Annotated in this window: 100 protein-coding genes and 3 pseudogenes (2 of these 103 only partly in view); 67 read left to right on the forward strand and 36 right to left on the reverse strand. The window is 61.7% G+C overall.

What is annotated here, in order from left to right; all coding sequences use genetic code 11:
* From LMTR13_RS13760 to LMTR13_RS13785, 6 genes are all read right to left on the reverse strand, one after another.
* Positions 1-658 carry the 5' portion of a cystathionine gamma-synthase family protein gene (locus LMTR13_RS13760; protein ID WP_065728352.1) on the reverse strand. Its footprint begins 626 nt before the window's first position, so 658 of the gene's 1,284 nt are visible here — the first part of the coding sequence; the start codon lies at positions 656-658; its stop codon lies off the left edge, out of view.
* A 183-nt stretch (positions 659-841) separates the two neighbouring features.
* Complete coding sequence (locus LMTR13_RS13765) at positions 842-1,627, reverse strand: ABC transporter ATP-binding protein (protein WP_065728353.1); 786 nt, start codon at positions 1,625-1,627, stop codon at positions 842-844.
* The gene (locus tag LMTR13_RS13770; protein ID WP_156795989.1) at positions 1,624-2,397 is read right to left on the reverse strand and encodes an ABC transporter permease; all 774 of its coding nucleotides are present in this window, start codon (positions 2,395-2,397) and stop codon (positions 1,624-1,626) included. Before LMTR13_RS13770 ends, LMTR13_RS13765 begins: the two co-directional genes overlap by 4 nt.
* An 84-nt stretch (positions 2,398-2,481) precedes the next feature.
* A complete protein-coding gene (locus LMTR13_RS13775) occupies positions 2,482-3,426 on the reverse strand; it encodes an ABC transporter substrate-binding protein (protein ID WP_065728355.1) in 945 nt (314 codons plus the stop codon).
* Positions 3,427-3,537: 111 nt separating this feature from the next.
* Complete coding sequence (gene hutC, locus LMTR13_RS13780; RefSeq protein ID WP_065728356.1) at positions 3,538-4,281, reverse strand: histidine utilization repressor; 744 nt, start codon at positions 4,279-4,281, stop codon at positions 3,538-3,540.
* Positions 4,278-5,633 (reverse strand): formimidoylglutamate deiminase, encoded by a 1,356-nt coding sequence (locus LMTR13_RS13785; protein ID WP_065728357.1) that lies wholly within the window; start codon positions 5,631-5,633, stop codon positions 4,278-4,280. Before LMTR13_RS13785 ends, hutC begins: the two co-directional genes overlap by 4 nt.
* 87 nt (positions 5,634-5,720) lie before the next feature.
* Between LMTR13_RS13785 and hutI the strand changes: the two genes are divergently transcribed.
* The 6 genes from hutI (at position 5,721) to upp (ending at position 13,690) form a co-directional block, all read left to right on the forward strand.
* Positions 5,721-6,935 (forward strand): imidazolonepropionase, encoded by a 1,215-nt coding sequence (gene hutI / locus LMTR13_RS13790; RefSeq protein WP_065728358.1) that lies wholly within the window; start codon positions 5,721-5,723, stop codon positions 6,933-6,935.
* Entirely contained in the window at positions 6,932-8,509 is a 1,578-nt protein-coding gene (gene hutH / locus LMTR13_RS13795; protein ID WP_065728359.1) for a histidine ammonia-lyase, read from the forward strand. The genes hutI and hutH overlap by 4 nt, the downstream gene beginning before the upstream one ends.
* A complete protein-coding gene (gene hutU / locus LMTR13_RS13800; RefSeq protein WP_065728360.1) occupies positions 8,506-10,176 on the forward strand; it encodes a urocanate hydratase in 1,671 nt (556 codons plus the stop codon). Before hutH ends, hutU begins: the two co-directional genes overlap by 4 nt.
* A 329-nt stretch (positions 10,177-10,505) precedes the next feature.
* Positions 10,506-11,756 (forward strand): GTP cyclohydrolase II, encoded by a 1,251-nt coding sequence (locus LMTR13_RS13805; protein ID WP_065728361.1) that lies wholly within the window; start codon positions 10,506-10,508, stop codon positions 11,754-11,756.
* 93 nt (positions 11,757-11,849) lie between these two features.
* Positions 11,850-13,016 (forward strand): DUF1688 family protein, encoded by a 1,167-nt coding sequence (locus LMTR13_RS13810; protein WP_083219033.1) that lies wholly within the window; start codon positions 11,850-11,852, stop codon positions 13,014-13,016.
* A 44-nt stretch (positions 13,017-13,060) separates the two neighbouring features.
* Entirely contained in the window at positions 13,061-13,690 is a 630-nt protein-coding gene (upp, locus tag LMTR13_RS13815) for a uracil phosphoribosyltransferase (RefSeq protein WP_028350870.1), read from the forward strand.
* Between the two features lie 24 nt (positions 13,691-13,714).
* Here upp and LMTR13_RS13820 read toward each other — a convergent pair whose 3' ends face one another.
* Positions 13,715-15,217, reverse strand: coding sequence for an AMP nucleosidase (locus LMTR13_RS13820; protein ID WP_065732665.1), 1,503 nt, complete (start codon positions 15,215-15,217; stop codon positions 13,715-13,717).
* Between the two features lie 288 nt (positions 15,218-15,505).
* Between LMTR13_RS13820 and tenA the strand changes: the two genes are divergently transcribed.
* Positions 15,506-16,177: a thiaminase II gene (gene tenA / locus LMTR13_RS13825; RefSeq protein WP_065732666.1), complete on the forward strand. Its 672-nt coding sequence runs from the start codon at positions 15,506-15,508 to the stop codon at positions 16,175-16,177.
* A gap of 355 nt (positions 16,178-16,532) precedes the next feature.
* On the forward strand, positions 16,533-17,012 hold the full coding sequence (locus LMTR13_RS39230; RefSeq protein ID WP_083219034.1) for a metallophosphoesterase family protein: 480 nt from the start codon (positions 16,533-16,535) through the stop codon (positions 17,010-17,012).
* 241 nt (positions 17,013-17,253) lie between these two features.
* Here the strand turns inward: LMTR13_RS39230 and lipA are convergent, their stop codons facing one another.
* The gene (gene lipA / locus LMTR13_RS13835) at positions 17,254-18,222 is read right to left on the reverse strand and encodes a lipoyl synthase (RefSeq protein ID WP_065728363.1); all 969 of its coding nucleotides are present in this window, start codon (positions 18,220-18,222) and stop codon (positions 17,254-17,256) included.
* Between the two features lie 80 nt (positions 18,223-18,302).
* Between lipA and LMTR13_RS13840 the strand changes: the two genes are divergently transcribed.
* The 18 genes from LMTR13_RS13840 (at position 18,303) to LMTR13_RS40735 (ending at position 42,314) form a co-directional block, all read left to right on the forward strand.
* Positions 18,303-18,656 (forward strand): hypothetical protein, encoded by a 354-nt coding sequence (locus tag LMTR13_RS13840; RefSeq protein WP_065728364.1) that lies wholly within the window; start codon positions 18,303-18,305, stop codon positions 18,654-18,656.
* A gap of 188 nt (positions 18,657-18,844) precedes the next feature.
* A complete protein-coding gene (gene aceE, locus LMTR13_RS13845; RefSeq protein WP_156795612.1) occupies positions 18,845-21,532 on the forward strand; it encodes a pyruvate dehydrogenase (acetyl-transferring), homodimeric type in 2,688 nt (895 codons plus the stop codon).
* 24 nt (positions 21,533-21,556) lie between these two features.
* On the forward strand, positions 21,557-23,122 hold the full coding sequence (locus LMTR13_RS13850; RefSeq protein WP_065728366.1) for a dihydrolipoyllysine-residue acetyltransferase: 1,566 nt from the start codon (positions 21,557-21,559) through the stop codon (positions 23,120-23,122).
* A 16-nt stretch (positions 23,123-23,138) separates the two neighbouring features.
* Positions 23,139-24,887, forward strand: a complete 1,749-nt coding sequence (gene lpdA / locus LMTR13_RS13855) for a dihydrolipoyl dehydrogenase (RefSeq protein ID WP_065728367.1) — start codon at positions 23,139-23,141, stop codon at positions 24,885-24,887.
* 24 nt (positions 24,888-24,911) lie between these two features.
* Complete coding sequence (locus LMTR13_RS13860) at positions 24,912-25,886, forward strand: TAXI family TRAP transporter solute-binding subunit (protein WP_065728368.1); 975 nt, start codon at positions 24,912-24,914, stop codon at positions 25,884-25,886.
* 28 nt (positions 25,887-25,914) lie between these two features.
* Positions 25,915-27,282, forward strand: coding sequence for a dicarboxylate/amino acid:cation symporter (locus LMTR13_RS13865; RefSeq protein ID WP_065728369.1), 1,368 nt, complete (start codon positions 25,915-25,917; stop codon positions 27,280-27,282).
* Positions 27,283-27,312: 30 nt separating this feature from the next.
* The gene (locus LMTR13_RS13870) at positions 27,313-28,485 is read left to right on the forward strand and encodes an acetyl-CoA C-acetyltransferase (RefSeq protein WP_065728370.1); all 1,173 of its coding nucleotides are present in this window, start codon (positions 27,313-27,315) and stop codon (positions 28,483-28,485) included.
* Between the two features lie 118 nt (positions 28,486-28,603).
* On the forward strand, positions 28,604-29,329 hold the full coding sequence (gene phbB, locus LMTR13_RS13875; RefSeq protein ID WP_065728371.1) for an acetoacetyl-CoA reductase: 726 nt from the start codon (positions 28,604-28,606) through the stop codon (positions 29,327-29,329).
* A 9-nt stretch (positions 29,330-29,338) separates the two neighbouring features.
* Positions 29,339-29,740 carry an acyl-CoA thioesterase gene (locus LMTR13_RS13880; RefSeq protein ID WP_065728372.1) on the forward strand — a complete coding sequence of 134 codons (402 nt, stop codon included), beginning with the start codon at positions 29,339-29,341 and terminating at the stop codon, positions 29,738-29,740.
* Positions 29,741-29,761: 21 nt separating this feature from the next.
* Positions 29,762-30,187 (forward strand): TIGR01841 family phasin, encoded by a 426-nt coding sequence (gene phaP / locus LMTR13_RS13885; protein ID WP_197521100.1) that lies wholly within the window; start codon positions 29,762-29,764, stop codon positions 30,185-30,187.
* 72 nt (positions 30,188-30,259) lie between these two features.
* Complete coding sequence (locus LMTR13_RS13890; RefSeq protein WP_065728374.1) at positions 30,260-32,536, forward strand: NADP-dependent malic enzyme; 2,277 nt, start codon at positions 30,260-30,262, stop codon at positions 32,534-32,536.
* 50 nt (positions 32,537-32,586) lie between these two features.
* The gene (locus LMTR13_RS13895; protein WP_065728375.1) at positions 32,587-33,909 is read left to right on the forward strand and encodes an NAD(P)/FAD-dependent oxidoreductase; all 1,323 of its coding nucleotides are present in this window, start codon (positions 32,587-32,589) and stop codon (positions 33,907-33,909) included.
* Between the two features lie 87 nt (positions 33,910-33,996).
* Positions 33,997-35,388, forward strand: a complete 1,392-nt coding sequence (locus LMTR13_RS13900; RefSeq protein ID WP_065732668.1) for a cytochrome ubiquinol oxidase subunit I — start codon at positions 33,997-33,999, stop codon at positions 35,386-35,388.
* A complete protein-coding gene (locus tag LMTR13_RS13905; RefSeq protein ID WP_156795614.1) occupies positions 35,385-36,389 on the forward strand; it encodes a cytochrome d ubiquinol oxidase subunit II in 1,005 nt (334 codons plus the stop codon). Before LMTR13_RS13900 ends, LMTR13_RS13905 begins: the two co-directional genes overlap by 4 nt.
* 48 nt (positions 36,390-36,437) lie before the next feature.
* Positions 36,438-38,273: a sensor histidine kinase gene (locus LMTR13_RS13910; protein WP_065728376.1), complete on the forward strand. Its 1,836-nt coding sequence runs from the start codon at positions 36,438-36,440 to the stop codon at positions 38,271-38,273.
* The gene (locus LMTR13_RS13915; protein ID WP_065728377.1) at positions 38,263-39,639 is read left to right on the forward strand and encodes a sigma-54-dependent transcriptional regulator; all 1,377 of its coding nucleotides are present in this window, start codon (positions 38,263-38,265) and stop codon (positions 39,637-39,639) included. The genes LMTR13_RS13910 and LMTR13_RS13915 overlap by 11 nt, the downstream gene beginning before the upstream one ends.
* 138 nt (positions 39,640-39,777) lie before the next feature.
* On the forward strand, positions 39,778-41,496 hold the full coding sequence (phaC, locus tag LMTR13_RS13920) for a class I poly(R)-hydroxyalkanoic acid synthase (RefSeq protein WP_065728378.1): 1,719 nt from the start codon (positions 39,778-39,780) through the stop codon (positions 41,494-41,496).
* A gap of 665 nt (positions 41,497-42,161) precedes the next feature.
* On the forward strand, positions 42,162-42,314 hold the full coding sequence (locus tag LMTR13_RS40735) for a hypothetical protein (protein WP_156795615.1): 153 nt from the start codon (positions 42,162-42,164) through the stop codon (positions 42,312-42,314).
* 52 nt (positions 42,315-42,366) lie between these two features.
* Here LMTR13_RS40735 and LMTR13_RS13925 read toward each other — a convergent pair whose 3' ends face one another.
* Positions 42,367-43,692 carry an NAD(P)/FAD-dependent oxidoreductase gene (locus tag LMTR13_RS13925; RefSeq protein ID WP_065728379.1) on the reverse strand — a complete coding sequence of 442 codons (1,326 nt, stop codon included), beginning with the start codon at positions 43,690-43,692 and terminating at the stop codon, positions 42,367-42,369.
* Positions 43,693-43,908: 216 nt separating this feature from the next.
* Here LMTR13_RS13925 and LMTR13_RS13930 point away from each other — a divergent pair, with 216 nt between their 5' ends.
* A complete protein-coding gene (locus LMTR13_RS13930) occupies positions 43,909-44,388 on the forward strand; it encodes an Lrp/AsnC family transcriptional regulator (protein WP_083219448.1) in 480 nt (159 codons plus the stop codon).
* Here the strand turns inward: LMTR13_RS13930 and LMTR13_RS13935 are convergent.
* The 6 genes from LMTR13_RS13935 to LMTR13_RS13960 all read right to left on the reverse strand — a co-directional run bounded on the left by LMTR13_RS13935 (position 44,385) and on the right by LMTR13_RS13960 (position 52,082).
* Positions 44,385-46,061, reverse strand: a complete 1,677-nt coding sequence (locus LMTR13_RS13935) for an ABC transporter ATP-binding protein (RefSeq protein WP_065732670.1) — start codon at positions 46,059-46,061, stop codon at positions 44,385-44,387. The two genes, LMTR13_RS13930 and LMTR13_RS13935, sit on opposite strands and share 4 nt — an antisense overlap.
* 8 nt (positions 46,062-46,069) lie before the next feature.
* The gene (locus LMTR13_RS13940; protein ID WP_065728380.1) at positions 46,070-46,921 is read right to left on the reverse strand and encodes an ABC transporter permease; all 852 of its coding nucleotides are present in this window, start codon (positions 46,919-46,921) and stop codon (positions 46,070-46,072) included.
* Complete coding sequence (locus LMTR13_RS13945) at positions 46,918-47,868, reverse strand: ABC transporter permease (protein WP_065728381.1); 951 nt, start codon at positions 47,866-47,868, stop codon at positions 46,918-46,920. The genes LMTR13_RS13940 and LMTR13_RS13945 overlap by 4 nt, the downstream gene beginning before the upstream one ends.
* Positions 47,869-47,952: 84 nt before the next feature.
* The gene (locus LMTR13_RS13950) at positions 47,953-49,563 is read right to left on the reverse strand and encodes an ABC transporter substrate-binding protein (protein ID WP_065728382.1); all 1,611 of its coding nucleotides are present in this window, start codon (positions 49,561-49,563) and stop codon (positions 47,953-47,955) included.
* A gap of 291 nt (positions 49,564-49,854) precedes the next feature.
* The gene (locus LMTR13_RS13955; protein ID WP_065728383.1) at positions 49,855-51,228 is read right to left on the reverse strand and encodes an aspartate aminotransferase family protein; all 1,374 of its coding nucleotides are present in this window, start codon (positions 51,226-51,228) and stop codon (positions 49,855-49,857) included.
* A gap of 14 nt (positions 51,229-51,242) precedes the next feature.
* Positions 51,243-52,082 carry a GNAT family N-acetyltransferase gene (locus LMTR13_RS13960; RefSeq protein WP_065728384.1) on the reverse strand — a complete coding sequence of 280 codons (840 nt, stop codon included), beginning with the start codon at positions 52,080-52,082 and terminating at the stop codon, positions 51,243-51,245.
* A 301-nt stretch (positions 52,083-52,383) separates the two neighbouring features.
* Between LMTR13_RS13960 and LMTR13_RS13965 the strand changes: the two genes are divergently transcribed.
* Positions 52,384-53,052, forward strand: coding sequence for a haloacid dehalogenase type II (locus tag LMTR13_RS13965; protein WP_065728385.1), 669 nt, complete (start codon positions 52,384-52,386; stop codon positions 53,050-53,052).
* Positions 53,053-53,066: 14 nt separating this feature from the next.
* Positions 53,067-54,337: pseudogene (locus LMTR13_RS13970) on the forward strand (NAD(P)/FAD-dependent oxidoreductase).
* A 64-nt stretch (positions 54,338-54,401) separates the two neighbouring features.
* Here the strand turns inward: LMTR13_RS13970 and LMTR13_RS13975 are convergent.
* The 4 genes from LMTR13_RS13975 to argE form a co-directional block, all read right to left on the reverse strand.
* Positions 54,402-55,859 (reverse strand): NAD-dependent succinate-semialdehyde dehydrogenase, encoded by a 1,458-nt coding sequence (locus tag LMTR13_RS13975; RefSeq protein WP_065728386.1) that lies wholly within the window; start codon positions 55,857-55,859, stop codon positions 54,402-54,404.
* Between the two features lie 14 nt (positions 55,860-55,873).
* Entirely contained in the window at positions 55,874-56,917 is a 1,044-nt protein-coding gene (locus LMTR13_RS13980) for a tartrate dehydrogenase (RefSeq protein ID WP_065728387.1), read from the reverse strand.
* Between the two features lie 306 nt (positions 56,918-57,223).
* Positions 57,224-58,147 (reverse strand): 2-hydroxyacid dehydrogenase, encoded by a 924-nt coding sequence (locus LMTR13_RS13990; RefSeq protein ID WP_065728389.1) that lies wholly within the window; start codon positions 58,145-58,147, stop codon positions 57,224-57,226.
* 16 nt (positions 58,148-58,163) lie between these two features.
* Positions 58,164-59,288 (reverse strand): acetylornithine deacetylase, encoded by a 1,125-nt coding sequence (gene argE / locus LMTR13_RS13995; protein WP_065728390.1) that lies wholly within the window; start codon positions 59,286-59,288, stop codon positions 58,164-58,166.
* 256 nt (positions 59,289-59,544) lie between these two features.
* On the opposite strand from argE, the gene LMTR13_RS14000 reads away from it, so the two are divergent.
* The 7 genes from LMTR13_RS14000 (at position 59,545) to LMTR13_RS14030 (ending at position 67,563) form a co-directional block, all read left to right on the forward strand.
* Positions 59,545-60,441 (forward strand): GNAT family N-acetyltransferase, encoded by an 897-nt coding sequence (locus LMTR13_RS14000; RefSeq protein WP_065728391.1) that lies wholly within the window; start codon positions 59,545-59,547, stop codon positions 60,439-60,441.
* A 46-nt stretch (positions 60,442-60,487) separates the two neighbouring features.
* The gene (gene ald / locus LMTR13_RS14005) at positions 60,488-61,600 is read left to right on the forward strand and encodes an alanine dehydrogenase (RefSeq protein ID WP_065728392.1); all 1,113 of its coding nucleotides are present in this window, start codon (positions 60,488-60,490) and stop codon (positions 61,598-61,600) included.
* Between the two features lie 251 nt (positions 61,601-61,851).
* Positions 61,852-62,208: a cupin domain-containing protein gene (locus tag LMTR13_RS14010; protein WP_065728393.1), complete on the forward strand. Its 357-nt coding sequence runs from the start codon at positions 61,852-61,854 to the stop codon at positions 62,206-62,208.
* A 559-nt stretch (positions 62,209-62,767) separates the two neighbouring features.
* Positions 62,768-63,553: a GNAT family N-acetyltransferase gene (locus LMTR13_RS14015; RefSeq protein WP_236843379.1), complete on the forward strand. Its 786-nt coding sequence runs from the start codon at positions 62,768-62,770 to the stop codon at positions 63,551-63,553.
* 11 nt (positions 63,554-63,564) lie between these two features.
* Positions 63,565-64,758, forward strand: coding sequence for an alanine racemase (locus LMTR13_RS14020; protein ID WP_236843380.1), 1,194 nt, complete (start codon positions 63,565-63,567; stop codon positions 64,756-64,758).
* A gap of 73 nt (positions 64,759-64,831) precedes the next feature.
* On the forward strand, positions 64,832-66,109 hold the full coding sequence (locus tag LMTR13_RS14025; RefSeq protein WP_065728395.1) for an NAD(P)/FAD-dependent oxidoreductase: 1,278 nt from the start codon (positions 64,832-64,834) through the stop codon (positions 66,107-66,109).
* On the forward strand, positions 66,106-67,563 hold the full coding sequence (locus tag LMTR13_RS14030; RefSeq protein WP_065728396.1) for an aldehyde dehydrogenase family protein: 1,458 nt from the start codon (positions 66,106-66,108) through the stop codon (positions 67,561-67,563). Before LMTR13_RS14025 ends, LMTR13_RS14030 begins: the two co-directional genes overlap by 4 nt.
* A 143-nt stretch (positions 67,564-67,706) precedes the next feature.
* On the opposite strand, the gene LMTR13_RS14035 is transcribed toward LMTR13_RS14030, so the two are convergent.
* On the reverse strand, positions 67,707-68,654 hold the full coding sequence (locus LMTR13_RS14035) for a LysR family transcriptional regulator (protein ID WP_065728397.1): 948 nt from the start codon (positions 68,652-68,654) through the stop codon (positions 67,707-67,709).
* Between the two features lie 251 nt (positions 68,655-68,905).
* On the opposite strand from LMTR13_RS14035, the gene LMTR13_RS14040 reads away from it, so the two are divergent.
* From LMTR13_RS14040 to LMTR13_RS14065, 6 genes are read left to right on the forward strand one after another with little or no spacing between them, the layout of a single operon-like run.
* Positions 68,906-69,997 carry an ABC transporter ATP-binding protein gene (locus LMTR13_RS14040; protein ID WP_065728398.1) on the forward strand — a complete coding sequence of 364 codons (1,092 nt, stop codon included), beginning with the start codon at positions 68,906-68,908 and terminating at the stop codon, positions 69,995-69,997.
* Positions 69,998-70,052: 55 nt separating this feature from the next.
* Positions 70,053-70,751: an HAD family hydrolase gene (locus LMTR13_RS14045; RefSeq protein WP_065732672.1), complete on the forward strand. Its 699-nt coding sequence runs from the start codon at positions 70,053-70,055 to the stop codon at positions 70,749-70,751.
* A gap of 18 nt (positions 70,752-70,769) precedes the next feature.
* Positions 70,770-72,077 (forward strand): NAD(P)/FAD-dependent oxidoreductase, encoded by a 1,308-nt coding sequence (locus LMTR13_RS14050; protein ID WP_065728399.1) that lies wholly within the window; start codon positions 70,770-70,772, stop codon positions 72,075-72,077.
* A gap of 40 nt (positions 72,078-72,117) precedes the next feature.
* On the forward strand, positions 72,118-73,173 hold the full coding sequence (locus LMTR13_RS14055; RefSeq protein WP_065732673.1) for an ABC transporter substrate-binding protein: 1,056 nt from the start codon (positions 72,118-72,120) through the stop codon (positions 73,171-73,173).
* Between the two features lie 57 nt (positions 73,174-73,230).
* On the forward strand, positions 73,231-74,100 hold the full coding sequence (locus LMTR13_RS14060; protein WP_197521101.1) for an ABC transporter permease: 870 nt from the start codon (positions 73,231-73,233) through the stop codon (positions 74,098-74,100).
* Complete coding sequence (locus LMTR13_RS14065) at positions 74,097-74,882, forward strand: ABC transporter permease (RefSeq protein WP_065728400.1); 786 nt, start codon at positions 74,097-74,099, stop codon at positions 74,880-74,882. Before LMTR13_RS14060 ends, LMTR13_RS14065 begins: the two co-directional genes overlap by 4 nt.
* Before the next feature lie 551 nt (positions 74,883-75,433).
* On the opposite strand, the gene LMTR13_RS14070 is transcribed toward LMTR13_RS14065, so the two are convergent.
* The 4 genes from LMTR13_RS14070 to LMTR13_RS14085 form a co-directional block, all read right to left on the reverse strand.
* Positions 75,434-76,063: a hypothetical protein gene (locus tag LMTR13_RS14070; protein ID WP_065728401.1), complete on the reverse strand. Its 630-nt coding sequence runs from the start codon at positions 76,061-76,063 to the stop codon at positions 75,434-75,436.
* Positions 76,064-76,071: 8 nt separating this feature from the next.
* The gene (locus tag LMTR13_RS14075) at positions 76,072-78,324 is read right to left on the reverse strand and encodes a xanthine dehydrogenase family protein molybdopterin-binding subunit (RefSeq protein ID WP_065728402.1); all 2,253 of its coding nucleotides are present in this window, start codon (positions 78,322-78,324) and stop codon (positions 76,072-76,074) included.
* A 1-nt stretch (position 78,325) separates the two neighbouring features.
* Positions 78,326-78,787: a (2Fe-2S)-binding protein gene (locus LMTR13_RS14080; protein WP_176722023.1), complete on the reverse strand. Its 462-nt coding sequence runs from the start codon at positions 78,785-78,787 to the stop codon at positions 78,326-78,328.
* Between the two features lie 159 nt (positions 78,788-78,946).
* On the reverse strand, positions 78,947-79,882 hold the full coding sequence (locus tag LMTR13_RS14085; protein ID WP_065728403.1) for a helix-turn-helix domain-containing protein: 936 nt from the start codon (positions 79,880-79,882) through the stop codon (positions 78,947-78,949).
* Positions 79,883-80,249: 367 nt separating this feature from the next.
* On the opposite strand from LMTR13_RS14085, the gene LMTR13_RS14090 reads away from it, so the two are divergent.
* The 5 genes from LMTR13_RS14090 (at position 80,250) to LMTR13_RS14110 (ending at position 85,315) form a co-directional block, all read left to right on the forward strand.
* Positions 80,250-81,011, forward strand: coding sequence for an alpha/beta hydrolase (locus tag LMTR13_RS14090; RefSeq protein ID WP_065728404.1), 762 nt, complete (start codon positions 80,250-80,252; stop codon positions 81,009-81,011).
* A gap of 96 nt (positions 81,012-81,107) precedes the next feature.
* On the forward strand, positions 81,108-82,121 hold the full coding sequence (locus LMTR13_RS14095; protein WP_065728405.1) for an aldo/keto reductase: 1,014 nt from the start codon (positions 81,108-81,110) through the stop codon (positions 82,119-82,121).
* A gap of 160 nt (positions 82,122-82,281) precedes the next feature.
* The gene (locus LMTR13_RS14100) at positions 82,282-83,067 is read left to right on the forward strand and encodes a VOC family protein (RefSeq protein ID WP_236843381.1); all 786 of its coding nucleotides are present in this window, start codon (positions 82,282-82,284) and stop codon (positions 83,065-83,067) included.
* Positions 83,068-83,144: 77 nt separating this feature from the next.
* Positions 83,145-83,567, forward strand: coding sequence for a putative quinol monooxygenase (locus LMTR13_RS14105; RefSeq protein WP_065732677.1), 423 nt, complete (start codon positions 83,145-83,147; stop codon positions 83,565-83,567).
* A gap of 410 nt (positions 83,568-83,977) precedes the next feature.
* Positions 83,978-85,315, forward strand: a complete 1,338-nt coding sequence (locus tag LMTR13_RS14110; RefSeq protein WP_065728406.1) for an ATP-binding protein — start codon at positions 83,978-83,980, stop codon at positions 85,313-85,315.
* Between the two features lie 51 nt (positions 85,316-85,366).
* Here LMTR13_RS14110 and LMTR13_RS14115 read toward each other — a convergent pair whose 3' ends face one another.
* From LMTR13_RS14115 to LMTR13_RS14125, 3 genes are all read right to left on the reverse strand, one after another.
* Positions 85,367-88,171 (reverse strand): ATP-binding protein, encoded by a 2,805-nt coding sequence (locus tag LMTR13_RS14115; protein ID WP_197521103.1) that lies wholly within the window; start codon positions 88,169-88,171, stop codon positions 85,367-85,369.
* Between the two features lie 857 nt (positions 88,172-89,028).
* The gene (hemA, locus tag LMTR13_RS14120; RefSeq protein ID WP_065728408.1) at positions 89,029-90,264 is read right to left on the reverse strand and encodes a 5-aminolevulinate synthase; all 1,236 of its coding nucleotides are present in this window, start codon (positions 90,262-90,264) and stop codon (positions 89,029-89,031) included.
* A 94-nt stretch (positions 90,265-90,358) separates the two neighbouring features.
* Positions 90,359-90,964: an SCO family protein gene (locus tag LMTR13_RS14125; protein WP_065728409.1), complete on the reverse strand. Its 606-nt coding sequence runs from the start codon at positions 90,962-90,964 to the stop codon at positions 90,359-90,361.
* Positions 90,965-91,167: 203 nt separating this feature from the next.
* Here LMTR13_RS14125 and LMTR13_RS14130 point away from each other — a divergent pair, with 203 nt between their 5' ends.
* The 11 genes from LMTR13_RS14130 to LMTR13_RS14165 all read left to right on the forward strand — a co-directional run bounded on the left by LMTR13_RS14130 (position 91,168) and on the right by LMTR13_RS14165 (position 100,450).
* The gene (locus LMTR13_RS14130) at positions 91,168-91,923 is read left to right on the forward strand and encodes a carboxypeptidase regulatory-like domain-containing protein (protein ID WP_083219450.1); all 756 of its coding nucleotides are present in this window, start codon (positions 91,168-91,170) and stop codon (positions 91,921-91,923) included.
* A gap of 124 nt (positions 91,924-92,047) precedes the next feature.
* Entirely contained in the window at positions 92,048-93,178 is a 1,131-nt protein-coding gene (locus LMTR13_RS14135; RefSeq protein WP_065728410.1) for a metallophosphoesterase family protein, read from the forward strand.
* A gap of 10 nt (positions 93,179-93,188) precedes the next feature.
* Entirely contained in the window at positions 93,189-93,641 is a 453-nt protein-coding gene (locus LMTR13_RS14140; protein WP_236843382.1) for a c-type cytochrome, read from the forward strand.
* A 108-nt stretch (positions 93,642-93,749) separates the two neighbouring features.
* Positions 93,750-95,207 carry a cbb3-type cytochrome c oxidase subunit I gene (locus LMTR13_RS14145; protein ID WP_065728412.1) on the forward strand — a complete coding sequence of 486 codons (1,458 nt, stop codon included), beginning with the start codon at positions 93,750-93,752 and terminating at the stop codon, positions 95,205-95,207.
* On the forward strand, positions 95,204-96,892 hold the full coding sequence (locus tag LMTR13_RS14150) for a cbb3-type cytochrome c oxidase subunit II (RefSeq protein ID WP_083219036.1): 1,689 nt from the start codon (positions 95,204-95,206) through the stop codon (positions 96,890-96,892). Before LMTR13_RS14145 ends, LMTR13_RS14150 begins: the two co-directional genes overlap by 4 nt.
* A 6-nt stretch (positions 96,893-96,898) precedes the next feature.
* Positions 96,899-97,090, forward strand: a complete 192-nt coding sequence (locus tag LMTR13_RS14155; protein WP_065728413.1) for a hypothetical protein — start codon at positions 96,899-96,901, stop codon at positions 97,088-97,090.
* A complete protein-coding gene (locus LMTR13_RS40745; RefSeq protein ID WP_156795620.1) occupies positions 97,050-97,259 on the forward strand; it encodes a hypothetical protein in 210 nt (69 codons plus the stop codon). The genes LMTR13_RS14155 and LMTR13_RS40745 overlap by 41 nt, the downstream gene beginning before the upstream one ends.
* A gap of 61 nt (positions 97,260-97,320) precedes the next feature.
* Positions 97,321-97,443 carry a hypothetical protein gene (locus LMTR13_RS43150; protein ID WP_257784730.1) on the forward strand — a complete coding sequence of 41 codons (123 nt, stop codon included), beginning with the start codon at positions 97,321-97,323 and terminating at the stop codon, positions 97,441-97,443.
* Between the two features lie 12 nt (positions 97,444-97,455).
* On the forward strand, positions 97,456-97,578 hold the full coding sequence (locus LMTR13_RS43155) for a hypothetical protein (protein ID WP_257784731.1): 123 nt from the start codon (positions 97,456-97,458) through the stop codon (positions 97,576-97,578).
* On the forward strand, positions 97,575-98,294 hold the full coding sequence (locus LMTR13_RS14160) for a sulfite exporter TauE/SafE family protein (RefSeq protein ID WP_065728414.1): 720 nt from the start codon (positions 97,575-97,577) through the stop codon (positions 98,292-98,294). The genes LMTR13_RS43155 and LMTR13_RS14160 overlap by 4 nt, the downstream gene beginning before the upstream one ends.
* Entirely contained in the window at positions 98,291-100,450 is a 2,160-nt protein-coding gene (locus LMTR13_RS14165) for a heavy metal translocating P-type ATPase (RefSeq protein WP_236843383.1), read from the forward strand. Before LMTR13_RS14160 ends, LMTR13_RS14165 begins: the two co-directional genes overlap by 4 nt.
* On the opposite strand, the gene LMTR13_RS14170 is transcribed toward LMTR13_RS14165, so the two are convergent.
* The 5 genes from LMTR13_RS14170 to groL all read right to left on the reverse strand — a co-directional run bounded on the left by LMTR13_RS14170 (position 100,435) and on the right by groL (position 104,592).
* Positions 100,435-101,715, reverse strand: coding sequence for an NAD(P)/FAD-dependent oxidoreductase (locus LMTR13_RS14170; RefSeq protein ID WP_083219038.1), 1,281 nt, complete (start codon positions 101,713-101,715; stop codon positions 100,435-100,437). The genes LMTR13_RS14165 and LMTR13_RS14170 overlap by 16 nt on opposite strands.
* Positions 101,712-102,020 carry a c-type cytochrome gene (locus tag LMTR13_RS14175; RefSeq protein WP_156795621.1) on the reverse strand — a complete coding sequence of 103 codons (309 nt, stop codon included), beginning with the start codon at positions 102,018-102,020 and terminating at the stop codon, positions 101,712-101,714. The genes LMTR13_RS14170 and LMTR13_RS14175 overlap by 4 nt, the downstream gene beginning before the upstream one ends.
* A 93-nt stretch (positions 102,021-102,113) precedes the next feature.
* A complete protein-coding gene (gene soxZ / locus LMTR13_RS14180; protein WP_065728417.1) occupies positions 102,114-102,440 on the reverse strand; it encodes a thiosulfate oxidation carrier complex protein SoxZ in 327 nt (108 codons plus the stop codon).
* A gap of 15 nt (positions 102,441-102,455) precedes the next feature.
* Positions 102,456-102,878, reverse strand: a complete 423-nt coding sequence (locus LMTR13_RS14185; RefSeq protein WP_236843384.1) for a thiosulfate oxidation carrier protein SoxY — start codon at positions 102,876-102,878, stop codon at positions 102,456-102,458.
* Positions 102,879-102,948: 70 nt separating this feature from the next.
* A complete protein-coding gene (groL, locus tag LMTR13_RS14190) occupies positions 102,949-104,592 on the reverse strand; it encodes a chaperonin GroEL (protein WP_065728418.1) in 1,644 nt (547 codons plus the stop codon).
* Between the two features lie 227 nt (positions 104,593-104,819).
* Here groL and LMTR13_RS14195 point away from each other — a divergent pair.
* The 3 genes and pseudogenes from LMTR13_RS14195 (at position 104,820) to LMTR13_RS42475 (ending at position 107,062) form a co-directional block, all read left to right on the forward strand.
* Positions 104,820-105,756: pseudogene (locus tag LMTR13_RS14195) on the forward strand (LysR substrate-binding domain-containing protein).
* A gap of 237 nt (positions 105,757-105,993) precedes the next feature.
* A pseudogene (locus tag LMTR13_RS42470) lies at positions 105,994-106,245 on the forward strand (Rieske (2Fe-2S) protein); the annotation flags it as partial.
* Between the two features lie 478 nt (positions 106,246-106,723).
* Positions 106,724-107,062 (forward strand): hypothetical protein, encoded by a 339-nt coding sequence (locus tag LMTR13_RS42475; RefSeq protein ID WP_236843537.1) that lies wholly within the window; start codon positions 106,724-106,726, stop codon positions 107,060-107,062.
* A gap of 145 nt (positions 107,063-107,207) precedes the next feature.
* On the opposite strand, the gene LMTR13_RS14210 is transcribed toward LMTR13_RS42475, so the two are convergent.
* Genes LMTR13_RS14210 through LMTR13_RS41715 form a run of 4 tightly spaced genes read right to left on the reverse strand, consistent with a single transcriptional unit; the run spans position 107,208 to position 109,034 of the window.
* On the reverse strand, positions 107,208-107,693 hold the full coding sequence (locus LMTR13_RS14210; RefSeq protein WP_065728421.1) for an adenosine-specific kinase: 486 nt from the start codon (positions 107,691-107,693) through the stop codon (positions 107,208-107,210).
* Positions 107,694-107,715: 22 nt separating this feature from the next.
* Positions 107,716-107,910 carry a hypothetical protein gene (locus LMTR13_RS14215; RefSeq protein ID WP_065728422.1) on the reverse strand — a complete coding sequence of 65 codons (195 nt, stop codon included), beginning with the start codon at positions 107,908-107,910 and terminating at the stop codon, positions 107,716-107,718.
* Between the two features lie 29 nt (positions 107,911-107,939).
* Positions 107,940-108,731 (reverse strand): AmmeMemoRadiSam system radical SAM enzyme, encoded by a 792-nt coding sequence (gene amrS, locus LMTR13_RS14220; RefSeq protein WP_197521154.1) that lies wholly within the window; start codon positions 108,729-108,731, stop codon positions 107,940-107,942.
* Positions 108,732-108,734: 3 nt separating this feature from the next.
* Complete coding sequence (locus LMTR13_RS41715; protein ID WP_197521104.1) at positions 108,735-109,034, reverse strand: hypothetical protein; 300 nt, start codon at positions 109,032-109,034, stop codon at positions 108,735-108,737.
* 766 nt (positions 109,035-109,800) lie between these two features.
* On the opposite strand from LMTR13_RS41715, the gene LMTR13_RS14225 reads away from it, so the two are divergent.
* The 6 genes from LMTR13_RS14225 to LMTR13_RS14250 all read left to right on the forward strand — a co-directional run.
* Positions 109,801-110,949, forward strand: coding sequence for an ABC transporter substrate-binding protein (locus tag LMTR13_RS14225; RefSeq protein WP_418219795.1), 1,149 nt, complete (start codon positions 109,801-109,803; stop codon positions 110,947-110,949).
* A 311-nt stretch (positions 110,950-111,260) separates the two neighbouring features.
* Positions 111,261-112,133, forward strand: a complete 873-nt coding sequence (locus LMTR13_RS14230) for a branched-chain amino acid ABC transporter permease (RefSeq protein ID WP_065728423.1) — start codon at positions 111,261-111,263, stop codon at positions 112,131-112,133.
* Positions 112,133-113,080: a branched-chain amino acid ABC transporter permease gene (locus LMTR13_RS14235; RefSeq protein ID WP_065728424.1), complete on the forward strand. Its 948-nt coding sequence runs from the start codon at positions 112,133-112,135 to the stop codon at positions 113,078-113,080. The genes LMTR13_RS14230 and LMTR13_RS14235 overlap by 1 nt, the downstream gene beginning before the upstream one ends.
* Positions 113,077-113,859, forward strand: a complete 783-nt coding sequence (locus LMTR13_RS14240; protein ID WP_065732681.1) for an ABC transporter ATP-binding protein — start codon at positions 113,077-113,079, stop codon at positions 113,857-113,859. Before LMTR13_RS14235 ends, LMTR13_RS14240 begins: the two co-directional genes overlap by 4 nt.
* Entirely contained in the window at positions 113,852-114,556 is a 705-nt protein-coding gene (locus LMTR13_RS14245) for an ABC transporter ATP-binding protein (RefSeq protein ID WP_065728425.1), read from the forward strand. The genes LMTR13_RS14240 and LMTR13_RS14245 overlap by 8 nt, the downstream gene beginning before the upstream one ends.
* A gap of 671 nt (positions 114,557-115,227) precedes the next feature.
* Positions 115,228-115,343: the 5' portion of an amidase gene (locus LMTR13_RS14250; RefSeq protein ID WP_065732682.1), read on the forward strand. 1,423 nt of this gene lie beyond the right edge of the window; the window shows 116 of its 1,539 coding nt (coding positions 1-116); the start codon lies at positions 115,228-115,230; its stop codon lies off the right edge, out of view.

The following is a 115,343-nucleotide window of genomic DNA, read 5'->3' on the forward strand; positions in this document are numbered from 1 at the left end:
GCAACGTATTATCGCATGCGATGATCGGCGTATTGCCCTGGGCCTGCCCGATCGCCTCGGCGACGCGGCGGACCATGGCTATGTCGACCAGACCATTGGTGGGATTGGCCGGCGTCTCAATGAAAATCATCGCAACCCGGCCTTTGCGCATGGCGTCCTCCGCTGCCGCCCTGACTGCGGTTTCGTCGATGCCGTCAGAAAAGCCCACCGCGCTGATGGAGAGGTTCGCGAGCGTCTTCGCAAACAGTGTCTCCGTTCCGCCATACAGCGGCTGGGAGTGCAGAATGACGTCGCCGGGACGGACGAAGGCCAGGATTGTGGTCGAAATCGCGGCCATGCCCGACGAGAACAGCGCGCAATTCTCGGCGCGCTCGTACACCGACAGTCTGTCCTCGACGATCTCACTGTTAGGGTGATTGAACCGCGAGTAAACCAGACCAGCGCCCATCCCCTCGGGCGGCTCGCGGCGGCCCGCAACGTAATCGAAGAAGTCCTGCCCGTCTTCTGCGGTCCTGAAGACGAAGGTCGAGGTCAGGAAGACCGGTGGTTTGACGGCTCCCTCCGACAGTTGCGGATCGTAGCCGTAGTTCAGCATCAGCGTTTCCGGATGCAGCATGTGGTTGCCGATGTGGGTCTTTGACGGAAACGGTTTCACCATGGCTGTCTCCCTGTCGGGATTCGGAGCGTCGCACTGTGTTGGAAGTGCGCAATCGCGGGGGCGGTCAGGAGTGATGGATGCGACGGCATCCAGCGGGCTCCAGTTGACGCTGTTAGGGATCAGCGTAGCAAAATTCAGGACTGATTTCACCGCATCCGGGGTGGATTTCGCAGTGCCCGATCGTCAGGCATGAACCGCAACCTTCAACGCCTCGGCGCGGATCTCTTCGACGAGCCGTTCCTTCAGGTTGACGAATTCGGGCGTGGTCTTGATCTTGTAGGATCGCGGGTGGGGCAGATCGACCGCGATCTCGGCCTTGATGCGGCCCGGACGGGCGCTCATGACGATGACGCGGCTGCCGAGAAAGATCGCTTCCTCGATATCATGGGTGACGAACAGCACGGTTTTCTGCTCGCGCTCCCAGATGCCGAGCAGCATCTCCTGCATCAGCACGCGGGTTTGATTATCCAGCGCGCCGAAAGGCTCGTCGAGCAGCAGGATTTTTGGATCGTTGGCGAGCGCCCGCGCAATCGCGGTGCGTTGCTGCATGCCGCCGGACAGTTGCTTCGGCCAATGATTCTCAAACCCCGACAGGCCGACGCGTTGGATGAAGCCGTCGGCGATCTTGCCGCGATCGGCTTCGGAAATCCCGCGCTCGCGCAGGCCGAAGGCGATGTTTTCCCGCACGGTCAGCCATGGAAACAGCGTGTAGGACTGAAACACCATGCCGCGATCGGCGCCGGGGCCAGTTACCTCTTGCCCGTCAAGAATGACGCGGCCGCTGGTTGGCCGATCGAGCCCGGCGACGATGCGCAGCAACGTCGATTTTCCGCAGCCCGACGGGCCGAGAATGGTGACGAAGTCGTTGTTGCCGACGTTGAGGTCGATCGGCTCAAGGGCGCGCGTCGGCGCATGGCCCTGGCGCGCGGGGAAGGTGCGCGCGACCTGATCGATCTTCAGCTCGGTCATGCCAGTTTCCACGGAAACAGCCAGGCGTTGAAGGCCTTGAAAAGGAAGTCCGATACGAGGCCGATCAGCCCGATCACGATGATACCGAAGATGATTTGGCCGGTGTTGAGCAGGGCCTGGCTGTCGGTGATCATGTGGCCGATGCCTGACGACGAACCGATCAGCTCGGCCACGATGACGTAGGTCCACGCCCAGCCAAGTACGAGCCGAAGGATTTCCGCAACCTCGGGGGCAGAGGAGGGCAGCAGCACCCGGTTGATGATCCCGCGGTCGCTGGCGCCCAGCGTATACGCGGCTTCAACGAGGTCGCGCCTGGTGTTTCCGACCGTTACGGTGACCATCAGGATGATCTGGAAGACCGAGCCGATGAAAATGACCAGCAGCTTCTGCAACTCGCCGATGCCCGCCCACAGGATCAGCAGCGGGATGAAGGCTGAGGCGGGCAAGTAGCGGGCAAACGAGACGAACGGCTCCAGGAAAGCTTCGATCGGCTTGTAGGCCCCCATCAGAACGCCAAGCGGCACAGCGATGATGGCCGCCAGCACGAAGCCGCCGACGACCCGCCAGACCGTCATGCCGATGTCGAACAGGAAGCCGTGCTTCGTCAGCAGCTCCCAACCCTCCTGCAGCATGGTCAGCGGATTGGCGAGAAACGTCTTGGAGACATAGCCGCCGAAGGTCGCCCAAGCCCACACGGCAACGAAAAGCACGAAGAACGCCAGGCCATAGGCCGCGCGCTGCCTCGATGTCACGGGATCCAGGGGACGTATCACGGGGGCATATCCTAAAAGGCGGTGCGCTGACCGCGGTCGTCCCGCTCCCACGGCTGAGAGCGGGACCGATGCAAATCGAAGCTACTTGATGAAGCTGGCGTCGAAGAGGTCGTCGATCTTCGGAACCGATTTGATGATGCCGATCTCGAGCAACAGTTCTGCAGCTTCCTTGTTGAAGGTCAGGAATTCGCCGGCGAAGAATTTCTGGTTCGCTGCCTTGTCCTGCCACCGCAGAAATTTGGCCGAGTTACCGAACTGCTCAGCGGACTGTTTTACGTCGGCGCCCATGATCTCGTACGACTTGGCCTGGTCCTTTGCGATCATCTCGATCGCTTCGAAATAGCTGTCGGCCAGTGCTTTTGCGGCTTTCGGGTTTTCGGTCAGGAATTTCGGCGTGCAGCCGAACGTGTCCATGACCATCGGATAGTCGAGCGTGGTGGCGATGATCTTGCCCTTGTCGGGCGCCGCACGCACCGTCGAGAGGTAAGGCTCATAGGTCATGGCCGCATCGTTCTGCCCCGAAACGAATGCCTGTGCCGCCGCCGCCGGCTCGAGGTTCACGATCGTGACATCCTTTACCGAGAGACCGTTCTTCTTGAGCATCCAGGCCAGGGTGAAATAGGGAGCGGTGCCCGGTGCGGACGCGGCGATCGTCTTGCCCTTCAGATCCTTGATCGAGGCGACATCGTTCCGCACGGCCATGCCATCGGCGCCGTAGCTCTTGTCGAGCTGGAAGATTTGCTTGGTGGCGACGCCATTGGCATTCCAGACTATCCACGTTTCGACCGTAGTCGCCGCGCACTGGATGTCGCCCGACGCGATGGCCAGGTGGCGATCTTTCTGCGGGATCTTCTTGATCGTCACATCGAGCCCGTTCTTCTTGAAGATGCCCGCCTGATTTGCGAGCGTGAGCGGCGCAAAACCGGTCCATCCGGAAATACCGATGCCGACTTTGACGTTCTGGGCGGCGGCCGGCGCGGCCACCAGAAGAGCGGCGGTTGCCGCGAAAATTCCAAAACTGCGCATGGCTGTATTCCTTTGCTGGTTCATTGACTGGTCTTCACACTCGTTGCGGCGAAGCTGCTGCCAAAACTGCTGCATAGCTCGTGCCAGATCCTGCGTGCATTATGATCCCTCTCAGCCGCCTTTGAAGCGAGCAATCAGTTTATGGGACTCGCCCGGATAGAGCAGGCGCACGGCAGTCAGAGGCCGGGCGCTGCGCCAGGTATGACGGTCGATCACCAGGCAGGGGGCGCCGATCGCGATATCCAACGCTGCGGCGGCCTGTTCGTCAGCCACGATGGCACTGATCGAATGCTCGGCCTCCGTCCATGGCACATGGTGAAGCAGCCACGAGCCGGGCGGCTCGGTCGCAAAATCCGCCGTCGCCGCTTCGGGCACGGCATCGAGGTCGATCAACCGGTCCTCAATGGCAAACGGCACGCCGTCGGCGCTGTGACGGCATGCAATCGCGATCACCTTTCCGGTTTTCCGTGCGCCAAGGCGGGAGCGGTCGGCGGCATTTGCGGTGCGCCGCGAGCGCTGGATCAACTCGTAGCCGTAACTGCGGCCGAGCGCGCCTATCTCTGCGCGGATATCGGCGATCTTGAGCACCGCTGACAGAAATGTGGGACGGCGGACGAAGCTGCCGGCCTTGCGCCGTCGCTCGATGAGGTCGGCTTGCGCCAGTTCCGAGAGCGCCTTGCTCACCGTCATGCGCGAGCAGCCATAGCGCAACATCAGCTCGTGCTCGAACGGGATGCGGTGCCCGGGCGGCCATTCACCGGTCAGGATGCGGCGCTCGATGTCGATCCGGATCTGCTTGTACAGCGTCGGCTTGTCGGCCGACTGGAGTTTGCCGCGATCGGTGGCGAGGCTCATGACACGAGCCTCCGCACCGCTGCGTTGAACGTCTCACGCGCGCTCTCGCGGAGCCTGTGACGTCCGTGCTCGACCACCTTGGCGCCGCCGGCCCAGACTGTGTCGACGGCACCTGCGCCTGCGAAGATCCAGCAGTCGAGGACGGCGTCTCCGCGGCGTCCGGAGAGCGAGGGATGGGCGGTGTCGAGGGTCACGATGTCTGCACGTGCATCAGCCTGGAGGCCGACAGTCGGCCGTGCGAGCGCCTGGGCGCCACCGGTGAGCGCAGCTTCGAACAGCGCGCGGCCGGTCGACAGGCCGGGACCGCCGGACAGCACGTTGCGCTCGCGGTGTTTCAAGCGCTGGCCATATTCGAGCTGACGCAGTTCGTCGGTGACGCCGACCAGCACGTTGGAGTCGGTGCCGATGCCGAACCGCCCGCCGGCGTCGAGGAATTCGCGGGCCGGAAAAATGCCGTCGCCAAGGCTGGCTTCGGTAACCGGGCAGAGTCCGGCAACCGCACCGCTTCTTGCAAGCGCGGCAGTTTCCGTCTCCGTCATATGGGTCGCATGGATCAGGCACCAGCGCCGATCGACGGGCGCATGTTCGAGCAGCCATTGAACCGGCCGCCGGCCCGACCAGGCGATGCATTCCTCGACTTCCCTGATCTGTTCGGCGGCATGGATATGCACCGGCCCGGCTTCGGCCAACGGCGCGATGGCCGCCAATTCGTCAGGTGTGACGGCGCGCAGGCTGTGCGGTGCGATGCCGACATTGGCTCCGGGCAACGCGCGGACGGCTGACCGCGTGGCATCAGTCAGCTTGGTAAACTGGTCGATCGAGCAAATGAATCGGCGCTGGCCGGCATGCGGTGCCGTCCCGCCGAACGAGCTGTGTGCGTAAAAACTCGGCAGCAGCGTCAGTCCGATGCCGGAGATTTCGGCGCCCCGTGCAATTCGCGTCGCCATCTCCGCAGGATTGGCGTAGGGCGCGCCGTCGTGGTCGTGGTGAAGATAATGGAATTCGCCGACGCGCGTATAGCCTTGCTCGAGCATCTCGACATAGAGCAGCGTGGCGACGGCTTCGACGTCTTCCGGCGTCATATCGAGCGCGAAGCGATACATGGTCTCGCGCCATGTCCAGAACGTATCGGCGGAATTGCCGCGCGTTTCGGCAAGCCCTGCCATGCCGCGCTGGAACGCGTGGCTATGCAGGCTTGCGATGCCGGGAATTGCCAGCTTGTGGCGTTCGTCCTGCGATCCCGGCATCACGCCGGCTGTAACCTTGGTGATGGTCCGGTCAGTTACTACCACCTGCACGTCATCGGCCCACCCCGAGGGGAGCAGCGCTGATGCGAAATGCAGTGTCGACATGTTTCGAAACCGGCTGGACAGAACACTCACACGATTTTATGTATAGACATATAGAGACGTCAAGCTCCTGCCTTTGAGGAGAGCTGCATGGCCGAGCGCTTCGATCGAATCTGGCTCAACGCCCGGCTCGCCACGGTCCGCGAGGATCTGCCCGGGCTCGGTGTGATCGAGGACGGCCTGATCGCCGCGCGCGATGGCCGCATCGCCTTCGCAGGCAGCCGTTCCGACTTTCCATCGGACGCCGATGCGACCGAGCGGATCGATTGCGCGGGGCGGTGGATCACGCCGGGACTGGTGGATTGTCACACCCATCTGGTTTTTGGCGGCAACCGCGCGCATGAGTTCGAGCTGCGGCTGCAGGGTGCAAGTTACGAAGAGATCGCGCGCGCAGGCGGCGGCATTGTCTCAACGGTCGCTGCGACGCGGGCGTCGAGCGAGGCGGAGCTCGTTGCCGGCGCGCTGCCAAGGCTCGATGCCCTGATCGGCGAGGGGGTAACGACGCTGGAGATCAAGTCCGGCTACGGGCTCGATACGGAAACCGAGATGCGCCAGCTCACGGCGGCGCGTGCGCTGGGCGATGCCCGGCCGGTCGCCATCAAGACGTCGTTTCTTGGCGCGCATGCGACGCCGCCGGAAGCTGACGGCGATAAGGACCGGTATATCGATCTTGTTTGCCGCGAGATGATGCCGGCGGTGGCACGGGCCGGATTGGCCGACGCCGTCGATGCGTTCATGGAGGGCATTGCGTTTTCGGGGGATCAAACGGCACGGGTGTTCCGCGCGGCGAGGGCGTTGGGATTGCCGGTCAAGCTGCATGCGGATCAGCTCTCGAATCTCGGCGGCGCCGCGCTTGCTGCGGGGTTCTCGGCCTTGTCGGCCGATCATCTGGAGCACACAGATGATGCCGGTGCCGCGGCGATGGCGCGGGCAGGGACGGTAGCGGTGCTGCTGCCGGGCGCATTCTATTTTATTCGCGAGACGACGAAGCCGCCGGTCGAACTATTCCGCGCCCACAGCGTCAGCATGGCACTTGCGACCGACTGCAATCCTGGCAGTTCGCCGCTGACGTCGCTTCTGCTGGCCATGAACATGGGCGCAACGTTGTTCCGGCTGACCGTTGCCGAATGCCTCACCGGCGTAACGCGGGAAGGTGCGCGCGCGCTCGGAATTCTCGGCGAGACAGGAACGCTCCAGGCAGGCAAATGGTGCGATCTTGCGATCTGGGACATCGAACGGCCGGCCGAGCTCGTTTACCGGATCGGCTTCAATCCGTTGCACAGCCGGGTGTGGAGGGGACAGTGAGTCGCCCCGACGCCCCCATTGCGGTTTCGCCTGGCTGGGTCGGCCTCGAGGATCTCGCGCAAGTCCTTGCCGGCGCGCCGGTGGTGCTCGATCCATCGTTCTGGCCGCGCGTTGAAGCTGCATCGGCGATTGTTGCGGCAGCCGCGCGCGCAGAAGCTCCCATCTACGGTATCAATACGGGGTTCGGCAAACTTGCGTCGAAACGGATTGCTGCCGACCAGACGGCGCTGCTGCAGCACAACCTCATTGTGTCGCATTGCTGCGGGGTTGGGCCGCCCACGCCGGAGCCGATCGTTCGTCTGATGATGGCGCTCAAGATCGTCTCCTTGGGGCGAGGTGCATCGGGCGTGCGACGCGAAATCATCGAGCAGCTCCAGGCCATGCTGACGAAGGGCATTTGTCCGCTGGTGCCGCAGCAGGGATCGGTCGGAGCGTCCGGCGATCTGGCGCCGCTCGCTCATATGACGGCCGTCATGATCGGTGAGGGGCAGGCGCTGGTCGGTGGAAGCATTGTGCCGGCCCGCGATGCGCTGGCCGCTGCCAATCTCGCGCCGGTGGCGCTCGGTCCGAAGGAAGGCCTTGCGCTGATCAATGGGACGCAGTTTTCGACGGCCTACGCCATTTCCGGATTACTGCGCGCCCATGGCCTGGCCAGTGCAGCGCTGGTGACAGGTGCGTTGTCGGTCGATGCTGCGATGGCCTCAACGGCGCCGTTTCGTCCAGAAGTCCAGCAACTGCGCGGGCATGCCGGGCAAATCGCCGCCGGCGCGGCACTGTCGGCGTTGCTTGAGGGCAGCGATATCCGCATGTCGCATCTGGAGGGCGACGAGCGCGTGCAGGATCCCTACTGCCTGCGCTGCCAGCCCCAGGTGGCCGGCGCCGCGCTCGATTTGCTGACGCAGGCCGCTCGCACGTTGACGATCGAAGCCAACGCCGTCACGGACAATCCGTTGGTTCTGGTCGAAACCGGAGAGATCGTCTCGGGTGGCAATTTTCACGCGGAGCCGGTCGCGTTTGCCGCCGACCAGATTGCGCTGGCGCTGTCCGAGATCGGCGCGATCAGCGAACGACGCATCGCGACTCTCGTCGATCCCGCGCTCAACTTCGGCCTGCCGCCGTTCCTGACTCCCGATCCCGGTCTCAACTCCGGCTTCATGATCGCCGAAGTGACGGCGGCCGCGCTCTATGCGGAGAATAAACAGCGCGCCTCTGCCTGCTCGATCGATTCGACGCCGACCAGCGCAAACCAGGAAGATCATGTGTCGATGGCGGCACACGCCGCCCGCCGCTTGTCCGATATGGCGGACAATCTTGCGACCATCCTCGGCATCGAACTGCTGGTTGCGGCCCAGGGCATCGGGCTGCGCACGCCGCATTCGACCAGTCCCGCGCTGGCTGCTGTGATTGCAGCGTTGCGCGAGCACGTACCGGCGCTGGGTGGCGATCGCTACATGGCCGACGATCTCGCGAAGGCAACGGCGCTGGTTGAAGCCGGCGCGTTGCCGGCGGCAGTTATGTCGGCGCTTGAGAGTAACCCGTTTCCAATCCTTGCCGAGAGGGGCCCCTTGTCATGAACCGCCGACTGGACAATGACCGCATCATCCGGGCGCCCCATGGACCTGAGATCAGCGCCAAGGGCTGGCTGACGGAAGCGCCGCTGCGAATGCTGATGAACAATCTCGATCCCGATGTCGCCGAACGGCCGAGCGAACTCGTCGTCTATGGCGGTATCGGCCGTGCCGCCCGCGACTGGGACAGTTTTGATCGGATCGTCGCCTCGCTGCGCAAGCTCGAAGGCGACCAGACGCTGGTCGTTCAGTCGGGCAAGCCGGTCGGCATTTTCCGCACCCATGCCGATGCGCCGCGCGTGCTGATCGCGAATTCGAATCTGGTGCCGCATTGGGCGACGCTCGATCACTTCAATGAACTCGACAAGCAGGGGCTGATGATGTTCGGCCAGATGACGGCCGGCTCGTGGATCTATATCGGCAGCCAGGGCATCGTGCAGGGGACCTACGAAACGTTTGTCGAGGTCGGGCGACGTCATTACGGCGGCAACCTCGCCGGCAAGTGGATCTTGACGGCGGGTCTCGGCGGGATGGGCGGCGCCCAGCCGCTTGCAGCAACCATGGCCGGGGCGTCGATGCTCGCGATCGAATGCCAGCCGAGCCGCATCGAGATGCGGCTGCGCACGGGTTACCTCGACCGGCAGGCAAGCTCGCTTGACGAGGCGCTCGCGATCATGGCGGAGGCGGCGCAAAGCAGGAAGCCGGTTTCCGTCGGCCTGCTCGGCAATGCCGCCGAAGTTTTTCCCGAGCTGGTGCGCCGCGGCGTCAGGCCGGACATCGTCACCGACCAGACCAGCGCGCATGATCCGATCAACGGATATTTGCCGAAGGGATGGACGCTTGCCGAGTGGGAGTCGAAGCGCGCGGTCGATCCGAAAGCGGTTGAAGTCGCGGCGAAGACCTCCATGGTTGGTCACGTCCAGGCCATGCTGGACTTCCACGCCATGGGCATTCCGACGCTCGACTATGGCAACAACATTCGCCAGATGGCGAAGGACATGGGACTGAAGAACGCGTTCGATTTCCCCGGCTTCGTTCCCGCCTACATCCGTCCGCTGTTCTGCCGCGGTGTCGGCCCGTTCCGATGGGCGGCGCTTTCAGGAGACCCCGAAGATATTTTCCGCACCGACGCCAAGGTCAAGGAGCTGATGCCTGACGACAAGCATCTGCACAACTGGCTCGACATGGCCAAAGCACGGATCAAGTTCCAGGGGCTGCCGGCACGCATCTGCTGGGTTGGCCTTGGCGACCGCCATCGGCTCGGCATGGCGTTCAATGACATGGTGGCGCGTGGCGAGTTGAAGGCGCCGATCGTTATCGGCCGCGATCATCTCGACTCTGGCTCGGTTGCGAGCCCGAATCGCGAAACCGAAGCGATGCGCGACGGCTCGGATGCCGTGTCCGACTGGCCGCTGCTCAATGCGCTGCTCAATTGCGCGAGCGGGGCCACCTGGGTCTCGCTCCATCATGGCGGTGGCGTCGGGATCGGCTATTCGCAGCATGCCGGCATGGTCATTGTCGCCGATGGAACACCGGAAGCTGCGCGCCGCCTCGAGCGCGTGCTCTGGAACGATCCGGCATCAGGGGTCATGCGTCACGCCGACGCCGGCTATGAAAGCGCAATTGCATGTGCCCGCGCCAACGGGCTCGATCTACCGGGTCTAGCGGTGTAGCGCTCCAGACCTTCGTGCGCCGGGGTTTTTCCGAGCTGGCATGTAGGTCAGTACAAGTGCGCGCTAAAGCTGACTGGCGCGCGCTTTACTGTGGCGCCGGTCACCTTAAAAGTGATCAAATGTTGATACGGGTCATTTACCCTGGGAAAAAGGCTATCGCGGCGATGCACCGATGACGCCCGTCCGGAGGGGAGGATTTCCTTCCTTGTTGTAAGTACATACAATTTCCCTATATAGTATTGCAGGGGTCACTGACCCGCATAATTCATTGGTTCTCCGGTCAGGCCCGTCATCCAGGCGGGCCGTTGCCGTTTTGGGACTACCGAACGATGAGCCATTCCAATCGTACCGACCATATTCGCCTGACGTCGCATCCGGTGCCCGGCGCGACACATGAATTTCCGATCCTGTGGGGTGCACCGACCGCGCGTGAACGCGGTCCGATCATCGGGACGGTATCGCGTCCGCAGGATCGTAACGTGATCGGCACCCACGGCGGCTCATACGCGGTTTACCGGGCGCTTGCCGTCTCTTCGGGCGCATTGGATCCGATCCGCCGGCCCGATCTGACCAACACATATCCGGCGGCAACCGTCGGGCCGTTTGAGCAATGGTTCGATCCGGAACGCATAGTTGCGCTCGATCCGTGGGGACATCTCGTTGCGGAAAACTTCCACGCCGAAATCGCGGAAGGTATCGATATCAGGCCAAGCATCGCGATCACGCGCGCCCGTCTCGACCTGCCCGAAATTCAGGCGGCTCTGGCGGCCAAGCGATTGGTAGCGGATGGCCAATTCGTTCACGCCAGCGGCTCCGTCTCCGTCGTCAAGATAGCGATCGACCCGGTATGGTATCTGCCCGGGATCGCGCAACGCTTCGGCACGAGCGTGACCAGCCTGCGACGTGCACTGTTCGAGCAGACCGCCGGCATGTTTCCCGAGCTTGTCACCCGTCCGGATCTGAAAGTCTTTCTTCCGCCGATCGGCGGAACGACCGTATATCTGTTCGGCGATGTCACGAAGCTTCCGGACCATCGGACCAAAATCACCTGCCGCGTCCATGACGAGTGCAACGGCTCCGATGTATTCGGTTCTGATATCTGCACCTGCCGTCCTTATCTCATCCAGGGCATCGAGGAATGCGCGCGCGCCGGACAATCGGGTGGTCTGGGCGTCATCGTCTACAACCGCAAGGAAGGCCGGGCGCTCGGCGAAGTCACGAAGTTTCTGGTCTACAATGCGCGCAAGCGTCAGGAAGATGGCGACGATGCATCCGCCTATTTCGAACGAACCGAATGCGTTGCCGGGGTGCAGGATGCGCGTTTCCAGCAACTGATGCCGGATGTCATTCACTGGCTGGGACTGAAGCGCATCGACCGTTTCATCTCGATGAGCGACATGAAGCATGATGCGCTGTCGGGGCAGGGTATCGAAATTGTCGAGCGCGTCGCCATTCCCGATTACATGATCCCAGCCGACGCCCATGTGGAAATCGCCGCCAAGAAAGCCGCGGGATATTTTTCACCTGACCAGAAGCCTGAGGACCTGATCGCCTCCGGTCGGCCGCTCGAAAAATACTAGGGCGGGCCAGGGCCATTGATCGTGACAGCAGACGCGACGGCAGACGGCTTATCTCTTTTGAGTGCGGAAGCGGTGCGCAGTCGCGCGCACCGGATGCTGGAAATCGGTTTGAACGACCAGCTTCAGCATTTCAAAGTCGATCTTGGCCGGCTCGGCGAAGCGGTTGATCTCGTGCTTGCGACAACGCGCAAGGCTTATCCGACGTTCGATGTTCCCTTTCATTCGCGCTGGCGCCATTTTGTCGTCGGCGGCATCGATCGCTGGGGGGCGCTTGCCGACGGCAAGAACTGGCGCGACAGGAAAGAGCGCGCCCGCGCCGAGTTTGACCTCTCCATGATCAGCGTGCTGCTTGACGCCGGAGCAGGTTCGTCGTGGCGCTATCGCGATCCCTTGACGGGGGCAAGTATCGGCCGCTCGGAGGGGTTGGCGCTTGCCAGTCTGGACATGTTTGCGCGCGGCGCATTCTCAGCGAAGGCCGACGAGCCGTTGCGGGCCGATGCCGCTGTACTTCAGCAACTGACCTTTGCCGATCTGCAGGCTGGCTTTCAGATTGCGGACGACAATCCGCTGGTTGGCCTCGAGGGCCGCATCGGCCTTCTTCATCGGCTAGGCGAAATAGCATCGGCGTCGCCGCAGATTTTCGCTCGCGACGACACGGCTCGGCCGGGTGGACTGTTCGATCACCTCACAGGGAAGGCCGATGCGGGTTCGATCGAGGCCTCGACGATTTTGTCGGAGCTTTTGCGCCAATTCGGACCGATCTGGCCGTCGCGAATAACGCTTGGCGGAATTCCGTTGGGAGATTGCTGGCGCCACCCGGCGCTCAAGACCGAGGATGCGACCAGCGAGCTGGTGCCGTTGCACAAATTGTCGCAATGGCTGTCGTATTCGCTGATTGAGCCGATACAGCGCGCGGGGCTGCAGGTCAGTGATATCGACGGCTTGACGGGCCTCGCCGAATACCGCAATGGCGGACTGTTCGTCGACGCCGGGGTGCTGATGCTGCGCGATCCCATGGACGCGCAACGCGAACACAATGTCGGGTCTGCGCTCGTGGTCGAGTGGAGGGCATTGACCGTTGCGCTGCTGGACCGGTTGGCGGATCTGCTGCGGCAACGCGTTGGTCTTGACGTGGTCTCTCTTCCACTGGCGAAGATTCTGGAAGGTGGCACCTGGGCGGCGGGCAGGGCACTGGCGTTCGCGCGCCGGCCCGATGGTTCGCCGCCTGTCAAGGTCGCCAGCGACGGCACGGTTTTCTAGTGTTTGTTTTGACGCGATCCGATTACCCGCAGGGAGCAAAAAGCATGGAAGGCGTTACGATCGTGGATCACCCGTTGGTCCAGCACAAGCTTACGCTGATCCGCGACAAGACGATTTCGACAAAATCCTTTCGCGAGCTCCTCAAGGAGATCGGAATGCTGCTTTGTTATGAGGTGACACGCGATTTGCCGCTGACCGACGTGGAGGTCGAGACTCCGCTTGCACGCATGCACTCGGCCAAGATCGCGGGTAAGAAACTGGTTTTCGTGCCGGTGTTGCGGGCAGGCGTAACCTTTGTCGACGGAATGCTGGACCTCGTTCCGACCGCCCGCGTCGCGCATATCGGGCTTTACCGCGAACCGCATTCGTTCGTCGCCGTCGAATATTTCTTCAAATCGCCGTCCGATCTTCACGAGCGGCTTGCGATCGTGGTGTCGCCGGTTCTTGCGACGGCGAACACGGCGGTGGCGGCGGTGGACCGGCTGAAGGAACGAGGCGCGAAGGATATTCGGCTGGTATGCCTGCTTGCCGCGCCGGAAGGCGTGGAGCGCTTCCGCGGCCTGCATCCCGACGTGCGGTTATGGACGGCCGGTATCGATGAGGGGCTGGACGCAAACGCCTTTATCCTGCCTGGCCTTGGCGATGCCGGCGATCGCGCTTACGGAACGCGGTAAGGTCTCGGCAGGTCCCGGCTCGCCTTACTGGAAGGCCGTTTCCGAGAAGTTTCTGAGCTTGCGCGAGTGCAGCCGCTCCAACGGCATGTCCGCCAACTTCTCCATCGTCCGGATGCCGATGGTCAGATGCTGGGCCACCTGCCGCTTGTAGAACTCGGTGGCCATGCCGGGCAGCTTCAGTTCTCCGTGCAACGGCTTGTCGGATACGCACAGCAAGGTTCCGTAAGGTACGCGGAAGCGGAATCCGTTGGCGGCGATCGTCGCCGATTCCATGTCGAGCGCAATGGCGCGCGACTGTGAAAGCCGCTGGATCGGACCACGGCGGTCGCGTAATTCCCAGTTGCGATTATCGATGGAAGCAACGGTGCCGGTGCGCATGACGCGCTTCAGGTCATATCCGGATAGCCCGGTCACTTCCGCCACCGCCTCCTCGAGTGCGACCTGGATTTCGGCGAGCGCGGGAAGGGGCACCCATAGCGGGAGGTCGTCGTCGAGAACATGGTCCTCCCGCATGTAAGCATGCGCCAGCACGTAGTCGCCCAGTGCCTGGGTGTCGCGCAATCCGGCACAGTGCCCGAGCATGAGCCACGCATGCGGCCTGAGCACGGCGATATGGTCGGTGATCGTCTTGGCGTTCGCGGAGCCGACACCGATATTGACCATGGTGATGCCAGCGTAGTCCGGCTTCTTCAGGTGATATGCCGGCATCTGCGGCAGGCGCCCGGTTATGACGTCGGCGCCCGGCCGCTGTTCGCCGCGCCTGGTGACGATGTTGCCTGGCTCGACGAATTCGGTATAGCCGCTATCGCCCTCCGCCATCAGGTCCCTGGCACGAGCACAGAATTCGTCGATGTAGAATTGGTAGTTGGTGAACAGCACGAAGTTCTGAAAGTGGTTTGGACTGGTGGCCGTGTAGTGCTGCAGGCGATGCAGGGAATAGTCGACGCGCTGCGCCGTGAATTGCGCCAGCGGCCTCGGCCGGCCGACCGGTGCTTCGTATGTACCGTTGGCGATCTGATCGTCGGTTCCATCAAGGTCCGGAACGTCGAACAGGTCTCGGATCGGTCGCTTGATGTTCCTGGCGGCGGCGCCGTCAACGTAGGTGCCTTCCTGAAAAGCAAAATGCAGTGGGATGGGGGTTTCCGATTCCGATACGACGACCGGAACGCCGTGGTTGCGCATGATCAGATCGAGCTGCTCGACGAGATAGGTTTCGAACAGGTCGGGCTGGGTGATCGTGGTCGAGTAGTGCCCGGGCGTCGGCATGTGGCCATAGGACTGACGAGAATCGACCTGGGTGTATGAGCTCGTGGTGACGCTGATTTCCGGATAGAACGTCCGGTATCGCCGGCTACTGTCGCTGCCAGCCGCGAGCGCGGCGAAGGAATCGCGCAGAAACTGGGTGTTTCGGGCATAAAGTGATCGCAAAGCTGCGACCGCCTTGCGTGCGTCGTCGAAGCTTTGCCGCACGAAGGGCTCTGGTGTGGCTATTGGCCCGATGGCTTGGGGGCGGCCGTGATTCTTCATGGCCATAACGTAGTATCTTGGACCCGCCATGGGGAGGGCTTGGTAAGGGAACCTTCCCGGCGCCCAGAAGAAGGTTCGCTTGCCGGACTTCGTCGGTCACCGCAAGGGTTTTGGGCGCAAAGGGCCAGACGATGAGATCGCGGCGGGTCGCTTCTGGTCCGAAACTGGTGCAGTGTGTTCGCAACCGAACTTGGATTTGCACGGATCAAGCTCAACTCCGCCTAGTTCGTCACGTTCCAGTGGCGGCAAGTCAAGGACATTTATGAAAAGCAAAGCAGGCGAATGAACGTGAGTTTCTTCGAGCGCCTAAAGACGGCAGCATCCGCCGAATGGCGGGCCTACACCGAGCATCCCTTCACGATCGGGTTGGCGGACGGTTCGCTCGCCGAAGCGGCGTTTCGTCACTATCTCATTCAGGATTACCTGTTCCTCGTCGAATTTGCCCGTGCCTACGCGCTTGCGGTCTACAAGTCGCCCAAGCTTGCCGACATGCGTGAAGCGGGCGCCGGTCTCTCGGCCATCCTCGACGTCGAGATGAACCTGCATGTGAAGCTCTGCGCCGGCTGGGGCCTGTCGCCCGGCGATCTCGAACAAGCCCCGCCTGCCGTCGAGATGCTGGCCTATACACGCTACGTGCTTGACGCTGGAATGCGCGGCGATCTGTTGGCACTCAAGGTGGCGCTTGCGCCTTGCGTGATCGGTTACGCGGAGATCGCGACGCGGCTTGCGTCGCGACCCGATGCGCTCGCTGCAACGAACCCATATCACGTTTGGATCGCCGAGTATGCCGGCGCGCCATACCAGGAGGTCGCGGCGAAAGCGAGGGCTCACCTGGAGGATCTCGCCGATCTGTACGCCACTCCGGCCCGCGAGGCCGAGCTGATCGCGATATTCAAGGAAGCTACGCGACTCGAGTCGGACTTCTGGGAGATGGGCTGGCGCGCGGGCCAGCGCGCTTAATGGTCCGTGACAGCGTACTGAGTTTGGCTTCCAAGTTGCGAGTATGGTCGTAGAACAACAACGCAGGAAGGTTCGCCCGCCTGCAAAAATTGCCAATTCTGCCAATCCCTTATAGAATCGGCGGGTGACAAAAAGCCTCACGAGATGAATGGCTTAGACTGGAAATTTTCCGTCGCGCCCATGATGGATTGGAGCGAGAATTCAATTTTTTCAATGTGTTAGACAGCCGCGTGTTCCCGACGTGTGCACCGAGAGATCAAGAAAAATCTTGCGACAGCCAAAGTGAGCCGGCTCTCAGAGGTGGGGCGTGGTATGCGGGACCGAGTTAGTCGGACATGCCGTTCGGCGCGCATCGATGGATGCTGCAGTGCTGCGGATTGGAATTGTCTCGGACACCCACGGGCTCCTGCGGCCCGAGGCTGAGGAAGGGCTTGCCGGTGTGGCGCATATCATCCACGCCGGCGATATTGGTGGTGCGGACGTTCTTGTCAGACTCCGTCGGATTGCGCCTGTCACTGCGATTAGAGGGAACATCGATACCGGCGACTGGGCGAAACATTATCCTGACACTCAGGCGGTACGGCTCGGCGAGCGATCGTTCTATGTCTTGCACGACCTTCAGGACCTGCAGATTGATCCAGCAGTTTGCGGAATTGACGTGGTCGTTTCCGGCCACTCGCATCGACCGCGGATCCAAACGATTGACGATGTGCTATATCTAAATCCTGGAAGTGCGGGGCCCCGCCGTTTCAAGCTGCCCGTCACACTGGCGACTTTGGAGATAACCTCAAGCGGCCTTCGGCCGGTCATTCACGACCTTAGTCGCACCGCGTGATGTGGAAAAATCCTGAAGAATCCCTGTTTGCGGGGAATTAGGACCGGAGGACGGTGCGAGTGGTACCGCGTCGCCAGCTTGGGAGTCCTAGTCGAACGACGACATTGTGAGGACACGCCCGCTGAATATTTCATCTCTCGCCGGTTTCTTCCGACTACAATGGGATCAGCTAACGGGCTCGGTTTAAACCACGCTCCTGATCGTCGAGCATCGCAATGTGTCGTTCAACCGTAACCAGTTTCTAACCGCGCCGGCGCTCGCGTAGCTTGCGGAAGTCATCGCCCGCGTGGTGTGAGGAGCGTGTCAGCGGCGTGGCCGACACCAGCAGAAAGCCCTTGGCATAAGCGACCTTCTCATAGGCTTCGAATTCGTCGGGAGGCACGAAGCGTACGACCGCGTGGTGCTTGCGCGTGGGTTGCAGATACTGGCCGATGGTCAGGAAATCGACGTCGGCGGATCGCAGGTCGTCCATCAGCTGCTGCACCTCGCTCCGGTCCTCGCCGAGGCCGACCATGATGCCGGACTTGGTGAATATCTGCGGGTCGAGTTCCTTCACGCGTTGCAGCAGCCGGACCGAATGGAAATAGCGTGCGCCAGGGCGCACCGTCAGGTATTTCGATGGCACTGTCTCCAGGTTGTGGTTGAACACGTCGGGCTTCGCTGCAACGACCTTTTCGAGCGCGCCCTGTTTGCGCAAAAAATCCGGCGTCAGGATTTCGATCGTCGTGCGAGGGCTCGTCGCGCGGATTGCGGCGATCGTTGCAGCAAAGTGCACGGCGCCGCCGTCGGCAAGGTCGTCGCGATCGACCGAAGTGACGACCACGTGCTCGAGCCCGAGCTTGGCCACGGCGTCGGCGATCTTAGCCGGCTCATCGGCATCGAGCGGGCCGGGTAGGCCGGTGCGCACGTTGCAGAAAGCGCAGGCGCGCGTGCAGGTATCGCCCATGATCATGAAGGTCGCGTGTTTCTTCGCCCAGCACTCGCCGATGTTGGGGCAGCCGGCTTCCTCGCAGACGGTCACGAGTTTGTTTTCGCGCACGATGCGCTTCGTCTCGGCCCATTCGGCCGAGCCTGGAGCCTTCACGCGGATCCATGCGGGCTTGCTCTGTATGGGCGTGTCAGGACGGTTCACCTTCTCGGGATGACGCGGCACCTCGGGCCGTATCTTCGCTCGCGGATCGTTGTTGAGGAGATCCAGTATGACGGTCATTTGCTCAAACTCGTGATCTGCGAGAGCCGAAGATGACGGCGTCGAGAATCCAACGTCATGAAAATTGCATAAGTGCGCTCATGCTGCTGTACGCGATGAAATGCAAGAGCGCGTCGGTCGCGGACATTCGCTATCCGAACGGAGTTAGTCAACTCGATAGTCACTTCCGCACTGACCAACGCCTGCGCCGGGAGCATAGTGCCTTTCGCCATGGCTTGTCGAAGTCGGACGTCCACAACGCGCGCCGCGATCTGGAGCGCCGCTTGATGGTCCGATCTTTCGGGCGGAACCTATGGCCCGTTTTCCGGAGCTTCAGACAGGCACCGGCCGAACATACCGGCGGCCTCGACGCGGTTGCCGACAAAGCCAAGCAAAATGAATGGCATGAGCGCCAATGGCGGGCCCTTCGGAGGTCTGGCACGAATGCTGCTTAAGTATGGGCAAAAGAAAAAGCAGCTCAAAACAAGCAACTCGAGGGGACGTTCAGATGCCAGCCAGCACTCAATCTTTCACCTAGAGCGACAGGCGATACCGCCTGCGTGGCATTGCGTGCTTCCGCTTGAAGGCGGAACGCAATGATCAGTGACGCCTGACTTCGGCCTGGCATGCAATGGAGAGAGTAATGACAGTCGCGGACGCGCACGATTTGGATCCGCAGGAAACCCGGGAATGGCTCGATGCGCTATCTGCCATCCAGGGCCACCGCGGCAATGAACGGGCCGAGTTCGTTGTCAACGCGATGATCGATGCCGCTCGCAGCGGCGGCCTCGGCATTCAGCAGACGTTGACGACGCCCTATTGCAACACCATTCCTGTGGACCAGCAGCCGGCACTGCCGGGCGACCGCGCCATCGAGCACAAGCTGCGCTCGATCATCCGCTGGAACGCGCTTGCAATCGTCCTGCGCGCCAACAAGGAGAGCTCGGAGCTTGGCGGCCATATCGCAAGCTTCCAGTCCGCTGCCACGCTCTACGATATCGGCTTCGGCCATTTCTGGCATGCGCCAACGGATGGCCATGGCGGCGATCTGATTTTCGTCCAGGGGCACTGTTCGCCCGGTATCTACGCGCGTGCCTTTCTCGAGGGCCGGTTGAGCGAGGAGCAGCTCCTCAGCTTCAGGCAGGAAACTGGCGGCAAGGGTCTGTCAAGCTATCCGCATCCCTGGCTGATGCCGGACTTCTGGCAGTTCCCGACGGTGTCGATGGGCCTGGGGCCCTTGATGGCGATCTATCAGGCGCGGTTCTTGAAGTATCTCCAGAACCACAAGCTGGCCGAGACATCAAATCGCAAGGTCTGGGCCTTCATGGGCGACGGCGAAACGGACGAGCCGGAGTCGCTCGGCGCGATTTCGCTCGCCGGTCGCGAAAACCTCGACAATCTGATCTTCGTCATCAACTGCAATCTCCAGCGCCTCGACGGACCGGTCCGCGGCAACGGCAAGATCGTTCAGGAGCTCGAAAGCGTTTTCCGCGGCGCCCGCTGGAACGTCATCAAGGTACTGTGGGGGTCGGGCTGGGATCGCCTGCTGCAGAAGGACAAGAGCGGGCTTTTGCTGAAGCGCATGGAGGAGTGCGTCGACGGCGAGTACCAGGACTTCAAGAGCAAGAGCGGCGCCTATATCCGCGAGCATTTCTTCGGAAGGTACGACGAGCTGAAGCAGCTCGTCGCCGACATGAGCGACGACGAGATCTGGCAACTCGCGCGCGGGGGACACGATCCGGAAAAGGTGTTTGCGGCTTACGCAGCGGCAGTGAACCACAAGGGCCAGCCCACGGTGATCTTGCCGAAGACCGTCAAGGGCTACGGCATGGGTGAGTCCGGCGAAGGCCAGATGATCGCGCACCAGGCCAAAAAGATGACGCAGGACGCGCTGCGCGGTTTCCGCGACCGCTTTCAGGTGCCGGTCGCCGACGATGATCTGGCGAAGGTTCCTTTCCTCCGTCTGCCGGAAAATAGCCCGGAGATGAAATATTTCCGCGCCCAGCGCGAAAAGCTTGGCGGCAGCCTGCCGCAGCGCCGGCGCAAGTCCGCCTCCTTGCAAATTCCGCCGCTCTCGACGTTCCAGCGGCTGCTCGACTCCACGGGCGAGCGTGAAATCTCGACGACGATGGCTTTCGTGCAGATGCTCGGCAGCCTCGTGCGCGACAAGGCGATCGGCAAGCACATCGTGCCGATCGTGCCGGACGAATCCCGCACCTTCGGCATGGAAGGCATGTTCCGCCAGCTCGGCATCTATTCATCGGTCGGCCAGCTCTACCGCCCGCAGGATGCCGATCAGCTGATGTACTACCGCGAGGACAAGAGCGGACAGGTTCTGCAGGAGGGCATCAACGAAGGCGGCGCCATGTCGAGCTGGATCGTCGCGGCGACGTCCTACAGCACGAACAACGTGCCGATGATCCCGTTCTACATCTACTATTCGATGTTCGGCCTGCAGCGCGTCGGCGATCTCGCCTGGCTCGCGGGCGATATGCGCGCGCGGGGCTTCCTGCTGGGCGGCACCGCCGGCCGCACTACCCTCAACGGCGAAGGGTTGCAGCACGAGGACGGCCACAGCCACGTGCTAGCCGGCACCATCCCGAACTGCGTGTCCTACGATCCGACCTTTGCCTATGAGGTCGTGACGATCGTTCGCGAAGGCATGCGCCGCATGTATGAGGCGCAGGAGGACGTCTACTACTACATCACGCTGATGAACGAGAACTATGCGCATCCCTCGCTGGCCGAGGCAGGCAAGGGAGCGGAGGAGGGGATTCTCAAAGGACTCTATCTCCTTAAGCGCAGCGGCGAGACGGCCAAGAAGGGACTCCGCGTTCAGTTGGTCGGTTCGGGCACGATCCTGCGCGAGGTGATCGCGGCCGCGGATCTGCTCAAGGCGGACTTCGGCGTGACGGCCGACGTGTGGAGCGCGACCAGCTTCAACGAATTACGTCGCGATGGCATGGCGGCGGAGCGCTGGAACCTGCTGCATCCGACCGAGCCACGCCGCAAGAGCTGGGTGGAAGCGCAGCTTGAAGGGCATCCGGGTCCGGTCGTGGCGTCGACCGACTACATGCGCAACTACCCCGATCAGATCCGCGAATATGTGCAGGCGGCCGGACGTCGCTACGTCGCGCTGGGCACGGACGGTTTCGGCCGTAGCGACTATCGCGTGAAGCTCCGGAAATTCTTCGAGGTCGATCGTCACTACGTCGTCCTCGCTGCGCTCAAGGCGCTCGCCGACGATGGCGCGATCAAGCCGGCGACCGTGGCCGAGGCCATCGCCAAATACAAGATCGACGCAGGGCGCGCTGCGCCCTGGACCGTGTGAGGCAGCGGAGCCGAGGACAGAGCGATGAGTGGTCTGATCGACATCAAGGTTCCCGATATCGGTGACTTCAAGGACGTCCCGGTCATCGAGGTCTTCATCAAGTCGGGCGACAAGGTGAAGGCCGAGGACCCGCTGGTTGCGCTGGAGTCCGACAAGGCGACCATGGAGGTGCCGTCGCCGCGCGATGGCGTCGTGAAATCAGTGGTCGTCAAGGTTGGCGACAAGGTGAGTGAAGGCACCGTAATCGTGCAGTTCGATGGCGCGGGCGCGGAGCAGGGCGAAGCGCGTCCGGTCGTCAACGCGCCGCCGTCGCCCGTCAGCGCGCCTGCCGGCGTCGCCGAGGTGCGCGTCCCCGATATCGGAGACTTCAAGGACGTTCCGGTCATCGAAATCTTTGTAAAGCCCGGCGACAGCGTGAAGGCCGAGGATCCGCTGATCGCGCTCGAGTCGGACAAGGCGACGATGGAGGTGCCGGCTCCTCTCGCGGGCACCGTGCGCGAGATCAAGGTCAAGACAGGCGATAAGGTCAGCGAGGGCTCGATCATCCTGTCGCTTGTAACCGGCGAATCACCCGTGCAGGCCGACGTTCCTCCCGCGTCACCGCCTGCGGTCTCGCCGGCCACCGCTGCCGGAGCGGCGGTGGTCGGCACCTTTGACGAAAGGAGCTTTGTGCTTGCCTATGCAAGCCCCGCCGTGCGCAAGCTTGCGCGCGAAAAAGGCGTCGACCTCGGAAAAGTGAAGGGATCAGGCAATCATGGCCGCATCCTGCGCGAAGACGTCGAGGCCTTTATCAAGGGCGGAGCGGCGCCTGCCAAGCCGCAAGCTGCGGCTGCAAGCGGAGGCGGCGTCGGCGGCATCGACCTGCTGCCTTGGCCCAAGGTTGATTTCGCAAAATTCGGGCCGGTTGAGCGCAAGGAACTCGGCCGCATCAAGAAGATCTCCGCAGCCAATTTGCATCGCAACTGGGTCGTCATCCCGCACGTCACCACCCATGACGACGCCGACATCACCGATCTCGAACAGTTCCGGGTCCAGATGAACAAGGAGTTGGAGAAGAGCGGCGTCAAGCTCTCGCTCCTGCCGTTCATGGTGAAAGCTGCCGTTGCGACACTGCAGAAATTCCCGGAATTCAATGCGAGCCTCGACGGCGACGCACTCGTCTACAAGAACTACTGGCACATCGGCTTTGCCGCGGATACGCCGAATGGCCTGATGGTGCCTGTCATCCGCGATGCCGACAAGAAATCGGTACCGGAAATCGCAAGGGAAATGAATGCACTCGCCAAGCTCGCGCGCGAGGGCAAGATCAAGCCCGACCAGATGCAGGGCGGGACGTTCTCTATCTCGTCACTCGGTGGTATCGGCGGCATCTATTTCACGCCGATCATTAACGCACCAGAAGTCGCGATCATGGGCGTGTGCAAGGGTTACTGGAAGCCGCACTCAGCCGACGGCAAGACAGTCAACTGGCGGCTGACGCTGCCACTGTCACTGTCGTGGGACCACCGCGTCATCGATGGCGCGGCGGCGGCCCGCTTCAACGTCTACTTCTCCAATGTGCTCGCCGATTTGCGGCGCGTGCTGTTCTGAGGTTGGGGAGCGCAGCATGGCTCAGCAGATCGAAGTGAAGGTTCCTGATATCGGCGACTTTAAGGACGTCGCTGTCATCGAGGTCATGGTGAAGGCAGGAGAGACCGTTGCGGTCGACACCAGCCTCATCATGGTGGAGTCCGACAAGGCGTCGATGGAGATCCCGTCTTCGCACGCCGGCGTCGTCAAGGAAGTGAAGGTCAAGACTGGCGACAAGGTGAGCGAGGGGGCGGCCATCCTGGTGCTCGAGGCAGCTGGCGCCGCTGCTACGCCAAAACCCGCGCCGGCGTCGCAGCCGGCCGCCGCCGCTGCGCAGCCACCCGCGCCATCTGCGGCATCCTATTCCGGCAAGGCGGATATCGAATGCGACATGCTGGTGCTGGGTGCCGGTCCCGGCGGCTATTCGGCGGCCTTCCGCGCCGCCGATCTCGGCATGAAGACCGTGCTGGTCGAGCGTTACGACACGCTTGGAGGCGTGTGTCTCAACGTCGGCTGTATTCCGAGCAAGGCGCTGCTGCATATGGCTGCCGTGGTCGACGAGGTCAGGCATCTCCCTGACCATGGGATTTCCTTTGGAGCGCCGCAGATCGAGCTTGGCAAGCTGCGTGCGTTCAAGGACGGCGTGGTCAAGAAGCTGACGGGCGGCCTTGCCGGCATGGCGAAGGCCCGCAAGGTCGAGGTCGTGACCGGCGTGGGCGCCTTCCTCGATCCGCATCATCTCGAAGTTGTCTCGGCCGGAGGCAAGAAGACGGTCAGGTTCGGCAAGGCAATCATCGCCGCTGGCAGCCAGGCCGTGAAGCTGCCGTTCCTGCCCGACGATCCGCGCATCGTGGATTCGACCGGCGCGCTGCAGCTGAAATCGATCCCCAAACGCATGCTGGTGATCGGTGGCGGCATCATCGGTCTCGAAATGGCGACAGTCTATTCGACGCTCGGCGCGCGCATCGACGTTGTCGAAATGCTCGACGGTCTGATGCAGGGGGCCGACCGTGACTTGGTCAAGGTCTGGGAGAAGATGAACGCGGGCCGTTTCGAGAAGGTCATGCTGAAGACCAAGACGGTGGGAGCGAAAGCGACGGAGGCCGGGATCGAGGTGAGCTTCGAGGGCGAGCAGGCGCCCGCCGGATCGCAGGTCTATGACCTCGTTCTCGTGTCGGTCGGCCGCAGCCCGAATGGCAAGAAGATCGGCGCCGAAAAGGCTGGAGTCGCGGTGACCGAGCGAGGCTTCGTCGACGTCGACAAGCAGATGCGTACCAACGTGGCGCACATCCACGCGATCGGAGACATCGTCGGCCAGCCGATGCTGGCGCACAAGGCCGTGCATGAAGCCCATGTGGCTGCGGAAGTCGCGCATGGTGAGAAGTCGTATTTCGACGCGCGGCAGATTCCATCCGTCGCCTACACTGATCCTGAAGTCGCCTGGGCCGGCAAGACCGAGGAGCAGTGCAAGGCCGAGGGCATCAAGGTCGGCAAGGCGGTCTTTCCATGGGCAGCCTCCGGCCGCGCCATCGCCAACGGTCGCGATGAGGGTTTTACCAAGCTGCTGTTCGACACCACGACGCATCGCATTATCGGCGGCGGCATCGTCGGAACGCATGCCGGCGATCTGATCAGCGAAATCTGCCTTGCGATCGAAATGGGCTGCGAGCCGGCCGATATCGGCAAGACCATTCACCCGCATCCGACGCTTGGCGAGTCGATCGGCATGGCGGCCGAGGTGTTCGAGGGCCACTGCACGGATCTTCCGCCGCAGAAGAAAAAGTGACGCTGAAGAACGAAGGAGACCGTCATGGTTTCAAGAGCGTGGCGAATTATGATCCTTCTCGCATTTGTTCTGCTTCCGCCCAAATTGGCGCCGGCGGCGGAGGCGCATTGGCCCCAGGTGCTCACTCTCGGCACCGCGTCGGAAGGCGGCACCTACTACGCCTATGGCGAAGGGCTGGCTCGATTGCTCACGCAAGAACTCGGCATCGCGGTGGTGGCGCGGCCGACCGGCGGCCCGATCGAGAATATCAAGCTGCTCGAGACCGGTGAAATCCAGCTGGCCTTCGTCACGCAAGGCGTGGCGTTGCAGGCGTGGAGCGCCAGCGCTGCCTGGACCGAAGCACGGCGATACCGAAACATGCGCGCCATGTTCGCGATGTACGATACGCCGTTTCAGTTTCAGGTACTCAGTGACTCGCCAATTCAATCGTTTGCCCAATTCGCGGGCAAACGCATCGGTGTCGGACCCGAGGGTGGCACCACCGCCACTTACTTTCCCGAGTTTCTCAAGGCGCTGAAGATCGAGGCCACCCTGATTCACGGCGATTGGGCGGTGCTCGCGGAGAAGTCGGTGGCGCGGAGCATCGATGCGCTCGCGGTTGGCGCCGGCGTGCCGGCTCCGTTCCTTATCGATATCGAGCGAAAGGCGAAGGTGCGTTATCTCCCTCTCACGCGGCAAGAGATCGCAACGCTGCGCCTGGCGATGCCGGAGCTCTCCGCATCCGTCGTCGCGGCGGGTTCGTATCCGACTTTGCGGCGCCGGTACGACACGGTCGGTCTGTTCAACTTCGCCGTTGCGCACAAGGATCTGCCGAACGATCTGGTCACGGCCATCGTCGACACGGTGTTCGCCAATAACGAGCGGATGATCGAATTTCATCCGGCGGCGGCGGAAACGATCCCCTCGAACATCGCGCGCAACAATTTCATTCCGCTTCATGGTGGCGCGGTCAGTTGGTATCGCAGCAGGGTTACGCCTGGGGTCGTGCAATCGGACTGAGAAACAGTTTCTAGAGAGGGAATGAGACATGGCAACACTAGCAACGACGGACGGTCACCATTCCGTAAAATGGTATCAGCACCTCTATGTGCAGGTTCTGGCTGCAATCACCGTTGGCATATTGCTGGGGCATTTTTATCCTCAGATCGGCGAGCAGATGAAGCCGCTCGGCGATGCGTTCATCAAATGCATCAAGATGATCATCGCTCCAATCATCTTCTTCACGGTCGTGCATGGGATTGCCAGCATGCGCGACATGAAGAAGGTCGGACGTGTCGGCTTGAAGGCATTGATCTATTTTGAAGTGCTGACGACGGCTGCACTGATCATCGGACTTGTCGTGATCAATCTGTGGAAGCCCGGCGTCGGCATGAACATCGATCTGTCGACCGTCGACACGAAATCGATCGCGGCCTTCACTGCAAAGGCGAAGGAGCAGGGCACCGTCCAGTTTCTGATGGCCATTATCCCGTCGACGGTCGTCGGCGCTTTTGCCCAAGGTGAAATCCTGCAGGTGTTGTTCTTTGCGATTCTGTTTGCATTTGGGCTGCAGGCTCTTGGTCAGCACGGCGAGGGCGTGCTGCGGCTGATCGACGTCGTGAGCCATGTGTTCTTCAAGATCGTGGGCTACATCATGAAAGTGGCGCCGATCGGAGCGTTCGGCGCAATGGCGTTCACGATCGGCAAATACGGCGTTGCCACTCTGATTTCCCTTGGGAATTTCATGTTGGCGTTTTACGCAACATGCCTGTTGTTCGTCTTCATCGTGCTCGGCGGCGTTGCTGCCCTTTGCAACTTTTCGATTCTCAAGTTCATCCGCTACATCAAGGAAGAACTGCTGATCGTGCTTGGCACTTCGTCGTCGGAAACGGTGCTGCCGCGCATGATCGCCAAGATGGAAAATCTCGGCTGCGAGAAGTCGGTCGTCGGTCTGGTCATTCCGACCGGATATTCGTTCAACCTGGATGGCACCTGCATCTACTTGACGATGGCCGCGATCTTCCTGGCGCAGGCGACCGGTACGGACCTTACGATCTGGCAGGAGCTCGGCATCATTGGCGTGCTGCTCCTGACATCCAAGGGCGCCGCCGGCGTCACGGGCTCCGGCTTCATCGTGCTGGCCGCAACGCTTGCATCTGTCGGGACGATTCCGGTCGCGAGCATCGCCTTGATCCTTGGCATTGATCGCTTCATGTCGGAGGCGCGCGCGCTCACCAACCTCATAGGAAATGGCGTTGCGACAGTCGTTATCGCCAAATGGGAAGGGGCGCTCGATGAAAGAGTGCTCCATCAGCGTCTAGACCTGGATCGCGATGTCGAAGCTGATGATCCGGAGTCCGTAACGATTGCGGATGACGAGAAGGAGAGTGGCGCGCCACGCCCGGTCGTCGCTTGATCGCGGAGAACACTAAACGAGGAGTTGATTATGACTGAAGTAGTGATTGTGTCCGCCGCGCGGACGCCGGTTGGTTCCTTCAATGGCGCGTTCGGATCGCTGACTGCCCATGAACTCGGGGCGGTGGCGATCAAGGGGGCACTGGAGCGCGCCGGGGTCTCGCCCGAAGAGGTCGACGAGGTCATCCTGGGCCAGGTCCTCTCCGGCGGTGAGGGACAAAATCCGGCACGGCAGGCCGCCATGGCGGCCGGCATTCCGCAGGAGAAGACGGCGTGGGGCATGAACCAGCTCTGCGGTTCTGGCCTGCGGTCGGTAGCTCTTGGTTTGCAGCAGATCGCCAACGGCGATGCGAAAGTCATCGTCGCCGGCGGCATGGAGTCGATGTCGATGGCGCCGCATCTGTCGCACATGCGGAACGGTACCAAGATGGGCGACGCCAAGTTCGTCGACTCCATGTTGAAAGACGGCCTGCTGGATGCGTTCCACGGCTATCACATGGGAGTCACCGCGGAGAACATCGCCGCCAAATGGCAGATCACCCGGGAAGAGCAGGACGAGTTCGCCACCAGCTCACAGAACAAGGCCGAAGATGCGCAGAAGGGCGGCAGGTTCAGGGACGAGATCGTTCCCGTCACCGTCAAGACCAGAAAGGGAGACGTTGTCGTCGACCAGGATGAGTATATCCGCGCTGGCACGACGCTGGATGCGCTGGCAAAGCTGAAGCCCGCCTTCAACAAGGAAGGCACGGTAACCGCCGGCAACGCCTCAGGTCTCAACGACGGCGCGGCCGCGATGGTGTTGATGAGCGCTGACGAGGCCAGGAAGCGCGGCCTCACTCCGCTGGCCAGGATCGCCTCATGGGCGACTGCGGGCGTTGATCCCGCGGTGATGGGGTCGGGTCCAATTCCGGCGTCGCGCAAGGCGCTCGAAAAAGCCGGTTGGAAGGTCAAAGATCTCGATCTCGTCGAGGCCAACGAAGCCTTCGCGGCGCAGGCGATCGCCGTCAACAAGGACATGGGCTGGGATCCCTCGATCGTGAATGTGAACGGCGGCGCTATCGCCATCGGTCATCCGATCGGTGCATCAGGCGCGCGCGTGCTGACGACGCTTCTGTTCGAGATGCAGAAGCGCGGCGCGAAGAGAGGCCTTGCCACGCTGTGCATCGGCGGCGGCATGGGCGTAGCCCTGACGGTCGAGCGCTAGGCCAGCGTCGGTTTTACTGGCTCCGAACAAAGCAAGACGCGGATAGCACCAGCCGTCCGCGAAGGACCGAGGCTCGCAAGAGCCAGCGAATCCAACACGAACCGATCAGGAGGGGACGATGTCCAGGGTTGCGGTGGTTACCGGCGGTACGCGCGGCATAGGCGAGGCGATTTCGATTGGGCTCAAGGCGGCCGGCTACAAGGTGGCGGCGAGCTATGCCGGCAATGACGAGGCGGCCGCGAAGTTCAAGAAGGAGACTGGCATCAACGTCTACAAGTGGGACGTGTCGAATTACGACGCCTGCGTTGCGGGTCTGAAGCAAATCGAAGCCGAATTGGGGCCGGTGGAGGTGCTGGTCAACAACGCCGGGATCACCAAGGACGGCATGTTCCACAAGATGACTCCGGAGCAGTGGTACGGCGTCATCAACACCAACCTGAACTCGCTGTTCAACATGACACGGCCGGTGTGGGAAGGCATGCGCGAGCGCAAATTCGGCCGTGTGATCTGCATTTCATCGATCAACGGCCAGAAAGGCCAGATGGGCCAGGTCAATTATTCCGCCGCCAAGGCGGGAGACATCGGCTTCGTGAAGGCGCTGGCCCAGGAGGGAGCTCGCGCCGGTATTACCGTCAACACGATCTGCCCGGGCTATATCGCGACAGAAATGGTCAAGGCCATCAACCCGGACGTCGTGGCCAAGAACATCCTGCCCCAGATCCCGGTCGGTCGCCTGGGCGAGCCGCATGAGATCGCGCGAACCGTCGTGTTCCTGGCATCTGACGATGCCGGCTTCATCACGGGCTCGACGATATCAGCGAATGGCGGCCAGCACATGAACTGAGCGCCCGCCATGTCGATCCAGCCACGAGGCGACCTGACGACACGAACGCTCGCCATGCCCGCGGATGAAAATCCGAGCGGCGATATCTTCGGTGGCTGGGTGCTTTCCCAGATGGACATCGCCGGAGGCATCCATGCCGGACAGCGTGCGCAAAGCCGCGTCGCAACAGTTGCGATCGAGGCGATGCATTTCATCAAGCCCGTGCATGTGGGAGATGTCTTGTGCGTCTACGCGGCGCCCGAGCGTGTCGGGCGCTCCTCGGTGGCGATCCGCCTCGAGGCGTGGGCGCTGCGGCGACGGCTCGGAGACCGCGTCAAGGTGACGGAAGGCATTTTTACGTTTGTCGCGCTGGATGCCGAGGGATGGTCGGCGCCGATTGCATCCGATCGGCAAGGGGAAACATCGCAGTAACCACCAATGAAGGAGAGGGAAATGTCCGACGGCAAATCGAAGGTAAACGATACTGACTGGGGCTTCGCCGGGTTCGACTTCGCCAAGCTCATCGAATCCTGCCAGATCAGCGGCGTCGATATGACGTCATTGATCGACGTGGAGAAGAAGAACATCGACGCGCTGAACGAGGTCAACCGTTCGGCATACGACAGTTGGCAAAACCTGATGGCCCGACAGACCGAGGTTTTCCAGGAAATGATGAAGGCGATCGCCGCCGAGGCCAGCAACGAAACGGTCGCGGGACGGCGCACCGAAATTGCAAGGCAGGGATTCGAAAAAGCTCTCGCCAACATGCGCCAGCTCGCCGAGACGGCGACCGAACAGCAAAAGCAAACGATCGAGATATTGCGACGGCGTTTCGAAGACGGAATGGCGGCCATGCGTACGCGTGATGGAAGCGTCTGAGGTCACCTGACGGCAGCGGGAAGAGGGGCGAAAGCATCCGACTCTCGAACAAGAGTAGAATCGGGGAAAACGATGAACCAGGATCTGAGGGAAGCTGCACTCGAATATCATCGCCTGCCGAGGCCGGGAAAGATTTCCGTGGTGCCGACCACGGCCATGGCGACGCAACGCGATTTGTCGCTGGCGTATTCACCGGGCGTGGCGGAGCCTTGCCTGGTCATCGCCAAGGACCCGTTGCAGGCCGATGAGCTGACCGCACGCAGCAATCTCGTGGCTGTCGTCACCAACGGCACCGCCGTGCTCGGCCTTGGCAATATCGGCGCGCTGGCCGGCAAGCCGGTGATGGAAGGCAAGGCGTGCCTATTCAAGAAGTTCGCCGGGATCGACGTGTTCGACATCGAGCTTGCCGAAGAAGACCCTGACGCGCTGATCGAGACCATCGCCCGGATGGAGCCAACGTTCGGCGGCATCAACCTCGAGGATATCAAGGCGCCGGAATGCTTCTACATCGAGCAGAAGCTTCGCACCCGTATGAAGATTCCGGTCTTTCACGATGACCAGCACGGCACCGCGATCATCGCCGCGGCGGCGATCCTCAACGGCCTGAAGCTGGTCAAGAAGGATATTGCCGACGTCAAGCTGGTCTGCTCCGGCGCCGGCGCGGCGGCGCTGGCCTGTCTCGATCTGATCGTCAGCCTTGGCCTGCGGCACGATCGCATCATCGTGACCGACGCAAAAGGCGTCGTCTATGCCGGCCGCACGGAGGGCATGGATGACAACAAGGCGCGCTATGCGGTGAAAACGGACGCGCGAAAGCTGGACGAGATCATTCAGGACGCGGACATCTTTCTCGGCCTGTCGGCCGGCAACGTGCTGACGCCTGACATGGTCAAGAAGATGGCGCGAGATCCCCTGATCTTCGCCATGGCTAACCCGATCCCGGAAATCTTGCCGGAAGACGCGCTGGCGGTTCGTCCGGATGCGATCATCGGCACGGGACGGTCGGACTATCCCAACCAGATCAACAACGTCCTGTGCTTTCCGTTCATCTTCCGGGGAGCGCTCGATTGCGGGGCGACAACGATCAACGAGCAGATGAAGCTTGCGACCGTCCGTGCGCTGGCGGATCTGGCCATGGCGGAAGTGCCCGAGGTGGTGGCTGCTGCGTATAAGGGAGAGAAGCTTCGGTTCGGCCGCGACTATCTGATTCCAAAGCCGCTCGACCCGCGTCTCATCGAGGTCGTCGCACCGGCGGTGGCGAAGGCTGCGGCCGACAGCGGCGTCGCCAAGCGTCCGATCGCCGACATGGAAGCTTATCGCCAGCAGCTAAGCCGCTTCGTCTATCAGTCCGGCAACGCGATGCAGCCGGTCTTCTCGGTGGCGAAGGGAAGCGGCAAGTCTCTTATTCTGGCGGAGGGCGAAGACGAGCGCGTGCTGCGCGCTGCCCAGGTAGTCGTGGACGAGAAGATCGCAAGGCCGTTGCTGGTCGGACGTCCCTCGACGATCGAGGATCGGATCAAGTCGTTCGATCTCCGGCTGAGGCCGGGCATGGACTGCGACATCATCGATCCGCATGATGCGGAGATCTATTCCAAATGCGCTGAAGTGTATCATTCGCGCAGAAAGCGCGACGGCGTATCGGCTGGCCTCGCTCTCTCGGAGACCCGAAGCAATGCGACCGTACTTGCCTCGCTCCTTCTCGCGAGAGGCGTTGGCGATGCGATGCTGTGCGGGGTCATCGGCAGGACATCCGACCATCTGACCGCCATTCGCAATGTGATCGGTACCCGTGACGATGCGCGGACTCTCGCTGTGATGCAGATGCTCATTCTGCCGCAGCATCAGCTGTTCATTTGCGACACCCACTGCCACCTTAACCCGACCGCCGAGCAGGTCGCCGAAATCGCCTTGCTGGCGGCGGCCGAGGTCCGGCGCTTCGGCATCACGCCGAGGGTGGCGTTGTTGTCGCATTCGAGCTTTGGCAGCTCCGCGGCACCGGAAGCCAACAAGATGCGGGAGGCGCGGGCGGTCATTCGCGAGCGATCCCCCGATCTGGCGGTGGAAGGGGAGATGCGCGGGGACGCTGCCCTGTCGCCATCCGTACTTCACCACGAGTTTTCCGATTCCGGCTTCGAGGGACCGGCGAACGTGCTGGTGATGCCGAATCTCGACGCCGCCAACATCTCCTACAATCTGCTCAGGATGGCGGCGGGCCAGGGATTGACGGTCGGCGGCATTCTGCTCGGAGCGGCAAAGCCGGCCCACATCCTCACGCCATCGTCCACGGTGCGGCGCATCGTGAACATGGCCGCCGTCGCGGTCGCGGACGCGGTCTCCGAGAGAGCCTGATCGGGAGGACGCGTTTGGGCGGATAGTGAACTCGATCGGTCGAGGCCATCATGAGTAAGCCGCAATTGGGAAAATCCCGCATTGTGATCGTCGGAGGCGGAGCCGGCGGATTGGAGCTTGCGACGCGCCTCGGCGACAAATACGGGCGCAAGGGCAAGCTCGACGTCACGCTGATCGAGCGCAACCGCACGCATGTATGGAAGCCGAAGCTGCACGAGATTGCCGCCGGCAGCATGGATATCTCGGCCCACGAGGTCGACTATCTCGCTCAGTCCTACTGGCACGGCTTTCGCTACCGGATCGGCGACTTGATCGGGATCGATCGGGACCGCCGTCAGGTGCAGGTGGCGGCGTATTTCGATGCTGAAGGCCGCGAGGTCACGCCGAAGCGGAGCTTCGACTATGACGTCCTCGTCATCGCCATCGGAAGCCAGAACAACGATTTTGGCACGCCCGGCGTCGTCAACCACGCGATCAAGCTGGAATCGCAGGCGGACGCGCGGCGGTTCCACGAACGAATGGTCAATGCCTGCATCCGCGCGCATGCCCAATCGGCGCCTTTGGGAGCGCATCAGTTGAAGGTCGCAATCATCGGGGCCGGTGCGACCGGTGTCGAACTTGCAGCCGAGCTGCACCGGACGACACGCGAAGTGGTGGCGTACGGCCTTGATCAGGTCGATCCTCAGAAGGACATCAGGATCACGCTGATCGAAGCCGCCGACCGTGTGCTTCCCGCGCTTCCGGAACGGGTATCGAGAGAGACAGAGAAGTTGCTTGCCCGGCTGGGTGTCAATGTGCTTGTCGGCGCCAAAGTCTCGGAGGTCGGCTCCGACCATGTGAGCCTGACGGACGGCCGCACTATCCCTGCCGAACTGATCGTCTGGGCGGCGGGAGTCAAGGCGCCCGATTTCCTGAAGGACATCGCCGGACTCGAGACCAACCGTATCAATCAGCTCGTCGTCCGGCCGACCCTGCAGACAACGCGTGACGACGGCATCTTTGCAATCGGTGACTGCTCGGCCTGCTCTTGGGGCGAGCGCGGCAATGTGCCGCCGCGGGCGCAAGCGGCTCACCAGCAGGCCTCGCATCTCTATACCCAGATTCCGCGCTATCTGCGGGGCGGGCCGATCAAGGACTACAAGTATAGAGACTTCGGCTCCCTGGTGTCGCTCGGCGAATTCAGCACGGTCGGCTCGATGATGGGCGCGCTCGTGGGCGGCAACCTGGTGTTCGCGGGCATCTTCGCACGGATGATGTACCTGTCGCTCTACAAGATGCACGAACACGCGCTGCATGGTTCGGTGAAGGTTGCGCTCGACACGCTGGCGCGTCTGATCACCCGGCGCACTGAGCCACATGTGAAGCTGCATTGATAGTGGGTCGCAAACGATGGATGTCGTATCGACCGTTGCGCGTTTGACTGGCCCTGAGGCGCCGCGCCGAACATGGAGGGGACGCTGATGGACGCCGTGTTCCTTGCGCGCATGCAGTTCGCCGCCAACATCACGTTCCACATTCTGTTTCCGTCAATCTCGATTGCGCTGGGCTGGGTGCTGCTGTTCTTTAGGGTGAAGCATCTGCGTGCAACTGATCCGCAGCAAAAACTCGAGTGGCTGCGCGCCTATCGCTTGTGGACCAAGGTGTTCGCCCTGACATTCGCGCTCGGGGTCGTCAGCGGCGTCACCATGAGCTTCCAGTTCGGCACGAACTGGCCGGGCTACATGGAGCGTGTCGGGAATATCGCCGGCCCGCTGCTCGGTTATGAGGTGCTGACCGCCTTCTTCCTGGAGGCGGGCTTTCTCGGTGTCATGCTGTTCGGCCACCGCCGGGTCGGCGAGATGGTTCACTTGGGCGCGACCTTCCTCGTCGCGTTCGGTACGTTGATGAGCGCATTCTGGATCCTTGCGCTCAATTCATGGATGCAGACGCCGGCGGGGTACGAAATCGTCGATGGCCAGTTTCATGCGCGGAGCTGGTTGGAGATCATCTTCAATCCGTCCTTCCCGTATCGGTTGGTCCACATGGTGCTTGCATCCGCGCTGACCTGCGCGTTCCTGATGATCGGGATCAGCGCCTGGCAACTTCTGAAAGGCGTCGCCACGGCGAGCGCGTCACGTGTGCTTCGGACCGGGCTCATTTTCGCTGCACTGGCCGCGCCGGCGCAGATGGTGGCCGGTGACTTCCATGGCCTCAATACGCTCAAGCATCAGCCGCAGAAGATCGCGGCGGTCGAAGGTATCTGGGAAACGACGCGGGGCGCGCCGCTGCTGCTGTTCGCGATTCCGGACGATGCTGCGAGAACAAACCGTTTCGAGTGGGGCATACCGAAGCTCGCGAGCCTGATCCTCCGGCACGACCCTGACGGAGAACTCAAGGGGTTGAACGAGTTTCCATCGGCCCACCCGCCCGTCCTACCCCTGTTCTGGTCGTTTCGTATCATGGTGGGGACCGGCATCTTGATGCTGCTCGTCAGCTGGATAGGCCTGTGGCGACATTGGCGCGACGGCTGGGATTTTGCCAAAATGCCGCGACCAATGCTCGGGATATTCGCGGGCATGACCTTTGCCGGTTGGGTTGCGACCATTGCCGGATGGTACGTCACAGAAATCGGACGGCAGCCTTTCATCGTTTCCGGTCTCATTCGAACCGCCGACGTCGCTTCGCGGGTCCCGTCATCGAGCATCGCCGTGACGTTCGCTATCTATGTTGCGGTCTATCTGGCGCTGCTCGCGGCCTATGTCGGCGTCCTCAAATACATGGCTGAAACCGCCGACAAGAAGTCGTACGCAAGCGCGTCGACGGACCTGGCGGGGGACCCGCAGGAATATCAGCGCCGGGGAGAATTCGCATGATTTCGATGTCGTTCGACGAACTGCTTCCGCTGATCTTCATCGGCTTGATGGGGGTGTCGCTGCTCGTCTACGTCGTGAGCGACGGATACGATCTCGGGGTCGGCATGTTGATGCACCGGGCGACGCCTGAGGAGCGGGACACCATGGTCGCATCCATCGGCCCGTTCTGGGATGCCAATGAGACTTGGCTGGTGCTGGGCGTCGGTCTTCTCCTGGTTGCCTTCCCCAAGGCGCACGGGCTGGTGCTGTCGGAACTTTACCTGCCGACGACGCTCATGCTGGTCGGCCTGATCCTGCGCGGCGCAGCCTTCGATTTCAGGGTCAAGGCCAAGGCCGACCGCAAGGTGATGTGGGATCGCCTGTTCATCGCAGGATCAATGCTCGCCTCCGTGTGTCAGGGATGGATGCTGGGCCGGTATGTCAGCGGTTTCGGCGAGGGCTGGAATTATCCGATCTTTGCCGGCGCCATCGCGATCGCGTTGCCAATGGCCTACGCGCTGCTTGGCGCCACGTGGCTCGTGATGAAGACGGACGGCCCGCTGCAGGACAAGGCGATCGAGTGGAGCAAGATCGCCTGGCCGCCCATGGTCCTCGGTCTGATCCTGATTTCGATGGCAACGCCCTGGATCAGCGAGAGCGTTCGCGTGAGGTGGTTTACCCTGCCGGCGATAATTGCGGTGGCGTCGATCCCGATTACGACGGGGATCGCGCTGCTGGCGGTGCGCCTCCTGCTCGGTTCGCCGGCTGCGCGCGGCGGCTTGTGCTGGCTGCCGTTTGCGTTGCTTGTGCTGGTGTTCTTCCTGAGCTTCTTAGGCCTCAGCTACAGCATCTATCCTTTCGTTGTGATCGACCGCCTGACGGTCTGGCAGGCCGCCAGCAGCCCCGAGTCGCTCAAGATTATCCTGATCGGGGTTTCCATCACGCTGCCCGTCATTATCGCCTACACGGGATTTTCCTATCGCGTATTCCGAGGCAAAACCATAGAGTTGGACTATGCCTGAGTGGTCGTCTGTCGTAGCCGACACTCCCCGGAATTGTTTGGTCACAGCATGACGGACCTTCCATCCCTGGTGGACGTCAAGGGGAAGCCCGAAGTCAGCTCGGCGATGCCCAATTCCACGCGTTGGCTTGTTCGCGGAACAGCCGCGCTCGCGCTGGTCGTCGCCACTTCGTGGCTCGGATATATCGTTGCGTTCCAGCGTGGACTCGACCATTTGCACGTTGCTGCTCAGCAGCGGTTGGCGATGGAAGCCGCAAGACTCGATGGTCATCTTTCGAGATTTGAATTTTTACCGTCATTGCTAGAGACGTCTCCGAGCGTCTTCCGGTTGCTCAGCACTCCCCAGGATACCGCACTGCAGCAATCCGTCAGCCTGTACTTGAAGTCGATCAATCTGCTTGCGGGGGCCGACAACCTCTACGTTTTAGATGTTTCGGGAGACACCTTGGCAGCGGCCGATTTCGAGCAGCCAGGCACGCCGGTTGGCCGAAACCTGTCGTACCGCCCATATGTGAGCGAAGCTCTCGCGAGCGGCCGAGGAGCGTTCTTCGGTATCGGTATTACGAGCGCACGCGCTGGCTACTATCTCTCCTACGCCCTGAAGGAGGGCGGCGCGACCAGGGGGGTCGCCACCGTCAAGGTCAATCTGGATTCGTTCGAGCGTGAATGGCGCAATACTGAAGGCGACATTCTTCTGCTCGACGAGCGTCAGGTCACCATACTCGCTTCCCGTGACGAGTGGCGCTATCGGCCGATGGCACCGCTGTCGGTGCAGATGCGAGATGACATTTCTCGATCCAAACCTTACGGCAACCACGACCTGACGCCGCTCGGATGGACCGTGGTCGCTCAATCCAAAGGCGGCGCGCGTATCTCCGCCGAGAGCGGAACCGCTTATACGCTCAGCGAGCTTCCAATTAACCGGGGCCTCTGGAAGCTCGTCCTTCTCGACGACGAGGCGCCGATAAGGCAGACCGCGCTGGTCATCGGCGCGATGTCGGGCCTCGCGTCTATGGTTGCGTTGCTGGCAGCTGTTCTCGTGATGCAACGCCGGAGAGAGATCAGGCAACGCCTGGCCAACCAAGCTGCGTTGCAGGCCGCGCACGACATGCTCGAGACCAGGGTGCAGGAGCGAACTGCCGAACTGCGGACCGCGCAGGATGAACTTGTCCATGCCGGCAAGCTGGCTGCCCTCGGCCAGATGTCGGCCGGAATTGTGCATGAACTGAACCAGCCTCTGGCTGCGCTACAGACCGCGGCAGACAATGCAATACTGCTTGTCGATCGCGGGTCGATCGGCGATGCTCGCGGCAACCTCACCCGAATCGGTGAACTAGTACGCCGTCTTGGACGTTTGACCGGCCAGCTCAGGGTTTTCGCCTACAAGTCAAGCAGTCCGCTTGATGCGGTCTCCGTCGAACATGCGATCGTTGAATCGCTCAAGATCCTCGCTGCGCGTGTCAAGGAGGGCGGCGTCGCCGTCGTGACGGATATTAATGCCAATCTCTGCGTCCTTGCCGATCAAACGCGGCTTGAGCAGCTGTTGTGCAACATCGTGGCGAATGCGCTGGATGCCGTGGAGAGCGTCGAGCGAAAATCGATCCTGATCCGGGCGACCCGGGAAGAGGGGCAGGCTGCCCGCTGCCGCATCGCCATCAGCAACAATGGTCCGGCGATCGCGTCCGATGTTCTGCAGCGCATGTTCGAGCCTTTTGTGACGACCAAGCCTCCGGGCAAGGGGCTCGGCCTTGGCTTGATGCTTTCCAACCACATCGCGCGTTCCTTCGGCGGCGAATTGCGTGCGCGAAATCTTCCTGATGGTGCCGAATTTGTCGTGATCCTTCCGTTGGCTGAGATAACAGAGGCGGCTTCGCATGGGCGATGAGCAATCAATTGGCGTGATCTACGTCGAGGACGACGAGGATGTCCGCATTGGCGGCGTTCAGGCGCTCGAACTTGCGGGCTTTTCGGTCTCGGGATTTGCTTCGGTCGAGACCGCCAACGTATCCGTGCGCTCAGACATGCCCTTCGTCGTGGTCTGCGACGTGCGCCTGCGCGGCAAGAGCGGCCTTGATTGGCAGGCCGACCTGCGCCGGCTGGATCAGGATTTGCCGGTAATCCTGATCACTGGCCATGGCGATATTGCAATGGCCGTGCAAGCGATGCGCAATGGCGCCTACGATTTCATCGAGAAGCCGTGCTCCTCGGAGCAGCTCATTTCGGTGGTGCGCAGGGCGGTCGAAAAGAGACGCCTGACCTTGGAGGTCCGCGCGTTGCGATCTGCCCTGGCTGATCGCCAGGGGATTGAAGCGAACCTGTTGGGCCGCTCGCCGCAGATACAGGAGGTGCGCAGGCTCGTATCTACGTTAGCCTCGACGAATGTCGACGTCACGATCTATGGCGAAACCGGGACCGGCAAGGATGTTGTCGCGCGCTGTCTCCACAATCACAGCGGTCGCCGCACCGGCAATTATGTCGCGGTGAACTGCGGCGGCCTGCCGGAGTCGCTGGTCGAGAGCGAGTTGTTCGGCCACGAGGTCGGCGCATTCACCGGTGCCACCCGCCAGCGTATCGGCAAGATCGAATATGCCAATGGCGGAACGCTGTTCCTCGACGAAATCGAGAGCATGCCGCTGAGCGTGCAGGTGAAGTTGCTCCGGTCGCTGCAGGATCGGTCGATTGAGCGCGTCGGAACGAACAAGCCGATCTCGGTGGATTGCCGTGTCGTGGCGGCGAGCAAGACGAATTTGTTCGAGCTGAGCGAAAAGAAACTGTTTCGCGCGGATCTCTACTATCGCCTTGGCGTCGCATTCATCGAACTGCCGCCGCTTCGGGAACGGCGCGAAGACATTCCGCTGCTGTTCGAGCACTTCACGCTGGATGCCGCCAGACGCTTCGAGCGCGATGCGCCGATCCTGGACGAGCAGACCATGTCCGTGTTGCTGGCTTATTCCTGGCCGGGGAACGTACGCGAGCTTCGCAACGTCGCCGACCGCTTCGTGCTGGGCGTGCTCGACGGCAAGGCGATCAACAAGTCTGGGTTTGGTACGTCGGATCTGTCGTTGCCCCGACAACTCGAAAATATCGAGCGGTCGATCATCGAGGACGCGCTGCGGCGCAAGCAAGGCGACGTACAGGCAACCGCTGCGCTGCTGGGTATCCCGAAGCAAACCCTGTACGACAAGATAAAGCGTCTTGCCGTGAACGTTGATGGGATCCGCGAAGGCTCAATCGTCCGCTCCGGAACCTGACGAAGGCAAGCGAACGTTTGTGACGCTCCGGGCGGCGCGATGCAGCCGCCGGGCATGAGAGCGAAGGGCGCCAGACAGAAGCTGCCCGGAACTGGAAACGCAACACATCATCCTATTTTGCTGAGTGAGGGATATCTGATGAATCGGCCATTCAATATGCCGGACGAGTTTGTCGACGGATTCATGAAGGCGGGCGCGAGCCTGTGGCGGTCGCTGGGGTGGCCCGTGGATGACGATCGCGACGGTACGAAGGCGAGTTCAGCGCTCAGCTCGTCGGCACGCATCGCTGAACTACAGGCCGAGCATCTGAAGCGTCTGTACCAGGTCACGGAGCACGTCATCAGATCGGCCGCGGGCATGCAGAGCGAAGGAGGCCTGGAACCCGCGCGCGGCGATCGCAGGTTCAATGCCACGGAATGGCGGGACAACTCGCTCTACAGCCTGCTGAAGCAGTCCTATCTGTTGAACTCGCGCTATTGCACCGACTTCGTCGAAGCCCTGGATATGGATGAGAGGGAGAAGCACCGGCTGCGTTTCTTCACGCGCCAGCTCGTCGAGGCGATGAGCCCGACCAATTTTACCGCCACCAACCCTGATGTCATCAAGCTCGCGACCGATACCGAAGGTCAAAGCCTCAGGGCGGGCCTCGACAATTTGATGGCCGATCTTGGCAAGGGCAATCTGACGATCACGGACGAGAGCGCATTCGAGGTCGGTAAGGACGTCGCGACTTCAAAGGGTGCGGTCGTGTTCGAAAACGACCTGTTTCAGCTCATTCAATATGAGCCCGCGACGGAGCAGGTGGCCGCGCGGCCTCTGTTGATTGTCCCTCCTTGCATCAACAAGTTCTACATCCTCGACCTCCAGCCGGCCAATTCCTTCGTCGGGTTCGCGGTCGAGCACGGCCTGACGGTGTTCATGGTCTCCTGGCGCAATCCGGATGCCTCTTGCGGGCATTTTGGCTGGGACGATTACGTCCAGCATGGCGCCATGCGCGCCATCGAAATCACTCAATCGATTTCGGGTGCCGACAAGATCAACGTTGTCGGCTGGTGCGTCGGCGGAACCATCCTGTCGTCTGCGCTTGCACTGCTGCGGACGCGAGGGGACGAGTCGGTGGCCAGCGTGACCTTGCTGACGACCATGCTCGATTTCCGGGAGCCGGGCGATCTTGGCGTGTTCGTGGACGAAGAGAGCGTGCGTCAGCGCGAGCAGACGATCGGCAACGGAGGCATCTATCGCGGCGCCGAGCTTGGGTTCGTGTTCCAGACCCTTCGTTCGAAAGAACTGATATGGCCGAACGTGGTCAATCACTACCTGAAGGGAAAGCCGCCGGAACGTTTCGATCTTCTGTTTTGGAACGCCGACGTAACCAATCTGCCGGGACCGATGTATTGTTGGTACATCAGGAACATGTACCTGGAGAACAATCTTCGGAATCCAAACAGATTGAAGATGTGCGGCGCATCGGTCGATTTGGGACGTGTCGACCTGCCTGCCTACGTTCTGGCGACCGTCGAGGATCATATCGTGCCGTGGCGATCCGCCTATCGCACGACGGGCCTGTTCGGCGGTGACACTCGTTTTGTTCTCGGCGCGAGCGGGCATATTGCCGGCGTGATCAACCCGGCATCGAAGAACAAGCGAAGCTACTGGGTGTCGGCCAATCGATGCGACGATCCGGCGACATGGCTGGCGAGCGCCGACGAAAAACCGGGCAGTTGGTGGAACGACTGGATCGGTTGGCTCAAGGCTTGGGCAGAAGAGCAGCTTCCGGCGCGCACGCAACTCGGCAGCAACGTCTATCCTCCGGGCGAACCGGCGCCCGGTCGATATGTGAAGGCGAAAGCGAACTGATGGCGTGACTGTTCATGGGGGCGGCCAAGCGGCGGCGGTATCGCGCAACGACGGGACTGTAGATCCAGAATCCTTGCGCATTGGCTTACGCGCTAATTGGGTCAGGTTGAGAAGAAGTCCGATCGGATCGGGGGTGTCGAAATCCGATTCACTGCTCATCGACACCGCTCTTTCGATTGCCATTCCTCTATAGTGACGACAATGCGCAGCGAGTGATCCCTCGCAGAGACGTTCCCTGAGGAGTTGGCTTCGTATGGCCAGGAGCGCTCTGCAGAAGATATTGCTGCGGCTTGGCGATCACGCGCCCGGCGGCTGTACTATTTTTGCGAAAATAGTATAACGGCCGAATGTGGAAGACGATAAGGTAACAGATTGAAATCGCAAGACAATCTATTTTCCGTCGCGCCCATGATGGATTGGAGCGAGAGTTTAAGTTTTTCAATTGGTTAGACAACCGCGTGTGCACGACGTGTGCACCGGGAGATCAAGTAAAATCTATTGACGGCCAATCTGAGAACGGGGCGTGATGTCGACGTTGGGGCTCGACGCAATCGAATTGACAAGAACAAAGCACTTACCTGCGGCCGAGAAGCTGATCTCGTTTGTCGGCATGGGCAACGAACCGGTCTTCGTGTCGCCGGCGGCGCGCTGCTTTGAGCGTGAGGGTGAAAACCGAAAAAATTCGTCAGATGGCGCAGGCCACGCTCGATAACGCAAAGGATGCCGTGTCAATTGCCTACGAAATCAACCAGCCTCGTATCGCCAGCCGAAGGGGTGCGATCCAGCAGGCGTGGGAGAGGGCGAGCTGGTTAGTTTAATGGGGTTGCGCCGAATGACCTCGACGGGCTCGCAGCTCTTCCGGGCGCAGGGCTAGAAATCCGCGACTTTGCCCCATGCCGATGCCGAGAACCGATTTGGGCGATACGGTTTCGGATCAAACATGGGCTCCGATCCAGTGATGAGGTCGGCGATCAGGTGGCCGGCTCCCGGCCCGATGCCGAAGCCGTGCCCGGAAAAGCCGGCGGCCAGAATGAGGCCGGGCACCTTCTCCAACTCTCCTAGGCCAGGCACGCCGTCCGGGGTGCTATCGATATAGCCGGCCCAAGCCGCGGTGATCTTCGTCTTGCGGAGTTCGGGTATGAGTTCGATTGCCCGGCTGTGGGTCAGCTTCACCGCAGCCGGATCGGGCGTCGGATCGAGAATGCGCATGTGTTCCATCGGGGTCGGCCCATCGAGTCTCCAGCACTTCAACGTCTCGTGGCCGGAACGAATCCCTTCGAGGCCGCCCGGTAAGAGGCTGCGCCAACGCTTCAAAAACATCGGCAGAAATTGCGGCGCGAAACGCAGCTGCTGCGGCGTGACGTCCACGCGCCCGCGTCCGCTGATCGCCAAGGTGTAGCCGCCATCGGTCCGGCGGGTGAAGGAGATGCTGGCGGTATGCAGGGCATCCGGCAAATCTTTGGCACCGGGAGAGACGGCCAGTATCGAAGAACGGATCGAAGCTTGGGGGAAACGGATGCCGACCTGGCGGCAGAAGGACGATGCCCATGCACCCCCGGCCAGCACCGCGATCTTCGTCTTGATCGTTCCGCTCTCTGTAACAACCGCGCTCAATCGCCCGGCTTCCAATTCGATGCCCCGCGCGGCACAATTCTGGTGAACCGTTCCGCCCAGCTTCAGGATCGCGGAAGCTACGGCCGGCGCGGCCTTGCCGGGATCGGCCGTCCCATCGGTGGGCGAAAAGACGCCACCCTTCCAGGCGCGTTCGGTGGCACGGCCACGCCCTGTTGCTCCGGCACTGTCCAGCACATGGGTCGTCACGCCGACCGTTCTGGCGAAGTCGCACCAGCGCGCCCAGCGGGCAAGCTCAGCCTCGTCATTGCTCAGATACAGGAGACCGCAGCGGCGAAAGCCAGTATCTTCACCGCTCTCGGCGGCAAACCGCTCCCAGAGATCGAGGCTCTTCATCGCCATCGGCAGTTCGCGGGCATCCCGGTTCTGCTGCCGGCACCAGCCCCAGTTGCGGCTTGACTGCTCCGCGCCGACCCTTCCCTTCTCAACCAGGGCGACCCGGATGCCCCGCTTCGCAAGGTAATAGGCTGCAAACACGCCGACGATGCCGCCGCCAATTACCACCGCATCGGCGGACGCAGGCAATTCGGGGGAGCTTTCGATGTGATGCAGCGGCGCGGGCATGGGTATCTCCGACTGCCCTCAGTCTAGCCGCTTCCCGAACACAAGCGCTGCTGGAAATCGCCGCGCAGCCGAATAATATTCCGCTAGGGACGGCAGGCGCAATGCATCCTGCTTTACAACGAATTCTGTCGCCAATAGGCATTGCCGGGGAACGTGGTAAGATCGGGCGCAGCATATCATGCCGCAGCCGCGGCCAGCTTGAGAATCGACACAGCCGTGACGAAGTTGGATCGAATCGACATCAAGATCCTGAACGAGCTCCAGAAGAATGGACGCATCTCTAATGTGGAGCTTGCGGAATTGGTCAATCTGTCTCCAAGCCCATGTCTCATGCGTGTGAAGAAGTTGCAGGCCGAAGGGTATATTCAAGGCTACGCGGCGCAGATCGACGTCAGCAAGCTTGGCCAAACTTTAACCGTCTTCACCGAGATCACCCTGAGAAATCATCGCCAAACGGATTTTGCGCGCTTCCTTTCGGTGGTCGAGAAGACCGATCAGATCATAGAGTGTCATCTCGTCTCCGGTGGGTACGACTATCTCCTGAAGTTCGTTACTGCCGGTATCGAGGAGTATCAGACCATCATGGAGCGATTGACTGACATGGATATCGGTATCGACAAGTATTTCAGCTTTGTCGTGCTGAAGTCGCCAATCGTAAAGACTCACATGCCGCTGACCAGCCTGTTTCGCGTTTAATTGGCGAACGCTTGCCGGCGGTCAAAGGAAGCAATACGAGCGGACGAGGGGGCCTGCTCGAGGCTATCAAGCCAATCCGGATCCAGCTTCGGTACCGACGAGAACAGCAGTTGCGAGTAAGGATGCTTTGCCGCCTTGATTTCCGACGGCAATAGCTGCTCGACCTTCTTTCCACCATACATCACAATGATCTCGTCGCAGATGGCCTTCACCACGGACAGGTCATGGCTGATGAAAATGTAGGAAATCCCGAGTTCGCGCTGCAGCTCTTTCAACAAGTCGATGACCGCAGCCGCCACCACGGTGTCGAGTGCCGAGGTGATCTCGTCGCACAAAATCAGCTTTGGATCGGCGGCGAGCGCTCGAGCGAAATTCACGCGCTGTTTCTGTCCGCCGGACAACTCCGACGGTCGGCGGCTGCGAACGGAGCGGGGCAGCTTCACCATGTCGAGCAATTCGTCGATGCGGGCACTACGCTCCCGGCCACCCATGCGATGGTAGAACGCCATCGGACGGCCCAGTATGTCTTCGACCAGCTTTGCCGGATTGAGTGCCGTGTCGGCGTGCTGGAACACGATCTGGATTTCCCGCAACTGATCGTGGCTGCGATCTCGCGCTGAGCGACTGAGTTCTCGGCCGTCGAATGTCATCTGGCCGGCGGCCGCGGGCAGTACGCCGGCAATCGTGCGCGCCAGAGTGGATTTGCCGGAACCGGACTCGCCGATGATGCCGAGATTGCGGCCCTTCTCCAATATGAGGCTGACACCCTCGACAGCCCGCACAAGTGGCAGCCCATCCGGCTGAATCGAACCGTATCCGGCACTGATGTCCTTGAACTCGAGGAGCGGCTTCATCTCGTCAGGTTGCTCTTCCACCACTTCCCGCGGGCGCGGCTCAAAGGCGGCGAGAAGCTCGCGGGTATAGGGATGTTTGGCTGTGGAGAGAATTTCAGCGGTCGAGCCGGTCTCCTGCACCTCGCCGCCCTTCAGGACGACAATTCGGTCGGCGATCTGCGAGACGACGGCAAGATCGTGCGAGACGTAAACGCCCGCAATGCCGGTCGCGCGCATGACTGATTTGAAAGCGCGCAGGACCTCGATCTGGGTGGTTACGTCCAGGGCCGTGGTCGGCTCGTCGAAGATGACGAGCTTGGGATCGCTTATCAGCGCCATCGCGGCTGAAAGCCGCTGCAACTGACCGCCGGAGACCTGATGCGGGTAGTGTTGGCCGATGGTCTCGGGGTTCGGCAAAGACAGCGCTTTGAACAGTTCGACGGCGCGTCGGCGGGCTTTTTCGGCCGGCATGAGACCATGGATACGGGTCACCTCGATCACCTGATCGATGATTTTTGCCGATGGATTGAAGGCAGCGGCCGCGCTTTGCGGAATATAGGCGATATCGGCTCCGCGCATCCGGGCCCGTTCCTTCTCGGAGAGGGACGCCATGTCCTTGCCGTTCACGAGAACCTGCCCACGGGAGATGCGGCATCCCGGGCGGCAATAGCCCATCAGTGTGAGGGCAATTGTCGTCTTTCCCGAGCCGCTTTCGCCGATCAGGGCGACGATTTCACCCTCGGCGACGTCCAGGGTGATGCTCTTGATGATTTCCACCCTGCGGCCTGAATCGGTCGTCGCCTCAACCTCAAGGTCACGAATTTCGACCAGGTTGGACAAGTTGGCCATCATACGCTCCTGTCTCTGATCTTCTTCGGGAGGTTGTCGATCAGTAGATTGACGCTGATCGTAAGGCTGGCGATGGCCAGTGAGGGAACGATCACGGCAGGAGCACCGAACGGCAGTCCGCCGATATTTTCACGCACCAGCGCTCCCCAGTCGGCTTGGGGCGGCTGCAACCCCAGTCCCAGGAATGAGAGACCAGACAGAAGCAGAACGATGAACACGAACCGCAAGCCAAGATCGGTCAGTATCGGCCGAATGATGTTAGGCAGGATCTCCGAGCCGATCAGATAGAGGGTGCCTTCACCACGAATGCGGGCGACGGTCATGAAATCCATCGTATTGATGTTGATGGCGAGCGCGCGCGAGAAACGGTAGGCCCCGGGGATGTAGATGACGGCAAGCGTGACGATCAGGACAGGAACGGACGAGCCGACCGCGGCGACGACCAGGAGACCGAATAGTTTGCTCGGTATCGAACTCAAGGCATCCAGAAAGCGACTGAGCCCAGCATCCAGCCAGCCGCCGGAAACGGCGGCGGTCATTCCGAGAACTACACCCGTGAAGCAGGAGATGGATACGGCTGCAAGGGAGATGCCGATGGTATAGCGCGCGCCCATGAGAATGCGCGAAAGCATATCGCGCCCGAGATAATCGGAGCCAAGCCACAGGGTGTCGCTGATCGGACCGAAATATTCGAGGTCGATGATTTCCCCCACCGGGTGGGGTATGATTTTCGGCGCTAGGATCGCTGCCAGGGCCCAAGCCAGAATAACGGCCGACGAAGCGATGCCGACGAGGTTGAACCTGTAGCCGAAATGCGCTTTGGTCTGCGCCTGTGCGGTATGTACCGTCATCGGATCCTCGGATTTGACAGGATCGCGACAATGTCCGCGGCCGTGGTCAACAGCAGATAGCCAAGGCAGAAGATCATTGCGCAGGTCTGGATCAGCGGGAGGTCACGGGTCGAGACCGCGTCAACCATCAGTTTTGCAATGCCCGGATAGTTGAAGATCGTCTCAACGATGATCACGCCGCCGATGAGGTATGACAGCGATAGCGCCACCGCATTGGCGATCGGACCAAGCGCGTTCGGAAGGGCATGCTTGAGCACCATGCGTCCGCGCGACGCGCCCTTGAGGAGGGCCATCTCTACGTAGGTTGTGTCGAGCGTCTCAATAACGGCGGCGCGCGTCATCCGGATTATTTGCGCCGACACTCCGAAGGTGAGTGTGATAACCGGCATGGAATAGATCTTCAGCATGTCGGCGAACGAATGCGCGTCGTTTGCGAAAGAGAGAGCGGGAAGCCATTTCAAGTACACCGCGAAGAAGAGCACGGCGCAGGTCGCCACCATGAACTCTGGGACGGAAATGATCCCGATCAGGAGCACCGTTACAACGCGGTCGTATAGCGAACCGCGCAACACGGCGCTGGTGATGCCAAGCGTCAACGAAATCGGCACAGCGAGCAGTGCCGTGATGCCGGCGAGTTTCATCGTGTTGACGAAGCGATCGCCGATCAGCGCGACAACCGGCATGCTGTTGGCATAGGACGTGCCGAAATCGCCGCGGAGAAAGTCAAGCAACCAATGGATAAAACGAAGGACTGCCGGCTCATCCAGATGCATGGCCCGCCGCAGCCCCTCGGCTGCTTCCGGTGTGGCGGCTTGTCCGAGCAGGATTGACGCGGTGTCGCCGGGCAGCAGGTTGGTTGCAAAGAACACCGCAAAGGAGACGATCAGCAATGTGATCATCGCCACGAAGAGCCTGCTCAGGATGAGATCGAGAACCCTGATATTCATGCAGGCGCTCCCTAGAGCCCTTTGATAGATGGATATGCTACGAACGATAGCCGGGTGCAGATGTCGCTCCGGGTGCCGATGCTGTCATGCCCCGAACCAGACGTGCTCAGCCATTGAATAGCCCATCATGCCGCCGAGTGGATTTATCTCCATGCCTTTAAGTTTGGCGGTCACGGCGTCGACAGCCGCGATGTAGGCAGGAATGATTGTTCCCGCCTCCTCGGCAATCATGGCCTGCAACTGGCCGTAGATCTCTTTGCGCTTGGCCTGGTCGAGCATTCCCCGGGCTTCGACCAGCATGCCATCGAACTTTTCCGACTTGTATTGACTTTCGTTCCACGGCGCCTGCGAGGCATACAGCAACGAAAACAAGATGTCCGGCGTTGGTCGATAGTTGATGTTGCCGAAGTGAACTGGCGCCTTGAGCCAGTAATTGTTCCAATAGCCGTCCGAGGGGACACGCTGGATGTCCAATTTCAAGCCGATCGCGGCGGCGTTGGCCTGAAGCAGCATGGCCATATCGATCGACGAGCTAGCCGCCTCGGAGGCGACCACCGGAATGGAGTGCCCGAACACGTCGGCTTTCTTGAAGTAAAATTTCGCCTTGTCGGGATCAAACGGCTTCGGCCGCAGATCGTTGTTGCGGTATATATTGCCGGGGAAAACCGGCTGATCATTGCCGATGTCGCCGAAGCCTCGCAACGCCGATTTGAGGATCTGGTCGCGATTGACGAGATGCTTCATGCCGGTCACGAAGTCCTTGTTCTGCCCAGGAGCCATGTCGAGGCGCATGTTGAGATTCGTGTAGCTGTTCGAACTCGATCTGGAGAGCACGAAGCCGGGCCGGCTTTCGACAAGCCGGACGGATCGGGGATTGATCGCGGCGGCGACATGGATGTCCCCCGAAAGCAGGGCATTGACGCGGGCATTGTCTTCGTTGATGGCAAAGAATTCGAAAGTATCCACGTGCGGGCCGCCGGCCTTCCAGTAATTGCGGTTCTTGCGCATGATGGAGCGGACGCCGGGCTTGAAGCTTTCGAGTACGAAAGCGCCGGTGCCATTCCCCTTGGAAAAATCGGTCGTGCCATCCGCGACGATCATGAAATGGTGCAGCGCCAGGATCGTCGGCAGGTCGGCGTTGGCGGCAGTGAGCGTGATTTCAAGGGTGAGATCGTCGACGGCCTTGAGATCGGTTATCTGCTTGGCGATGGCGTTGACCTTTGATCCGATATTGGGATCGAGATGGCGTTTCAGCGAAAAGATCACGTCCGCGGACGTGAGCGGCTTTCCGTCGTGAAAGACAACGCCCTTTCGGAGCTTGACGGTCCAGATTTTGGCGTCGGCGCTGTCAATGCGCTCCGCCAATTCCATTTGCGTCTGGCCGGACTTGTCGAGGACGGAGAGGCGGTTATAGAGGGCGCAGCAGCGAGAATAGTCCGTCGAGTTCGACGCTTTGGCCGGATCGAGGGTGTCTGCCGTCGACGAAGTAAAGCCCGCTACCTTCAGGTGACCTCCGGCCACCGGGGTTGCCGCGACCGCATCCGTGGCGCGTCCGAGAATGAGGGAGCCGGCCGACATTGCCATGCCACCCGCCAACAACATGTGAAGGAGTTCGCGACGTGTCGCGCCCCGACGAACGGCATTTTCCAGTATCGCGTCATCGGAATTGGTCCAGTTGGTGGTCCTGCTGTCCATGTGTCGTTCCTCCGTTGGTCGGTGCGGACGGTTGTGCGTCTTCAGTGCGCACTTGAGCTCCGCCGTCAGTTCAAGTTGAGGTTCAGGCGCCTCCAAGGCTCGTAAACGGATCTTCACAGCGGATCGTGAGAAGTCCGAACTTCGTGCGAGTTTGGACCTCGCTTATTGTCCAGTTTCCCATCTCCGCGGCTCCTATTTCTCTCAAATGTTATCGGCGCGCCCGCACAAAATTCTGAATTTAACGCTTGCACGGCATTTCGAGAATTGCCGTGCCGCTCCTGCGGGTGGCCCTCACGCCAGCGCCCGCCGCACATCCGGATCGTCCAAGGTCTGATCGAGGGTCTTGCGCGTTCGCTCGATCATCGCGTCGATTTCGCTTTCGGTGCAGCAAAGCGGCGGGGCATAGCCGATGACGCCCTGGGCGAAGGCGCGTACGACGAGGCCGTTCTCCCAGGCGCGGTCAAATATCCGCCTCGACGGATCGGCGGCTGCCGGCAGAGGGATTTTTTTCTCCTTGTCTATCACGAGTTCGATGGCCGCGAGCATGCCGCGGCCACGCACGTCGCCGACCAAAGGATGATCGCGCAGGCTTTCGAGGCCGGCCATCAGACGCCGGCCGGCCCTGACGCCGTTGTCAAGAAGCCCGTCTTCATAGAGGTTCAGGACCGCAAGTCCGACCGCCGCGCTGACCGGGTGGCCGGAATAGGTCTGGCCGTGACCGACGGCAGCGTTTCCGGCGCCGTCGGCGATGACATCGTACACTTTGTCGGACATAAACACCGCACCCATCGGGGCGTAGCCCGACGTAAGGCCCTTTGCGGTCGTCATGAAATCCGGAACGATGTCGTCCTCCGAGCAGGCGAACAGCGGACCGGTTCGACCGAAGCCGGTGATGACCTCATCCGCAATAAAGAGGATGCCATGGCGGCTGCAGAGATCGCGCAGGGCCTTGATCCAGCCTCGCGGCGGTACGATGACTCCACCGGAGCCTTGAATCGGCTCGGCATAGAAAGAGGCGATACGATCTGCTCCGACGGACTCGATTTTCGCCTCGAGTGCCGCCAGCGATGACGCGATGATGGCGGCCGCATCCTCCCCGACGGGATTGCGATAGGGATAGGGGGAGGGGATCTTGTGCTGCCAATCGTAGGGCACACCGAAACCAGCGTGGAAGGCGGGCAGTGCGGTCAAGCCCGCGCCGACCGTCGAGGATCCGTGATAGCCTTGTTCGATCGAGATGAACTGGTCGCGCCGCGGCTCGCCCTTGGCATGCCAGTAATACCTGACGAAGCGCACTGTGCTATCCACGGCATCCGATCCTCCGAGCGAGAAATAGACGTGGTTGAGGTCCCCCGGCGCGCGTTGGGCGAGTTCGGCAGCAAGGCGGATCGCGGGTTCCGACCCCAGACCGAAATAGCCTGTCGCATAGGCCAGCTCCCGCATCTGCCGGGCCGCGGCCTGGACGATGCTCTCATGACCGTAACCGGCGTTGACACACCATAGCCCTGCGAAACCGTCGAGAAGCTGGCGGCCGGTCGCATCGGTGACGGTAGCGCCGCTGGCCGACTTCAGCACGCGGACGCCGAGCTTCTCGTGGCCGCGATATGAGGCCACCGGATGGATCAGATGGGCGCGATCCAGTTCGATCAGGGAATTGGCGAGCATGTTCTTTCTCCGGATCAGCCGAGAGCTTGGCTGGCGAGGGCGAAGGTCCGCACCTGCGTATGGTCGGGTTTCTTTGGCGCGTGGTTGCTCATGGCTATGCCGCCGCCGACGTGCTGGAGGCCGATCTTTTCCAGCCAGTCAGCCAGGCCGCTGTCGCTATCCGTATCGATGCGAAGGAAGGCTCCGGTACGGGAGGCCGCGAAGAACGCAATGAGCGTCTTGGCTTCATCTGCGCTGGTGGCGACGATGGGTCCGATTACCTCTCCGCGACCGAAGGCGCGTAGGGCGGCATAACCGGTGACCACGCCGTCGCGGCGGACCACCGCAAATTTCCCGGCGCTGGCCAGGCGATCGATGAGCGCACCGCGATCGGCGCCGAATGCGTCGCGGTCTAGTCTCTTTATGGCTGCGATCTCATCGGCGGTGGCGAACACGACACCTCGCGATGTAGCCACAAGCCGCACCTCGCCCTGGTGTTGCCGGATCGTGCCGCATTCGGCAAAGCCGAGCTTTCTGTAGAGAGGCAGTCCCTCCGCAGTCGCAAACAGCCTCAACGGCCGGCCTCCGGCGAACGCAAAGGCGCGCTCCATGAGCTTGCGCCCCAGGCCGTGACCGCGCATCGCCTCGTCGACGATCACCATGTTTATCGCCGCGCAGTCCTGCCCAAAGCGGGTCAGCAATATGGTGCCGACAACGCGGCCGTTGGCGTCGAGCACGACCGTGCCGTCGCTGAGCGCGAGCATCATCTGCCAGTCTTCGCGCCGGTGCGGCCATTGGGCTTGCTGTGACAGGCTCACTGCGCCGTCTATGTGTTCCGGGCCGAACATCACCAGATCGATTTCGTCCGTCCTCATGGAATCTCCTGTCTTCTTACCGTTAATTTGAGACGAGGGCGTCCGGCATATCGTCTGAAGGCGGCCCGCGCCGCGATATTTTTCGCTGTAGTGCGCGGGGCTTTCCGCAGCTTGTGCCGGTGCGGCGGGTCAAGGAAGGCGTCGCGGCTGCCTTCCCGCCGCGGAGGACAGCAATGCCGTGCCGAACCGTCTTGCAAAAACGGAACATTCTGCTTTGCACGTGGGCATTTCAATCGAGCAGTCTGGCGCGAGGCCTTATGATCGTGGCACTCGAAACGTCGCGACAGAGGATGGACGAACGATGGCTGCTTTCCGCCCCAAATACATTACCTTCGACTGCTACGGTACGCTCACCTACTTCGCGATGGCGGAAGCCGCGCGTGACCTTTACGGCAACCAGCTCGATGAAACGCACATGCAGGAGTTCATCGAGAACTTTTCAGACTACCGGCGGGACGAGATCCTCGGCGATTGGAAGCCGTATCACGAGGTGGTCCGCAATGCGCTCGAGCGTACTTGCAAGCGCAACGGCGTGGCGTTTCGCGACGAGGACGCGCAGATGATCTACGAGCGCGTGCCAACTTGGGGACCGCATCCGGACGTCCCGGTTGGTCTCGCCAAGGTGGCGAAGGAAATACCGCTCGTGATCCTGTCGAATGCGATGAATTCGCAGATCATGTCCAACGTCGAAAAGCTCGGCGCTCCCTTCCACGCGGTGTTCACGGCCCAGCAAGCCCAAGCCTACAAGCCGCGGTTCAAGGCCTTCGAATACATGCTCGATATGCTGGGCTGCGGTCCGGAAGACATTCTGCATTGCTCGTCCTCCTTCCGCTATGACCTGATGTCGGCCCATGATCTCGGCATCAAAAACAAGGTTTGGGTAAACCGCGGCCATGAGCCGGCGAACCCCTATTATGGGTACGTCGAAATCGCCGATATTTCAGGTCTGCCAGGTGTCGTTGGCTTGTGAGACAGGAGAGCGGGATGCGATTCGTATCCTACTGGCACGATACAGCTCCGGTCTTTGGTGCCGCGGCGCCGGGGCCGGTCGAAAGTCACTACGATGTCGCCGTGATCGGCGGCGGCTTCACCGGCCTTTCGGCGGCGCGCCAGCTTGCGAAAGCGGGCGCCAAGGTTGCCGTGCTGGAGGCGGAGCGGGTGGGCTCGGGCGGATCGGGCCGCAATGGCGGACATCTCAACAACGGTCTCGCCCACAGCTATCTCGCTGCGAAAGCCCAGCTTGGCAAAGAGCGCGCCATCGCCCTTTACAAGGCGTATGACGATGCCGTCGATACGATCGAGACCATCGTCTCCGAAGAGGGAATAGACTGCGATTTTCGGCGCTCGGGCAAGCTCAAGCTCGCTTCCAAGCCGAAGCATTTCGACACGCTTGCGCGCACCTTCGAAGCACTTCACGCCGAGGTCGACAAGGACACCACAATGTTGTCGGCCGAGGATCTCAAATCGGAGGTCGGCTCGCCCTTCCACGGCGCGATCCTGTCGAAGAAGAGCGCAATGATGCACATGGGCCGTTATGCGGCTGGTCTCGCTGAGGCGGTGGTGCGTCATGGCGGCGAGATCTTCGAGAATGCCGCCGTGAACGCCTGCAGGTTGACGGCGGGCACACGGTGATGACGGCGCGCGGCACGCTGACGGCCGACAACGTCCTCATCGCCACCGGGGCCTACACGACACCCAATTTTGGCTATTTCCGCCGGCGTATCGTAACAGTCGGCAGCTTCATCATCGCGACGCGGCCGTTGACCGCGGCGGAGATTACTGAGACGATGCCGGGTAACCGGAACTGCGTCACCTCAATGCATATCGGCAATTATTTCCGTCTGTCGCCGGACAATCGGCTGCTTTTTGGCGGCCGGGCTCGCTTCTCGGCGGTTTCTGATCACACTTCGGATGCCAAGAGTGGCGCGATCCTTCGCAGCGCCCTCGCGGCAATGCTCCCGCAGCTCGGCAATGTCGAGATCGATTATTGCTGGGGCGGACTCCTTGACATGACGCAGGACCGTTATCCGCGCGCCGGCTATCAGGACGGCGTGTGGTACGCCATGGGATTGTCGGGCCATGGAGCACAGCTTTCCACCCAGCTCGGTATCATGGTGGCCGACGCCATGCTCGGCCGCGAGGACCGAAATCCGATGAAAGGATTCGCGTGGCCGTCCGTCCCGGGTCATTTCGGCAAGCCGTGGTTCCTGCCGCTGGTCGGCCTCTACTACAAGGCTCTCGACAGGATCCAATAGATCGCTGGTGCTCCTGGACGATAAAAGGGCGAGCCGAACCGGTTCGCCCTTTTCGTTGTGTTCTTCAGAGAAGGCCCCCGATATGGAAGCTCTTCGTCTCCAGATATTCCTCGATACCCGCCTGGGCGCCTTCGCGACCGACGCCCGACATCTTGACGCCGCCGAAGGGCGCGACTTCGGTGGAGATCGCGCCGGTATTTAGGCCGACCATACCGAACTCGAGCGCCTCGCCGACGCGCCAGGCCCGAGCGAGGTTCTGCGTGTAGAAATAAGCCGCGAGACCGAAAGGTGTGCCGTTGGCGATCTCGACGGCTTGCTGCTCGCTCTCGAAGCGGAAGAGCGGGGCAACGGGACCGAAGGTCTCCTCGCTGGCAAGCACCATCTCGGTCGTCGCGCCCGTGAGCACTACGGGCGCGACATACTGATTGCCATCGGGCAGGACGAAGGGTTTCGTCGCGATCTGGGCGCCCTTGGCCAGTGCATCCTCAAGATGCCGGTTGATCTTCTCGACTGCGGCCATGTTGATCATGGGCCCGATCGCGGCATCTGGCTTGGTACCCGCGCCGACCTTCATCTGGTTGACGCGCGCAGCGAGCTTTCTGGCAAAGGCGTCATGGATGCCGGCCTGCACCAATATCCGGTTGGCGCAAACGCAGGTCTGGCCGCCATTGCGGAATTTCGAGGCGATTGCGCCCTCCACGGCGAGGTCGAGATCGGCATCGTCGAAGACGATGAAGGGGGCGTTTCCGCCGAGCTCCAGGCTCACGCGCTTTACGCTGTCGGCTGCGCCGCGCATCAGCAGCGATCCGACACGTGTCGATCCGGTGAAGGAGATCTTCCGGACCTTTTCGTTGGCCATGATCTCGGCGCCGATCTCTGCCGGCATGCCGGTGACGATGTTGATCACGCCATCGGGGATTCCGGCGCGTTCGGCCAGCACCGCGAGGGCGAGCGCCGAAAACGGCGTGAATTCCGAGGGCTTGATCACCACGGTGCAGCCCGTCGCGAGCGCCGGGGCGACCTTGCGGGTGATCATGGCGTTGGGAAAATTCCACGGTGTGACGATGCCGCAGGCGCCGATGGGTTCCTTCAGAACGACGATGCGCCGGTCGGGAGTAGGAGAGGGGATCGTATGGCCGTTGATGCGCCGCGCCTCTTCGGCGAACCATTTGACGAATGAAGCGCCGTAGCGGATTTCGCCCTTCGCCTCTTCAAGCGGCTTGCCCTGTTCTGCGGTGAGAAGCAAAGCGAGGTCGTCCAGATTTTCCAACATCAGCCGGTGCCATGCCTCGAGAAGGGTGGCGCGTTCGGCGTTGGTCTTTTTCCTCCAGGGCGCAAAGGCTGCATTGGCCGCCTCGATCGCCGCCCGGGTCTCGGAGCCAGCCATATCGGGGACCGTACCGATGACCGCCTGCGTCGCCGGATCGATGACTTTGACCGTCTTGCCGGATGCAGCCGATATCCAGCGACCGCCGATGAGACACGCCTCCCGGAAGAGAGTCTCGTCCTTCAAACCATCCATGTCATGTCCTCTTTTCAAGATAGTGCCGAGAGCACGGCGGCCGTGATCGCCTCCGTCCTGTCTCTTCCAGGGACCGCGCCTATGCCGCGGGCAGTGGTCTCCTCTATCGCCCGCATGATGCGGCCGGCAGTTTCCTTCTCGCCGAGATGATCGAGCATCATGGCGCTGGACCATATGGTGGCGATCGGATTGGCGATGCCGAGGTGCGCGATGTCTGGAGCCGAGCCGTGCACCGGCTCGAACATTGAAGGCAATGTGCGATCGGAATTGATGTTGGCGGAGGCGGCGAAACCCAGCCCGCCTTGAATGGCCGCTCCGAGGTCGGTGAGTATGTCGCCGAAGAGGTTGGAAGCGACGACGACGTCGAGGCTCTCGGGCGACATCACCATGCGCGCCGCCATCGCGTCGATGTGATAGCTTGTAACCTCTACATCGGGATACTCCGCGGCGAGCTCCTGGGTGATCTCGTCCCAGAAGACCATCGAGTACTTCTGCGCATTGGACTTGGTGACCGACGCGAGCTTGCGGCGGCGTGTGCGTGCTTGTTCGAAGCCGAAGCGCAGGATGCGTTCGACGCCAGACCGGGTGAAAATCGATGTCTCGACCGCTACCTCGTCCTCGGTGCCTTGATGAACCCGGCCGCCGGCGCCGGAGTATTCACCCTCGGTGTTTTCCCTGATGCAGAGGATGTCGAACGTGTCGGTCTTGAGCGGGCCCTGGACGCCCGGCAGCAACCGATGCGGCCGAATGTTGGCATATTGCACGAAGGCCTTGCGGATCGGAAGCAGCAGGCCGTGCAGCGAGACCGAGTCCGGAACTTGCGCCGGCCAGCCGACCGCGCCGAGCAGAATGGCATCGAAGCCTTTCAGGCTGACGATTCCGTCGGCCGGCATCATCGCGCCGGTTTCCTTGTAGAACCTGCAAGACCAGGGAAATTCGGTGGCCTTGAGGGCAAGGCCCGCGCCCTTCGCAGCGGCTTCTAATACTGTCCAAGCGGCAGCGGTTACGTCTTTGCCGATGCCGTCACCGGGGATTAGCGCAATGGAATAGGTTTTCATGAGTACCGTCGCTTCACAGACCGATCAGAACGCTTTTGCTGTTGCGGTTGGCGAGATAGGCCTCGCGTCCGAGAGATCAGGCCCTCAGCCGGGATCAGCCGACCGCCGATGAAGTGACCGATCGGCAGGGAAAGCGTGTCAGGATCGAAAATGAGGCCCACGAGATATCCTTTCACGGCTTCCGCCAAGGGATAGTCCCGGTGCGCGAGAAGCATTGGCTGAGTTCAGGCAGGAGCGCCGACGATTCTCCTGTTTCGAGCGCGGGTAGCAGTCGATTGTTCGGCGCGCGTGAGAAAACGCGATCCTTTAGTACCCGCGCTCTCGGTCGACGAGCCCGATCGGGTCCAAGCCCGCGCGGTGATGTCTGATACCCTCGATGACGGTCCGGGCCGCCGTCGCGGGCTGGGTGACGCTCGCTACATGCGGCGTCAGCACGATCGACGGGTGCGACCAGAAGGGATGGTCCTCCGGCAGTGGTTCGGGATCCGTCACGTCGATGACGGCACCGGAGAGATGACCGCTATCGAGCGCCGAAAGCAGAGCTTCATGATCGAGCTGGGGTCCTCGTCCAGTGTGGACGAGCGCGGCGCCGACAGGAAGGATCGAGAAGAGGTCAGCGTTGAGAAAACCGCGTGTCTCCCGCGTCAGCGGCAACAGGCAGACCAGGATGTCCGTCTTCGATACCAACGTTTTTAGGCCAGCGTCGCCATGTTGACATGTGACCCCCTCGATCTCTCGCGGGCTACGGCTCCATCCGGCGAGCGGAAAACCGAATGGCTTCAGCCGATCCAGAACCGCCTGTCCCAGCATACCCAGACCGAGGACGCCGACCCGCCGCTCCGCCGCCTGCACTTGGGGAATGGCGCTCCAGATTCCAGCGCGCTGCTGAGCAAGATAGGACGGAAGGTTACGATGCAGCGCGAGAACGGCGAGCGCGACGTATTCCTGCATCATCCGCACGATGCCTTCCTCGACCATCCGCACGACCTTCACATGCGCCGGAATGGTTTCGAGGTTTAGCTGGTCGACGCCCGCGCCGATCGAGAAGAGAATTTCAAGATTCCGGTAGCGGTTGAGGTCCTTGGGCACGGTCCAGGTGATCAGATAGCGCACGGCGTCGGCATCGACGGAGGAAGCGTCCATCGAGAAGGGAACGTCCGGCAGATCCTTGGCGAAGGCCTCCGCGAAGATCGCACCGCGCCTTCCGTCGGAGTTGAACAAAAAAGTCATCTGAACTTGTCCCTTCTCAGCCAATGCATCGTTCGCCGAGCGTTTCGATCATCCGCCGGCAGGCGACGAGGTCGCTGGCGAGGATGAATTCGTCGGGCTCGTGGGCATGCCGGATGTCGCCCGGACCACATATGATCGCATCGATGCCGGCGCCCTGGTAAAGCCCGGCCTCCGTGCCATAGCTGACGGCTGGAAGGGGCTCCTTGCCTGTCAGATCCTGCACGAGACGTGCAAGGGGTGCATCCTCAGGCAATAGCAGAGCCGGATATGCGCTCATCTGCGCCCACTCCGCCTGGATCCCCTTCGCGCGGAGCCCGTCGACTGCGGCCTTGATCGGCGCAAGAAGCTCGGCGGGATCGACGCCGTAGACGGCCCGCGCCTCGACTTCGATCACACACCGATCCGGAATGATGTTGATCGCTTGGCCGCCGGAAACCACTCCTGCCTGCAGGGAGGAGTAGGGAGGTTCGAAAGCCGGGTTGAACGGACCTTCAGTCAAACTTTCCGCCTGCCGGATCACCGCATTCAGCACCTCGGCCATGGCATGGATGGCATTGACACCCAGGTCGGGGCGCGAGGAATGGCCGGCCGTGCCCTTAACGATGGCCCGCGCGGCGACCTTGCCCTTGTGGCCGCGAATGCCCTGCATGTTGCTCGGCTCACCAATAATCGCGGCGGACGGTTTCGCGCAAAGGTCCGAGAGGCGGGCGATCAGGTGCGGCACGCCACGAGCGCCGGCCTCTTCGTCATAGGAGAACGCAAGGTGGATCGGACGCGACAGCCTCATCTTGGCGAGAGCCGGAACAGCGGCCAGTGCGGCGGCGAGAAAGCCCTTCATGTCGGCTGTACCACGGCCGTAGAGACGCTCGCCTTGGACACGCAGCTTAAATGGATTGGAGGTCCAGCCCGGTTCTCCGGCGGGGACCACGTCCATGTGGCCAGAAAGGATAAAGCCGGCCTTGTCGGCCGGGCCGACAGTCGCAAAGAGATTTGCCCGGTCGCCCTCCGGGCCCGGCACGAGAGAGACCTTCGCTCCATGACTTTTGAGATAGTCGCTGATCCAGCCTACGATCTCCCCGTTCGGAGTTCCGACGACGGAGTACAAGCTGACCAGTCGGTCCAGAATTTCGACGATTGTCATCCGAGTCCCTCCTGCTCCCCCGACCCGGGAATTCGACTGCAGGACAGCCGTGAGTCACGGTTGTCTTGATTCAAGTCTAGGCACAAAAGGCGCCATTGCATGCTGAAAGCGGGACTGGTTCAGCAGATTGTTGCGCGACGGCGCGGCTTTCGAGAGCATTCTGTTAGAAACAGCGGATAATATGCCCCGATGGTTCACCCTACGGGAAAAACCACATGCGAAATCGGAACTACGAGAGACTTCTGAGGAGACGCAATTGAAGCCATCCGATAGCGTGCAGATCGATGCATTTGTTGCGAGCATCCGCAACATAAACGATGTTGGCTTGAGTCACCTTCACGCCCTGTCGATCGCCGTTGGCTGGCCTCACCGGGCCGAAGACTGGCAGTTTCTGCGTCAAGTGGGGCTGGGCATCGTTGCGCTCGACGAGATCGAGAGGCCGATTGGTTCGGCAATGTGGTTTCCCTATGGCGAGGACGTCGCAACCATTGGCATGGTGATCACATCGCCACGCCTTCAGACCAATGGGACCGCGCAATGGTTGATGCAACATGTCCTTGGCGAAACCAGAGGCCGCAATCTTCGTTTGAACGCCACGCGCGCAGCCCAGCGGCTCTATCTGTCGCTTGATTTCCAGCCGGAGAAAACGGTTTATCAGCGCCAAGGCACCGTACGGCTGTCTGTGGCCACACGGGAACGGGAAGTAAACGGGGTCGTCAGGCAACTGCAAGATCAAGATGTACCGGCAGTCGTCGCCCGTGACGCGCTTGCGTTCGGCGTCAGCAGGCAGGCCGTTATCAGTGCGCTGTTTGCGCATTCTTCAGCCTACGGTCTTTTCCGCGAAGACAAGCTTTGCGCCTTTGCCCTGTGTCGACCCTTCGGACGGGGCCATGTTGTTGGCCCTGTGGTCGCGGCGAACGACGAAGATGCAATCGCCGTCGTCAGGCCGCACGTTCTGGAGCATGACGGCATGTTCCTGCGTCTGGACACTCACCGCGAGAGCGGCGATTTTGTTGCCTTTCTCATGGAGAATGGACTGTCCGTGTTCGACACCATGCTGACCATGTCGTTTGGCAAACGCCTCGCCGATTTCGTACCAGACGAGGCGAACCCGCCGGTCACCTACGCCCTAGCCAGCCATACCTTGGGTTGAGAGCTTGAATTCAAGTTGGCTAGGCGTGCATGCAAGGGAGATTGCAATGAAGGTTGGTGTACCCAGAGAGATCAAGACGCATGAATACCGCGTTGGTCTTACCCCGGGAGCCGTTCGCGAATACGTGGCGGCCGGGCACAGCGTCGTGGTCGAGACCAATGCCGGCGCCGGCATCGGCGCGACGGACGACAGCTACCGCAAGGCCGGTGCGGTTATTCTGAACTCTGCTCGCGAGGTGTTTGCGTCCAGCCAGATGATTGTAAAGGTCAAGGAGCCCCAGGCCTCCGAATGGTCGCAACTGCGGGAAGACCAGATCCTCTTCACATATCTGCATTTGGCGCCAGATCCCGACCAGGCCAAAGGCCTCCTGGATGCCGGATGTGCGGCGATCGCCTACGAGACCGTGACGGACGCGAATGGCGGCCTGCCATTGCTTGCGCCGATGAGCGAGGTGGCGGGCAGGCTTGCGATCGAAGCGGCTGGCGCGGCACTGCGACGGCATGCGGGAGGCCGGGGCCTGCTGATAGGAGGCGTGCCGGGTGTCCAACCGGCACGTATCGTGGTGATCGGAGGCGGAGTCGTCGGGACGCATGCTGCGCGCATGGCGGTTGGCCTGGGCGCCGAGGTCACCATTCTAGACCGATCGATAGGTCGTCTCCGCGAGCTGGATGAACTGTTTGAGGGGCGTGTTCGCACCAGGTTCTCGACGATCGATACTGTTGAGGAGGAGGCATTTGCCGCAGATGTCGTGATTGGCGCCGTGCTTGTGCCGGGAGCGAGCGCGCCGAAACTGATCAGCCGAAGCATGTTGAGTTCGATGCGCAAGGGGTCCGTGATCGTGGACGTCGCGATCGACCAAGGGGGTTGCTTTGAGACGTCGCACCCGACCACGCACGCTGATCCCACCTACGAGGTGGGGGGCGTCATCCACTACTGTGTCGCCAACATGCCGGGTGCCGTTCCACTCACCTCCAGCCAGGCACTGAACAATGCCACGCTGCCCTTTGGCCTGGCTCTCGCCAACAAGGGATTTTCGGCCGTACTCGAAAATCCGCATTTGCGCGCAGGTCTAAACGCCTATCGAGGCCGGCTAACTTGCGAACCGGTGGCCCGGAGCCTCGACATGCCATTCTCGCCAATCGAAAGGGCGGCTGCATGATGCCTAAGTGCACGTTCACGAAGCGGCGCACCAAGGAATTAGTCTCCTCGGCCGCCCGACTCGCTGGCGGCCGCTCAGTGCATTCTCGATCATCCCGGCATCGATACCGTGGCCGCCGCGCTTGATAAGTTCTTTGGCGCGGCCGGTCACCCAAAGGTACGATGCGGTTCAATCGGCGGATCGCCACGTGCCGGAAAAGATCTGATCGGCCTCGTCGATCGAACACTCGGCTACTAATCAGGGAACATGACATGTCACTTCTAATCACGATCGATACCGATCCGGACTTCGCGCCCAAGAACGCCTCGCCTGCTCCGGAACGACTCATTTCGGGCAATCCATCCTTCAAGACCTGGGCGCAGGACGTTTCGAAAGGCGAGAAGGTGCTAACCGGCGTCTGGGAAGCAACGCCCGGCGAGACCCATTCCATCAAGGGCACCACCTACGAGTTTTGCCACATCATCTCGGGTCTTATCGAAATTGAGGAAAAGGATGGTGAGACGAAGACTTACCGTGCCGGCGACAGCTTTGTGATGAAGCCGGGCTTTGTCGGCGTCTGGCGCACGATCGAGACCGTGCGAAAGATCTACGTCTGCGCTTATGATTGAGCGCAATGCTCAGCCGCACCCCAAAATATAGGCGCGCCACCAGAACGTTCGACTTTCCGAGTCGCGTCTGACGCGATTCATAGCCTCTGGCGGTCATTCTCGATGAAAAATGCGGCGCTCGGTCCGGCCCACAAGCTCATGGGACACGATGAGGGGGCGCGCTCCGCCTTTGACTTCCGTCCGCCGGCCTCCATCCCACTCTATCGGGGCAATCCGTGGTTCATGCCCGCCATCATTTAGCGCTATCGGATGCGGGACCGGACCGCGCCGTGGCGCGCGAGCCGCTGACAGCACATCGTCTCTTCTATCGTATCATCAATGCAATACCCTGCCGAACTTTGCTTCAGTCTGATTGCGTAATGCTGTCGGAGCCAAGATACGCTGCAGCTCGCGCGAGCATCGTCAGATGGATATCGCCGCGTCAGGCACTGGCGATTAGTCCGGCAACCCAAGCAAGAGACATCGACCGATCATGGCAACCGCAGCTCACCAGGCCGGAGATCGCCAGAATGAAGACGTGGTCCTGGTTCCTTTCGCGAGAGCGCATCTGGAGGGCGCCGTGAAGCTCTCGCAGGAGATGTCTTGGCCCTATCGGGTCGAAGATTGGGATTTCGCGCTGCAGTTGGGCCATGGCTTTGTTCTGCAGTGCGCCGGTGTGGTGATCGGGACCGCGGTCTGGTGGCCGTACGGCGAGACCCATGCTTCCGCCGGGATGATCATCGTCGCGAAAGCCGCTCAAGGCCGCGGCTACGGGGCGCAGCTCATGGATGCGTTGCTGGCGTCGGCGCATCCTCGGACCATCGTGCTTAATTCGACGGCCGAAGGCTTGGCGCTTTACCAGCGCCGCGGCTTCGTCCCCATCGGGGTCATCCAGCAGCATCAAGGAATTCCCAGGGAACGCAATGAGGCGCCGCGGCCGTGCCTCGTCAGGGCAATAGCTCCATCGGATTTCGAGGTGATCACACGCCTCGATCGGCAGGCCACAGGTTGGGCGAGGCGATCGCTGCTGGATCGGCTCGTCCAGAGTGGTGACGGCTATGTCCTGCTGCGTGACGGCACACCCCGAGGCTACGCCATCTCCCGCCGTTTCGGCCGCGGGCATGTCATCGGTCCTGTCGTCGCCGAAAGCCGGACCGATGCATGCGCGTTGATCGAGGCGGTGCTTGCGCGCCTCGGGAGTGTTTTCGTCCGGATCGATACCTCTACCACCTCGCAACTCGGGCAGTGGCTCGAACGCATCGGCCTGCAGCAAGTCGGCGACGCCACCACCATGGTCCTCGGCACGCAGATGCCATCGACCGGGCCGGCGCGCATGTTCGCGATCGCCAACCAGTCATTCGGCTAGGAGACATCGAGATGCTGCGCTTAGAGATGCACGGAACGGATATCCCGAACGCCGGACCCAGCGAGGCGGCCACGACGGTCGGCGCGCTGGCGACGCCGGCCCTCCTGCTCGACAAGGACCGGCTGGATCGCAATCTCGCCCGTCTGTCCTCTCGTATGGCCGCGCGGGGCGTCGTGCTGCGCTCCCATATGAAGACGGCGAAATCCATCGAGGTCGCCCGGCGCGCCTATCCGGCCGGGCCTGGGCCAATCACCGTCTCCACCTTGGCGGAGGCGGAGTACTTCGCGCAGCACGGTTTTCGGGACATGACTTATGCCGTGGGCCTGGCACCGCACGCCGCCGAGAGCGCCATGCGTCTTCGGAAAGCCGGCGTCGACCTCAAGGTGCTGCTCGATTCGTCCGAACAGGCGAAGATTCTGGGCGAGGCCGGCGGCGCCGCTGGTGTGACGCCGTCCGCCTTCATCGAGATCGACTGCGACGGTCACCGCGGCGGGCTGACCGCCACCGATCCCAAGCTCATCGCCGTCGCGGTCGCCCTGGCCGAGGCCGGCGTCAGGCTCGCCGGCATTCTTACCCATGCCGGCGAATCCTACAGCCTTTGCACGCCCGAGGCCCTCGTCGCGGCTGCGGAGAATGAAAGGGCCGTGGCTGTGGCTGCCGCGGAGACGTTGCGGGCGGCGGGGCATGAATGCCCGGTCGTGAGTGTCGGTTCGACGCCGACCGCCCATTTCGCCGAAGACCTGACCGGCGTCACGGAGATGCGGGCCGGCGTGTATATGTTCTTCGATCTGGTGATGCACGGTGTCGGTGTCTGCACCACCGACGACATCGCGATCTCGATTCTCGCCACCGTCATCGGAACGAAGCGGGAGAAGGGCTGGATTTTGGTCGATGCGGGCTGGATGGCCCTGTCGCGTGATCGCGGCACCGCGGCGCAGCGGGTTGACCAGGGTTACGGTCTCGTCTGCGATCTGTGCGGCAAACTCTACCCAGACCTGATCGTCTCGCAGGCGAGCCAGGAGCACGGCATCCTCGCCATCAGATCCAGATCGGCTGTAACCCTGCCGGATCTGCCGATCGGCACGAAGGTCAGGATCCTGCCCAATCATGCCTGCGCGACGGCGTCACAGCACGAACTGTACAATGTCGTCTCCGCGGGAAGCGACGCAATCGAAGCTCAGTGGCCGCGAATGCGCGGCTGGTAGGTTCTCAAACAGACTTGCGCCGTTGCGATTTTGTGCATGCCCAGCATTCAGATAGCGAGATTCCGAGGTCGATATGAAGCTGACATCCTATTGGTTGGACACGTCGGAGCCATTCAGGAGCGCCACCCCAGGCCCGGTGCAAGGCACCTGCGACGTTGCGGTGATCGGCGGCGGCCTGACAGGTTCTTCGGCCGCCCTGGCTCTCGCCAAGAAGGGGGCGCGCGTTGTGCTCCTCGAAGCCGAGACGATCGGGCACGCGGCGTCCGGCCGGAACGGCGGCATGTGCAACAACGGCTTCGCCCAGGACTACGGCACGCTCTCGACCAGGCTCGGTAAGGAAGTCGCCGACCGGCTCTACCGGGCCTTCGACGCCGGGGTCGATACGGTCGAGCGTCTGGTGGCGGAAGAGCTGATCGATTGCAGCTTCGCGCGCACCGGCAAGATCAAGCTTGCGGCCAAACCTGAGCATTATGACAAGCTGGCGCGCAGCCAGGAATTGCTGGCCGCCAATGTCGATCCCGACACGACGATGGTGAGCCGTGCCGATCTGGCCAACGAAGTGGGATCGGAGCGCTATTACGGCGGGCTGATCTACCCCAAGAGCGCCGGCATGCATGTCGGACGCTTCGTCCGCGGTCTTGCGGAAGCGGCGGCGCGGCGCGGCGTCCAGATCCACGAGCATACGCCGCTGATGGGCCTGCGACCCATCGCCGACGGAGGCCACGAGATCGAGACACCCAAGGGCCGGCTTCGGGCCTCGCAGGTTCTGTTGGCGAGCGGCATCTCGCATGCGGGGCCGCTGGGTTGGATTCGACGCCGGGTCGTGCCGGTCGGCGCCTTCCTGATCGTCACCGAGCCCTTGCCGATCGCGACTCTCGATCGGCTTCTGCCGCGCCGCCGAATGGCGGTCGATACAAAGAACCTGGTCAACTACTTCCGAACCACGCCGGACAACCGGCTGCTCTTCGGCGGACGCGCCCGCTTCGCTATCTCCAACCCGACCTCAGACGAGAAGAGCGGCGCGATCCTGCAGGCTGCGCTGCACGACGTCTTTCCGGAGCTTCGCGCCGTGCGTATCGACTATTGTTGGGGCGGCATGGTCGATATGACGCGCGACCGGCTGCCACGCGCCGGCGAACGCAACGGCATCTACTATTCCATGGGCTACAGCGGCCACGGCACTCAGATGTCGACCCTGATGGGGACGATCATGGCGGAAGTCATGGACGGGCGCACCGAGCTCAATCCCTGGAAGGACTTCGCCTGGCCCGCCATTCCGGGTCATCTCGGTCCTCCCTGGTTCCTTCCCCTGGTCGGCGCCTATTACCGGATCAAGGATCGCTTCCAATGACCTCGGCCGTTCGACACCTGACGGAAGCCGGCTTGCTCGGCAAATTCTACATCGACAGAGAATGGCGGAAGCCGACCGGATCGGCGACGGCGGTCGTCGTCAACCCGGCGACCGAGCAGCCAATCGTCGAAGTCGCGCTCGGCAACAATGAGGATGTAGACCGCGCTGTCTCCGCCGCTGACCGAGCCTTTGCCGGCTGGTCTTGCAAGTCGGCTGCGGAGCGGGCAGCGCTGCTCGACCGAATCCATGGTTTGATCCTCGAGCGGCTGGAATTGTTCGCGCAGGCAGTCACGGGCGAGATGGGGGCCGCTATCTCCTATGCGCGCCGCGCCCAGGTGCCCCTGGCCGCCGAACATATCCGCGTCGCGCGTGACAATCTCGCGACCTATTCTTTCATCAGCCCGCGCGGCAGCACCGCCATCATGCGCGAGGCCATCGGCATCTGCGGCCTCATCACCCCCTGGAACTGGCCTCTCTACCAGATCACAGCCAAGGTCGGTCCGGCGCTCGCGGCTGGGTGCACGGTGGTGTTGAAGCCCAGCGAATTGTCGCCCCTCAGCGCCTTGCTGTTCGCCGAGGTGATGGACGATGCCGGTTGTCCGCCCGGCGTATTCAACCTCGTCAACGGGACAGGTCCAATCGTGGGCGCCAGTCTGGCGTCGCATCCGCAGGTGGACATGATCTCGATCACGGGCTCGACCCGTGCCGGGGTTCTTGTTGCGCAAGCGGCGGCGCCCACCGTCAAGCGCGTCGCCCAGGAACTTGGCGGCAAGTCGCCGAATATCATTCTGCCGGATGCCGAGCTGAGCCGGGCCGTTCCACTCGGCGTCGGCGCTGCCTTCCGCAATCTCGGGCAATCCTGCAGCGCACCGACGCGTATGCTTGTTTCCCGCTCACAGATGGCGAAGGTCGAAGTTCTGGCTGCGGCGGCCGCTTCTGAACTGGTGGTAGGCGACCCGCTCGCGGAAAGCACGACCCATGGTCCGATCGCCAACCGGCCGCAGTTCGAGCGTATCCAGGCCATGATCGGCGTCGGTCTGGAGGAAGGCGCCAAGCTTGTCATTGGCGGGCCGGGGCGGCCCGACAACCTTAAGATCGGCCTCTATGCGCGGCCAACGATCTTCTCGAACGTCCGTCGCGACATGAGAATTGCGCAGGAGGAGATCTTCGGCCCGGTGCTGTCGATCATTCCCTACGATACGGTCGACGAGGCGGTCGAGATCGCCAACGACACGGTCTACGGCCTCGGCGCCCATGTGCAGGGCGCGGATGCGAAGACACTGCGGGAGGTGGCCGGGCAGATCCGGTCCGGTCAGGTCCATCTCAACTATCCCGACTGGGACCCGAACGCACCTTTTGGCGGATACAAGCGTTCCGGCAACGGCCGGGAATATGGCCTCGAGGGCATGGAGGAATATCTCGAGACCAAGGCCGTTCCCGGATTTTACCGATGACTATTGACGGAAAATCTGAGCAGTCGGTTCGAAGCATGCCCGACGTCGGGCTCAACGCGATCCAAGTGACGAGGGTAGGCGATGCTATGCATCGCCGATCGACCATAGGCCATGGCTTCACCACTGCGGAATGCGGCTACCGCCTAATAGCTCGAAGCCATCAGCCGTAAACGCGGGTACAGCCGGTCGATGGCGGCCATGTCGCTGCGCATCTGCTCGATGATCCAGTCGCGGATCTCGCTGACGACCGGCCGGATCGATCGGTCATGCGGGTGCACCAGTTCGCAAAGTCGCCGTGTCGTGGTGAGGGTTTCCGAGGCCGGGACCAAAGCGCCGGTCAGCAGCCAATGCGATGCGACCGTAAGCCAGCCGAGCGCAATGCCTTGGCCGAGCAATGCCGCCTGCACCACCACCGCATAGTCGGAAAAACTCAGCGACTTGGCGGGCCCTGATCGTTTGGTGAGAAAGGTCGGATATTCTGCCGCCCAATCGCCCGGGGTATCCGCGAGGCGGATGATGGTGTTGGCCTCGATCGGTCCATCCTCGCTGTCTGCGTCGCGATAGGCCGGGCTGCAGATCGGCAGCATGACTTCCTTCATGACCAGAGCGCCGTTCCGCTCGGGATCGTATCGATCGCGAAACCGCATGCCGAGATCGACATTGTCGACCGGCCCGCGCAGCGGACCGGAGATAAGCTGGAAGCGGAGATCGACGGTCGGAAACTGGCGCTGCAGCTTGTCGATGCGAGGCATCAGCCAATGCGTGGTGAATGCCGAGGAGACCGAGAGCGTGACTGTCTCGGTGCCCTTGCGGCGGCGGTCGATCTCGATCAGGCCGCCTTCGATGCTGCGGAATCCATCCGATACGTGGCGATAGAGAATCTCACCTTCTTCCGTCAGGGCCGCGCGGCCATTGGTCCGGTCGAACAGACGAACGCCGAGATAGTCCTCGAACTGTCCGAGCATTCGGCTTACCGCGGGCTGGGTGACGTTCAGTTCGGCAGCCGCCGCTGTGAAGCTGCCATTGCGCGCGGCGGCGTCAAAGACGAACAGCGCGTGGCTCGAGGGCAACTTCCGCCGGAGGTCAGGCATAACCTGATGTTATGCCGACGGTGAGAATTTGGCAATTGCCCCTGCCGGCCAACTCTGGTTGGCTTGCGCGATAGCCTGCCAGCACGGGCAAGAGTGAAAAACTGGCGGGCAGGGACGGCCTTGGGAGCCGCCCCGAAGTGCCCGATCTATAAGACGAGATCATGCCGGTTTCAACCGTCGCTTGCAGTATCGCGGGTGACGTCGATGGCGCGCATCCGTGCACGCCCTCGGTAACGTAACGAGGTCGATCATTGGACAAGGGCGGAGAGAGCGTCGACATCAGGGCCGCGAGCAAGAACTATGACGCCGTCCGGGCGCTGGACGACGTCACCCTGAACGTCGCGCCGCGCGAATTCGTCTCCCTGCTAGGGCCGTCCGGATCCGGCAAGACCACGCTGCTCGGTATCCTCGGCGGCTTCATTCAACCCTCGTCGGGCTCGATCCATTTCGGCGACCGCGACGTGACCTTCCTGCCGCCGCACAAGCGCGACATCGGCGTGGTGTTCCAGAACTACGCGCTGTTTCCGCACATGAGCGTCGGCGAGAACGTTGCCTTTCCGCTGCGTGCGCGACGGATTCCAAAGCCGGACTGGGGTGCGAGAGTGCGCGCCGCACTCGCGATGGTCGGGCTGTCGGGCTACGAGGCGCGCGGCATCGCCCAGCTCTCCGGCGGCCAGCGCCAGCGCGTGGCGCTGGCACGCGCTATGATCTTCGAACCGCGCCTGATTCTGATGGACGAGCCGCTGTCGGCGCTCGACAAGCAGTTGCGGGAAGCGATGCAGATCGAACTGCGCGAGCTGCACAAGCGGATCGGCGCCACGATCATCTACGTCACCCACGACCAGCGCGAGGCGCTCACGATGAGTGACCGCGTCGCGATCCTCAAGGACGGGCGGCTGGTCCAGATCGATCGCCCCGAGCGACTGCACGATTATCCCGCCGACTCTTTCGTAGCGAGTTTCATCGGCGAGGCGAGCCTGCTGCCGGTCCGGCGCATCGATGCCTGCAGCGTGGCGCTGGGACCCGCGGTCCTGAAAAGCGCGCGCGAGATTCCAAGCGGCGAGGCGCTGATGCTCGCGGTGCACAGCGAGAAGCTCCTGATTGTGGACGGTGTGGCGGATGCTGCGCTCAACCGCTTGGCCGGCAAGGTCACTGACATCGTCTATCAGGGCGAAAGCCTGCGTGTGTTCCTGCAACTGGCCGACGGTACCTGCCTGAGCCTGCGTCAGCCCAGCCACTACCACGCTTCGCGCCTGTTACCTCCTGTCGGCGGCGACATCACCGTCACGCTCCACCCTGAAGACACCATCGTGGTGCCCGCGCAAGAAAAGGCGCGGGAATGAACGCCGATCGTCAAACCCGAGTGCAACACCAGACCAACCAGAACAAGAGATGAAAATGCCCTATGATAGCTTCAAGGTTCTCACCTTCGACGTCGTCGGCACCTTGATCGATTTCGAAGCCGGCGTGCTCGATGCCGTGCGTAAGATCTCCGGCCGAAAGGCGGTCGAGCTCAGCGATGATCAGATCTTCGCGTCCTACAAGCGCGGCCGCGACGCTCATCCGGATCGGTCGAGCGAGGTGATGTTTCATGTCTACCGGTATCTCGCCAAGGAACTGGAACTGCCGGCCGACGATGCCGCCTGCGATGCCTTCCAGCTCGCCGTGCTGCGCTGGCAACCGTTTTCGGATTCGGTCGAGGCGCTGAAGCGCCTGCGCACCAGGTTCCGGCTGGTCGCGATGACCAATGCGGATCGCGTCGCGCTGTCATGCTATGCGCATGCGCTCGACAATCCCTTCCACGACACCATCTGCGCCGACGACACCGGGGTTGCGAAACCCAATCCGGAATTCTTCGCCTACAACAAAGGCCGCCAGTCGGCATTCGGCTACAAGCAGTCCGAAATCCTGCACGTGGCGCAGAGCCAGCATCACGACATCGGTATCGCCCGCAAGCTTGGCTACAAGGTCTGCTGGATCGAGCGGCGCCAGGGCATGAAGGGCTTTGGCGGCACGCCTGAGGTGCCAGAGCTCACAAAACCCGATTTCCATTTCGCCACGATGAAGGCATTCGCCGACGCCGCGGTTGGAAGCTGAGAGGGCAGGGCGGCTGACATGGCAGAGGTATGGACCCCAATGGCACCGGCCGCCTCGCTCTGGGCGGATACGGCGGAGCCGTTGCCTGCCTTTCCGAAGCTTGCCGGCGAGGTAAAGGCCGATGTCGTCATCATCGGCGCGGGCTACACCGGGTTGTCTGCGGCGCATCACATCGCGAAGAGTGGCCTTTCGCCCGTCGTAATCGAAGCCAATCATCCCGGCTGGGGAGCGAGCGGCCGCAATGGAGGCGTCATCACCGCCAAATTCCGCCTCTCGTTCCGCGAGATCGACGCCGTTCATGGCCGCGCCATGGCCAGGCGAATGTACGAGATCGCCCATGAATCCGTCGAGATGGTCGATGAGTTGGTGTCCGAATTCGGCATCGAGAGTGCGCGGCTGACGCGTAGCGGGCAGGTCAAGGCCGCGCACAATCAGGCAACGCTGAAGGCCGCGATCGACGAAGCCGAATGGATGAAGCGGCAAATGGGCGACACCGGAGTTCGTATCCTCGATGCCCATCAGGTGCGCGAAGAGACGGGATCGCGGGGCTTTGTCGGCGGCGTGCTCAATCCCGGCTCCGGCGGCATCCATCCGCTGAACTATCTGCGTGGGCTAGCCAAGGGCGTGGCGCAACGCGGCGTGCCGGTCTTTCAGGAAAGCCCGGTGCTCGCGCTGCGTCGCGACGGCGACGATGTCGTGGCGGAAACGCCTAACGGTGTCGTGCGGGCCCGCCAGGCTATCATCGCCACCAACAGCTATTCCGATTTGACGTCGGCGACCGCGCGCGTGCAGCGGACGCTGGTGCCGTTCCGCAGCGCTCTCATCGCCACCGAAAAATTGTCGCCGAATCTCGCCGGCAGCCTGATGCCGACGGGACGCACTTACACCGAGACCAAGCGCATGATGCGCTGGTTCCGCAAGGTCGACGACCGCGTCATCTTCGGCGGACGCGGCGCCTTCGGCAAGCAGGATTCCGAAAGCGCCTTCGATGCGCTGCGAAAGGCAATGGTCGGCATCTTCCCGGAGCTTGCTGATATTTCGCTCGCGTTCAAATGGTCGGGTCTCGTCGCGATGACGCTCGATTCCGTGCCGCATGTCGGCCGTCTCGATGATCGCACCCTTTATTCGGTCGGCTACAACGGCGCCGGCGTCGCCATGTCGAGCCTGATGGGCTGCCATCTCGCGGCGCTGGTGCGCGGGGAGAAGGTCGATCTCGGCCTACTCGATGCTGGCCGTCTCAAGACTATTCCATTCTATGCATTCCGCGAACCGGCCGTCCGCGCGGTGGCCGGCTGGTATCAGTTTCTGGACGCGATCGGCCGTTAGGAGTTCTAACGCCCGGTCATAACAAGAGGGATTGAACATGATGATTGCATCTTGCTGTCGCCGCGCACTGCTCGGTGTTTCCATTGGCGCCTTCGCGGCGCTGTCGGCGCTTCCGGCCAATGCGCAACAGATCACCTTCGTCTCCCAGGGTGGCGCCTACCAGAAGGCGCAAACCGTCGCGATCCTCGATCCTTCCGCCAAGAAGCTTGGCATCACCATCAACCAGGACAGCATCCCGGACGCCTGGCCCGCGATCAAATCGCAGGTCGCCAGCGGCAAGCCGACCTGGGATGTGGTCGACGTGCCGACCGGCTATTGCCTGCGCGGCGGCGAGCAGGGGCTAGTCGAGAAGCTCGATTTCTCGAAATTGCCAAACGGCGCCGCGATGCCCGAGGCCTATCGTTCCCCTTATTCGGTGGCGTACGAGTTCTATTCGAGCGTACTCGCCTATAGTCAGAAGAAGTTCTCGGCGGGGGCAGCGCCTAATAGCTGGGCCGATTTCTGGGACGTGAAGAAGTTCCCCGGCCGCCGCGCGCTACGCAATCACCCGATCGCGACGCTCGAGGCAGCGCTGATGGCCGACGGCGTCGCGCCCGACAAGCTCTATCCGCTCGACGTCGACCGCGCCTTCAAGAAACTCGAGGAGATCAAACCCAACATCACGGTGTGGTGGACCTCGGGCGCGCAATCGGCGCAGCTTCTCAATGACGGGGAAGTCGACATGGTGATGGCCTGGAACGGCCGCGTCAGCGCGCTCACCAAGGAAGGCGCCAAGGTCGCTTTCACCTACAATCAGGGTATCCTGCAGAGCACCTCGCTCTGCATTCTCAAGGACGCGCCCAATCTCGCGACCGCAGTCCGCTTCCTCAACGAGGCGGTCGATCCCGTCCACCAGGCCAATTTGCCGCTGCACATCGATTACGGCCCGGCCAACCCGAAGGCCTTCGACACCGGCGTCATCAAGCCGGAGCGCGTCGCGCAACTGCCGAGCGCGCCCGAGAATGCGCGCAAGCAGGCGCTGATGTCCTACGCCTGGTGGTCGTCGCCGGCTGGCGAGGCCGCGGAAAAACGCTGGGTCGGCTTCATGCAGAAGTAGTCTCGTCGGCAACCCGGCGCGGCATGCGTCAGCATTCCGCGCCACCGCAGGATAACAATGAGTAGCCCTGTGCAGGACCTCTCGGTACTCCACCAACGTCGCGAACAGCGCCTGATGCTGGTGCTGGCGCTGCCGGCATTGCTCGTGATCCTGCTGCTGGTCGTACTGCCGGTCGGCTGGCTGGCCTGGCAATCGGTCTATCACAACGGTTTTACGCTCGAGAACTACCGCCGGATCTGGAGCGAGGATATCTACTGGCGCAGCTTTGCCCTGACGTTTCAAATCAGCCTCCTGGTGACGCTGTTCGCGCTGCTGCTCGGTTATCCCATTGCCTATGCGGCGAGCATCGCACCGAGAAGGTGGGCCATCGTCATCCTGGCGCTGGTGGTGCTGCCGTTCTGGACCAGCGTGCTGGTCCGCGCCTATGCCTGGCTCGCGCTGCTGCAGCGGACCGGGGTCATCAATCAGCTTTTGCGCCAGTTCGGGGTGATCGACGAGCCGCTGCCGCTGGTCCACAATACTTTCGGCACCGTCGTGGCGACCCTGCACATCCTGCTGCCGTTCATGGTGCTGCCGCTCTACGCCACCATGCAGCAGATTCCGCGCGATCTGATGCAGGCCGGCGCCAGTCTCGGCGCCGGTCCGATGCTCACGTTCTGGCGGATATTCCTGCCGCTGTCGCTGCCCGGGGTGCTCGCGGGCAGCACACTGGTCTTCGTGCTCGCCCTCGGCTTCTACATCACTCCTGAATTGCTCGGCGGCGGCCGCACCATAATGATATCGATGCTGGTCAGCCGCAATGTGGAACTCTACGACCAGTGGGGCGCCGCCAGCGCCATCGGCGTGGTGTTGCTGGTCGCGGTCGGCGCCATCTTCTTTGCCGTCAGCCGCTTCATTCCGCTCGATCGCGTGTTGGGGCAAAAATGACGATGTCCCGTCCATTCCGCATCACCCTCGTTGTGACTTGCGCGGTGGTGCTGCTCTATCTCATCCTCCCGATCCTGATCATCGCGCCAATGTCGTTCTCGGCCGCGCGTTTCCTGACTTTTCCGCCGCCGGCGCTGTCGCTGCGCTGGTATCAGGAATATGTCGGCAATCCGGCCTGGATGCAGTCGACCCGTGTGACGCTGACGGTTGCCGTGCTCACCGTGGTCATAGCGACCCCGCTCGGTGTTGCCGCAGCCTACGCGATCAGCCAATCGAAATGGCGCATCATGCGGCTGATCCACATGACCCTGCTGCTGCCATTGGTAGTGCCGATCATCATCACCGCGGTCGGCATCTTCTTCGTCTTCGCCAAGGTCGGCCTCGCCGCGACCATGACCGGCCTCGTGCTCGCCAATGTCATGCTCGGTCTGCCCTACGTCGTCATCTCCGTCGCGGCGGGCCTGCAGAGCTTCGACGCCACGCAGGAGATGGTGGCGCGCAGCCTCGGCATGAACAGGTTGCGCAGCTTCTTTGTGGTGACGCTGCCGCAGATCAAGCCCAGCGTGATCGCCGGCGGCATCTTCGCCTTCATCTCCGCGATGGACGAGACCATCGTCGCTTTGTTCATTTCTGGCGGTCAATATCAACCGCTGACCAAGCGGATGTTCACCGCGCTCCGCGACGAGATCGATCCAACGATTGCGGCCATCAGCACGCTGATGACCGCGGTTTCGTTCATGCTGGTTCTGATTGCAACCAGCCGGTCAAAGACGAGCGCGTGAGCGGGAAGTCAGCGGCCTGATTCTTTGCCTCGGTTGAATACGCGTCGCGCGGGAGCGTGTTGCGCAGCCGGTTGCCTATATGCGCGTTTTCCATCGCCGATCTCGCCGATTGCCTGTCCGGCGAGAGAAAATGTCAGCCGATCGGTCCGTGAGCTTGATGAAGGCGATTGGTGCTTGAGGTGCTTGCTGATGCTGGCTGGACCTAGCTCAAACTTCCTCATGATGGATTGGAGCGAGAGTCCAAAGTTATCAATCGTTTAAAGGGCGGCGAGTGCACGATGTGTGCACCGGGAGATCAAAGAAATCTCAATACAGCTAGCATGCGCAGTCGCCAGCCGAGCGTGTGTCGCTTGCCGTTGAGCATGAGGTGTAGTTGAAATTCGCAGGCTGTAGACGCGAGTGACTTGCACGCGGGTCTATTCGCGGAATGTGCAGTTCAAGTGTCTGCGCATTAATCGGCAGGCACAACAAGCGAGTAATCGGTACAGTTGGTTCCAACCAGATCAGACGAATCTTCGACCCAAGGTTGCCTCCAGCAACAACGAGATCCATCATTTCGGGCAAGGTTGTCCGGCGGCTCCCCACAGGGCCATGTCCTTGACGTGATCCTCGAAGCTGCCCGGTGGCGTCGTGCGTCCTGCTCCGGGCTCCCACGCCCGGGGGATGAAGCCGTTGAGCGATGCATCGTGCCGCAAATGCGCGAGCAGTGCGATGGCGTCGCGGCCGCCATTGCGTTTGGGGTCTTTCAGTTGCGCACAGATCTCGGCGCCGCTCTTGCCGAACCAGATGAATTCGACCGGGGCAAGCTGCCAGTCGATGCCGGCGCGCAACGGCGCCGGTGCGGGCTCATTCGGCTGGGTCGAGGTCATATGGCAGGTCGAGCAGAGGATCGTCTCGGCCCCGATGCGGCTCTTTCCGCCGTGGATATTCATGCCATGCACCCTGGGCTTGCTTTCGCCCGCCGGCGTCCACATCGGAATGGCCCTGGCGTCGATATGACAGTTGGCACAACGGGGATGTGTCACCACGGCCTCAATCCTAGTCCAGGCCTCCAGTCCCTTGGCACGGCTGACGCTGCCGAGCGGCAGCGCATCCTTGACCTGATCCTTGGCCACGACGATCCCCGTGACAGCCGCAATCGATGTAACGGCGAACGTGAGCGCGATGAGAACTCTCTTCATGGCTCACCTCACACGAAATCGATGAACTTGTTGAAGGGCATTTCGCGAATGCGCTTTCCGGTCGCCGCAAATATCGCGTTGGCGAGCGCGGGGGCGGCGGGAGGAACGGGCGGTTCGCCAACACCTCGCACCTTGGGATCGTTCTCGAGCCCGCGAACTTCGATGACGGGGCATTGGTAGATCCGCATGGCTTCGTGGTGGTTGAAGTTGGTTTGCTGCACCGCGCCCTTTGCGTAAGTGAGTTCGCAGTTGATGGCGTGGCCGAGCCCCCAGATGACCCCGCCTTGCACCTGATTTTCGAAGTTGATGGGGTCGACGACCCTGCCGACATCGACCGCAACCCAAACCTTGTCGATCCTGATGCCTCTGTCCGTCGCGGTCACCTCGACGACTTCGGCCGTTGGCGTCCCGAAGGACTCGACGAATGCCACGCCGCGACCTCTGCCCTTACCCAGCGGTCCCTTCCAGTTCGACATCTCCGCGACCGTCTCCAGCACCTTGCGATAGGTTGGAACGGCGCACATCGCAATGCGGGCTTTCATAGGATCAAGGCCTGCGGCATAGATCAACTCGTCGATGAAGCTTTCGGTGAAGAAGCCTGCTGTGGAGGCTCCGACCGACCGCCACGTCGTGCATGGCGATAGTCCCTGCGCCTCATAGCTGGTGGCCCGGAAATTCGGGATGTCGTAATAGACATTCCACAGGCCGGCGGCGAGTTGGGCATCCGGATCCTTCGAGGGGGAGCCCATGCGCTCAAGCAGCCCCTTCAACGGCGCCGTTGCCGCCAATTTCAGGTCGGCCGCGACGATCTTTCCCTTGTCGACGCTCCCTTTGTACCGGCCGATTGAAATCTGTCGCGGAATGTCCTGGAGGAAGTCTTCCTCGCGCGAAAACACAAGCTTGATCGGCGTTCCGCGCATCTGATTGGCGATCTCGGCCAGGACGCGGACGTTCTCGAATTCAAGACGATGCCCAAAGCTTCCACCAGCCCATTGATTGTGAAAGGTCACCTGTTCCGGCTTGAGGCCGATCGCCGTCGCGGCGACCTGCTGCACTGCTTGCGGACTCTGATGGCTAACCCAGATTTTCATTCCTGCGTCGGAGACGATGGCGATCCCGTTCAGGGGCTCCAGGGGCTGATGTGCCACATAGGGCGCGCGATACTCGGCCTGAACCAGCTTGCCACCCTTCAACGCCGCATCGACATTGCCGATCTTCCGCCACTCCTTGCCGAGGAATTCAGGCTTGAACGACGCTCCCAGGACCTTCCAGTGGTCGGCCTGCTCGGCGGGATAGGCCGAGGGCGCCCATTGGCAATCGATCGCTTCGACCGCCTTCATCGCGTACCAGCTGTTCGTCGCGATGACAGCCACGCCATTGTTGATTTCAAGGATCTTCTTGACCCCCGGCATCGACTGCGCCTTGGTTGCGTTGTACGATTTCAGCGGTTGACCCTTGGCAGGGTTCAGCTTGACGGCGGCGAACAACATGCCGTCCATTTTCATATCGATGCCGAACTTCAACTCGCCCATGGCTTTCGATCGAACATCGAGGCGCGTCATCGGCTTGCCGAGCATCCGCCATTTCGAGGGATCGCGCAGCTTGACGTCCAGAACCGGCGGAATCTTCGCGGCTTCCGCCGAGAGCTGGACGTAGGGAATTCTGGTTCCGTCGGGCAGGATCACGTGGCCCGATTGGGTACGAATGTCAGCCACGGGGAGGCCCGAGCGTTTTGCCGCCGCAGCTTTCAATGTCTCGCGCGCGGCTGCGCCCGCGGTGCGCAACTTTTCGTAGGTATCCGGAACCGTGCTTGAGCCGCCCGTCATCTGCAGGCCGGACTGTCTAAGGTTTTCGAGCACGGCAGCGCGTGCTTCTTCGGCGGCCGGGCTTTGGTCGGCCGCCATGAACGGCGCAAGTTCATCTGCGAAGCCGGTGTTGAAGTAGGCGGGACTGGGCCCTGCAAACCGGATTTCGAACTGGCCGGGATCGAGGTCCATCTCTTCGGCAATCATGATCGGCTGCACCGAACCAACGCCCTGACCGATGTCGGCGTGTTGTGCAATGAGCGTTATTTTTTCCGGGCTTATCTCGATCCAGGGATTGAACGTCACGGAGTCGGGCCCGAGGCCGGCGGCCAACGGATTGCTGGCGGGCTTGGCAGCCTGTTCAGCGTAGCTGTAGGAACCGAAGGCGATGCCGCCCGCTACGGCGGCGCTACCGACGAGGAACGCGCGACGGGAAAGGTCTTGTGCGTCTCGCATCTCACTTCCCCGCTATCTTTGCGGCAGCCGCATGGATCGCCGCGCGAATGCGTGGATAGGTTCCGCAGCGGCATAGGTTTCCGGACATCACCACATTGATATCGTCGTCCGTCGGCTTCGGGATCAGCTCTAGAAGCGAAATGGCCTGGATGATCTGGCCGGTCTGGCAGTAGCCGCACTGTGGCACCTGGTGTTCGATCCACGCCTGCACAACCGGGTGCTGGTCCTTATTGCCCAGCCCTTCCATCGTGACGACCGACTTGCCGGCGACCTCGCCGATATGCGACTGACAGGAACGAACGGCCTTTCCGTCAATCTGAACGGTGCAGGCGCCGCATTGCGCTACTCCGCAGCCGTATTTGGGACTTGTGATGCCAAGCTCGTCCCGCAACACCCAGAGCAAGGGCATCTCGGGAACGACGTCAACCTGGCGCTTGGTGCCATTGACCGTGAGCTCGATCATATCGATATCCCTTCGCGGATCATTGCTGTCATCATCGGAGCGACGTGCTCCGTCGTTCGAGCCAGCCTTCAAGCGGCTGATGCGGGCCGAGATATCGGGTACGCTGCCGCGACGACACTGGCTGATCAGCGCCAGGCGGTATTCGCGAATCCTGCGGGATCATGTGCAATCCCTGCTGAATTCAGCATCGCGGTAGACCGGGCTGATATCGACCCGGCCGCAGCACAGTTCGCGGTATTGCCCCGGAGTGAGACTCGTGGCTTTTCGAAACACACGTGTGAAATTGGCTTGAGAGCCGAAGCCGAATTCGAAGGCAATTTCGACGAGGGACAAATTGGCGCGCGCCAGTTCGTGCCGCGCCGCCTGCACGCGGCGATCGATCACGTAGCGGTGCGGTGACAGTCCGGTCGCCTCACGAAAGAGCCGGGAAAAATGAAACGGGCTGAGGCAGGCCTGGGCGGCCAGTTCCTCGAGCCGGATGTCAGCTTTGAGAGAAGCCTCGATATAGTCCAACACGCGCTGGAGCCTTCGCGGGTCGAGCGACGGGGACTTTTCGGGAGGGCGCCAGCGGTCAATCGAATAGTGCCCCAGGAGGTGCGCGGCGAGCGCGACCTGGATCCCCTCGACGAACAGCGCATCCGTCGGTTGGCGAGGACGGTGCAGCAAGTCCCGAAGCGGTGAGCAAAGGTGGAAGAGCACCTGGTCCGCCAGGCCGTCGGCATAGGCGATCTGCACCTTGGCGGGATCGACATCAAAGTCGGCAAGGGCGCTGTGGTCCAGCAGTGCCGGCGGGAGATAGAGGTGAAGGCATTCCATCCGGTCCGAAAGTTCGAGATGGCTCTCCTGCGTTCCCACGGGTACGAGATAACTCATTCCCGGCCTGGCGACGCTCTTCTGGACTTCGCCGTTGCCGGCTCGGCAGACCATTCCGCCGCCGGACAGCAGCATGACGATCTCCGTGCAAATCGGGACGGGCGTTGCCTGCCGCCCCGCTTCAAACCTCCGATGCTCGATGCTCAATGCCGGCCAATCAGCGGCCTCCGCGAGTTTCTCGCTGTTCTGATATTTTTGATCTCCATGCGTGGCGAGCGTCATCGTGACCTCTCCTCGAACTGCGGCGGACGCGGCCCCGCATCGCGAGCGAACGTTGGTCCCGTCCGTTGCGCGGTTCGGATTCGCGATCGCTGTACCCTGATGGAAACAACGATCGGCCGATCTGTGCGAAGTTGTTGGATGAACCCACGATGAAGTCCAGAGGCGGGCCCGTTAAAAGAGGTAAAATTCAAACGGAGCAAGGGTTTGGCTATTCGCCCGATCCAGCCTCGCAAGCAGTGGCTATCCAACATGGGATGAGCAGGATTCGTCCCTCATCGCGCAGGAATCGGAAATACCCGCACGCGCGTTTGATCTAGTGATGGCTCATCGAACAGCTAGGCCGTCATCTCGACGATTGGAGCTTGTCATGAGGCTGATCCTCGCCGCGCTTACCGCAATATCGTTCGCAACCGCCCAAGCCGTCCCTGCGGCTTCGGCCGAGAAGACCATTTCCATCGTCCTCGTCCATGGCGCCTTCGTCGATGGGTCGGGATGGAAAGCCACGCACGACATGCTTTCGAATGCCGGTTATGAGGTGCTCGTCGTCCAGCAGCCGACGATCACGCTTCGTGATGATGTCGCAGAGACCGAACGCGTGATCGCGAAGGCGCGACATCCAGTGGTCCTAGTCGGGCATTCCTACGGTGGAATGGTCATCACGGAAGCGGGGGACAATCCGAAGGTTCGCAGCCTGGTCTATCTCGCGGCATTTGCGCCCGAGGCCGGGGAGTCGGTGAGCACGCTCGCAGAAGCGCCTGCGCCGGCGGGCGAGCAAAAGGCTCCGCTTGTCGCTGAAGGCAAGTATCTCCTCGTCGACCGCGACAAGTTTCCCTCGTCGTTCGCGGCCGATGTCGACACTGCGACGACGCGCTTCATGGCTGCCGCGCAACTCCCCTGGGGACTGCAAGCGGTGCAGACGAAGGTCGATCGTGTGGCCTGGAAGACGAAGCCGACCTATTACATGGTGACAAGTGAGGATCGTATGATCCCGCCGACGGCGCAGCGCATGATGGCACAACGGTCCGGTGCGAAAGTGGTGGAGCTGAAGAGCAGCCACGCCGTAATGCTGTCGCATCCTCGCGAGGTCGCGGCGTTCATCAAGAGCGCAGACACATCCTCTGTCGACTGACGCAAACATCAGAGGGCATCAAGCGTCAGGGACGACGATCGCGCGATGGCTTCCCGCGCAAGACGGCTTTGCCTGTCATGACGAAGGGGACGAGGTATGGCACTCATGGATATTCTGCCCGGCAAGCTGGGCTTTGGCGCGGCTCCGCTCGGAAACATGTTTCGTGACATCCCGGAGAAGGAGGCCCTTGCGACCGTGAATGCCGCGTGGGACGACGGCATCCGCTACTTCGACAATGCGCCCTTCTATGGCGCGGGGCTGGCGGAGATCCGTATGGGCGCTGCGCTCGCGACCAGGCCACGCGGCGATTACGTCATCAGCACCAAGGTCGGCCGCGTGATCCTAGACGAGATCGAGGACGTAAGCGCCCGCGACCTCGGCGAGAAAGGTGATGTCTTCAAGCACGGGCGACCGAACAAGATCGTCAACGATTATTCGAAAGATGGCACGTTGCGCTCGATCGAGGGCAGCCTGACGCGGCTGGGCACCGACCATATCGATATCGCCTTCGTGCACGATGTGGCGCAGGATTTCTATGGCGACGAGTGGCTGGCAGTCTTCGAGAGTGCGCGCAAGGGCGCGTTCAAGACACTCGACCGGTTGCGCGACGAGGGCGTGATCAAGGCTTGGGGGCTCGGCGTCAACCGGGTGGAGCCGATCGAACTGCTGCTTGCGCTGGAAGGTCCGCGCCCTGACGGCTTCCTGCTCGCGGGCCGTTACACGCTTCTCGATCATGGCCGGGCGCTCGAACGGGTGATGCCGATGGTTGCGGAGCATGAACTGGCCATCATTGTCGGCGGCCCCTACAGCTCGGGCGCGCTCGTCGGTGGCCCGAATTTCGAATATGCGCCGGCGCCTCGGGAAATCCTCGTGAAGGTGGCGCGGATCAAAGCGATCGCCGACCGCTACGGCGTCAGCATGAAGGGCGCAGGACTGCAGTTCGCGCTCGCGAATCCGGTGGTTGCTGCCGTGATCCCGGGGGCGAGCCGTCCGGGCCGCATTGCCGAGGACCGGACTGCCCTCGACGAATCCATACCCGTCGATTTCTGGCGCGAACTTCGTTCGGCGGGTCTCGTCAATCCCGCCGCTCCTCTTCCCCTGGCCGGTTGAGCGGTTTGAGCGCAGGGCAAGTTCATCCCTGCGAACTGAACGTTGTCCGGCGGGGTGGCGCAAAGTCAATTCAATTACGAAGGAGATGGAAATGAGTGACGAAAGACAGAACACCTCCGAAATGGGGCGCCGGGCGATGCTTCAAACAGCAGGAGCGGCCGTGATCACGGGCCTGGCGGTGGGGGGCACGCCGACAGTCGCGCTGGCCGCTGCTCAGGACGCCGGCGGCATGTCGACGGCCGACCGCAATGAGGCGCCGCTTGGTGCGCGGCTCCAGGGCGTCCAGCATTTCGGGCTCACCGTCCAGAACATGGAGCGGGCCTATGAATTCTATACCGCGGTGCTGGGTGGCACCGAGGTTTTCCGCCACGGTGATTTCCAGGGCGATGGGGTGCAGAACACGCTGCTGGCCGACCAGGAAATCGAGGCGAACGCACGTGGGGTCAATCCTCGGACGATCGGTGTTCCCGACCTGCGCGGTGGGGCGCAGCGGCTCGATGTTCGCTTCATCCAGTTCGACAATGTCGTGATCGAGTTGCTTCAGTACCGCGATGCGGATCAGCCCATGGGTAGCTCGAAGAGTTTCGCCGAGCCGGTGCAGCACATGAGCCCCGCCTTTCCGCGCATGATGCACATCTGCTTCTATGTTCGCGACGATGTCGACTTCAACAAGTTCATCGCCGACCTCGAGGCAGAATCGGCGCGCCGCGGCATGACGCAGGTGAGGGCGAACCGCACGGTCCGCGTCATGACCGAGGCGGACCGCAAGGCCGCTCCCCGCAGCTCCAACACCAACCGGGTGACCCAGGCCCCGTCGGATGGCTGGGAACTGATCTACTGCAAGGGCCCGGAAGGCGAGCAGCTCGAGTTCGTCAAAGCACTGGGACCCGTCAAGCAACGTTTCAGCGAAGCCCTCGCGAAGCGGCAGCAGACCGTCACGCGCTGATCCGCTTGGCCGGCGGCCGAACGGTCGCCTGCTCGCTCTTGCCAGGTGTTTATGACTTCCTTCTGAAGGGACCCATGATGCAAACGATCCTTCGCAGTTCGCGCGCCACGGCGCTGTTGGCCTTTTCGCCGTTCCTGGTGGCGCCGGCGGCATTCGCCGAGCAGGCGGCGCATGTGCGCTACCAGGACATTCGAGAAGGCGCCTACTCAGTCGTTGCCCAGGTGCGAGCCAAGCCTGGAAAGGAAGACGCCCTGCGGGCGGCGACCTTGCCTCTCATTGAGCTGGTTCGCGCCGATCCCAAAAACCTGGTCTATTTTCTCCAGGAAGACCGCGCCAAGCCGGGACATTTCATCTTTTACGAGATTTTTGCCAGCCAGGCGGATTTCGACGCACATAACGCCATGCCTTATGTGCAGGAGTGGTTCGCCAAGCTTCCAGAGCTTGCCGAGGGTGGCGTCGAGGTGATGCGGATGGCGATCCTCACTATGCCCAAAAAATAAGCGGAATAGTCAGGAAGCAATCTGCGGCTTCCGCCGTGCTTGGAGATTTCACCGGTCCGGGGCTCCTGCGGCGAAATGCCCGCCGCAGTCGGCTTTCCCATGCGCCTTAGCCATTCTGCGTGTAGATTTCGGGTCATGAGCTTGTTCGAATAGCTTTTCCCGATTTTGACTCACGCGGTTGGCCGAACGATGAAATGTCCTCATTCAGAGGGGCAGGCTGATAAAGCGAACCTGCCGAGCGTACCCTCTGGCGGTTCGCCTCTGATGCAGACCGGGTTATGCCGGTGAAAGTCGCGTCTCGATCGATCGTCTCAACGAGATCAGCGAGTGGTAAGGACACCGAGTCTCCTGCGAATCGGGCTGACGCGGAGGTTTCGTTCGGGCCATATCGGTTCGATCGAGATCGGCGAATGTTGTGGGAAGGGGACGTCTTGTTGCAGGTTGGGACTCGCGCGCTGGCAATTCTGAGCGCGCTCACCGAAGCGCCCGGGCGTCTTGTCGCGAAGCGCGAACTGCTGGAGCGGGCATGGCCTGATGGCCGCGTCGACGACGCAAATCTCAAGGTACAAATTTCCGCCTTGCGAAAGGCACTTCGCGGCTGCGAGGGATTGATCAGGGCGGAATCTTCCCTGGGCTATCGCTTTCTCGGAGAAGCGGTACCTGGAGATCCGTATCCCGATGCAGAGCGGCGATGCTCCCTGGTGCCGCAGCTTCTCACCGAGCCTATCGGGCGCGACGGTGTGGTTGCGGACATCGTCGGCCTTCTCAAAGAAAGCCGGCTGGTGACCGTCCTTGGTCCCGGCGGTATCGGGAAGACAACAGTCGCGCTCGCGATTGCACATCGACTGGCCCATACCTTTGCGGATGAATCCTGCTTCGTCGATCTCAGCAGGATTGCGCGCGACGATCAGATCAGTGAAGCGGTTGCGCGCGCACTGGGCTCTCCGGTCGGGGAGGCGCCGCCTGCCCTTGAGCAGATACAGGCCGCGCTGCAGGCGAGACGACTTCTTCTGGTGATCGACTCCTGCGAACACGTAGCCGATGCGATCGCGTTGCTGGTCGAGCAGGTTCTGGGCTTCTCCAATGAGGTCTGGATACTGGTAACATCCCGGGAATCCCTGAGGGTTGCAGCTGAGTTCGTCTGGCACCTCGAGCCGCTGGAAGTACCGCCGCCCTCTTTGATGGATAACGCGGCGAATGCTGCGCGATACTCCGCAGTTCAGCTCTTCCTGAGGGCCGCGGCCGAAGTTTCGGACGGCTTTACGTTGAACGACGAGATCGCGCCGACCATCGTCGAGGTTTGTCGGCGTCTGGACGGAATTCCCCGGGCGATCGAAATGACGGCTTCCATGGTCGCCACCCGCGACATTGGCGAGCTTCGCCGCCGCCTGGATCAGCGCTTGCCCTTACTGGAGTTCGATCGCCAGGGCGACAACCTGCTGCACGATTCTCTTTTCTCGATCCTTCGCTGGCGGTGCGATCTTCTTCCGTTCAACGAGCAAGCGGTGCTGCGCCGTTTGGCGCTCTTCGCCGGTGCATTCACCCTCGATGCTGCGGTCGCGGTTGCGGCTGATGACGTTACGGATGCGTCTGTCGTTCGCGAAGCGGTTGTCGCGCTCGCCAATAAATCCTTCCTGATCGTAAATCATCAGATCAGTCCTCCAGAATACCGCCTTTTCGAGACCATGCGAGCGTACGTGGTGAGCCCCAGGGAGGAGGGGAATATGCCACGGGGCGGCTCGATCTGAGTCAGAATTGCTAACGCGTGAGAACCTGACGCCCGAGCGCTGGCATGAGCATCAGGGTGCGTTGATCCCGGCGAGGAGAGCTTGAGCCCGCACGAGGAACGGTACACGTGACCTGTCCTGCAAATTGGATAGAAGATCGACAAGTGCATTGCGGGCGGCCTGCGGTCGCCCTGCCTCAAGCTCAAACTCGGCGAGGCCGACGGCGGCCTCGCATTCATAGAGATAGAAATCGTGCTGCTTGCTAAGTTCGATTGCTTGGCTGAATAGCTCGCGTGCCGTATCGACATCGCCAGGCCGGTTACGAGCAATGAGTACCTTGGCGAGGATTGGGTGATGCTTGCCGATGAGGCGAACATCGGATGGGCCCAGGCACTGGCTCATCGCCTTCGCAAGTGCAGATTCTGCACCGTCCAGATCGCCAACAATTCGTCGAGCGTCCGCGAGTTCAACCCACAAGATCGGATGAAGAGATCCGGTTTTGATTATAAACTCATCTGCCAGGCAGGACGTCAGGATGCGCTCTGCGGATCTAGCGTCTTCGTCTGCATATCTGAGAAGAAGCGCTCGAAATGCCTCGGCAACCGCATGCCAAGGCCGGTAGTGTCGCGACACTTCCTCCAGTTTTTGCAGGCAGCTGCGTGCCCGCTGAAATTCCCCCGACGATATGTTTACCCATGTGGCACCTTGGGCAAGAACAAAATAGGTGGTTGTCAGATGTCCCTTCGCCTCGGCTTCGTCTATCGCTGTGTTCGAAAGCGACAATGCCTGGTCACAATACCCCATGTAGTGCTTGGCAAGTGCCAACCCGATCTTGCAAGAGATGAACGAGTCGATTCCTCCGAAATACAGGTAGGCGCTTCTGGAAATCGACGGGCAGTCCTGCAGGAACGTCTGGAACCGCTGATGAGCTGATCGTATGGCAGAGTTTTCGAAGTCGTTGAATGCGGATATCCGTTGCAGAAGATAGTGCACATCAGGGTTGTTGGATCGCTCTGCTGCCTTGGCAAAGGCCTCGAGATAGTGTGTGGCCTGGCGGCGGGTTAGAAGCGTACTCTGAATAATGCCGTAGAGGGCTCGCAGCTCCAGGAAATCATCTTCTGCAGCCTGCGCCGCCTGCCAGGCGCGCTCATACAAGCTCGCTCCCTCGAACCCCGGAAGGTATACCTGCGCGGATGCGAGTGATACCAGCAAGCGAGGCCGCACTGCTGCATCAAATGCGGAGCTGCCATCGACGAGGTGAAATGCCCGGGTTAGATAAGGGACCCCTTGAACCAACGAGGTGAGTGCAAGCCAAAGCCGTTCCGCGGCGATTGCAAGTTTTACGCCGAGTTGAGGATCGGAGGAAAACGTCCAATCCAGAGCCACCCGAACCTCGTCCAGGTAACCCCGCATTTTCGCGTTCTCGGATGCGTCGTCATAGAGGTCCCAGTCGATGCCGTCGAGCAGCCGGAGGAAGTATTCCGCGTGACGTCTTTGCGCTATGTCGCCTTCGGAGAAGTCCAGCTGAGCTACATAAGCTCTGGTCGTATCCAGCAGACGATACTCCGCATATGTCGATTCCGGGTCGAAGGAGAGAAGTGAGCGGCGCGACAGGCTCGTAATGGCGTCGCGCGCAGCGGATGCGCTGAGCTGATCGCCGCTTGCCACAGCGGTGCCGGCGTCAAGCGAGAAGGTTCCGGCAAAGCAAGCGATTTGGCGAAGGGCGAACTGTTCTGCTTGGGACAGCAGATTATAGCTCCAGTCGATCGTTGAGAACAGCGACCGTTGACGGGGAACGACGCTTCTTCGATCGATATTGATCACCGACGATTTTTCGTTGAGGCTGCGTAGTGCTTCCTCGAAGCCAAGCACCGCGGCAATCGAGGCGGCAATTTCAATTGCCAGCGGGATGCCGTCAAGCCGTCGGCAAATCTCTGCGACGGCAGCAGCGCTGCGATTGTCGAAATGCAGTTTCGCCCCTCGCTGATGGAGGCACTTCAAGAACAACTGGACTGACGAGTAGGTCTTGATGTCGTCCGCGTGCGTTTCGGTAGCCTTTGGGGGAACTGTGAGGGGGGCGAGTCGCCAGACAGCCTCGTCATCAAGCTGCAGCGGCTCTCGCGTCGTAACGAGAACATCTACGTGCGCGGTGCTGACGAGCAAGGCGTCAACGAGTTTCGCCACTGGACCAAGCACATGCTCGCAACAGTCCAGGATCAGAAGCATCCGCCTGTCGTGGAGGCCCAGCACGATTTGTTCGATGCCGGGCCAGTCTGTTACCCTTAATCCGATCGCATTCGCCAATGCGGTGTAGACGAAGTCAATCGAGGATATCCTGCCAAGATCGACAAAGCAGACGCCATCGGCGTAGTTTGCGGCCCGGTCATTTGCGACCTGCAATGCGATCGTCGTTTTCCCGATGCCACCCGACCCAAGGATCGTCACAAGTCGTCGGCTATTGAAAAGCTCGTGAATCCCATCCGCTGCCGCCTCGCGGCCGATCGGCTTCACGATAATTCCTGGGATGCCGAACCGAGGCTGGTTTTCAGAGCGAGGAGGGGCCGGCTTTTTCACAACCACATCGGCGTCGAAACGGTAGCCCTGAGACGGATCAGCTTGAATTGCGCCGCCGTAATCACGCAGGGCCTTTCTCAGTCCTGAGATTTGCACCCGCAAATTGCTTTGATCAACGTGCAAGCCTGGCCATGCGCTTTTGATCAGGGTGCTCCGACTGACGGTTACGCCGGGTGCTTCAAGGAGGACTTGCAGGATCGCTAACGCGCGAGCGCCAAGCCTAACCGGGACGCTTCCGTCCCATAGCGTATGGGTAGCCGCGTCAAAGCGGAACAGCCCGAAGAATATCTCCCGGTTCACCATCGCACCTGCTTGGGTCCCATATCGCGCGGCGCACTGTAGGGGCATTGCCTCAGGTTTGCTTCCAGAATATCCGGGATGTCCGTTAATGGCTGCCGCCCTTAACGGACGTCGATGCTGGGGCGGACTGCCTCCGGTACCGGGGGTAGAGCGGACGTGGAGTAGGGCAGATCACACCCTGGTTCGACCAGACTGAGAGTATTTGGGGCGAGCTTGCCAAGCCCAGCAGGAACATTGCCTCTGTTTGTTGCGGGTGTCGAAATTCGACTCCGGGGCAATCGACATCCTCCTCGCAGCGCTTCTCCCTGCATAAATGCGCTCCTGACCGCCGCTGAGGCGTGCCGCGACTTGCGTGGGGGACGTGGCGTCTCGATCCCCAGGGCACATTTGGTTGGGGTCGAGGATGGGTGGACGTGCTGCCCTTCAGTTCGCCCTTGATTTCAAGCGATTATACTATTCTCGCAGAAATAGTATAACGGACACGTTCTTCTTTCATCCCATTCTTCTTTCATCCCATTGAGAGTGCAGGGTAAATCATTGGAATCGCAAGACTATCGTTTCTCCGTGCCCCCATGATGGATTGGAGCGAAAGTGCAATTCTTTCAAATGATTAGAGCGCCGCGTGTGCACGACGTGTGCACTGGGCAAGAGAGAAATCTATTAATGGCAAATCTGAGCAGCTCTCTCCGAGGCGTGTTGTAGACGTCGGGATGCGTGCGACGCGGACGGATCGGATTGATTGGAGCAGAATGCTCCGCTTTCGATCGAGAAGCTGAACTCACTCTTCTGGTGTGGAGAACGGGACCGATCTTCGTCTTTGCCGGCGGGGCAGGGGCGCGCCTTCAGGATGCCGTCCAGATCTACGCGCTCATCTGCGCAAGCGCCCGGTCCTCGCGCGGCAAGTCGAGCCGGTCCCAGACATCGATCAGCGCCGTGGCGAGCGCTTCGATCATGTCGTCGTCGTGATGGGGCGAAGGCGTGATGCGCAGCCGCTCCGTACCGCGCGGCACGGTCGGGTAGTTGATCGGCTGGATATAGATTCCATGCTCGGTGAGCAGGAGGTCACTTGCCTCCTTGCAGTACTCTGGATCGCCGACGAGGACGGGTATGATGTGCGTCTCGCTCGGCATGACCGGGAGCTCGGCCGCCCTAAGTACTGCCTTCGTGCGCGCTACGCGGCGCTGATGCTGCTCGCGCTCCCCGTTGGAGCTCTTGAGGTGGCGAATTGCTGTGGTTGCTGCGGCACAAATCGGCGGCGGAAGGGCTGTGGTGAAAATAAAGCCAGGCGCGTATGAGCGCACCGCATCAATCAGCGCGGCATCGCCCGCAATGTATCCGCCAAGACAGCCGAAAGCCTTGGCAAGCGTTCCCTCGATGACGTCGACGCGGTGCGCCGCGCCCGCGCGTTCCGTGATGCCGCCGCCGCGCGAGCCATACAGGCCGACCGCATGCACCTCGTCGCAATAGGTCATCGCGTCGTAACGCTTGGCAAGATCGCAAATGCCGTTGATGGGGGCGACGTCACCATCCATGGAATAGAGGCTCTCAAACACGATCAGCTTCGGCCGTTGGGGCTCGACCTGTTTGAGCAGCTCTTCGAGGTGGCCGAGATCGTTGTGACGCCAGATATGCTTCTCCGTCCCCGACTGGCGCACGCCCTCGATCATCGAGTTGTGATTGAGCGCGTCGGACAGAATCGTGCAGCCGGTCATTAGCCGGGCAATCGTTGCAATTCCGGTCTGGTTCGAGACGTAACCGGAAGTGAACACTAGCGCCGCCTCCTTGCCGTGCAGGTCGGCCAACTCGCGCTCAAGCTCGACCAGTGGATGACTGGTGCCGGCGATGTTACGCGTGCCGCCCGCGCCGGTGCCCATGCGGATCGCGGTCTCGACCATGGCGCCGATCACTTTCGGGTGCTGCCCCATCGCGAGGTAGTCGTTGGAACACCAGATCACGACGCTGCGTGGGCCCGCAGGCGAGTGCCAGATGGCGCGGGGATAGCGCCCGGCGATGCGCTCAAGATCGGCAAAGACGCGGTAGCGCCGTTCGTCCCGTAACTGCGCGAGGGCGTGAAGGAAATAGCTGTCGTAATTCATGACAGCCTTCCCGGCTGCGACGCTCTCATTGGCCGTGCAATTCCTTGGTCAGGACGAGCTCTCATTGCGTTGATCATCCCCGATGACTTGCATTCTAGCGCGCCTTTGCCATGGCGCCGCGCACCGCCTCGGCGATGCGGTCGCCTGGCGTGTTGGCGTCGAACCCGCGCGCGAATTTGCCTTCAGGGTCCATCAGGTAGAGATAGGTGCTGTGGTCCATGAGATCGTTCTTAGCGTCTGGCCCGCTCTTATGAGGTGCGTAGTAGACCCCATACTCCTGGGCAACGGCAGCGATCTGCTGCGGCGTGCCCGTGAGCCCGACGATCCTCGGATCAAATGAGTGGGTGTAGTTCCCCATGACGGCCGACGTATCGCGCTGCGGATCGACTGTGATGAACAACGGTTGGAGCTTGTCGGCGTCGGGGCCGAGATCCTCGAGCGCGGCGGCAATCTCAAGGAGTGCCGTCGGGCAGCTATCTGGGCACGAAGTGAAGCCGAAATAGACCAGAAGCCATTTCCCACGGTAGGTCTGATCCGTGACCGTCGTACCGTCAGGTGAGGTGAGGGTGAACGGACCGCCGATTGTCACCGGCGAGTTAGCTCCGCGTACGAGCGGTTGACTCAACACCAAGACGGTCGCGACAGCAATGCCAAAAGGCATTGCCCGCCCGAGGTGCGAAAATATGGGACGGCGACGCATCAGATGCCTCCCCGCGACGGTGCTTATCCGCCACAAACCTCCGTCTCGTTTCAGCAGGTGTTTCTTAGACGATTTTTGCCCTCAGGCTTCATAAGCTTTGCTTAAGGTTTCGAAAAGGAGTTCTGATTTTCCTAACCCCCGTAAATGGCGGTTAGCTCTCGATGAATTTTCGTGCGGACATCAAAGATCAAGAGAGTGCTGTGATGACTGGCTTAGCCATGAAGTGGCTGATCGGGGCGTCGTCGATGGTCGCGGCGGTGGCAACGCCGCTCCCGGCGCCAGCCTACGAAGCGGGCCCGGTCGCGGGCGGCGGATCGATCACCGGCAAGGTCGTATTCAACGGACCCCCCGGCACCCGAAAGGTAATTCCGACAAAGGACATCGAGGTCTGCGGCGGCCCCTACGAGGAGACGCTCATCCAGGTCGGGCCGGACAAGGCGGTGCAGAACGCCGTCGTGTACCTGACCGATATCGCGAAAGGAAAAGCCTGGCCTGCGGACGCCAAGAAGCCGGAGATCGACAACAAGAAGTGCAAATTCGAACCCAACATTCAGGTGATACGCGTGGGTGGGCTGGATGTCGTCAACAGCGATCCGATGCTCCACAACACGCACGGCTATTACGGCAAGCGCACGGTGTTCAACCTCGCTCTCCCCAACCAGGGTCAGCGGATTCCTGTCGAGTTGCCGCGGCCGGGTGAGGTGCGCATCGATTGTGACGCACATGGCTGGATGGAAGCGTTTATCTATGTCGCCGACAATCCCTACTACGCCGTCACCGGCGCCGACGGCAAATTCACCATCTCCGACATTCCGGCCGGAAACTACAAGCTGCTCGTGTACCACCCCTTCACTGGTCCAAACGAGCAGGCGGTGACCGTTGCGGCGGGGAAGCCGAGCGATCTGAACATCGAACTGAAGAAGGGCGCCTCTTCGATCCAGGGCGGCTCCGGCAAGTAACGGGTTTTGCGGCTCTACTTGCGACAATCGAGCCGAAGAAATGTGGTGAGGACGCGGACGGTCGGGACCGCGTCGCGTGAGAGGAGCGACGCCTTGTAATGACCCATCGCAAGGGAGGAAACCCATGTCCGAGCTTGAGCGCGATCGGCGTGAAATGGCCGCGGTGCTCCAACAGCCCGGGGTGCGTCCTGACCCCTCGCTGCGGATTACCCGGCGCACCTTTGTTCACAAATCATGTCTCGTCGGAGCCGCGACCGTAGCGGAGACCTTCGCCTGGTGGCCGCTGCTCAACACCCTCGACGTCGCTTATGCGGCGGAGGCGCCATTCAAGTTTGCCTGGATTTCCGACACCCATCTCTATCCGAAATCACTCAATACGCGCTTCGTCGAGAAGACGGTGCGTGCCGCCAAGGAGGTACAGGCCATGAGTCCTCCGGCCGACTTCCTGATCTTCGGCGGCGACCTGGCCCAACTTGGCAAGGTCGAGGAACTCGAGCTCGGGGTGGAGCTCTTGAAAGAAGTCAACATCCGCAAGGTCTTCATCCCCGGCGAGCACGATTGGTACCTCGATATGGGCAAGAAATGGGGCGAGCTGTTCGGTCAGCCCCACTGGACCTTCGACCACAAGGGCGTGCGGTTTATCGGGCTCGACACCGTCAGTCGCGGCCCGGACTATTGGACGGCGAGGAAAATGAGTCCCGAGGAGCGCATGGGGCACATGGCCACGCTCGACGGAACAGTCGCCGGCGCGTGGGCAGGCGTGGGCCGCGATCAGCTCGACTGGCTGCAGAAGACGCTTGCCAATTGGGATCGGAATCGGCCGGTCGTCATCTTCAGCCACAATCCGCTCTACGAGTACTATCCGCCGTGGAACTTCTGGGTGCGGGATTGGCGCGAGGTGAACGAGGTGCTCAAGCCCTACACCAAAGTCACCAACATTCACGGTCACACGCATCAGGTGCTCTATAACGAAATCGGCACCATGCGCTCGATCGGCATGCTGGCAACCTCATGGCCTTGGCCTTACGCCCCGGAGGGAGTGCCGAAGCTGACGAAGCCGATGATCCGGGTCGACCCTGGTGATCACTTCGACGGGGTCGGTTGGGCTAAGATCGACGTCAGCGCCGAGGACAAAGTCGACGCCGAATACATGATGTGGCGCAAGCAGGTGTACGCGCAGTCACCGGATGACTATGCGAAGAGCATTACCGAGGTTTTGCGGCCTCGGATCGCCGACAACATGTGGCCATACTAGGAGAATGGTCATGACCGCGCCCATTACACGTTTCATCCTGTTCCGCGCCGCCCCGGCGGTAGCGCTTGCCGTTATGGTCGGCCCTGCGACTGCACACAAGGACCCAGTGACGCCGCAGCTGCTGAAGGCCTACCAGGAAGTGTTCATGGAGCAGGTCCGCAAGGGCGACTTGCTGTTCCATGGCGATGCCAAAACCGAGGAGGCGATGGGGGTCGTGTTGTCTAAGACGGGAATGGCGTGTGCTATGTGCCATCCGATGACTGCCGATACCCACCCCGCCACGTTCCCGAAGTTCCAGGCGCAGATGGCCAAGTTCGCGACGCTGCGCGACATGATCAATTGGTGCATCGAGAAGCCCAACCAGGGAGAAAAGATCGCCGATGACTCGGAAGCGATGAAGGCTTTGGAAGCCTACATCTACTGGTCGCAGAGCGGCACGGTCTTGAACCCGGGCAAGTTTTGATTTCGATTTTGCGAAGTGGAGGCTTCTAGCGCGGGTCAGTGCTATCGAAGCTGCATCCGCCTGAGAGCAGGAGAGAATGCATTAGCGGACAGGCAAGGGGAATGCTTTATGGCGGAAGTGTTTCCTGCAGAGAGATTGCGGGGCAGGTTCAGCGGGATCAATCTGGATGATCTGGTCGATTGGCGCGTAGTCCGAACCTGGCTTTACTTTGGCATGTTCTGGCTCCTCGTCACGCCTTCGGTCGGCGTGGCAATCTCGGGTCTCTTCAACTATCCGGACTACCTTGGAACCAATAATCTAGGGCTGACCTTTGGCCGGCTGCGGCCGGTTCATGTCAATGGCGTCATCTTCGGCGCCTTTTCGGCCCTCTTCATCGGCGAATGTCACTATTTGGTCCCGCGCCTCTGCGGCGTGCGGGTACCATGGCCACAATGGGGCGTACCGCTGGCATGGCTGTACAACATCAGCCTGGCGGCGGGGCTGATCTCGCTGCCTTTTGCGCAGAACCATGGTCTGGAGGCAGGCGAGCTTCCGCTCTTCGCAGAGATTCCCATCTTCATCGTCATCGCGGCGACGACGGCACAGTTCCTCTTCACCATCGCGCAACGACTCGAGGCGCCGCTCTATGTGGCGCTCTGGTATCTCATTGGGGCCTTCGTATGGACGACGATGAATCTGCTGCTGGGCAGCTTTATCCTCCCCTACACGATTCCAGGCATTAACAGCGCCGCGTTCCACGGCCTCTACATCCACTACATTGTCGGATTATGGATCACGCCCGCAGGCTACGTGCTCATCTACTATTTCCTGCCGGTTAGTGTGCGCAATCCGCTCTACGCACACCAGCTGTCGCTGGTGGGCTTCTGGTCGCTCGCGCTGTTCTATCCCTTCGTTGGCATCCACCATTATCTGTATAGCCCGATCGCCGATTGGACCGAGACTCTCGCGATCATCACCTCCATGTTGCTGATCATTCCCGTGTGGACGGTGCTCGTGAATTTCTTCGGCACCGTGAAGGGGCGTTGGGATGGTTTCGGCAAGAATCTCCCGGCAAAGTTCCTGATCATGGGATCGCTGATGTACCTGGCCGGTTGCTTCCAGGGCTCGACTGAGGCGTTGCGGTCGATCCAGCAGCCCACCCATTTCACCGATTTTGTGATCTCGCACTCACACCTCACGGTTTTCGGCACATTCGTGGTCTGGGCGATGGGCGGTCTGATTTACGTGTGGCCGCGCGCCTTCAAACGCGAGCTTTGGTCATGGACGCTTGGCAACTGGTCGTTCTGGCTAATCACTGTCGGTATTTCCACCATGGGTCTGGTGCTGACCGCCGGCGGTCTGCAGCAAGGCTTCGAATGGATGAATGGCACCGAGTGGCTCGATACGGTGGTCCGGATGAAAGCCTATTGGCTGGTGCGTACTCTCAGCGGCATCACGATGGACATCGGGATGTCCCTGCTCGTCTTCAATCTTATGATGACCGCGCTCAGTCGACCGGCCGAGGAAAGAGAGCCCATCGCAGCCCCAGGTGCAGCCCCGATTCCCGCCGGAGGGCAAGCTGAATGAGTGCGCGCTTTGTCGCTCTGGTAGCCGGGGTTTTCTTCTTCTTCCTTGCCGTGGTCACCCAGGGCATCCTACCCTTTATTGAGCCGACGGCGCGGACGACCGACGTGACCGCCGTGGTCCGCACCGATTTTGGTCAGCTCAAATGGATGGTGACCGAGGCCACTGATTATACGCCGCTGCAGCAGCTCGGTCGCCAGGTGTATCTGCGCGAGGGGTGTTGGTACTGCCATTCGCAATACGTCCGTCCGGTGACCGGCGAGACGCGCCGTTGGGGTCCGGTCTCCGAAGCAGGCGAATACGCCTTCGATGTGCCTCACCTATGGGGCACGCGGCGTATCGGGCCGGATCTGACGCGGGTCGGGCTCAAGTTCAGCGACGAATGGCATCTCGCGCATTTCTGGAATCCGCGAATGCTCTCGCCCGATTCGAATATGGCGCCTTTTCGGGGACTGTTCGAGACGCCCGCGGAACGAGTCAAGATTGTCGATGACGGAGCTGGTAATCGTAGCCTGGAACGAACGCCCGTTACTGAGAAGCTCTTCGCATTCGAAAGCAAGGAGCAGGTCAAGCTCACGCCGAACGCCGATGGACTTCTGTTTGTGCCGATGGCGGCGCGCGGCAAGGCTCCGATCATCTGGACACCGAATAAGGAATATACCGGCGACACAGTCAACATCGCCGCCGAGACAGAAGCGCTGCAGGGGCTCATCGCTTATCTTCAAAAACTTGGCATGAATCGTGGCAAGTGGCGGGACCTGTTTGAGCCGCAAAAGCTCGAAGTTACGGATGCCACGGTGCCACGATCGAGCGAATGGATCACCTACGGCAAAGAGGTCTATCAGCGGCGATGCCTCGGCTGCCACGGGGAGAGCGGCGACGGTAATGGACCGGCTGCCACCTTTATGTACAAGCAGCGCCCGAGGAGCTTCGCCGCGGCCGTTTTCAAGTTCAGGCTGACCAAGGAGCCGTTGCCGACCGATGGCGACCTTCTGCGCACCATTACACGCGGCGTTCGGGGCACGGCGATGCCCGCCTGGCACGAGCTGCATATAATCGACCGCCTCGCTGTCATTCAGTACATCAAGTACGAGCTGGCGGTCGACCGCGCCGATGCGGCAAAGCCTTATGCCTATTTCAAGGAGGAACCGCCAGGTCCGCCCCTGTACATCGGGCGGCCGCCTGTTCCGTCTGAGCAGATGCTCACTCGCGCCAAGGATGTGTGGCAGAGTGCAAAGTGTTGGGAGTGTCATGGTCAGACCGGGAAGGGCGATGGCGAAAAGGCTCCTGGTCTGAAGGACGATCTGGGCTTTCCGAGCCCTCCAGCGGACCTTACTGCCGGCCAGTTCAAGTCAGGTCCTACCGTTGAGGACATCTTCCGCACCATGACGACCGGGTTGAGCGGCACGCCCATGCCATCCTACCGGGATCCGCTGTCGGAAGAGGACCGCTGGGCGCTCTCCTACTACGTGCTTGCGCTGTCGGCCTACAAGGATCCGCTGTCGGGTGAGCCGCTGCCGATCGCCCCCAATGATCGCAGGGCGCTCAACGATCCCGCGCTTGATGCCGATACGCCGGACAAAGCCTACGTCCCAAGCGGCCGCGCCGCAGCGAGCCGCGGTGGCGCTCACATCCTGGCCGGCCGCAACGGGAACAGCGTCGCCGAGCAGCAGGCCGGCAAGGAGTAATGAGCGATGACCATCTATTTCGAGATCGTCGGCCCCTACATTGCAGCCTTGATGATGAGTCTCGGTGCACTCTGCGTCTTCATTTGGGGCGTGCTCTCGGGCGCCTTCAGCGGCGCCAACGATGCATCCATACGGTTCCTGCAGAGGGAGATCGGCGATGACGGATCCGACGCACACGCCAAACACGACGGCGAATAACAGCTCACCCGCCGATCCGGAGGAGATGGAGGAGTATGCGGGTGGCACTATTCAGTCTCGCCACGGCTACATTCCCTTGTGGCTGCTGGCCGTCTATGTCGTCCTCTTCATCTGGGCGCTGTACTATCTCGTCGTCTATTGGGGTGGGCTGGGACCGGGACGGATCTAGCGATCGCGGCCCACAGGCAGGCCGGCAATCGATTGAATGCTGATTCTATAAGGAGCGGGAGATGCCGGTTGAGAAGGAGCAGAGGATGCTGGCAGCCAGGATCATTCTCGCCATCATAGGCTTGAATCTGCTCTTTCTGTTCTTCGAACTCACCATGAACGTGGTCCGTGTCTATTTCGGCTGACCAGGAGGGCGCATGTTGGAGAATCCGGTTTTCTCGCTCGCCGATGTGAGTGCAATTCAGGTCATCGCGTTTGTCGGCTTCACGATCGCCACCATTGCCTTTTTTGGTTGGGTTGCCTGGCTCGTGCGCCGATGAGCGCCTATCTGATAATCTTCTTCGCGGGGTTCGCCGGCAGTTTTCACTGCATCGGTATGTGCGGCGGGTTCGCTTGTGCGCTGGGCCGCGATCCGCAGGGACGCGGCGCGACAGTTCTGCGCCATCTGCTGTACAATACCGGTCGATTGACGACCTATTGCTTTCTCGGCGGACTAGCGGGCGCCCTCGGCCAGCTCATATGCACGCCGCAGGGAACGACAGTCCCGCTGCTGAGCGGTTCGCTTGACACCGGTCAGCGGATTCTCGCGATCCTCGCCGGATTGCTGATGATCGCCATGGCGCTGCAGTTCTTTGGCCTGCTGCCGCGCCTGCATCGCATCACGTCAGGCTCCGGCGCCAGCACCTTCGCGGCATCCCTGCGCAGCCTGTTGACGGCGCCGGGACATGCCGCCCCGCTCGCGTTTGGCGTATTCAATGGCTTCCTGCCTTGTCCGCTGGTCTACGCCTTTGCCGCGCAGGCGGCGAGCACGGCCGGAGCGTTGCCGGGCTTTCTCACCATGGCAGCGTTCGGGCTTGGGACCTTCCCCGCAATGCTTCTGATGGGCGGCGTCGGCCGAGCGCTGGCGCCGGCGTGGCGGCAGCGCGGCGTGTGGCTGGCCGGTAGTTGCATTCTGCTGCTCGGTCTCGTCACCGTTGGCCGCGGCATTCTGCCCTTCGCCGTGCACTTCGCGCATGGCTGGACAGAACCAGCATGACGGCCCAGGACCATGCGCTGTGCAGCCACTGCCTGTTACCCATCGGGCGGCGGGCGATGCGACGCACGGTGAACGGTGAGGCTTGCGCGTTCTGCTGCTACGGCTGCTGTATCGCCTACCAGGTCAAGCACGGCAAAACTGAGGAATGGGAGGCCGCTTGGCTGCTGATTCGGCTCGGTGTCGGCGGCTTTCTCTCCATGAATATCATGCTGTTCAGCCTGCTCCTGTACAGTGACGCCTTCAGCGGCGCGGATGCCGAGATGCTTCCCTGGATTCATCTTCTGCTCTGGCTGTTCGCAACACCCGCGGTGATCATTCTCGGCGGACCGTTTCTGCGCGAGGCGTGGCTCCACGGCATGGAGGGGCGCCTGACCTCCTCGGCACTCATCGTGCTCGGCGTCGGCTCCGCCTACCTTTATTCAGCTTTTGCCACCATCGAGGGCAGCCCGCACGTTTACTTCGATACGGCCACCATGGTGCTGATGCTGTTCACCGCGGGCTACTATCTCGACGCCGCCGGGCGTGCACGGGCGGCGCGTGACCTGCAGCCGCTCTTGGCCGCGGAAAGTGAGTGGGCCACCGTCGTCATTGGCGACGGAGAGTACCGCCGGCCGGTGCGCGAGGTTGACGCAGGTGTGCTGGTTCGAGTTCGGCCAGGCGAACGCATTCCCGTCGACGGCGTGATCATGGAGGGCGAATCGCACAACGACGAGGCCCTGATCACAGGCGAAAGCCGGCAGATCGCCAAGGGCGTCGGGTCGCATGTGATCGCCGGCAGCATCAATCTTGACGGGCCCCTCCTGATCCAAAGCAGCGGCGTGGCAAACGCGACCCGCTGGGCGCAGATTTGTCGATCGGTACGGGATGCATTGATCCGCCGCAGCCCGAGCCAGCGTCTCGCCGACAACATTGTAGGCTTCTTCGTGCCGATTATTCTCGTGCTGGGCATTGGAGCGTCGGTTTACTGGGCGCGGCACTTGCCATTCGACCGCGCGCTATTGATCGGCCTTGCGGTACTGGTGGTGGCCTGTCCCTGCGCGGTCGGGCTGGCGGCACCGATGGCCACCTCGCTAGGCATCGGACGGCTGGCCCGACACGGCTGCCTGGTGCGCGACCCGGCCGCGCTTGAGGCGCTGGCGCGCATCGGGCTGATCGCCTTTGACAAGACCGGCACGCTCACCTCGGGTCAGGCGCGCGTTGTCGCTATCGACAGCGATGGAACCAGCGCCGATGTGGTGCTCGCGCATGCCGCCGGACTGGAGCGTCATTCCGAGCACGGCTTGGGCCGCGCCATAGCTGCAGCGGCAGCTGCGCGCGGGCTCGAGCCAGTCGCCATCCACGACGTTCGAGTCGTGCCGGGGCGTGGCATCCGTGGCAAGTCGGACGGTCGGATCGTAGCGGCAGGCAGCGCCGCATTGATGCGCGAGTTGGGTTGGTCGCTGACGCCAAATCTGGTTGATTACGGGAGGCGGCGCGAAGCGAGCAGCCATTCCGTGATCTATGTCGGCTGGGGCGAGCGGGCATATGCTGTGCTCTCACTTGACGATACGCCGCTGCCAGAGGCGCGCTCGACCGTCGAAGCGCTGCGCCGCCGTGGGGTGCGCGTGACGCTGTTGACCGGCGATCTTCCGGCAGCCGCAGTGCGGATTGCCGCTGCGGTCGGAATTGAGAGCGGCGATATCGAAGCGGGCCTCACACCCGAGGCCAAACGTGCGGCGCTGGGACGCCGCCGGCATGACCATGGCATGGTAGCGATGGTCGGCGACGGCCTCAATGACGCGCCGGTGTTGGCCGGAGCCGATGTCGGGATCGCTGTCGGTTCGGCGACGGACCTCGCTCGCGAGGCCGCAGCGGTCGTGCTCCCATCTGGGGGGCTACGGACGCTGCCGTGGGTGATCGACGTCGCTCGCGCAGTTCGCGCGACCATTCTCACCAACCTGGCGTGGGCGTTCGGTTATAATCTCATCGCCATTGGGCTGGCGATGGTCGGAGTCCTCCAGCCAGTGCTGGCGGCGGCAGTGATGGCCGGCTCAAGTATCATCGTCGTCCTGAATTCGCTGCGGCTGGAGCGGCTGCCCGAACCAGCTCCATCCGCCGCGGCGGAGAGCGCTCCTGCACCTCGCAGCACGGCCACTTCAAATCAAAAAGCGGCATAGCCGAACGTGTCACGCGTAAAGGCCGTGTACCAGCTTTGCGCCTCGCGTGCGGCCCGGTGGCGGGTTTCGGCGCTTTCCTGCACCTGGCTGACGAAGTTGTCGACGATCTTGATCGTTCCGGCCGCGGGCTTGAAGCTGATAGCATTGCTCACTGCATCATCGGGACTAAGAAAAGTATAGCAAGTGTTGAATAAATGAGGCGATTTACGCTCGGACCCGGTCAGCGCCGCGGCTATTGCAAACGCGCAGGCCTTGGCCTGGCTATTCGCAACGAACGCCGATTTCGGCATGTCGCCGGCACTGCTCGCATCGCCCACCACATGGATTCCCGGCTGTAGCTTCGATTCGAACGTTATGGGATCGATCGGGCACCAGCCAGATTGATCCACGAGGCCGTTTTGCTGCGCGAACTGGCCGGCCATTTGCGGGGGTATGACATTTGCGACCGCGGCCTTGAACGTCTCGCTCGCAGTCTTGACGGATCGCTCCTTCACGTCGATGGCCTTTATTCCACCGGTGAATTGGGCAGGTAGCCATTCGATCATACCCCGATAGTGTCGCTCCCACGCATCCAGAAATAGATCCTGCGCGTTGAAGCTATCTTTCGCATCGAGGATCAGGATCCTCGAGCGCGGCTTATGCTGTTTGAAATAATAAGCAACCAGAGAGGCACGTTCGTATGGGGCGGGCGGACAGCGGAACGGGTTAGGGGGCGCGACGAGCACGAAGACGCCGCCATCCTCCATGCTTTCGAGCTGCCGTCGCAGCAGCTGCGTCTGCAGGCCTGCGTTCCAGGCATGCGGGATGACCTGCGTTGCCGCCTCGTCATACCCTGCGAGGGCCCCGTAGTTGAAAGCGATGCCAGGGGCAACGACGACTCGGTCGTAAGGCAATTTTGGACCACTCTTGAGCCCGACGGTCTTTGCGACCGGATCAACCGCTGCCACGGAGTCATGAATAACATTGATGCCATATCGTTGCGCCAGCGTCTTATAGCCATGCGTAAGCGACTCGAGCGAGCATAGCCCGGCGAGGTAAAGGTTGCTGAAAAAGCAGGTTGTATAGTTCGGATTTGGCTCAACCAACGTGATCTCGATCGTTCGCGCGCTGGCGGCCAAGTACTTGGCGGCCGTGGCACCGCCGATGCCGCCGCCAACAACGACAACCCTCGCTTTGGATTCGCTTGCAGCCAATCGAGGACCGAGCCCTGCAAGGACCATTGCTCCCGTCGAACGGCCGAACTCTCGACGCGTCCAGGACTTCATGGCCTAACCTGCTTGTTCAGAGCTGCGAGATAGCGCGCCACGATCACGATTTCTTCATCGCTGAGCGACAGGGTGACGGCGCGCATGATATGGCTCGGGCGCTCACGCGATCTGTACGCAAGCATTGCGCGGGTGAGCATCTCCGGACTCATGCCGAGGATCGTCGGAATACTACCATCGCCGCCATCCAGACGATGGCAGGACGTGCACATCGCGGCTAGTTTGGCTCCGTCATCGCGGTCCGCCGCCTGGCCGCGATCGGCGAGAATCATGAGAAAACCTGCAGCAACCGAAACGGCGATCATTTGGCGCATGCTGAGAGCAGCTCGATCTTGGTATCTGCGGTCATCGATCCCTTTGCGTGGGACGAAGCAATATGGCCCGTCAATGCAACACTGTTAAGTGACCGTTAGGTGGTGCTCCAATGCGTAGATGCCGCCGCCATCCTCTTCCCAAACGAACTCGAGCCGGCCGCTTTCTGTCGCACGCAAGTAGAATTCAATGAAGGGATTCGCCGCTACGGCTTCGTGGAGATCGACGCTGAACACCACGGCGTCATTGTGACGGCAGGTAAACTTGTTGATGATCCTGCGCGAGATGACATTGCCTTGGTCATCGTGCCGCAGGCCGGTCTCCATCCGATGGCTGATCAACGTCTTGACCGGAAACACTTCACCATTCGCGGCGGCGCTTGGCACTTGCACCCGGGGTGCCGGAGTGAACATTCCGAACCTCCTCCGTTACTTGCATCCATTGGTGGCGACCTCGACCCAAGTCTCGGTCATCAGCAACGTACCGTCGTTCATCTCCGCCACCGCCAGGACATATTGCGGTTCGGCGAGGCGAATGCGCGTCGACACGCGGGGTTCACTGCGTCGTGGGACAAAATGAAAGGTGGCAACCTCGACAAGCGGATTTCGCGACGCCAGCACCCTGACTTGCCTGACGTGATCGGATTCAGTCATGGGACTATCGATCACGAGCGTGAGTGGCACGGTGTAGCCATTCGGAAAGACCTGCGGCATCTGCAGATGCAGACGATCCGACGTAGTCGCGACTTTTCCGGTCAGTTGCTTAACGAACTCCACCGCATCGCTCGGGGGCGGTGAGGCGCCGAGAGCGGTGCTCGCGAGTCCGGCGCTCCCCGCAACGGCGGCGGTCAAGACGGTTCGGCGCGTAAAGCCACGTGACCTTTTCCTCTCCAACGCGAGATCCTTCCTCTCGTCGCGATCGTCAGAACTCCATGTCGCCGTGATGGTGGTCGTGATCATGCCCCGGCAAAGGTGGAGGCGGCGGCGTCGGCAGCTCGGCAACCAAGGCCTCAGTGGTGATGAGTAGGCCGGCGACCGAGACCGCGTCCTGCAGCGCGATGCGCACCACCTTGGTTGGATCGATGATGCCCCTGGAGACCAGGTCACCGTACTCGCAGGTCTGGGCATCATAACCCCAGTTGTACTGCTCCTTCTCCAGGATCTTGCCGATCACCACCGAGGCGTCGTCGCCAGCGTTTAGTGCTATCTGGCGCGCTGGCCAACTGATTGCCTTCTTGACGATGTCAACGCCATGCTTCTGGTCCTCGTTGGCTGGCTTTAACCGGTCGAGCACCTTGGCGGCGCGCAGCAGCGCGACGCCGCCGCCCGGCAAAATGCCTTCCTCAACCGCGGCGCGTGTCGCATGCATCGCGTCGTCGACGCGATCCTTGCGCTCCCTCGCGTCGATCTCGGTGGCCCCGCCGACATGGATCACCGCCACCCCGCCGGCGAGCTTGGCGAGCCGCTCCTCTAGCTTCTCGCGGTCATAGTCGGAGGTGGTCTCCGCGATATGGTTCTTGATCTGGTTGATGCGGGCCTCGATGTCCGCCTTCTTGCCGGCGCCACCGACGATCGTGGTGCTTTCCTTGTCGACCATTACCGTTCTGGCGCGGCCGAGCATGTCGAGCGTGGCGTTCTCAAGCTTGATGCCGAGATCTTCCAAGAAGGCGGTACCACCGGTAAGGATGGCGACGTCTTGCAGCATCGCCTTGCGGCGATCGCCAAAGCCGGGCGCTTTCACCGCCGCGACCTTGAGGCCGCCGCGCAGCTTGTTGACCACGAGGGTGGCAAGTGCTTCGCCTTCGACCTCTTCGGCGATAATGAGCAGCGGCTTACCCGTCTGCGCCAGGGCTTCCAACAGTGGCAGCAGTTCCCGCAAGTCCGAGAGCTTCTTCTCATATGCGAGGACGTAGGGATTCTCTATCTCCACCCGCATCTTGTCGGCATTGGTGATGAAGTAGGGCGAGAGATAGCCCCGATCGAACTGCATGCCCTCGACTACGTCGAGCTCGGTCTCAATCGACTTCGCTTCTTCCGCCGTGATCACGCCCTCATTGCCTACCTTTTTCATGGCCTCGGCGAGCAACCTGCCGATTTCGGCATCGCCATTGGCGGAGATGGTGCCGACCTGCGCGATCTCGTCGTTGGAAGTTATCTTCTTCGAGTTCCTCTTGAGATCCTCGACGACAGCCTCGGCCGCAAGGTCGATGCCGCGCTTCAGGTCCATCGGATTCATGCCGGCGGCGACTGCCTTGGTGCCTTCGCGAACGAGGGAAGCCGCCAGCACGATTGCAGTGGTTGTGCCGTCACCGGCGACATAGGAGGTCTTGCTCGCGACCTCGCGCACGAGCCGCGCCCCCATGTTCTCGAATTTGTTCTCGAGCTCGATATCTCCGGCGACCGTCACACCATCCTTGGTAATGCGGGGTGTGCCAAACGACTTTTCCATTACCACGTTGCGGCCCTTGGGCCCGAGCGTCACCTGCACCGCGTTGGCAAGCATGTCGATACCGCGCAGCATGCTTTCACGCGCCCTACCGGAAAATGCGATTTGCTTGCCTACCATGGATGGTTCCCGACTTGATCAGGCCAGGGGCGCCGCGGGCGTCTAAGTCCGAACTTGCGAGCCTCCCTTTGCTTGTCCGCACAACAGCGACCCTCGGAGCGTGCACGTGCGGCGCGCTTGCGCTGGTGATTTCAACTCACACGATTTCAAGCCGTCCAATGTTTTAAGCTAGCGGCCAAAAAGCCAATCAAATTGCTTTGCCGCGGCATTAAGAATATCTTATCAGGGTGATCACGACCCGGCAGCTTTGCTATCTTGATGCGCTTGCCCGTCATCAGCATTTCGGACGAGCCGCGGCGGAGTGTTGTGTCAGCCAGCCCGCTCTTTCAATGCAGATCCACGAACTGGAAGGGCTTCTCGGCATAGAGTTGATCGAGCGGCGCCCGGGCGCGCCGATGTTCACCGAACTTGGCATCGAGATCGCGCAACGCGCCGGAGTGATCCTTGGTGCAGTGCGCGACCTAACAGACCTGGCTCAACACGGAGCCAAGGTGCTGAGCGGAACGTTGCGCCTCGGCGTCATCCCGACGCTGGCGCCGTATATATTGCCGCGGTTGCTGCCGCAACTGGAGCTCGGGTATCCCGATCTGCGCCTTGATTTGGTGGAAGCACAGACCAAGGTGCTGCTCGCTGATCTCGAGCGTGGCGCTCTCGAAGTATTGTTGTTGGCGTTGCCGCTCAAGGTGGCAGCGGTTGAAGTTTTACATCTTGTGAGAGATCGCTTCCTCTTTGCTGTACCCGCCGGCGATCCCCTTCCGGAAACCGCGCGTGTGACGCCCTGCGAGGTGAAGAAGCGTAAGCTCATTCTGCTGGAAGAAGGTCATTGTCTGCGGGATCAGGCGCTCGACTATTGTGCCAAGGGGCGTTGGACTGTGGCCTCGAGCCTCAGTGCAACGAGCGGTGATGCAGATGGTGGCGAGCGGATATGGCGCCACGCTAGTTCCAGAAGTAGCGGCCGATGCCGAGTTGCGTGATGATCGAGTGAAACTCCTGCGTTTTGTCGAACCGCAACCCAGCCGCCATATCGGGCTTGCGTGGCGCCGGACGTCTCCACGCAAGGTCGACTTCCTGGCGCTCGGTCAGATGGTGAAGAACGCGCTGAACACACCCGTCCGGCCGCAATGTATCCGCCACGAGCGCACCGGCCTGCGAACGGAAATCTAGTAGAAAGCAGTCGGGGTCTCTAGTGAAACCGCGCATGGCCCGAGGAGATCGCTGCGGCGGTTTTTTGGCTCTGCAGCCCTGGTTCGAGCTTCGTGATCGGCCACGCACTCGCTGTGGATGACGGCTACACGGCTCTTTGACGACGAAAACCGCGGCATTCTCTCGCCTTTGCGCGAGAGGATACCTATGTTGCGGAGTACCTGCAGCGTCCCCAAAGCGACAATGGGAGGTATGCTCATGGACGCGCCGAGCAAGGAATTTGCGTTTGCGGCCAGCCTCGAGGAGCTGAAGCTCAAGGGGCGGCTCGTTGTGCGCGGTGACCATCGTCCGATCCTTGTCATCTACGACCGCGGACGTGCCTTCGCCCTCGACAATCGGTGCCCGCATATGGGCTTCCCGCTGGAGCGCGGCAGCGTCGAGGACGGCATCCTGACCTGTCACTGGCACCACGCGCGCTTCGATCTCGAAAGCGGCTGCACCTTCGACCTGTGGGCGGACGACGTGCCGATCTGCCCGGTCGAGGTGCGCAATGGTGACGTCTGGGTGAAGACCACGTTCACGCATGCCGATCTCGCCGCGCACTGGCATCAGCGGCTTGCGAACGGCCTTGCCCACAATCTTGGCCTCGTCATTGCCAAGGCCATACATGGTCAGCTCGCGGCCGGCGTACCGCAGACCGAAATCGTACGGGAGGTGGCGCTGTTCGGGGCGCAAAATCGCGACGGCTGGGGCGTCGGTCTTACGATCCTTACGGCACTCGCCAATATCCTGCCCTTGCTGCCGGAGAATGAAGCCTATCTCGCTCTATTCCACGGCGCACGCCGCGTGGCGGCGGACTGCGACGGCGAGGCGCCGCGGCGGGAACGCGCGCCGCTTGGAAGCCGGCCGGACCCGGCCACGCTCAAACGCTGGCTGCGGCGTTGGACAAACGTGCGCCATCGCGGATCCAGAAACGATCGGCACCGCCTTGCTCGACGCCTTCGACCGGCAGAGGCAGGTCGATCTCGCCGCAAGCCTGGTGGCACGGCATCTCACGCTCGGCCATTCGCCGCAGGCGCTGATCGCCACGCTCGCGCATGCGGTGCTGCGCGAAGATGCAGGCTTCCATGCGTATCAGATGCTGGAGGCGGGAGTCCGGCAGTTCGGCGCGTGGGGCGACACGGACGAGGGCCGGCACATCCTGATCGCAGTAGCCCGCTATCTGGCGGCCCATTCACCGACGGAACGCGCGTCGCTGCAGACGGCCGACATCGCCTGCCGCTTGATGCGGGGTGGCGAGCTGCATCAAGAGGCTGGATCGTCCTGACGTCACACGCTGAGGCGCACTGAGGGCGATCTGAAAGCAGACCTAACGCGTTGCGATCTTCGCCGCGATCCTGGCGCGCGCTTCGTCGCGTTCGCGTCAGCTGCAGGTGGCGCTGCACCCTGTCGGCTTCGGCTTCATCCAGCCACTACAGCTTGTAGCCGATCTTGCGCAGCAGGTCTTTCCGCCACGCAATGTCGACGTCGGTTTCGACACCCAGCGGCGAGGCGCCATCCACCACGCCGAGCACGCCGCGGCCCAGCTCCGTTTGCGCGACGATCACCTGTGTCGGGTTGGCCGTCGCGCAATAGATGCGGCAGACTTCCGGCACCGCGCGCACCGCAGCCAGCACGTTGACGGGAAAGAACCCGTCGCCCAGGAAGATCAGGAAAGTGTGGCCGGCGCCGATGGCCAATGCGTTGTCGCGTGCGAGGGCGAGGGCGGGTTCGTCATTACCCGACCAGCGCACCAGCCGGTTACCAGAGGCCTCGCAGAAGGCCAGCCCGAAGCGGATGCGCGGAACCGCGCCCACCAGCGCCTCGTGAAGGTCTTCCACGGTCTTGATGAAATGCGACTGGCCGAAAATGAAGTTGGCGTCGTCCGGCTTGACGATGGGCACCACGGTGAGTTCCATGGCTGCGCTCCTGCAGGGTGAGCTACGCAATCGATGGTAAGCCGCCGGAAGGTGATTGCAAGCCGCCACAGGCGGCCGATTTTGCTGCCACCCACGCTTCGGCTTCCTCGCGGGTCGCCTGGACCACTTCGCCGGCCGCGTTGATGGCGCGGAACATCACGGCAGCCTTGCCGAATAGCGATTCATCCCGATCCCCCGCAAATCGCGAGACAATCATGTCTCGGCAATCAGTCCAAGCGAGCCGGGTCATGATCGGAAATTGGGCAGGATCGGGGCGCGCCGCCGCCCCCAACTGCCCGGGCGTGCCTCGAACAAGCCGGGGATCGCGGTGGAGCAAATGCCACAGCGACCGTCGCCGGAGAGCCGCCAAGTGGTGATGTCATACCAGTCTCGGCCGATGATCCGCTTACCACAGCCCGGGCAGTACGTGCTTTGGCCCGTCTCATCATGGACATTCCCGGTGTAGACGAAATGCAGCCCGACCTCGCGGGCGATATCGCGAGCCCTCGTCAGGGTGAAGGCCGGCGTACGGGGCAGATCCAGCATCTTGTAGTCAGGATGGAAGGCGGTGAAATGTAAGGGCACGTCAGGTCCTAGCCTTGTCATCACCCATTCGCTCAGCTTTTTCACCTCCTCCGGGCTGTCATTGTGACCCGGGATCAGCAGCGTTGTGATCTCGAGCCAGACCTTCGTCCTGTACTTTAGATACTCAAGCGTCTCGAGGACGGCGCCGAGATGGCCGGTGCACAGCCGCTTGTAGAACGCCTCGGTGAACGCCTTGAGGTCGACATTGGCGGCGTCCATGAAGGTGTAAAGCTCCTCCCGCGCCGCCGCGTCAATGTAGCCCGCTGTGACCGCCACGTTCTTAATCCCGCGCCGGCGCGCCACCCTTGCAACGTCCACGGCATATTCGAGGAAGATGACGGGGTCATTATACGTGTAGGCGATGGAGCGTGAGCCTGTGGTAATCGAGGCCTCGACAATATCTTCCGGCGAGGCTGCGTTCTGGAGCCGGTCGAGCTCTCGCGCTTTGGAGATGTCTCAGTTCTGGCAGAATTTGCACGTCAGGTTGCACCCGGCGGTGCCGAAGGACAATACTGGAGTTCCGGGCAGATAGTGGTTCAGTGGCTTCTTCTCTATTGGATCGACACAGAACCCTGAGGAGCGGCCGTAGGTCGTGAGCACGATCCGGTCATCCTGCCGGCCACGTACGAAGCACAGGCCGCGCTGGCCTTCGTTGAGCCTGCAATAGCGCGGGCAGACATCGCACTGGATGCGCCCGTCGTCGAGCCGGTGCCAGTAGCGGCCAGGAACGCCTTCCAAACGCTCGGGTTCGGTCATGGGATTCGTCGTGTGGATCTCTGGGTAAAACCTCAGCCCTTTGCTGACGGGCATGACGGAGAGTTGCGCCACAACGCCTAGCCGGGCCGCCTACGGGCACGAGCGCCCGCGGACATTGGTTCATTCTATTCCTGATCGGCGCAGACCGTAAGCCGAACCGTCGACAATCTCGGCCGCTGAGTCCAAGAGCGCTCCCGCCGCTGCAGCATTATTGCCCCCACGCGGGCCCCCTCCGTGCCAGTGGCGCGAGCCTTCGCCCCCGCACGCCGCCGGCACGAGCGGATCGATGTCCGATGAAGAACGTCTTCGCGGGCCGATCAAGCTTTGCTTGTCGAATCAACGCTCAGATCGAACCACTAACTTCAGGTAGTGAATTCATGAATTGCTGCGCCGCAGTGTGCGCGATGCACCTGCGTCATTCGTCGCCTGAATAGCTCGTCTCCGGGCAGGTGCAATCGAGTCGGCACTTCGCGGGCACCGCGCGCGGTGGTAAAATGAATATATCACTTTCGTGATTTCAGTTGCGGATGGGAAATGAAGCCGGCGATGCGACTGAAGTGCGGACATCCCGAGTTGCCGGCGAACAGGCCGCCGTTGACGTAAGGAGATACGTCGGCCCACCGTGGTAGTTTCTGACGGCGCTGATCCGTTCGGTCAATTATATTGAGGAGGGAAGCCGCTCATCGCTCGAATGGATGCGCCGGGCAAGCTATCTGCAAAACAAGCACCCCGAGACCAGGAGGAATTCATGACACCGCTCTCAGCCATGAAACGTCTTGTTGCGGCCGGCGCGCTCAGCTTGGTGCTGTGCCATCCCGCATTTGCGCAGCAGACCATCAAGATCGGTTCGATCCTCTCGATCACCGGCCCAGCCTCGTTCCTCGGCGAGCCGGAGGACAAGACGCTGCGGATGTACGTCGACAAGATCAACAGCGCCGGTGGCGTCGGCGGCAAGAAGATCGAGCTCGTAATCTATGACGACGGCGGCGACGCCAACAAGGCTCGCACCTTTGCCACGCGGCTGATCGAGGACGACAAGGTCGTGGCGATGGTGGGCGGATCGACCACCGGCACCACCATGGCAATGATTCCGGTGTTCGAGGAAGCGCAGGTGCCGCTCATTTCGCTCGGCGGCGCGATCGAAATCATCGAGCCGGTCCGCAAGTATGTTTTCAAGACGCCGCACACCGACAAGATGGCCTGCGAAAAAATCTTCGAGAACCTGAAGCAGCGCAACCTGACGAAGATCGCCATGATCTCCGGCACTGAAGGCTTTAGCACGTCGATGCGGGCGCAGTGCACCAAGGTGGCGCCGAACTACGGTATCCAGATCATCACCGAAGAGACTTACGGTCCGCGCGACAGCGACATGACCGCGCAGCTGACCAAGATCAAGAACACCGCCGGGATCCAGGCGGTGGTCAATGCCGGATTCGGCCAGGGCCCGGCGATCGTGACCCGCAACTACGCCCAGCTCGGCATGACCGCGACGCCGCTCTATCAAAGCCATGGCGTGGCCTCGAAGAGCTTCATCGAGCTCGCAGGCCCGGCGGCGGAAGGCGTGCGCCTGCCGGCGGCGGCGCTGCTTGTCGGTGACAAGCTGCCGGACAGCGATCCGCAGAAGAAGGTCGTGGTCGACTATAAGAAGACCTATGAAGATACCACGAAGCAGCCGGTCTCGACCTTCGGCGGCCATGCCTATGACGGCCTCTTCATCCTGGTCGAGGCCATGAAGCGGGCGAATTCGACCGACCCGAAAAAGCTGCGCGACGAAATCGAGAAGACCAAGGGGTTTGTCGGCACCGGCGGCGTGGTTAACATGTCGCCGACCGACCACCTCGGGCTCGATCTCTCGGCGTTCCGCACGCTCGAAATCAAAGGCGGCGACTGGAGCCTGCTGGCGCCGGGGACCTGAAGCATGATCGCGTTCGAGACTTCAGGGCTAACGGCCTCATGGTTCGAGACGCGCGGCCGCGCCGCGCGCCTCACCATGAGGGAAGAGGGAGCGCGTTGCACTTGATGCGTCATTTCGGGACTTGATCCGGCAATCCATCCTTATTCAAGAGGATGGATGCGCGCCGCAAGAAATGGATACGCGGGGGCAAGCCCGCGTATGACGCAGAAAATATGACACAGACCCTCATCCTGAGGAGGCGCGAAGCGCCTTCTCGAAGGATGAGGCCACCGCAATGCTTGAACGCGCGCCAACGCGAGCCGCTGAGGGTCATGGCCGAATTTTTCCAATTCCTGATGTCGGGGCTGACCGTTGGCGCGGTCTATGCGCTGGTCGCGCTCGGCTTCACGCTGGTCTACAACGCCTCCGACGTGATTAATTTCGCGCAGGGTGAGTTCGTCATGCTGGGCGGCATGGTGACGGTGTTTGTTGCCGCCGCGGGCGTTCCGCTGCCGCTCGCGGCGCTCATTGCAGTTGTCGCCGCTGTTGCCGTCGGACTTTTGCTGTATTGGCTTGCGATCGAGCCAGCGCGCGGCGCCTCCGCCGTCACTTTGATCATCATCACCATCGGCGCTTCGATCCTGCTGCGCGGCGCGGCGCAGATCCTTTTCGACAAGCAATTCCACAAGCTGCCGTCGTTCTCCGGCGACGCACCGGTCAATCTGTTCGGCGCCGCGGTGCAGCCGCAGAGTTTCTGGGTGCTCGGCGGCACCGCGGTGATCGTCCTGTTGCTGTACGCGTTTCTTGAACGCACTTTGCTCGGCAAGGCGGTGCTCGCCACCGCGGCGAACCGGCTGGCGGCGCGCCTCGTCGGGATCAACACCGCAACAGTGATGGCCTTGGCGTTCGGCGGATCGGCGGCCATCGGCGCCATCGCCGGCATCCTGATCACGCCGATCACCCTGACGAGCTATGATGTCGGTACGCTGCTCGCGCTGAAAGGTTTTGCTGCGGCGATGCTCGGCGGCATGGGCAATCCGCTTGGCGCGGTGGCGGGCGGGCTCCTGCTCGGCCTGCTCGAGGCGTTCGGGGCAGGCTACATCAGCTCGACCTACAAGGATGCGTTCGCCTTCATCGTCATTCTCGTCGTGCTATTCGCCATGCCGCGGGGCCTGTTCGGGCGGCGCGTGGTGGAGAGGGTCTAATGCCGGCATGGTTCGGCCATCGCAGTGTGACGCTGATCGTGCTGGCCGCGATCGTGGTCGTGCTGCCGCTGCTGTTTCCGTCCAGCTATTACTTTCGTGTCGCATCGCTGGTGTGGGTGTCGGCGTTCGCGGCGATCGGCCTCAACATCCTGATGGGGCAGGCGGGCCAAGTCAGCCTCGGCCACGCCGGGTTCTTCGGCATCGGTGCCTATGCGGTTGCGATCGGGCCGGCGCATCTCGGCCTGCCGTCGTGGGGTGCGCTGCTCATCGGCGCGGTGATTTCGGCAGCGTCGGCCTGGCTAGTCGGCCGTCCGGTCCTACGCCTGAAAGGGCATTACCTCGCGATCGCGACGCTCGGCCTCGGCGTGCTGGTGGCGCTGGTGATCACCACCGAAAGCCGCTGGACCGGTGGGCCGGACGGTATGGCGGTAGCAAAACTGTCGCTGTTCGGATGGCGCGCCAGCGGTTCGAGCACCTGGTACTGGATCTCCGGCAGCGTGCTGGTCGTCGGCACCTGGATCGCACTCAATCTCGGCGAGACGCCGACCGGCCGTGCCTTTCGTGCTTTGCACGATAGCGAAATCGCCGCGCGCGTCGCCGGCATCGACGTCGCCCGCTTCAAGCTGCAGGCCTTCGTCATTGCGGCGGTCTATGCGTCGCTGGCGGGTTCCATGCTCGCCATGATGAACGGCTTCATCAATCCGGATCAGGCCGGCTTCCTGCACTCGATCGAGCTCGTCACCATGGTGGTGCTGGGCGGGCTCGGCTCGGTGGTCGGCAGCATCGTCGGCGCCGCGGTCCTGATCACGCTGCCGCAGGTGCTGACGGTGTTCCAGGAGTATGAGCATGTGCTGCTCGGCCTGATCATCATCGTGTCGATGATCTTCATGCGCGACGGCATCGTGCCCACCGCGTCGAAATGGCTGGCAAGGCGGGTGCGCGCATGACGATCCTGGCTGCCAGCAACATTGGAATTTCGTTCGGCGGCGTCAAAGCCATCGACGGCGTCAGCTTCGCTGTCGATGCGGGCCAGATTCTCTCCATCATCGGGCCGAACGGCGCAGGCAAGACCACGCTGTTCAATGTGGTGTCGGGTCTCTACGAGACGGATCAGGGGCGCGTCGAGCTGGTGGGCGAGGACGTGACTGGCCTTGCGCCCGACATGCTCGCTGCCCGTGGCCTGTCGCGCACCTTCCAGAACCTGCAGATTTTCCAACGCATGACCGCTGCCGAGAACGTGATGGTCGGGCGGCATTTGCGCGAAACCTGCAACCTGTTCGCCGACCTGTTCCGGCTGCCGTCGGTGACGCGCCAGAACCGCGCAACACGCGAGGCGGCGCTGGCACTGCTCGACGGAGTGGGCCTGCGTGGCAGCGCCGATCAATTGGCCGGATCGCTGCCGTACGGCGCCTGTAAGCGGCTCGAAATCGCCCGCGCGCTCGCCGCCGAGCCGCGCGTGCTGCTGCTCGACGAGCCGGCGGCCGGCTGCAACGCGGTGGAAACTGAAGAGATCGATCAACTGGTGCGCCGGGTTGCTGCAAAAGGCATTGCGGTGGTGCTGGTCGAGCACGACATGAAGCTGGTGATGAAGATTTCCGACCGGATCCTGGTGCTGGAGGGCGGCCGGCCGCTGACGGAAGGTACGCCGCGCGAGGTGCGCGACAATCCGGCGGTGCTGGAGGCCTATCTCGGCAAACACCGGGCGGGGGAGGCGGCACGTGCTTGAGGTTTCGAACCTACACAGCGCCTACGGCCGCATCGAGGTGCTGAAGGGCGTCAGCCTCGAGGTGCGCACAGGCGAGGTGGTGGCGCTGATCGGCTCCAACGGCGCCGGCAAGACTACGCTGTTGCGCGCGCTGTCGGGTGTGCAGCCGATTACCGGCGGCGAAATCCGCTTTTTCGGCACGCGCATCGACAGGCTGTCGCCGCACCGGCGGGTGGAGCGCGGCGTGACGCAGTCGCCGGAGGGGCGGCAGGTGTTCGGCCCCCTGAGCGTCGAGGACAATCTGCGGCTCGGCGCCTACATGCGGCGCGACGGCGAGATCGAGAGCGACCGCGAGCGGGTGTTTGCGATGTTTCCGGTGCTGCGCGAGAAGCGCCACCTCGTCGCCGGCGGGCTGTCCGGCGGTCAGCAGCAGATGCTGGCGATCGGCCGCGCGCTGATGGGAAAACCCAAACTGCTGTTGCTCGACGAGCCGTCGCTCGGGCTGTCGCCCATTCTCGTCGACCAGATCCTCGCCGCCATCGTGGCGCTGAAGGCGAGCGGCATTACCGTGCTCTTGGTCGAACAGAACGCCACCGCTGCGCTCGAAATCGCCGACCGCGGCTACGTGCTCGAGACCGGCCGCATCGCCTCGACCGGCGCGGCCTCGGTGCTGTTGTCCGATCCCAAGGTCAAGGCGGCATATCTCGGTGCGGATTGAAGCGGGACCTTGCGTTCGCGGAAATGTGTGCAAGAGTTAGTGATCGGCTAGCTTGGTCGAAGATCCGCGTTAGCCGGCAGTCCAAGAGCGGACATCGCGGCGATCAAAGCGCTGTTCGAATATGGGCCAGGCAGAGACATCGCGCGCGTGGCTTGACTATGCCTGTGTCGCGACCGTCGACGTGCTCCGCGACGTCGCTGACGAGCGCACTGACGCAAGCTCTTGAAGATCGCCGGTGGCTGCACGATAATCTGCCTGTTGGACGGCGCGTCGCTCCGTAGTCCGTGCGAGGATGCCGGAGGCATCCTGCAGTGGCCTTCATCACCGCAACCGATCCATCGGCCAGGCCTCACGTCTCGACCTCATGCGGCTGCTGCGCCTCAGCCCCGTCCGGATGCAAGGACTCATTGTGATGTTGCAGCTTGGCACGCCGGCCGCAGCGTCGGCGGCCTCCGCTTGGTGACCGTCGCGGCCACCGACCACCAGACGGTCCCGACGCTTTAGGGCGAGCGGTGAATTTGAGAGGTCAACCATTGGTCGAGGGAGGATGTGCTATGAGAGTCTCGCCAGACTATTCGCGTCGTCGCTTCCTTCATGCCGGCGCGGCCGGCGCAGCAGCAACCGTTGTCGCCGCGGCGACAACGCCCGTTCGTGCGGCCGCCGAGGCGGGCATGCAACTGCCACCCTCAACGGCGACGGCGCCACGGATTCTGCGCAAGCCACCGCTGCCTGAATTGGAGCGCATCGCCAAATCCTACAACTTGGCTCTCAGCCGCGACGATCTGAC

The organism is Bradyrhizobium icense (assembly GCF_001693385.1).
Lineage (GTDB): Bacteria > Pseudomonadota > Alphaproteobacteria > Rhizobiales > Xanthobacteraceae > Bradyrhizobium > Bradyrhizobium icense.

Bases quoted from the DNA above. Each gene is read 5' to 3' on its own strand.
- LMTR13_RS13765 (WP_065728353.1), bottom strand. From the start codon at position 1,627: ATGACCGAGCTGAAGATCGATCAGGTCGCGCGCACCTTCCCCGCGCGC.
- LMTR13_RS13775 (WP_065728355.1), bottom strand. From the start codon at position 3,426: ATGCGCAGTTTTGGAATTTTCGCGGCAACCGCCGCTCTTCTGGTGGCC.
- hutC (WP_065728356.1), bottom strand. From the start codon at position 4,281: ATGAGCCTCGCCACCGATCGCGGCAAACTCCAGTCGGCCGACAAGCCG.
- LMTR13_RS13785 (WP_065728357.1), bottom strand. From the start codon at position 5,633: ATGTCGACACTGCATTTCGCATCAGCGCTGCTCCCCTCGGGGTGGGCC.
- hutI (WP_065728358.1), top strand. From the start codon at position 5,721: ATGGCCGAGCGCTTCGATCGAATCTGGCTCAACGCCCGGCTCGCCACG.
- hutU (WP_065728360.1), top strand. From the start codon at position 8,506: ATGAACCGCCGACTGGACAATGACCGCATCATCCGGGCGCCCCATGGA.
- LMTR13_RS13805 (WP_065728361.1), top strand. From the start codon at position 10,506: ATGAGCCATTCCAATCGTACCGACCATATTCGCCTGACGTCGCATCCG.
- LMTR13_RS13810 (WP_083219033.1), top strand. From the start codon at position 11,850: ATGCTGGAAATCGGTTTGAACGACCAGCTTCAGCATTTCAAAGTCGAT.
- upp (WP_028350870.1), top strand. From the start codon at position 13,061: ATGGAAGGCGTTACGATCGTGGATCACCCGTTGGTCCAGCACAAGCTT.
- LMTR13_RS13820 (WP_065732665.1), bottom strand. From the start codon at position 15,217: ATGAAGAATCACGGCCGCCCCCAAGCCATCGGGCCAATAGCCACACCA.
- LMTR13_RS39230 (WP_083219034.1), top strand. From the start codon at position 16,533: ATGGATGCTGCAGTGCTGCGGATTGGAATTGTCTCGGACACCCACGGG.
- lipA (WP_065728363.1), bottom strand. From the start codon at position 18,222: ATGACCGTCATACTGGATCTCCTCAACAACGATCCGCGAGCGAAGATA.
- LMTR13_RS13840 (WP_065728364.1), top strand. From the start codon at position 18,303: ATGCTGCTGTACGCGATGAAATGCAAGAGCGCGTCGGTCGCGGACATT.
- aceE (WP_156795612.1), top strand. From the start codon at position 18,845: ATGACAGTCGCGGACGCGCACGATTTGGATCCGCAGGAAACCCGGGAA.
- LMTR13_RS13850 (WP_065728366.1), top strand. From the start codon at position 21,557: ATGAGTGGTCTGATCGACATCAAGGTTCCCGATATCGGTGACTTCAAG.
- lpdA (WP_065728367.1), top strand. From the start codon at position 23,139: ATGGCTCAGCAGATCGAAGTGAAGGTTCCTGATATCGGCGACTTTAAG.
- LMTR13_RS13860 (WP_065728368.1), top strand. From the start codon at position 24,912: ATGGTTTCAAGAGCGTGGCGAATTATGATCCTTCTCGCATTTGTTCTG.
- LMTR13_RS13865 (WP_065728369.1), top strand. From the start codon at position 25,915: ATGGCAACACTAGCAACGACGGACGGTCACCATTCCGTAAAATGGTAT.
- LMTR13_RS13870 (WP_065728370.1), top strand. From the start codon at position 27,313: ATGACTGAAGTAGTGATTGTGTCCGCCGCGCGGACGCCGGTTGGTTCC.
- phbB (WP_065728371.1), top strand. From the start codon at position 28,604: ATGTCCAGGGTTGCGGTGGTTACCGGCGGTACGCGCGGCATAGGCGAG.
- LMTR13_RS13880 (WP_065728372.1), top strand. From the start codon at position 29,339: ATGTCGATCCAGCCACGAGGCGACCTGACGACACGAACGCTCGCCATG.
- phaP (WP_197521100.1), top strand. From the start codon at position 29,762: ATGTCCGACGGCAAATCGAAGGTAAACGATACTGACTGGGGCTTCGCC.
- LMTR13_RS13890 (WP_065728374.1), top strand. From the start codon at position 30,260: ATGAACCAGGATCTGAGGGAAGCTGCACTCGAATATCATCGCCTGCCG.
- LMTR13_RS13895 (WP_065728375.1), top strand. From the start codon at position 32,587: ATGAGTAAGCCGCAATTGGGAAAATCCCGCATTGTGATCGTCGGAGGC.
- LMTR13_RS13900 (WP_065732668.1), top strand. From the start codon at position 33,997: ATGGACGCCGTGTTCCTTGCGCGCATGCAGTTCGCCGCCAACATCACG.
- LMTR13_RS13905 (WP_156795614.1), top strand. From the start codon at position 35,385: ATGATTTCGATGTCGTTCGACGAACTGCTTCCGCTGATCTTCATCGGC.
- LMTR13_RS13910 (WP_065728376.1), top strand. From the start codon at position 36,438: ATGACGGACCTTCCATCCCTGGTGGACGTCAAGGGGAAGCCCGAAGTC.
- LMTR13_RS13915 (WP_065728377.1), top strand. From the start codon at position 38,263: ATGGGCGATGAGCAATCAATTGGCGTGATCTACGTCGAGGACGACGAG.
- phaC (WP_065728378.1), top strand. From the start codon at position 39,778: ATGAATCGGCCATTCAATATGCCGGACGAGTTTGTCGACGGATTCATG.
- LMTR13_RS13925 (WP_065728379.1), bottom strand. From the start codon at position 43,692: ATGCCCGCGCCGCTGCATCACATCGAAAGCTCCCCCGAATTGCCTGCG.
- LMTR13_RS13940 (WP_065728380.1), bottom strand. From the start codon at position 46,921: ATGACGGTACATACCGCACAGGCGCAGACCAAAGCGCATTTCGGCTAC.
- LMTR13_RS13945 (WP_065728381.1), bottom strand. From the start codon at position 47,868: ATGAATATCAGGGTTCTCGATCTCATCCTGAGCAGGCTCTTCGTGGCG.
- LMTR13_RS13950 (WP_065728382.1), bottom strand. From the start codon at position 49,563: ATGGACAGCAGGACCACCAACTGGACCAATTCCGATGACGCGATACTG.
- LMTR13_RS13955 (WP_065728383.1), bottom strand. From the start codon at position 51,228: ATGCTCGCCAATTCCCTGATCGAACTGGATCGCGCCCATCTGATCCAT.
- LMTR13_RS13960 (WP_065728384.1), bottom strand. From the start codon at position 52,082: ATGAGGACGGACGAAATCGATCTGGTGATGTTCGGCCCGGAACACATA.
- LMTR13_RS13965 (WP_065728385.1), top strand. From the start codon at position 52,384: ATGGCTGCTTTCCGCCCCAAATACATTACCTTCGACTGCTACGGTACG.
- LMTR13_RS13975 (WP_065728386.1), bottom strand. From the start codon at position 55,859: ATGGATGGTTTGAAGGACGAGACTCTCTTCCGGGAGGCGTGTCTCATC.
- LMTR13_RS13980 (WP_065728387.1), bottom strand. From the start codon at position 56,917: ATGAAAACCTATTCCATTGCGCTAATCCCCGGTGACGGCATCGGCAAA.
- LMTR13_RS13990 (WP_065728389.1), bottom strand. From the start codon at position 58,147: ATGACTTTTTTGTTCAACTCCGACGGAAGGCGCGGTGCGATCTTCGCG.
- argE (WP_065728390.1), bottom strand. From the start codon at position 59,288: ATGACAATCGTCGAAATTCTGGACCGACTGGTCAGCTTGTACTCCGTC.
- ald (WP_065728392.1), top strand. From the start codon at position 60,488: ATGAAGGTTGGTGTACCCAGAGAGATCAAGACGCATGAATACCGCGTT.
- LMTR13_RS14010 (WP_065728393.1), top strand. From the start codon at position 61,852: ATGTCACTTCTAATCACGATCGATACCGATCCGGACTTCGCGCCCAAG.
- LMTR13_RS14020 (WP_236843380.1), top strand. From the start codon at position 63,565: ATGCTGCGCTTAGAGATGCACGGAACGGATATCCCGAACGCCGGACCC.
- LMTR13_RS14025 (WP_065728395.1), top strand. From the start codon at position 64,832: ATGAAGCTGACATCCTATTGGTTGGACACGTCGGAGCCATTCAGGAGC.
- LMTR13_RS14030 (WP_065728396.1), top strand. From the start codon at position 66,106: ATGACCTCGGCCGTTCGACACCTGACGGAAGCCGGCTTGCTCGGCAAA.
- LMTR13_RS14035 (WP_065728397.1), bottom strand. From the start codon at position 68,654: ATGCCTGACCTCCGGCGGAAGTTGCCCTCGAGCCACGCGCTGTTCGTC.
- LMTR13_RS14045 (WP_065732672.1), top strand. From the start codon at position 70,053: ATGCCCTATGATAGCTTCAAGGTTCTCACCTTCGACGTCGTCGGCACC.
- LMTR13_RS14050 (WP_065728399.1), top strand. From the start codon at position 70,770: ATGGCAGAGGTATGGACCCCAATGGCACCGGCCGCCTCGCTCTGGGCG.
- LMTR13_RS14055 (WP_065732673.1), top strand. From the start codon at position 72,118: ATGATTGCATCTTGCTGTCGCCGCGCACTGCTCGGTGTTTCCATTGGC.
- LMTR13_RS14060 (WP_197521101.1), top strand. From the start codon at position 73,231: ATGAGTAGCCCTGTGCAGGACCTCTCGGTACTCCACCAACGTCGCGAA.
- LMTR13_RS14065 (WP_065728400.1), top strand. From the start codon at position 74,097: ATGACGATGTCCCGTCCATTCCGCATCACCCTCGTTGTGACTTGCGCG.
- LMTR13_RS14070 (WP_065728401.1), bottom strand. From the start codon at position 76,063: ATGAAGAGAGTTCTCATCGCGCTCACGTTCGCCGTTACATCGATTGCG.
- LMTR13_RS14075 (WP_065728402.1), bottom strand. From the start codon at position 78,324: ATGCGAGACGCACAAGACCTTTCCCGTCGCGCGTTCCTCGTCGGTAGC.
- LMTR13_RS14080 (WP_176722023.1), bottom strand. From the start codon at position 78,787: ATGATCGAGCTCACGGTCAATGGCACCAAGCGCCAGGTTGACGTCGTT.
- LMTR13_RS14085 (WP_065728403.1), bottom strand. From the start codon at position 79,882: ATGACGCTCGCCACGCATGGAGATCAAAAATATCAGAACAGCGAGAAA.
- LMTR13_RS14090 (WP_065728404.1), top strand. From the start codon at position 80,250: ATGAGGCTGATCCTCGCCGCGCTTACCGCAATATCGTTCGCAACCGCC.
- LMTR13_RS14095 (WP_065728405.1), top strand. From the start codon at position 81,108: ATGGCACTCATGGATATTCTGCCCGGCAAGCTGGGCTTTGGCGCGGCT.
- LMTR13_RS14105 (WP_065732677.1), top strand. From the start codon at position 83,145: ATGCAAACGATCCTTCGCAGTTCGCGCGCCACGGCGCTGTTGGCCTTT.
- LMTR13_RS14110 (WP_065728406.1), top strand. From the start codon at position 83,978: ATGTTGTGGGAAGGGGACGTCTTGTTGCAGGTTGGGACTCGCGCGCTG.
- LMTR13_RS14115 (WP_197521103.1), bottom strand. From the start codon at position 88,171: ATGGTGAACCGGGAGATATTCTTCGGGCTGTTCCGCTTTGACGCGGCT.
- hemA (WP_065728408.1), bottom strand. From the start codon at position 90,264: ATGAATTACGACAGCTATTTCCTTCACGCCCTCGCGCAGTTACGGGAC.
- LMTR13_RS14125 (WP_065728409.1), bottom strand. From the start codon at position 90,964: ATGCGTCGCCGTCCCATATTTTCGCACCTCGGGCGGGCAATGCCTTTT.
- LMTR13_RS14130 (WP_083219450.1), top strand. From the start codon at position 91,168: ATGACTGGCTTAGCCATGAAGTGGCTGATCGGGGCGTCGTCGATGGTC.
- LMTR13_RS14135 (WP_065728410.1), top strand. From the start codon at position 92,048: ATGTCCGAGCTTGAGCGCGATCGGCGTGAAATGGCCGCGGTGCTCCAA.
- LMTR13_RS14140 (WP_236843382.1), top strand. From the start codon at position 93,189: ATGACCGCGCCCATTACACGTTTCATCCTGTTCCGCGCCGCCCCGGCG.
- LMTR13_RS14145 (WP_065728412.1), top strand. From the start codon at position 93,750: ATGGCGGAAGTGTTTCCTGCAGAGAGATTGCGGGGCAGGTTCAGCGGG.
- LMTR13_RS14150 (WP_083219036.1), top strand. From the start codon at position 95,204: ATGAGTGCGCGCTTTGTCGCTCTGGTAGCCGGGGTTTTCTTCTTCTTC.
- LMTR13_RS14155 (WP_065728413.1), top strand. From the start codon at position 96,899: ATGACCATCTATTTCGAGATCGTCGGCCCCTACATTGCAGCCTTGATG.
- LMTR13_RS40745 (WP_156795620.1), top strand. From the start codon at position 97,050: ATGACGGATCCGACGCACACGCCAAACACGACGGCGAATAACAGCTCA.
- LMTR13_RS43150 (WP_257784730.1), top strand. From the start codon at position 97,321: ATGCCGGTTGAGAAGGAGCAGAGGATGCTGGCAGCCAGGATCATTCTC.
- LMTR13_RS43155 (WP_257784731.1), top strand. From the start codon at position 97,456: ATGTTGGAGAATCCGGTTTTCTCGCTCGCCGATGTGAGTGCAATTCAG.
- LMTR13_RS14160 (WP_065728414.1), top strand. From the start codon at position 97,575: ATGAGCGCCTATCTGATAATCTTCTTCGCGGGGTTCGCCGGCAGTTTT.
- LMTR13_RS14165 (WP_236843383.1), top strand. From the start codon at position 98,291: ATGACGGCCCAGGACCATGCGCTGTGCAGCCACTGCCTGTTACCCATC.
- LMTR13_RS14170 (WP_083219038.1), bottom strand. From the start codon at position 101,715: ATGAAGTCCTGGACGCGTCGAGAGTTCGGCCGTTCGACGGGAGCAATG.
- LMTR13_RS14175 (WP_156795621.1), bottom strand. From the start codon at position 102,020: ATGATCGCCGTTTCGGTTGCTGCAGGTTTTCTCATGATTCTCGCCGAT.
- soxZ (WP_065728417.1), bottom strand. From the start codon at position 102,440: ATGTTCACTCCGGCACCCCGGGTGCAAGTGCCAAGCGCCGCCGCGAAT.
- groL (WP_065728418.1), bottom strand. From the start codon at position 104,592: ATGGTAGGCAAGCAAATCGCATTTTCCGGTAGGGCGCGTGAAAGCATG.
- LMTR13_RS14210 (WP_065728421.1), bottom strand. From the start codon at position 107,693: ATGGAACTCACCGTGGTGCCCATCGTCAAGCCGGACGACGCCAACTTC.
- LMTR13_RS14215 (WP_065728422.1), bottom strand. From the start codon at position 107,910: ATGATTGTCTCGCGATTTGCGGGGGATCGGGATGAATCGCTATTCGGC.
- LMTR13_RS41715 (WP_197521104.1), bottom strand. From the start codon at position 109,034: ATGACCGAACCCGAGCGTTTGGAAGGCGTTCCTGGCCGCTACTGGCAC.
- LMTR13_RS14225 (WP_418219795.1), top strand. From the start codon at position 109,801: ATGAAACGTCTTGTTGCGGCCGGCGCGCTCAGCTTGGTGCTGTGCCAT.
- LMTR13_RS14230 (WP_065728423.1), top strand. From the start codon at position 111,261: ATGGCCGAATTTTTCCAATTCCTGATGTCGGGGCTGACCGTTGGCGCG.
- LMTR13_RS14235 (WP_065728424.1), top strand. From the start codon at position 112,133: ATGCCGGCATGGTTCGGCCATCGCAGTGTGACGCTGATCGTGCTGGCC.
- LMTR13_RS14240 (WP_065732681.1), top strand. From the start codon at position 113,077: ATGACGATCCTGGCTGCCAGCAACATTGGAATTTCGTTCGGCGGCGTC.